General features: G+C 33.4%; 97 protein-coding genes, 1 pseudogene and 1 riboswitch (1 of these 99 cut by a window edge). Of the genes and pseudogenes, 36 read left to right on the forward strand and 62 right to left on the reverse strand.

The features are described 5' to 3' along the window. Positions 1-45: the 3' end of a threonine/serine exporter family protein gene (locus KA900_RS05375; RefSeq protein ID WP_096808313.1), read on the forward strand. 414 nt of this gene lie to the left of the window's left edge; 45 of the gene's 459 nt are visible here — the last part of the coding sequence; its start codon lies off the left edge, out of view; it ends in the stop codon at positions 43-45. A 105-nt stretch (positions 46-150) separates the two neighbouring features. Here the strand turns inward: KA900_RS05375 and KA900_RS05380 are convergent, their stop codons facing one another. The 6 genes from KA900_RS05380 to KA900_RS05405 all read right to left on the reverse strand — a co-directional run bounded on the left by KA900_RS05380 (position 151) and on the right by KA900_RS05405 (position 8,057). Further along, positions 151-1,047: an ROK family protein gene (locus KA900_RS05380; RefSeq protein WP_115341866.1), complete on the reverse strand. Its 897-nt coding sequence runs from the start codon at positions 1,045-1,047 to the stop codon at positions 151-153. Positions 1,048-1,153: 106 nt separating this feature from the next. Then, positions 1,154-2,089 carry a mannose-6-phosphate isomerase, class I gene (gene manA, locus KA900_RS05385; protein WP_096808311.1) on the reverse strand — a complete coding sequence of 312 codons (936 nt, stop codon included), beginning with the start codon at positions 2,087-2,089 and terminating at the stop codon, positions 1,154-1,156. A 16-nt stretch (positions 2,090-2,105) separates the two neighbouring features. Then, a complete protein-coding gene (locus tag KA900_RS05390) occupies positions 2,106-4,049 on the reverse strand; it encodes a PTS fructose transporter subunit IIABC (RefSeq protein ID WP_096808310.1) in 1,944 nt (647 codons plus the stop codon). A 78-nt stretch (positions 4,050-4,127) separates the two neighbouring features. Beyond that, positions 4,128-5,990, reverse strand: a complete 1,863-nt coding sequence (locus KA900_RS05395; protein WP_103372811.1) for a BglG family transcription antiterminator — start codon at positions 5,988-5,990, stop codon at positions 4,128-4,130. Between the two features lie 265 nt (positions 5,991-6,255). Next, complete coding sequence (locus KA900_RS05400) at positions 6,256-7,188, reverse strand: lactate/malate family dehydrogenase (RefSeq protein WP_096808308.1); 933 nt, start codon at positions 7,186-7,188, stop codon at positions 6,256-6,258. Positions 7,189-7,241: 53 nt separating this feature from the next. Further along, on the reverse strand, positions 7,242-8,057 hold the full coding sequence (locus KA900_RS05405) for a MetQ/NlpA family ABC transporter substrate-binding protein (protein WP_107644363.1): 816 nt from the start codon (positions 8,055-8,057) through the stop codon (positions 7,242-7,244). Positions 8,058-8,143: 86 nt separating this feature from the next. After that, positions 8,144-8,250: riboswitch (SAM riboswitch) on the reverse strand. Positions 8,251-8,630: 380 nt separating this feature from the next. Here KA900_RS05405 and panE point away from each other — a divergent pair. Beyond that, positions 8,631-9,548, forward strand: a complete 918-nt coding sequence (panE, locus tag KA900_RS05410) for a 2-dehydropantoate 2-reductase (protein ID WP_096808306.1) — start codon at positions 8,631-8,633, stop codon at positions 9,546-9,548. 26 nt (positions 9,549-9,574) lie between these two features. After that, a complete protein-coding gene (locus KA900_RS05415) occupies positions 9,575-10,393 on the forward strand; it encodes an acyl-CoA thioesterase (RefSeq protein WP_103373265.1) in 819 nt (272 codons plus the stop codon). A gap of 79 nt (positions 10,394-10,472) precedes the next feature. Here KA900_RS05415 and KA900_RS05420 read toward each other — a convergent pair whose 3' ends face one another. From KA900_RS05420 to KA900_RS05440, 5 genes are all read right to left on the reverse strand, one after another. After that, a complete protein-coding gene (locus KA900_RS05420) occupies positions 10,473-11,837 on the reverse strand; it encodes a PTS ascorbate transporter subunit IIC (protein WP_096808304.1) in 1,365 nt (454 codons plus the stop codon). 22 nt (positions 11,838-11,859) lie between these two features. Further along, positions 11,860-12,144 (reverse strand): PTS sugar transporter subunit IIB, encoded by a 285-nt coding sequence (locus KA900_RS05425; protein WP_096808303.1) that lies wholly within the window; start codon positions 12,142-12,144, stop codon positions 11,860-11,862. 5 nt (positions 12,145-12,149) lie between these two features. Further along, positions 12,150-12,590, reverse strand: a complete 441-nt coding sequence (locus KA900_RS05430; protein WP_096808302.1) for a PTS sugar transporter subunit IIA — start codon at positions 12,588-12,590, stop codon at positions 12,150-12,152. 10 nt (positions 12,591-12,600) lie between these two features. After that, a complete protein-coding gene (locus KA900_RS05435) occupies positions 12,601-14,541 on the reverse strand; it encodes a BglG family transcription antiterminator (RefSeq protein WP_210139347.1) in 1,941 nt (646 codons plus the stop codon). A gap of 374 nt (positions 14,542-14,915) precedes the next feature. Then, the gene (locus tag KA900_RS05440; protein WP_096808300.1) at positions 14,916-15,812 is read right to left on the reverse strand and encodes a DUF7916 family protein; all 897 of its coding nucleotides are present in this window, start codon (positions 15,810-15,812) and stop codon (positions 14,916-14,918) included. A 287-nt stretch (positions 15,813-16,099) separates the two neighbouring features. Here KA900_RS05440 and KA900_RS05445 point away from each other — a divergent pair, with 287 nt between their 5' ends. The 6 genes from KA900_RS05445 to KA900_RS05470 all read left to right on the forward strand — a co-directional run bounded on the left by KA900_RS05445 (position 16,100) and on the right by KA900_RS05470 (position 22,942). Further along, entirely contained in the window at positions 16,100-16,915 is an 816-nt protein-coding gene (locus KA900_RS05445) for a zinc ribbon domain-containing protein (RefSeq protein WP_096808299.1), read from the forward strand. 14 nt (positions 16,916-16,929) lie between these two features. Beyond that, on the forward strand, positions 16,930-18,228 hold the full coding sequence (locus tag KA900_RS05450; RefSeq protein WP_107644367.1) for a TcaA second domain-containing protein: 1,299 nt from the start codon (positions 16,930-16,932) through the stop codon (positions 18,226-18,228). 228 nt (positions 18,229-18,456) lie between these two features. Further along, on the forward strand, positions 18,457-19,278 hold the full coding sequence (locus KA900_RS05455) for a hypothetical protein (protein ID WP_103373175.1): 822 nt from the start codon (positions 18,457-18,459) through the stop codon (positions 19,276-19,278). Positions 19,279-19,713: 435 nt separating this feature from the next. Beyond that, entirely contained in the window at positions 19,714-20,823 is a 1,110-nt protein-coding gene (locus KA900_RS05460; protein ID WP_107644369.1) for a carbohydrate kinase, read from the forward strand. Continuing rightward, positions 20,807-21,718 carry a pseudouridine-5'-phosphate glycosidase gene (locus KA900_RS05465; RefSeq protein WP_210139348.1) on the forward strand — a complete coding sequence of 304 codons (912 nt, stop codon included), beginning with the start codon at positions 20,807-20,809 and terminating at the stop codon, positions 21,716-21,718. The genes KA900_RS05460 and KA900_RS05465 overlap by 17 nt, the downstream gene beginning before the upstream one ends. Positions 21,719-21,727: 9 nt before the next feature. Beyond that, positions 21,728-22,942, forward strand: a complete 1,215-nt coding sequence (locus tag KA900_RS05470) for a NupC/NupG family nucleoside CNT transporter (RefSeq protein WP_107644370.1) — start codon at positions 21,728-21,730, stop codon at positions 22,940-22,942. Positions 22,943-22,992: 50 nt separating this feature from the next. Here KA900_RS05470 and KA900_RS05475 read toward each other — a convergent pair whose 3' ends face one another. From KA900_RS05475 to KA900_RS05490, 4 genes are all read right to left on the reverse strand, one after another. Continuing rightward, positions 22,993-23,127, reverse strand: a complete 135-nt coding sequence (locus tag KA900_RS05475) for a beta-class phenol-soluble modulin (RefSeq protein ID WP_103373171.1) — start codon at positions 23,125-23,127, stop codon at positions 22,993-22,995. A gap of 370 nt (positions 23,128-23,497) precedes the next feature. Beyond that, entirely contained in the window at positions 23,498-25,036 is a 1,539-nt protein-coding gene (locus KA900_RS05480) for a PTS transporter subunit EIIC (protein WP_103373170.1), read from the reverse strand. Between the two features lie 224 nt (positions 25,037-25,260). Continuing rightward, positions 25,261-26,292 carry an ornithine carbamoyltransferase gene (gene argF / locus KA900_RS05485; RefSeq protein WP_170006894.1) on the reverse strand — a complete coding sequence of 344 codons (1,032 nt, stop codon included), beginning with the start codon at positions 26,290-26,292 and terminating at the stop codon, positions 25,261-25,263. A 595-nt stretch (positions 26,293-26,887) separates the two neighbouring features. Continuing rightward, positions 26,888-28,144 (reverse strand): MFS transporter, encoded by a 1,257-nt coding sequence (locus tag KA900_RS05490; protein WP_096808290.1) that lies wholly within the window; start codon positions 28,142-28,144, stop codon positions 26,888-26,890. 359 nt (positions 28,145-28,503) lie between these two features. On the opposite strand from KA900_RS05490, the gene KA900_RS05495 reads away from it, so the two are divergent. Beyond that, positions 28,504-30,093: an L-lactate permease gene (locus tag KA900_RS05495; RefSeq protein WP_210139349.1), complete on the forward strand. Its 1,590-nt coding sequence runs from the start codon at positions 28,504-28,506 to the stop codon at positions 30,091-30,093. 297 nt (positions 30,094-30,390) lie between these two features. On the opposite strand, the gene KA900_RS05500 is transcribed toward KA900_RS05495, so the two are convergent. After that, positions 30,391-31,410, reverse strand: coding sequence for a zinc-binding dehydrogenase (locus KA900_RS05500; RefSeq protein WP_210139350.1), 1,020 nt, complete (start codon positions 31,408-31,410; stop codon positions 30,391-30,393). 22 nt (positions 31,411-31,432) lie between these two features. Beyond that, positions 31,433-32,794 carry a gluconate:H+ symporter gene (locus KA900_RS05505; protein ID WP_096808287.1) on the reverse strand — a complete coding sequence of 454 codons (1,362 nt, stop codon included), beginning with the start codon at positions 32,792-32,794 and terminating at the stop codon, positions 31,433-31,435. Positions 32,795-32,971: 177 nt separating this feature from the next. On the opposite strand from KA900_RS05505, the gene KA900_RS05510 reads away from it, so the two are divergent. Beyond that, positions 32,972-33,727, forward strand: coding sequence for an IclR family transcriptional regulator (locus KA900_RS05510; protein ID WP_174221764.1), 756 nt, complete (start codon positions 32,972-32,974; stop codon positions 33,725-33,727). 118 nt (positions 33,728-33,845) lie between these two features. Continuing rightward, positions 33,846-34,505 carry a hypothetical protein gene (locus KA900_RS05515; RefSeq protein WP_096808285.1) on the forward strand — a complete coding sequence of 220 codons (660 nt, stop codon included), beginning with the start codon at positions 33,846-33,848 and terminating at the stop codon, positions 34,503-34,505. Between the two features lie 184 nt (positions 34,506-34,689). Here KA900_RS05515 and ssuE read toward each other — a convergent pair whose 3' ends face one another. After that, positions 34,690-35,229 carry an NADPH-dependent FMN reductase gene (gene ssuE, locus KA900_RS05520; protein WP_096808284.1) on the reverse strand — a complete coding sequence of 180 codons (540 nt, stop codon included), beginning with the start codon at positions 35,227-35,229 and terminating at the stop codon, positions 34,690-34,692. Positions 35,230-35,741: 512 nt separating this feature from the next. Between ssuE and KA900_RS05525 the strand changes: the two genes are divergently transcribed. Continuing rightward, positions 35,742-36,974 carry an ArgE/DapE family deacylase gene (locus KA900_RS05525; RefSeq protein ID WP_096808283.1) on the forward strand — a complete coding sequence of 411 codons (1,233 nt, stop codon included), beginning with the start codon at positions 35,742-35,744 and terminating at the stop codon, positions 36,972-36,974. A gap of 102 nt (positions 36,975-37,076) precedes the next feature. Here the strand turns inward: KA900_RS05525 and argB are convergent, their stop codons facing one another. The 9 genes from argB to KA900_RS05570 form a co-directional block, all read right to left on the reverse strand. Continuing rightward, positions 37,077-37,841, reverse strand: a complete 765-nt coding sequence (gene argB / locus KA900_RS05530; protein ID WP_096808282.1) for an acetylglutamate kinase — start codon at positions 37,839-37,841, stop codon at positions 37,077-37,079. A 12-nt stretch (positions 37,842-37,853) separates the two neighbouring features. Continuing rightward, entirely contained in the window at positions 37,854-39,092 is a 1,239-nt protein-coding gene (gene argJ / locus KA900_RS05535) for a bifunctional glutamate N-acetyltransferase/amino-acid acetyltransferase ArgJ (protein ID WP_096808281.1), read from the reverse strand. Positions 39,093-39,113: 21 nt separating this feature from the next. Then, entirely contained in the window at positions 39,114-40,145 is a 1,032-nt protein-coding gene (gene argC, locus KA900_RS05540; RefSeq protein ID WP_096808280.1) for an N-acetyl-gamma-glutamyl-phosphate reductase, read from the reverse strand. Positions 40,146-40,176: 31 nt separating this feature from the next. Further along, entirely contained in the window at positions 40,177-41,376 is a 1,200-nt protein-coding gene (gene rocD / locus KA900_RS05545) for an ornithine--oxo-acid transaminase (protein WP_210139351.1), read from the reverse strand. 248 nt (positions 41,377-41,624) lie between these two features. Beyond that, positions 41,625-42,407, reverse strand: a complete 783-nt coding sequence (gene phnX / locus KA900_RS05550; protein ID WP_096808279.1) for a phosphonoacetaldehyde hydrolase — start codon at positions 42,405-42,407, stop codon at positions 41,625-41,627. A 6-nt stretch (positions 42,408-42,413) separates the two neighbouring features. Continuing rightward, positions 42,414-43,502: a 2-aminoethylphosphonate--pyruvate transaminase gene (gene phnW / locus KA900_RS05555; RefSeq protein ID WP_103373083.1), complete on the reverse strand. Its 1,089-nt coding sequence runs from the start codon at positions 43,500-43,502 to the stop codon at positions 42,414-42,416. A 20-nt stretch (positions 43,503-43,522) separates the two neighbouring features. Further along, on the reverse strand, positions 43,523-44,524 hold the full coding sequence (locus KA900_RS05560; protein WP_103373084.1) for an extracellular solute-binding protein: 1,002 nt from the start codon (positions 44,522-44,524) through the stop codon (positions 43,523-43,525). A gap of 5 nt (positions 44,525-44,529) precedes the next feature. Next, complete coding sequence (locus KA900_RS05565; RefSeq protein ID WP_348634574.1) at positions 44,530-46,029, reverse strand: ABC transporter permease subunit; 1,500 nt, start codon at positions 46,027-46,029, stop codon at positions 44,530-44,532. A gap of 108 nt (positions 46,030-46,137) precedes the next feature. Next, the gene (locus KA900_RS05570) at positions 46,138-46,893 is read right to left on the reverse strand and encodes an ABC transporter ATP-binding protein (protein WP_210139352.1); all 756 of its coding nucleotides are present in this window, start codon (positions 46,891-46,893) and stop codon (positions 46,138-46,140) included. 141 nt (positions 46,894-47,034) lie between these two features. On the opposite strand from KA900_RS05570, the gene KA900_RS05575 reads away from it, so the two are divergent. Then, positions 47,035-47,787, forward strand: coding sequence for a DeoR/GlpR family DNA-binding transcription regulator (locus KA900_RS05575; RefSeq protein ID WP_242693550.1), 753 nt, complete (start codon positions 47,035-47,037; stop codon positions 47,785-47,787). Between the two features lie 406 nt (positions 47,788-48,193). Here the strand turns inward: KA900_RS05575 and KA900_RS05580 are convergent, their stop codons facing one another. The 6 genes from KA900_RS05580 to KA900_RS05605 all read right to left on the reverse strand — a co-directional run bounded on the left by KA900_RS05580 (position 48,194) and on the right by KA900_RS05605 (position 55,677). Continuing rightward, the gene (locus KA900_RS05580; RefSeq protein ID WP_115341855.1) at positions 48,194-49,531 is read right to left on the reverse strand and encodes a gluconate:H+ symporter; all 1,338 of its coding nucleotides are present in this window, start codon (positions 49,529-49,531) and stop codon (positions 48,194-48,196) included. Between the two features lie 214 nt (positions 49,532-49,745). Continuing rightward, the gene (locus KA900_RS05585; RefSeq protein WP_096808273.1) at positions 49,746-50,411 is read right to left on the reverse strand and encodes an ABC transporter ATP-binding protein; all 666 of its coding nucleotides are present in this window, start codon (positions 50,409-50,411) and stop codon (positions 49,746-49,748) included. 10 nt (positions 50,412-50,421) lie between these two features. Then, positions 50,422-51,345, reverse strand: a complete 924-nt coding sequence (locus KA900_RS05590; RefSeq protein ID WP_096808272.1) for an ABC transporter permease — start codon at positions 51,343-51,345, stop codon at positions 50,422-50,424. Further along, positions 51,342-52,508, reverse strand: a complete 1,167-nt coding sequence (locus tag KA900_RS05595) for an ABC transporter permease (protein WP_103373090.1) — start codon at positions 52,506-52,508, stop codon at positions 51,342-51,344. Before KA900_RS05595 ends, KA900_RS05590 begins: the two co-directional genes overlap by 4 nt. A gap of 19 nt (positions 52,509-52,527) precedes the next feature. Beyond that, the gene (locus tag KA900_RS05600; protein WP_096808270.1) at positions 52,528-54,024 is read right to left on the reverse strand and encodes a DUF6583 family protein; all 1,497 of its coding nucleotides are present in this window, start codon (positions 54,022-54,024) and stop codon (positions 52,528-52,530) included. 231 nt (positions 54,025-54,255) lie between these two features. Next, entirely contained in the window at positions 54,256-55,677 is a 1,422-nt protein-coding gene (locus KA900_RS05605; protein ID WP_096808269.1) for an MFS transporter, read from the reverse strand. Positions 55,678-55,878: 201 nt separating this feature from the next. On the opposite strand from KA900_RS05605, the gene KA900_RS05610 reads away from it, so the two are divergent. Beyond that, positions 55,879-56,817 carry a nucleoside hydrolase gene (locus tag KA900_RS05610; protein WP_210139353.1) on the forward strand — a complete coding sequence of 313 codons (939 nt, stop codon included), beginning with the start codon at positions 55,879-55,881 and terminating at the stop codon, positions 56,815-56,817. A gap of 120 nt (positions 56,818-56,937) precedes the next feature. On the opposite strand, the gene KA900_RS05615 is transcribed toward KA900_RS05610, so the two are convergent. Both KA900_RS05615 and KA900_RS05620 read right to left on the reverse strand, forming a co-directional pair. Then, the gene (locus tag KA900_RS05615; protein WP_210139354.1) at positions 56,938-58,080 is read right to left on the reverse strand and encodes a CapA family protein; all 1,143 of its coding nucleotides are present in this window, start codon (positions 58,078-58,080) and stop codon (positions 56,938-56,940) included. Positions 58,081-58,396: 316 nt separating this feature from the next. Continuing rightward, on the reverse strand, positions 58,397-59,023 hold the full coding sequence (locus KA900_RS05620) for a nitroreductase family protein (protein ID WP_096808267.1): 627 nt from the start codon (positions 59,021-59,023) through the stop codon (positions 58,397-58,399). Positions 59,024-59,416: 393 nt separating this feature from the next. On the opposite strand from KA900_RS05620, the gene KA900_RS05625 reads away from it, so the two are divergent. After that, a complete protein-coding gene (locus tag KA900_RS05625; protein ID WP_115341853.1) occupies positions 59,417-61,573 on the forward strand; it encodes a bifunctional glycosyltransferase/CDP-glycerol:glycerophosphate glycerophosphotransferase in 2,157 nt (718 codons plus the stop codon). 86 nt (positions 61,574-61,659) lie between these two features. Here the strand turns inward: KA900_RS05625 and KA900_RS05630 are convergent, their stop codons facing one another. Then, on the reverse strand, positions 61,660-62,853 hold the full coding sequence (locus KA900_RS05630; protein WP_115341851.1) for an FtsW/RodA/SpoVE family cell cycle protein: 1,194 nt from the start codon (positions 62,851-62,853) through the stop codon (positions 61,660-61,662). A gap of 199 nt (positions 62,854-63,052) precedes the next feature. On the opposite strand from KA900_RS05630, the gene KA900_RS05635 reads away from it, so the two are divergent. From KA900_RS05635 to KA900_RS05645, 3 genes are read left to right on the forward strand one after another with little or no spacing between them, the layout of a single operon-like run. Beyond that, entirely contained in the window at positions 63,053-63,808 is a 756-nt protein-coding gene (locus tag KA900_RS05635) for a metal ABC transporter ATP-binding protein (protein WP_115341850.1), read from the forward strand. Then, positions 63,786-64,643 carry a metal ABC transporter permease gene (locus tag KA900_RS05640; RefSeq protein ID WP_115341849.1) on the forward strand — a complete coding sequence of 286 codons (858 nt, stop codon included), beginning with the start codon at positions 63,786-63,788 and terminating at the stop codon, positions 64,641-64,643. Before KA900_RS05635 ends, KA900_RS05640 begins: the two co-directional genes overlap by 23 nt. Before the next feature lie 6 nt (positions 64,644-64,649). Beyond that, positions 64,650-65,612 carry a metal ABC transporter solute-binding protein, Zn/Mn family gene (locus KA900_RS05645; protein WP_096808262.1) on the forward strand — a complete coding sequence of 321 codons (963 nt, stop codon included), beginning with the start codon at positions 64,650-64,652 and terminating at the stop codon, positions 65,610-65,612. Positions 65,613-65,696: 84 nt separating this feature from the next. On the opposite strand, the gene betA is transcribed toward KA900_RS05645, so the two are convergent. Next, positions 65,697-67,379, reverse strand: a complete 1,683-nt coding sequence (gene betA / locus KA900_RS05650) for a choline dehydrogenase (protein ID WP_096808261.1) — start codon at positions 67,377-67,379, stop codon at positions 65,697-65,699. Positions 67,380-67,434: 55 nt separating this feature from the next. After that, on the reverse strand, positions 67,435-68,928 hold the full coding sequence (gene betB / locus KA900_RS05655; RefSeq protein WP_103372700.1) for a betaine-aldehyde dehydrogenase: 1,494 nt from the start codon (positions 68,926-68,928) through the stop codon (positions 67,435-67,437). A 205-nt stretch (positions 68,929-69,133) separates the two neighbouring features. On the opposite strand from betB, the gene cudC reads away from it, so the two are divergent. Next, entirely contained in the window at positions 69,134-69,685 is a 552-nt protein-coding gene (gene cudC / locus KA900_RS05660; RefSeq protein ID WP_096808259.1) for a choline uptake/conversion transcriptional regulator CudC, read from the forward strand. A 273-nt stretch (positions 69,686-69,958) separates the two neighbouring features. Here the strand turns inward: cudC and KA900_RS05665 are convergent, their stop codons facing one another. Then, positions 69,959-71,581 carry a BCCT family transporter gene (locus KA900_RS05665; protein ID WP_096808258.1) on the reverse strand — a complete coding sequence of 541 codons (1,623 nt, stop codon included), beginning with the start codon at positions 71,579-71,581 and terminating at the stop codon, positions 69,959-69,961. 975 nt (positions 71,582-72,556) lie between these two features. On the opposite strand from KA900_RS05665, the gene KA900_RS05670 reads away from it, so the two are divergent. Beyond that, the gene (locus tag KA900_RS05670) at positions 72,557-73,273 is read left to right on the forward strand and encodes a class I SAM-dependent methyltransferase (protein WP_096808257.1); all 717 of its coding nucleotides are present in this window, start codon (positions 72,557-72,559) and stop codon (positions 73,271-73,273) included. A gap of 136 nt (positions 73,274-73,409) precedes the next feature. Beyond that, a complete protein-coding gene (locus KA900_RS05675) occupies positions 73,410-74,300 on the forward strand; it encodes a fructose bisphosphate aldolase (protein ID WP_096808256.1) in 891 nt (296 codons plus the stop codon). A 265-nt stretch (positions 74,301-74,565) separates the two neighbouring features. On the opposite strand, the gene KA900_RS05680 is transcribed toward KA900_RS05675, so the two are convergent. Further along, complete coding sequence (locus KA900_RS05680; RefSeq protein WP_096808255.1) at positions 74,566-75,126, reverse strand: DUF488 domain-containing protein; 561 nt, start codon at positions 75,124-75,126, stop codon at positions 74,566-74,568. Positions 75,127-75,303: 177 nt separating this feature from the next. Here KA900_RS05680 and KA900_RS05685 point away from each other — a divergent pair, with 177 nt between their 5' ends. Beyond that, entirely contained in the window at positions 75,304-76,311 is a 1,008-nt protein-coding gene (locus KA900_RS05685; protein ID WP_096808254.1) for a PTS sugar transporter subunit IIC, read from the forward strand. A gap of 180 nt (positions 76,312-76,491) precedes the next feature. Here KA900_RS05685 and KA900_RS05690 read toward each other — a convergent pair whose 3' ends face one another. The 6 genes from KA900_RS05690 to KA900_RS05715 all read right to left on the reverse strand — a co-directional run bounded on the left by KA900_RS05690 (position 76,492) and on the right by KA900_RS05715 (position 85,418). Next, positions 76,492-77,877: an APC family permease gene (locus tag KA900_RS05690; RefSeq protein ID WP_210139355.1), complete on the reverse strand. Its 1,386-nt coding sequence runs from the start codon at positions 77,875-77,877 to the stop codon at positions 76,492-76,494. A 149-nt stretch (positions 77,878-78,026) separates the two neighbouring features. Continuing rightward, positions 78,027-79,406 (reverse strand): NAD-dependent succinate-semialdehyde dehydrogenase, encoded by a 1,380-nt coding sequence (locus KA900_RS05695; protein ID WP_096808252.1) that lies wholly within the window; start codon positions 79,404-79,406, stop codon positions 78,027-78,029. A 73-nt stretch (positions 79,407-79,479) separates the two neighbouring features. After that, the gene (gabT, locus tag KA900_RS05700; RefSeq protein WP_210139356.1) at positions 79,480-80,802 is read right to left on the reverse strand and encodes a 4-aminobutyrate--2-oxoglutarate transaminase; all 1,323 of its coding nucleotides are present in this window, start codon (positions 80,800-80,802) and stop codon (positions 79,480-79,482) included. Between the two features lie 108 nt (positions 80,803-80,910). Beyond that, positions 80,911-82,296, reverse strand: a complete 1,386-nt coding sequence (gabR, locus tag KA900_RS05705) for a MocR-like transcriptional regulator GabR (protein WP_096808250.1) — start codon at positions 82,294-82,296, stop codon at positions 80,911-80,913. 287 nt (positions 82,297-82,583) lie between these two features. Then, positions 82,584-84,068 carry a cardiolipin synthase gene (cls, locus tag KA900_RS05710; protein ID WP_096808249.1) on the reverse strand — a complete coding sequence of 495 codons (1,485 nt, stop codon included), beginning with the start codon at positions 84,066-84,068 and terminating at the stop codon, positions 82,584-82,586. A gap of 165 nt (positions 84,069-84,233) precedes the next feature. Further along, a complete protein-coding gene (locus KA900_RS05715; protein ID WP_096808248.1) occupies positions 84,234-85,418 on the reverse strand; it encodes a CynX/NimT family MFS transporter in 1,185 nt (394 codons plus the stop codon). A gap of 85 nt (positions 85,419-85,503) precedes the next feature. Here KA900_RS05715 and KA900_RS05720 point away from each other — a divergent pair, with 85 nt between their 5' ends. The 5 genes from KA900_RS05720 to KA900_RS05740 all read left to right on the forward strand — a co-directional run bounded on the left by KA900_RS05720 (position 85,504) and on the right by KA900_RS05740 (position 87,660). After that, a complete protein-coding gene (locus tag KA900_RS05720; protein ID WP_210139357.1) occupies positions 85,504-86,055 on the forward strand; it encodes a helix-turn-helix domain-containing protein in 552 nt (183 codons plus the stop codon). A gap of 382 nt (positions 86,056-86,437) precedes the next feature. Further along, the gene (locus tag KA900_RS05725) at positions 86,438-86,638 is read left to right on the forward strand and encodes a helix-turn-helix transcriptional regulator (protein ID WP_108909132.1); all 201 of its coding nucleotides are present in this window, start codon (positions 86,438-86,440) and stop codon (positions 86,636-86,638) included. Further along, positions 86,631-87,158 carry a hypothetical protein gene (locus KA900_RS05730; protein ID WP_107643967.1) on the forward strand — a complete coding sequence of 176 codons (528 nt, stop codon included), beginning with the start codon at positions 86,631-86,633 and terminating at the stop codon, positions 87,156-87,158. Before KA900_RS05725 ends, KA900_RS05730 begins: the two co-directional genes overlap by 8 nt. Next, complete coding sequence (locus KA900_RS05735; protein WP_096808244.1) at positions 87,151-87,351, forward strand: hypothetical protein; 201 nt, start codon at positions 87,151-87,153, stop codon at positions 87,349-87,351. The genes KA900_RS05730 and KA900_RS05735 overlap by 8 nt, the downstream gene beginning before the upstream one ends. 15 nt (positions 87,352-87,366) lie before the next feature. Beyond that, positions 87,367-87,660 carry a hypothetical protein gene (locus KA900_RS05740; protein WP_157772536.1) on the forward strand — a complete coding sequence of 98 codons (294 nt, stop codon included), beginning with the start codon at positions 87,367-87,369 and terminating at the stop codon, positions 87,658-87,660. Between the two features lie 90 nt (positions 87,661-87,750). Here the strand turns inward: KA900_RS05740 and KA900_RS05745 are convergent, their stop codons facing one another. The 3 genes and pseudogenes from KA900_RS05745 to KA900_RS05755 form a co-directional block, all read right to left on the reverse strand. After that, a complete protein-coding gene (locus KA900_RS05745) occupies positions 87,751-88,566 on the reverse strand; it encodes a pyruvate, water dikinase regulatory protein (protein ID WP_096808243.1) in 816 nt (271 codons plus the stop codon). Beyond that, positions 88,556-91,189: pseudogene (gene ppdK, locus KA900_RS05750) on the reverse strand (pyruvate, phosphate dikinase). The gene KA900_RS05745 and the pseudogene ppdK overlap by 11 nt, the downstream one beginning before the upstream one ends. Positions 91,190-92,197: 1,008 nt before the next feature. Further along, positions 92,198-93,277, reverse strand: a complete 1,080-nt coding sequence (locus tag KA900_RS05755) for a CdaR family transcriptional regulator (protein WP_096808241.1) — start codon at positions 93,275-93,277, stop codon at positions 92,198-92,200. Between the two features lie 138 nt (positions 93,278-93,415). On the opposite strand from KA900_RS05755, the gene KA900_RS05760 reads away from it, so the two are divergent. Genes KA900_RS05760 through larC form a run of 6 tightly spaced genes read left to right on the forward strand, consistent with a single transcriptional unit; the run spans position 93,416 to position 99,828 of the window. Further along, entirely contained in the window at positions 93,416-94,546 is a 1,131-nt protein-coding gene (locus KA900_RS05760; RefSeq protein ID WP_096808240.1) for a glycerate kinase, read from the forward strand. 21 nt (positions 94,547-94,567) lie between these two features. Then, complete coding sequence (locus tag KA900_RS05765) at positions 94,568-95,725, forward strand: 2-keto-3-deoxygluconate permease (protein ID WP_096808239.1); 1,158 nt, start codon at positions 94,568-94,570, stop codon at positions 95,723-95,725. A 2-nt stretch (positions 95,726-95,727) separates the two neighbouring features. Next, positions 95,728-96,990 carry a nickel-dependent lactate racemase gene (gene larA, locus KA900_RS05770; protein WP_096808238.1) on the forward strand — a complete coding sequence of 421 codons (1,263 nt, stop codon included), beginning with the start codon at positions 95,728-95,730 and terminating at the stop codon, positions 96,988-96,990. 43 nt (positions 96,991-97,033) lie between these two features. Next, positions 97,034-97,849 (forward strand): ATP-dependent sacrificial sulfur transferase LarE, encoded by an 816-nt coding sequence (gene larE, locus KA900_RS05775; RefSeq protein WP_186330064.1) that lies wholly within the window; start codon positions 97,034-97,036, stop codon positions 97,847-97,849. A 26-nt stretch (positions 97,850-97,875) separates the two neighbouring features. Then, positions 97,876-98,646 carry a nickel pincer cofactor biosynthesis protein LarB gene (gene larB, locus KA900_RS05780; RefSeq protein WP_096808236.1) on the forward strand — a complete coding sequence of 257 codons (771 nt, stop codon included), beginning with the start codon at positions 97,876-97,878 and terminating at the stop codon, positions 98,644-98,646. A 6-nt stretch (positions 98,647-98,652) separates the two neighbouring features. After that, on the forward strand, positions 98,653-99,828 hold the full coding sequence (larC, locus tag KA900_RS05785; protein ID WP_210139358.1) for a nickel pincer cofactor biosynthesis protein LarC: 1,176 nt from the start codon (positions 98,653-98,655) through the stop codon (positions 99,826-99,828). Between the two features lie 116 nt (positions 99,829-99,944). Here the strand turns inward: larC and KA900_RS05790 are convergent, their stop codons facing one another. From KA900_RS05790 to KA900_RS05825, 8 genes are all read right to left on the reverse strand, one after another. Continuing rightward, a complete protein-coding gene (locus KA900_RS05790) occupies positions 99,945-101,168 on the reverse strand; it encodes a putative glycoside hydrolase (RefSeq protein ID WP_210139359.1) in 1,224 nt (407 codons plus the stop codon). A 218-nt stretch (positions 101,169-101,386) separates the two neighbouring features. Beyond that, positions 101,387-102,376: a Gfo/Idh/MocA family protein gene (locus KA900_RS05795; RefSeq protein ID WP_210139360.1), complete on the reverse strand. Its 990-nt coding sequence runs from the start codon at positions 102,374-102,376 to the stop codon at positions 101,387-101,389. A 198-nt stretch (positions 102,377-102,574) separates the two neighbouring features. After that, positions 102,575-102,775 (reverse strand): hypothetical protein, encoded by a 201-nt coding sequence (locus tag KA900_RS05800; RefSeq protein ID WP_096823743.1) that lies wholly within the window; start codon positions 102,773-102,775, stop codon positions 102,575-102,577. Between the two features lie 159 nt (positions 102,776-102,934). Beyond that, entirely contained in the window at positions 102,935-103,957 is a 1,023-nt protein-coding gene (gene lplA, locus KA900_RS05805; RefSeq protein WP_210139361.1) for a lipoate--protein ligase, read from the reverse strand. 9 nt (positions 103,958-103,966) lie between these two features. Continuing rightward, positions 103,967-104,851, reverse strand: coding sequence for an SIR2 family NAD-dependent protein deacylase (locus KA900_RS05810; protein WP_115341835.1), 885 nt, complete (start codon positions 104,849-104,851; stop codon positions 103,967-103,969). After that, complete coding sequence (locus KA900_RS05815) at positions 104,844-105,629, reverse strand: protein-ADP-ribose hydrolase (protein ID WP_096808229.1); 786 nt, start codon at positions 105,627-105,629, stop codon at positions 104,844-104,846. Before KA900_RS05815 ends, KA900_RS05810 begins: the two co-directional genes overlap by 8 nt. Positions 105,630-105,632: 3 nt before the next feature. Next, on the reverse strand, positions 105,633-105,965 hold the full coding sequence (locus tag KA900_RS05820; RefSeq protein ID WP_210139362.1) for a glycine cleavage system H family protein: 333 nt from the start codon (positions 105,963-105,965) through the stop codon (positions 105,633-105,635). A 25-nt stretch (positions 105,966-105,990) separates the two neighbouring features. Continuing rightward, positions 105,991-106,995, reverse strand: a complete 1,005-nt coding sequence (locus tag KA900_RS05825) for an LLM class flavin-dependent oxidoreductase (protein ID WP_096808227.1) — start codon at positions 106,993-106,995, stop codon at positions 105,991-105,993. Positions 106,996-107,256: 261 nt separating this feature from the next. On the opposite strand from KA900_RS05825, the gene KA900_RS05830 reads away from it, so the two are divergent. Next, on the forward strand, positions 107,257-108,486 hold the full coding sequence (locus tag KA900_RS05830) for an NADH-dependent flavin oxidoreductase (protein ID WP_096808226.1): 1,230 nt from the start codon (positions 107,257-107,259) through the stop codon (positions 108,484-108,486). Positions 108,487-108,647: 161 nt separating this feature from the next. Here the strand turns inward: KA900_RS05830 and xylE are convergent, their stop codons facing one another. Then, positions 108,648-109,949 carry a D-xylose transporter XylE gene (xylE, locus tag KA900_RS05835; protein WP_210139363.1) on the reverse strand — a complete coding sequence of 434 codons (1,302 nt, stop codon included), beginning with the start codon at positions 109,947-109,949 and terminating at the stop codon, positions 108,648-108,650. Between the two features lie 2 nt (positions 109,950-109,951). On the opposite strand from xylE, the gene KA900_RS05840 reads away from it, so the two are divergent. Next, entirely contained in the window at positions 109,952-110,929 is a 978-nt protein-coding gene (locus KA900_RS05840) for a right-handed parallel beta-helix repeat-containing protein (protein ID WP_348634575.1), read from the forward strand. Positions 110,930-111,031: 102 nt separating this feature from the next. On the opposite strand, the gene KA900_RS05845 is transcribed toward KA900_RS05840, so the two are convergent. From KA900_RS05845 to arr, 4 genes are all read right to left on the reverse strand, one after another. Then, entirely contained in the window at positions 111,032-112,216 is a 1,185-nt protein-coding gene (locus KA900_RS05845) for a MalY/PatB family protein (protein ID WP_210139364.1), read from the reverse strand. Between the two features lie 26 nt (positions 112,217-112,242). Next, a complete protein-coding gene (locus KA900_RS05850) occupies positions 112,243-113,181 on the reverse strand; it encodes a TDT family transporter (protein WP_096808218.1) in 939 nt (312 codons plus the stop codon). Positions 113,182-113,710: 529 nt separating this feature from the next. After that, positions 113,711-114,706 (reverse strand): mechanosensitive ion channel, encoded by a 996-nt coding sequence (locus tag KA900_RS05855; RefSeq protein WP_281064057.1) that lies wholly within the window; start codon positions 114,704-114,706, stop codon positions 113,711-113,713. 156 nt (positions 114,707-114,862) lie between these two features. Next, on the reverse strand, positions 114,863-115,291 hold the full coding sequence (gene arr / locus KA900_RS05860) for an NAD(+)--rifampin ADP-ribosyltransferase (protein ID WP_103373620.1): 429 nt from the start codon (positions 115,289-115,291) through the stop codon (positions 114,863-114,865). Positions 115,292-115,343: the final 52 nt, after the last annotated feature.

Here is a 115,343-nt window from a genome sequence, read left to right on the forward strand (position 1 = left end):
TTAAATATTAGAAAATACATTTCAATTAAGCGAAATAGGTTATAGTTTTAGCGATTCAATACCACTACGATTCAAAAAAGCGAGACCCCAAAACCTTAATTAAAAATCAGTTGGGTTCTCGCTATCTATATTTAATAATAAGCTTATTTCTTATTGCGGATTAACAAAATAAAGCCCTGTTAATACATTTACTTTTAAATCACTTACTTTAATGTGAAATGGTTTCTTTTGGATTAAATGGTGCTTTTGTGTATAATCTTCAATCATTTCTTTATATGGTAATACACTTTGAGTCACCCCGCCACCAAGCACAATATGATAAACATTAAATATGTTATATAAGTTATTGCACAATTGTTGCGTTAATAATAATACTTCATCCATCATCCTCGTGATATTTTCATCTGCTTTATTCATGAAAATATCGATAGCTTCTCTCGTACTCACCTTTCTTTCTAATATATCACTCGCTTTTCGACTAATAGCTAATCCTGAAAGTTCATTTTCAACACAACCAAATTGATGACAAACAGGACATTGATAATTGCTGTCATTTTTTATAATCGTATGGCCAATCTCACCAAAATTGCCATCAACACCTGTGATAAGCTGGCCATTTCTGATATATGCCATCCCAATGCCAGTGCTTATCGTTAAATAGATGATATCTTTGGTCTCCGATTTGATGTATTGATATTCAGCTAATATAGCAGCATCTGTATCGTTTACAAAATGAGGTGTAAATTCACTGTGTTGTTTTATGTAATCTCCTGCGTTGAAGCCAATATAATCTTGCAAATTGGGTGGATTTAAAAATAATCCCTTCGTATAGTCACACGGCCCTGGCATAGCGATATTTAATGTATTTTGATCGATGTTTTTATAATTTTCTTTATATTTATTTGCGATACTCATAATTTCCGAAAACTCTGCTTCTGGATCATTTATATAAGTATCGAATTTTTGGCTTTCAATCACTGCTAAATGTTCATCTATAATTCCAACAATTGTTTTGGTACCACCTATATCTGTACAAATTTTTAACATTCAGAACAACTCCATCATTCATTTTATAATTTTAATTATGAATAAATAGAGGTGGAGTTAAAACTAATTTGCCTTAAACTAAATCAGTCTTTCCCACCTCTTCATTTTATACGTAACTTATAATCATTGTCATTTCACCGTTAAATATTATGGCTTGATCTGTTGCTGTTAAGATAAAATGGGTCCCCTTTTCTAAAGTATAAACGTCGTTATTGATACTTATCTCACCGTTTCCGTCCACAATTGATACAAGGCAATACGTGTTAGGCTTTTCATAAGTCAACTTACCGTTCATTACCCAACGCTCAACAGTAAAGAAACTGTTCGAAACAAATTGCGTGTAATTTTGACCTTGAATCACTTCGTGTTTAGGCGTTGTGTTAGGCGAATTAGTTGAAAGATTAATCACTGATTTACTTTGTTCTAAATGTAAATCACGTTTATTACCTGCTTTATCTGTACGATCATAATCATATATTCTATATGTTGTATCCGAAGATTGCTGCGTTTCTAATATTAAGATACCTTCTCCAATGGCATGAACTGTACCAGCAGGCACATAGAAAAAATCTCCTGGTTTGACTTTAACTCTATTAAACAACGCATCAAACTGTTGGTGGTCTATCATTTCATCTAATTCCTCTTGGTCTTTCGCATGAACACCGTAAATAATTTCAGCATCTTCTTTAGCATCTAATATATACCAGCATTCCGTCTTACCATATTCACCTTCATATTTTTGTGCGTAAGTATCATCTGGATGAACTTGTACTGATAATTTATCATTTGCATCTAATATTTTGGTTAACAATGGAAACTTTGCATCTCCTGATACACCAAATAACGATTTATCTTCATCCCATACTGCTTCTAACGTCTTCCCTTTATGTTTTCCATTTTCTATTATATTCGTACCATTTGGATGTGCCGAAATCGCCCAACACTCTCCTGTATTCTCATAGGGGATGTGATAATTGAATGCTTTTAGAGCTGTCCCACCCCATATGCGTTCTTGAAATACTGGTTTTAAAAATAATGGCATGTCAATGAACCTCCATCTAAATATCTTTTAATATATTATAAATCTGTTCCTTACGTGTCGCATTTATTAAACTCTGACGAATGTCATCGTCCATTAAGGCTCTTGATAGTCTTTGTAATAATTTTAAGTGTGTGTCACTACTATCACTTGGGACAGTGATTAAAAATATCATTTGTGGTGATGTACCATCTAAACTTTCCCACTCTACACCTTGCTTATTGTTCATCACTGCTACAATAGGTGCTTTAACCGCATCTGACTTGGCATGAGGAATCGCTACATTCATACCAATAGCTGTTGTTGATTCTGATTCTCGTTTTAAAACATCTGTTTTTAATTGTGCTTTATCAGTTATATAACCATGTTCATTTAAATTTTCTATCAGTTGATCAATCGCTTCGTCTCTAGACAATGATTGTTCAGAAATATGAATTACTTTTTCATTAAAGACGCTATTGGCTTCTGATGTTTGCTCCTCTTCTTCTAACTTGTCATCCTCTTTACCTTGAGTTGTTTTATCAGGACTAGCCATGCTTGTTTCTACATTATCAGCCTCAACTGCAAGTGTTGGTGTTTTTCTTCTTAAAATTAAAACTACACTCATTGTAACAATACTACCAATGATTACTGCGATAAAGAACCATAATATTTGATCGATGCCTCCTAAAACTGCAACGATCGGGCCACCGTGTGCCACTCTATCACCTACGCCGCCAATGGCAGCAACTACAGCAGCAACCATAGCACCAATCATATTGGCAGGTATCATTCTAAATGGGTCTTGTGCAGCAAAGGGAATTGCGCCTTCCGTAATACCAAATAATCCCATTGTAAATGAAGCTTTCCCCATTTCTATTTCACCTTGATTGAACTTATGTTTATTTACAAATGTAGCAAGTCCCAGACCAAGGGGCGGCGTACATACCGCTACTGCAACCATTCCCATAACTGCATAATTTCCTTCTGCAATTAAAGCTGAGCCAAATAAAAATGCTACTTTGTTGACTGGGCCGCCCATATCAAAGGCAATCATAGCACCAACAATTAAAGCTAAAATAACAATATTAGTTCCTTGCATACTTTTCAACCAAGTAGTCAGTCCTTCAAAAATACTTGCAATCGGCGCACCAATTAAGAAAATAAAAATCAGTCCGACAATTAATGACGAAATAATAGGTATGATAATGATAGGCATAATCGGCGCCATCGCTTTAGGTACTTTAATATTTTTAACCCACTTCGCAATATAACCTGCAATAAAACCAGCAACGATACCTCCCAAGAAGCCTGCACCTGCATCACTACCATAAAAACTACCATCTGCAGCAATCGCACCACCGATCATACCAGGCACTAAACCAGGCTTATCCGCAATACTAACCGCGATATAGCCTGCTAATATAGGAACCATAAAGCTAAATGCTAAGTTACCAATATTTTCAATAGATTTCCAAAATGAATCTTCTGGTATCACTAAACCTTTAGATGTTGCTTCTCCGCCTAACGTTAATGCAATAGCCATTAACAATCCACCTACTACGATGAAAGGCACCATAAAAGAGACACCATTCATTAAATGTTGATAAAACATTTGCATGCCGCTTTTTTGTTCTTCATCTTCTTGATTCGTGTTCCCACTACGATCATGATGAATATGTCCATCTCTATCAATTATACGTTGGATTAATTCTTTTGGCTTATGAATACCTTCTCTCACGCTTTCGTTGATAATTAATTTCCCGTCAAAACGTGATAAATCCACTTGGCGATCTGCCGCTATAATAATACCATCCGCTTCTTTTATTTCTTTTGCTGTTAAAACATTTTCGGCCCCAACGCCGCCTTGGGTCTCTACTTTTATATTGACGCCCATCTCTTCAGCAGCCTGTTCTAGTTTTTCTTGCGCCATATAAGTATGCGCTATGCCGTTTGGACACGATGTAATTGCTAAAATTTTCATAATGTCATCCTCCTTACACCTCATTGTAAACGCTTGCTTATATAGATAAAAAAGCATAATTGCCGTTGCTAGTGGCAATTATGCTTTAATTAATTTTATAATATGTTGTTTTAACTTTTGTGTTTCCATCGTCATTATTTGATCGACATCATGTTCACTTAATTTCGCAATGAGGTGTATTAATTTTTTCATAACAGGCGCATCGTTTTCTGTTATTACTAAAAAGAATACTAATTTAACTTTATGTTGTTTCCATATAAATCCTTGAGGGTTTTTGAATATCAGCACATGAGACTTCATAACTTCTTTTGGATTACCATGTGGGATGCTGATGCCATTACCAATATATGTAGAAGAAAATTGTTCGCGTTCTATTGCGCTCTGCATATAAGTTTCAGTAATCGCATATTGTTGCGTTAAAAATTCCTGAGCCTTTTCAAAAACATGTGAGGCAGCAACTTCACTTGTAATCGTCTGAACATCAAATTGAATATCAGATATTTCACTTTGCTTTAATACAGGATTTCGCTTGTGATTTATAAACGTTTTAATTTCGTTGACGTCACCATCAGAAAGTAACGGAGACACTTCAATTACTTTTAGTGTGTCTGGTAAATTCGTAGTATCTATTGGATGCGTTGTGATAAGTGCATCTATATTTGAAAAATCGTATGTTGCTAGTAACTCCAATCTTAAAGTATCAATAATTTTAATATGATCATCCAGGTTTGCAATCTTCGCTTCTAACAAACTAGATATACCTAATCCGTAATAACATGTAATTACAATATTAATTTCCTCTCTATTATTCCGATCAATAGAGGATTGAAAATGTAAAGCTAAAAAAGCAATTTCATCTTCGACCAAGCTTAATTTTGAATCTTTTTCAAGGTGATAGACTGTTTCATACAAAGCATTAAAAACAAATGGATAATATTTCTTTATTTCGTCCGTTAATGGGTTGTTGATATATACATTTTTAACAATACGCAAGTAAGTTCTGCTGAAATGTGCATAAACATTTTCTCTTAATATGTCATCGTTTGTAAAGTTAATACCGATATGCTGCTCCATTTGATAAATCATACGATCAATATAACTTTCAACAAAAATGGTTTCTAAACCTAAATCATATTTATTAAAATAATAGCTAATAAAAAATGAAAACAATTGGGCAGTTTCATTAGATAAACGATAGGCTAATTTATAATTGATATCTTTGATACATTGTTCAGCTATTTCTTGCGCCTCTTCATTTACAACCCACGATGTTTCACTTGCCCTTTCTCTTTTTATAATAATAATCAAATGAATGAGCAATTGCTCAATGCGTAAATCAGAAGTCTGAATATCATGTTGCTTTAAAGTTGCTTTAATAATATGGAATATTGTTTTAATATGTGCTTGTGGCATTTCATTAAATATAAGTGCTTCGACTGTTTTATTTTTCGTAGATAACTGATTCAAATGTAATATCGCATTTCTGACATCCATTTCGTTACCGATTATTGTAATACCTTTTTTCTTTTTAATATCTACTTCTATTCCAAATGAACGACACCATGCTTGTATTCTGTTCACATAATCATGAGCTTCTTTTTTGGTAATTGTAAATTCTGTTTCTATTTGTTCAATTGTAATAGGTTTTTGATACATCAATAGCTCATACCCAAGTTTCAATAATATCTCATTTTCCTGAGTCAAAAATGTCTGAATCAACGTTTCTAATGTTTCCTCGCTATAACGATTATAATTGATTTTATATCCTTTTCCTTTAACGCTTGTAATCAAACTATTGATAATTTCACTATTGATGTATTGTATATCGTTTCTCACAGTTCTATTAGAAACATTTAAATAACTTGCAATCTCATCCCCACTTAGATAATAATTTTTGTTACTCATAAACAACTGTATAAGTTTTGTATGTCTTTTTAACATATATACACCACACTTTTCTTTTACTACCTACGTCTTCTGTAGTGATTATCCCTTATAATATCAAGTCAATTGTAGTCATAACTTATCATTTAAGCAAGATATCTTGATATAATTTGGTTTTTAATGATGTATATAAAGACGGGAATATAACATTAAATTTAACGTTATATTCCCGCCCTATAAAAACATATCTTGTTATCGTACGAAACAAGACATTTTTTAAACTATGCTTTCTTTCTACGTACTATAATTACGTCTTCAAAAATTATTCACTTGCTTTAGCAATGGTTTGTTGAATGTATTGATGTGCTTCAGTTAGTTGTTCAAGTTCTACATCACTCAACTGAACTTCAAAACGTTGCTGAATACCATCACGAGTTACTAAAGTGGGTAAACTAAAGGCGCTTTCTGCCAATCCATATTCATTGCTAATTGAAGTTAATGGCATAATTGTTTTTTGGTTTAAATATATGGATTGAATAACATAATTGACTACTTTAGCAATCGCCGCATTCGTCCATCCTTTTTGATAAAAAACATCCATAGATACCTTATCAATAATTTCAATGATTTTCTCTTTATCAATGGGCGGTATACCAGCCAATTTTTCAAACTCATGTAGTTCCATGCCATGCACCCTTACTTTACTCCATACTGGTACTGCGTGTACACCATGTTCGCCAATTACAAAAGCTTCAATATTTTTAGGGTCTACTTGATAATATTTTGATATTAACGTTTTAAAACGTGACGTTTCTAAAGCTGTTCCTGTCCCGATTATCTTATGTGTTGGATAATCTACTTGATTGCTTAAATAAGTCATTGTATCTACTGGGTTAGAAACTAAAATAATAATCGCGTCTTGTGTTACTTGACTAATTTGTTCCATGACTGCTTTTATCATTTTACGGTTTCCTTGCGCCAAAGCAACACGGTCACCTACTTCAGGATCAGTCGGTACACTTGATGTGACTACAATAAATGCCGCGTCAGCTAATGTTTCATATCCTCCGGTATGTATGTCAATATGATTGGAATTAGGTAAACCTTGTATATGTTCGTGGTCCAACGCTTCTCCACTCGCTCTTTGTTCATTTGTATCAATTAATACAATTTCTGAAAAAATATTTAAACTCTGCACATCTGTTAAAACTTGACTTCCAACTCTACCAAGTCCAATGATGCCTAATTTTGTCATATATCCTTGCCCCCTATGTCTTTATATCATATATTAATTATCTCACTCTTTGGTTATTTTTCATACGGAACCACATCTTGGTTATACTCTTTTTCAATAAATTGCTTCATATCGTCAGACTGTAAAATTTTCAATAATGTTTGATATTCCTCATCATCTTTATGACCTTTTTGAACTGCAATAATATTTGCAAATGGAGATGATTTCCCTTCAATTGCGATGGCATCTTTATGCGGTGTTAAACCGTTATCAATAGCATAATTCGAGTTCATAATAACAGCTGCGCCTTCTTTGCTCTTATATGTTTTAGGTAAAAATTCTGCGCCTTGCTTATTATTAAATTTAAGGTTCTTTTTATTCTCTACAATATCATCGAATTTAGCGTCTTCAATGTTGACGCCTTTTTTAATTTTAATTAATCCTTTATCTACGAAAAAAGATAAGAAACGCCCTTCTTCTGCCGGATTATTCGAAACATAAATCGTAGACCCATTAGGAATATCTTTGATATCTTTATACTTTTTACTATAAACTCCCATTGGCGTCGTAAATACTTTTCCCACTTCTTCTATATTATAATTGTGATCATTTTTCTCCGCTTTTAAATAAGGGACATGTTGGAAAAAGTTCGCATCTACGTCGCCTTTATCTAAAAGTTTATTAGGTACTTTATAATCATTAACCACTTTAATTTCCAAATCATAACCTTCTTTTTTCATTTCATCTTTAGCATGTTTTAATACTTCTCCATGCGGTGCTGGTGATGTGGCGATTGTAACTTTTTTATTTTCTTTACCATTGGATGAACTACACGCTACGAGTATTATTGTAAAAAACACTAATATAGCTAAGCTGATTAACTTTTTCATAACATCTCTCCTTAATATGTTTTAAAACAAAATGAACTCATATGTAAAAAAATACTTCCTCTTAAATAAGAGAAAGTATCCACCTTCTCTCATCTCCGAAAGTAAACATTACTTCCTGTGAATTAGCACCATTTCATTAAACGATGGTTGCTGGGTTTCATCGGGCACGTCCCTCCACCACTCTTGATAAGAGTCAAAACTATGTATTTGAATTGTATTAATCCTAGCATTATACTCATATTTAGTCAATTAAATTTTAGAAAATTCTAATTATTAACCATTTTAAATAAATGGATAGAAATTGTTCCATGTGAAACGGATATATCTACATGATTAGTAATAAATAAATCCATTCAAATTATGTAAAATAATGCTAACTAGTAGGATTTTGGCGGTTTTTCATTAAATATAAACAAACCTGTGGCCACCATAATTTATATGATCATTTTAAATATGAGCTATTGATTGATGTTTAATAATAAATCACTTCGCAATCTTGTATGCGTAACTTTAAAGGAATAGTGGTATATAAATAGCAATATTTATTCATTAGAAAAACAAGGAGTGTTTAAGATGCGTATTTTAATCTTGGGAGCAGGCGGCATAGGAGGATACTTTGGTGGTCGTTTAGTAGAAAGCGGTAAAAATGTCACTTTCTTAGTAAGACCGAAACGAAAATCCTATTTAGAAAGAAATGGTTTGGTGATTCATAGTGACAATGGAGATTATAGCTTTAATCCACAGTTGATGACTAAAGAAGCAGAAACGGAACCTTTTGATGTTATCCTGTTGTCTTCAAAATCGTATCATCTTGACCAAGCGATTGAGGACTTAAAACCATTTGTACACGAACAAACTGTGATTATCCCATTACTTAATGGTGTCGCACATATTCCAAAGTTACAATCTATTTTTGGAAAAAATAAAATTATGGGCGGGTATTGCATCATTGAAACTGCCTTAAATACAACTGGTGAAGTCGTACAAACAAGCGATTTTGACAAACTTTTCTTTGGAGAATTGGATGGTACAGTTAGTGATAGAGCTAAACTAATAGAGCAATCTTTTTCCGGTTCCAAATCCGACTTTATGTTAAGTTCTGATATTAACCGTGGTATATGGCAAAAATATTTAATGATCACTGTTTTATCTAGCGTCACAACAATGATGCATGCACCAATCGGTCCTATACGCGACAGTAAAGGTGGCGTGGATTTCGTCCGATCTTTATATGAAGAAGTTGCATCTATTATACGAACTCATAAAGCACCACTGGATGACAATATCGTTGAAAAATATATGAAGGGGTTAACTCAGTTATCTTACCATTTCAAAACTTCTATGCAACGCGACATGGAAAAAGGATTGAATATCGAAGCTGACCATTTACAAGGTTATTTATTAAATCTAGCGAAACAGTATCAACTAAATGCGCCACTACTATATGCTTCATATCAAAACCACAAGGTATATAAAGAAATGATTCAATAATCAATACAAAATGGAGAGACTTGTAAATGACATTCAATATGCAATCACACCCTTTTGATAACGCAACATACTTAAACCAACAAGAAACAGGTGTTTATTTCGGACACACGTCTGCCAATTATGCGAATATGATCGGCCCATTTGGTGGCGTTATTGCTTCAACATTATTACGCTCTATCTTAGAACACCCCGATTGTATTGGAAGCCCTGTTTCACTCACGGTCAACTATGCTGCACCTGTCAAAGATAAAGATTTTAAAATAATAGCAAAACCAACAAGAACAAATCGCTCAACCCAACACTGGTACGTAGAACTCTTGCAAAATGAACAAACAGTTATATCAAGTACTGCCGTGACTGCACTCAAAAGGAACACTTGGTCTTCTACAGAATTAGCAATGCCAGAAGCGCCTCCATTCAAAGAAGTTCCCAAATTACCAATGATAGATGTACCGCCATGGGTACAAAATTATGATATTAGAATCATTAAAGGTGCGCCTCGTGCCTTTACAAACGACAGCGTTACAGATTCTGTTACATTGCAATGGATAGAAGACATGCCAAAGAGAAAATTAGATTACCTATCACTCACATCCATTTGCGATGCTTTTTTCCCTAGAATATACGTCCGTCGCGAACCTTTCGTTCCGATTGGGACAGTATCATTAACAATCTATTTTCACATAGATGCATCAACTTTAGGCAAAGAGAGAGCGCAACCTGTGCTAGGACACACCCGTGCAATTAATTTTAATGAGGGTTTCTACGATCAAACCGGTGAAATTTGGAGTTCTAATGGGGTATTATTAGCTACAACAACTCAGCTTGTTTATTATAAAGCATGAATGTAAATTGGCATTAAAAAGGACGCGTCTATGAAATCATTTTAGAAAAATATGATTTCTGACTCGTCCCTTGTTTTATTTATGATTGCTGTTCGTTTGCTTCTTTTTGATTTGTACGTTTTTGTAACATGATTGATACAGCTGCAACAATAATAATTAAGATAATGATGCCGATAATCCCTAAGTATTTAGCGATGTTTCCTAATACAACACCTACTACTAAGAAGTCTGTATCAGAGAATGTCGTAGCAGCGCCACCTAATTCACCTAAAAACGGTAGGAATAAAAGTGGCAAGAAAGTAATTAAAAGACCATTTAATGCTGAACCAGCAACTGCGCCTTTTATGCCTCCTCTTGCGTTACCAAATACACCGGCCGTAGCGCCTAAGAAAAAGTGTGCTACTACACCTGGTAAGATAACCACGCCACCGAATAAGAATAATATAAACATGCCAATAACGCCTACAATAAAGCTTACAAAAAAGCCTATTAACACAGCGTTTTGTGCATAAGGAAAGACAATCGGGCAGTCTAATGCTGGTTTGGTGTTAGGAACTAATTTTTCAGAGATGCCTTTAAATGCAGGTACAATTTCTGCAAGAATTAAGCGAACCCCAGTTAAGATAATAAACACACCTGCTGCAAAAGTAACACCTTGGATAAGTGAAAATACAATAAAGTTCTGTCCGTCGCTAATTTCTGCATGTACATAACTTGGTGTAGCAAATAACGCTGCTACAAAATAAAGTAATGTCATTGTTAACGAAATACTAATCGTACTTTCTCTTAAGAAACTCAATCCTTTCGGAAAATTGATATCTTCCGTAGATTTAGACTTTCCTTTAAATAACTTTCCTATTTCGCCCGCAGCCCAGTAACTCATCGTACCGAAATGCCCTAACGCGACTTGGTTATTGCCAGTAATTTTTTTCATTGTCGGTTGTGCTAACGCAGGTAATAATGCCATTATCAAACCTAAAATCACTGCACCAATAATCACAGTCAATGTACCTGTTATATGACCAACTGACAATAATATGGCTAAAAATGCAGCCATATAAAATGTATGATGGCCTGTTAAAAATATATATTTCAAATTTGTAATACGTGCAATAATAATATTTACAATCATACCAAAGACCATAATTAATGCTGCAGTCGTGCCATATTGTTCTAAAGCAATTGAAATGATAGCTTCATTATTCGGTACAACGCCTTGTACACCAAATGCATGTTGGAAAATTTTACCAAATGGTTCTAACGATTGCGTCACCACATTGGCACCTGCACTCAAGACTAAAAATCCTAAAATCGTTTTTATTGTACCTGAAGTAATATCAGTGGCTGATTTTTTTTGGACAATCAATCCAATAAAAGCGATTAAGGCTACTAATATCGCTGGTTGGCTTAACACATCAACGATAAAATCAAGTATTGGCTTCATCGTATTACCTCCTTACTGAATATTAAAGTACGTTTAGATCAGTTAATTTTTCATCTAATTTTTGTTGTAGTTCTTCTTTGTCTAATATGTTATCTAGTACAATCACGTCGCCTAGTTTTTGTGTATTTTCTTCTAAATCTCTACCGCATATAAATAAATCTGCCATATCTGGACTGGCGCTCATAACATCGCTATGTTCTACTTTAATATCTGATGGCGCATTTAAATTTTTCAATGCCTCTTGCGCATTCATCTCTACCATAAAACTACTTCCTAAACCGTGACCACACACTACTAAAATTTTCATTTTCATCATTCTCCTTTAAATATATTTATAATTTCAACCGGCGTTTGTGCTTTTAACAATACCGAAACGGTCTCTTGATCGCCTAAAGTCGTTGCTAAATGCCTTAGTATTTCTAAATGCCCTTCATTATCTACAGCGCTTAAAACAAAAATTAACGAAGCATAATGCCCTTCTTCTGAAAAGTTAATATGCTGATTTAATTTCAACAAACTTAAACCTATCTTTTTTACATTGTCATTAGGTCGTGCATGTGCGATAGCTATTTCAGGTGCAATGACAATATATGGCCCTAGCTTTTCTACGCTATGAACCATTTCGTCAATATAATCTTGTTTAAAATAATCTTGCTCTTGTAAAGGACGAGCTGCAACACGAATCGCTTCACGCCAGTTTTCCACTTTATCAAGCACTTGCACTTTATCAGTTGATAAAATTTCTAATGTCATTTTTTCCTCCTTAATGTTGACTCACCTCATTGATACAATGCATGATTTCATTCATATCTCCTAAAAACAGTTTGTTTCTATACTGTTCGTCCATCACTAATTCACTAAATTGTCTTAACGCGTTCAAATGGATTTGGGGTTGTGCTGTTGCTAATGTCACTATGATAAAAACAGGATCATATTGGTTATGTTCAAAATGAATACCACCTTTGTAATGTACAATGCTAAACCCTACTGAACCTTTAACATGCGTTGGTTTAGCGTGTAATAACGCGATATGCGGGCTAATAACCATATAGGGCCCGAACGCATCGAGTTGTTCAATAATTTCTTCTGCATAAATATCATCTACAATTTGATCATCAACTAACGCTCCAACGCTTTGCTTAATAGCTTCATTTCTAGAAAGTGAAGGCTGGCATGTTAAAATCCTATTTTCTGGTAAAACGTCTTGCAATGTTGGTCCTAATCCCTTGATATCATTAACGTATTTTTCTCTTGAAATATTAATAATATCGTTCATTTGCTTTCGATCGTTTTTATCTAAAAATGGCGAAACATGAAGTACAGGTATCGATTCATGTTCAAATGGCACGGTTGAAATAATGTAATCGACGCCTTCATGTTTCAATAGGGTTTCGTTAATTTCATATATTGAATAAGCGTCTACAATTTCTAGTTCAGGGTAGATATGCCGTATCCTGCTTTTCAATAATTGCGATGTCCCTACACCAGATCCACAGAGGAGCACTACTTTTATAGCATTTGTTGTAATCGCTGAAATACGTTCAATAGCTGATGCAAAATGCAGCGTAATATATGCCAATTCATCTCTGTTAAAACAAATTTGATAATTCTCTTCAATCCCCCAAATATGATGTTGCAATCTCTCAATCATGTGATGGTACTGTTTGTGTATTTCATCTGTTAGTGGGTTTTTATGTGTCATGTCAAATTTCAATCGATGAATAGCTGGTCTCAAATGAACAATCAATCCATTTAATAATTTGCTATCATTCAATAAATCTAGTCCTAAATCAGCACTGATCCGTTCAATCAATTGTTCCGTCAAAATTTCTAAATCATCTACGTCTTCACTTGCATAGTTCATTTCTGACGTTTTAGCACCTAATAAATGCAACGTGATAAAACCTGCTTCACTTTTCGGAAAATGTATTTCAAATTTTTCCTCTAAAGATGCTTTTATCAATATTGCCACACGAAATTGGTCTGTTTTTGCTAATTTTTCATATTCTACTTCGGGAATTTCAAAAACAAACTTTTCTTTAGCACGATGTATCGCAATTAATATGTGATAAATCAAACCATCTATTGCGCTTTGAACTAATTGATAATTTGCTTCAAATAACACTGACGTTACAGCCAATCGAATATCTTCTAGTTCTTTATTAGAAAAGAGTTTATGTCCTATTTGATGTGTATGATTTTGAAAATATTCGTGTACACATGACGCATATGCCTTGCGGTAATGTGTTTCTTCACCTTCTATAATAAATCCTTTGTTTTTGATATATGTTAACTTCAAATTATATGAGGCTAACCAGATTTGTACACTTTTTAAATCATCTACAATTGTTCTACGTGTGACTGAAACCATGTTAGCTAATGATTGGGAAGATGTCGGAATATTAGACTCAAACAATTTCAGTATGATATAACGTATGCGCTCTTCTTTAGAATAATGAATTGAAGTCGCTGTATATCGATTAGTCATATCATTGAGTGGCATTGTAGTTTCAATCTTGATACCTGTATTTTTATTTCTAAAAATAGTTAAATCTAATTTCTGTGCCATACTTTCTATATATTCTAAATCATATTGTATTGTCCTTTCTGAAACATTAAATTGTGTAGCTAACTGATGAATAGGTATAAACGATTCACGTTCAAGTAAGAATGTTAATATATGATGCTGTCTCTTGCTTAACACACGAGCAACCTCCTTACATATATATTGTAACCGCTTACTATTAATGATAGGTGTGTAATCTCTTTCGTCTCGTAATCCGAAAAGTTGCACATCTATCACAAGCAGTTACTTTTTAAAATTATAAATTAATCATTAAATAATTTGTATATAAATTATGTTAGTAATACAAAAAGTGAGAACATGAGCATCTGATATAGAATATTATATTTAAAATAAAGTATTCATATATTAACAATTGTGGTTATTTAACCCTATTTAAAAATTAAAAAAACAGTAATGAAACTCAACGTCATATCTTGGTTTCATTACTGTTCTTAATAAAAAATATTTTCACTGATTTATTTCTTGATGTCACTATAATATTTTTATATCTATTAACGGTTAATTGACCTTGCAATCATTGATAGCGTATGTCTTTCACCCCGTAACGCTTTACTCAATTCAAATATATTCTCCACCGGTGCTAGTCCACAGGAACTACCATCACCAATGTGTTGGATATCTACACCACATATTTTATTTCTAATCGCAAAATCTCTAATTGTACTGGGATCAGCGCTTTCTTGACTTGTACCAATAGCTGACATCACAAGCCCACCATTACGATGTACGACTTTCACAATATCTTTAAGTTGCGTCTCGTCAAAACCTGGGACTGTACCAACTGCAGGTACAAGTATCATATCTGCCCCTGCTTCAATGAATTTTTCTACATATGTTTTTGTAATAACAGGTTCATCTACGCCAGAGCTATGCATTTTTCCAGCAATAATTAAACCTGAAAAATGTGCGCTTGTACTTTCAATTGCTTCTATAATTTTATCATTGGTTACTCCAGTTGCTGGATTGCCTGTCATACAAATAAAATTGACACCTAATTGTTCGAGCGCTCGAACTGTCTCAGAGCTTGCTTGACGCCCTAGTGCAATATCTAAGTGTGCCTCGGTCATATTTGCACGTTTATCAACTGGTTCTAAGTTCACCCCTACAGGTCTACCAACTAAATATCTCAATGTCTCTATCACGTGCGCCCCTTCACCAATGTTTTTTACTTTTGGATTAAATGCATCAAAACCATTTAATAAAATCAAATCTGCACCAAACGCACGGGCTAATTCAGCATTAGAAATATCTGGCACCATAGGCGTTTCAGTAACGATGTTTTCAGATAAAACGACACGTCCAGCGCTAGCTTTAATACTCTGCTTCAATTCTTTGCCTGTCATTTCAATGAGTTCTGATGCGTTGGCGCTCAATAATCTTTTTACCATATGATATCTACTCCTTGTATAAGCTGTTTTAGTTCCAACATGCTTTATAATTGAAATTCCAATTAATAAATATATTTCTTTTTACCTTTAAACTAAACGTGCTATATAGTTAATTATTTTACCATATACGCTATCGTCCGCTTATTTTAATTCTTTTTTAATAAAAAGCATTCTATATTCATTATCTGTTTTTAAAATTTTAAATTATTTAATTTTCAAAAACTGTAGCGTTTCATAAATATTAGTGTGATAATATATTTCAATATACATTACAAGGGGGAAGTTATATGCATTGTCCAAATTGCGGAAGTCCTATCGAAACATCAGATTTGTTTTGTGGGGAATGTGGGACAAAACTAACACAACAATCTAATAATACAAAGGTCAATTCGACTGCCACATCCCAACAAACACAGCATCATTCCATTTCAAAACAAGAAACGACACAACCTTCAGCTCAGTCAAATCATAAAAACGAAACATTTTCAACACACACAAATGTTATTTTAAATGAGTCAAAAAATTTCTTTTCAACTGCTTTCAGTCATCCAGATAAAGAACTTGCCAGCCCACACTATTTTTCTTATAAAACATTATTCAGTGTAATTATAGCTGGTTTTATATTGTCAATGATACTACTAGCCATTATTATCCCAGCTGAAATAGCATATATTATGAGCAGCAAAGCAAGTGTAGTTTTTAACATTACATTCTTCTTGCTCATAGCAATTACAGTGCTCTTTGGTATCACATTTGCTCTAATTAAAATTTTAAATATTAAAATAAGCCTACATAAAGCACTTTCAGATTTTGTATTAATAAACACCCTATCAGTGGTGATACTTTTACTAGGTTTACTATTTTCAGCAATCCATGTACCTAGTTTTGCAGTACTACTTATTATTATTTCTATATTATTTACTTTCATAGCACCAATATACTTAATTACCAAATATAGCCATAATCAGAGCATACGTATGCCAGTCATTTATTCTATGCTTATCTATATCGTTATCTTAGGCGTCATTTTACGCATCCTAGTCGAGGGTACTATTTCAAATACATTAAATGACTTAAGTTCATTTTTTAACACAGGTTACTAAGGAGGGAGTCAACCATGAAATATTGTAATAATTGTGGCGCAGAACTCAAACCAGGCCAACGCGTTTGTACACAATGTGGCACACCTGTCCAACAAAGATCAACACACCCAACACCACCAAAAAAATCAAAATTACCTATATATATCATCATTGTAGCCGTCATTGTTATTATAATTGCTTTATTTACTGCCTATAAAATCATCGATGCACAATTATCTCCAACTAAACAAGCAGAAGCAATTTCTAAAGATTTAAAAGACCAAGATACAGATAGCTTGGCCAATCATTTAACATCAAATGGAGATCCCATTTCTAAAGACGAAGCTAAAGCAATTTATAAATATATTGATGAAACAGATAGCGTTGATCGCGTTGCAGATGAATTACAAAATAGTGCTAAAAATGTAAAAAATCACAAACTAAATGATCATACAGTCACTGTAGGTGATACCTCCCTTATTAATATTACTCAAGATGATAAAAAATGGGGAATATTTAAAAATTACATTTTTAACGTAAGTACTGAACCGGTCTCTATTACATCAAATGAAAACAGTACACTTTCTTATAAACTTAACGGTGAAACAAAACAAGTTAAGTTAAAACAAGATAAAACAAAAACACTTGATGACTTCCCTATCGGTATATACGATTTAAAAGCAACACAAAACGTTGAGGATAAAAAATTCAAAGGCGTGGTTCATATCGATATGTCAGAAAGTAATAGTGCTGATCTACAATTCAAACAAAAACGTTTTACTGTAACTATTGATTCAACATACGCTAATTCAGATACACTCAAACTTTACATTAATGATAAAGAACAACCAAATTTTGATGAATTTGATTCAGAAACATATGGGCCATATGCACCAGATGAAAAAGTCGAAGTTTACGCTACAACAAAAGTTGAAGGTAAGCAATTCAAATCTAGTGTAGAAAACATTTCAAGTCCAAAAGAGGACGAAGATGAAATAGATGTTTCATTATCTTTTGATGACGACGCTATCAGTGATTACGAAGATAAAATTTTGGAAAAAGAGACTAACTCTGAGTCTGAAGATGACGATAGTGATTCTAGTTCTGAAGAGAAAGTAACACGTGAAAATGTTATAGATAAAGTAGAGTCTTATGAAGGGAGCGCATTAGATACAGATAATTATACTTATAAAGAACCTGAAAAAACGGAAGATGGCTGGGGATTCTCATTCACTGATAAAGACGGTGAATTAGCTGGTTCTTATACCATTGATGAAGATGGCTATGTTACCGAATATGATGAAGATGGAGAAGAAGTTGATTCAGGGTATTAAATCCTTTTATACAAGCTAGGGATAGAAATGAGCTACATCCAGTTAAGTAGACAACTCAATAGTTAAAATTGTATCTAGGCTGATTTCATATCATTTATGAGGTCAGCCATTTTTAACGTCATGCTTCCATTATTAAAGAAATATTAAAAAAATTAATGTTTAGACTACATTAGTGGGGTATACACAAAGTACGCAATATTATATTTAAAGAAAATTGAAGGTGAGACAATGAATGACAACCATTCTTTCAGTGATTATCCAAAAATCTTAAAAATTGAAGATGACGGAAAGATAATTGCCCTAGACAAAAATGGAAAAGTGAACACGGATTTAAATATTCACACTGTAAGTGATGAACAACAACAAGCTATTTTTGGAGATATATTATACCAGCCTTACCGTCGTATAACTAAAAGTAATCAGTTATATGATACGAATTCACAAAAAAGCCATAATCAAGAACCACATTATAATCAACAAGACCGTGAACGTGAATTATATTTATTAGATGAAAATAAAAAAGCTAAACGTAAAAACGTTTGGTTAGGTTTGGGGGTCATTGTCTTACTGATCGTTGTCATCATTTTTGCAGTTACCACGTATATAAACAGTGATAATAATGAACAACAGTCTACTAAACAGACAAGCGAGCAGCAGTCTGCTAATCAAAACCAATCAAATGATACTCAAGGTAGTAACGTCAATTTCCAACGCCAAAATAATGAAGTTAAGGAGGATATTCAATCATTAAAAGAGAACATTTCTAATTCTAACAATAACACCGATTCTAAGTTGCAAGCATTACAAGATAAAGTAGATAGTTTAAAACAAGAAGCAGATTCTAATAAAACAAATAATTTAGCAGAGAAATACCAAACTACCGTAGACGATTTAAAACAAGCCAAAAATGAAAAAGACAATGGTAACACTAATCAAATGCAAGCAGAGCTAGACAAAGCAAATCATAAATTAGACGATATAAAATCAAAGTTCTCTTCTTTATTCAATGACAAAGAAGATACAGATCGCACGAACAATAACGAAAGCTAAACGAACAATCTAACTTAAATTGAACACATATACAATTCAAGCTAATCTTTTTATATGCAACACCCATTATGTTTATTGCATACAAACGCGTCTCCATTTTGATTGGAGATGCGTTTTATTTTGATTATGTATATTTATTTACATGACATGTTCAAATCTATAACCTCCTCTTTATACTTCATTAACTACATGAAAAAAATTTTCAATGAGTGCTAATTAATCACCCCAAGCATTTATTTTTAGTATACAGCACACTGATTTTTAAAGGATTTTCCTCCCCTAAATGTTTATATTTAAATATTACAAAATTAGCAACTATCTTTTGTAAGCGTATACAAAACTGAATTTTCATGCTATTATCTTATAAAATTAAACAAAAGTTTATATTTTAAACTTAAGTTTAACTTTTACTTTATAGCAAAGGAGGTTCGTCATATGAATAAAAATGAACAAGCAGTTTTAGATCGCATTCAAGAAAACCCATTCATCTCACAACAAGAATTAGCACAATCTATTGGATTATCAAGGCCAGCCGTTGCAAATATTATTTCTGGCCTTATACGTAAAGAATATGTATTAGGAAAGGCCTACGTTCTAAACGAAGACTATCCTATTGTTTGTATCGGGGCTGCAAACTTAGATAGAAAATTCTACGTCCATACTGATTTGCAGTTAGAAACTTCTAATCCTGTAACCTCAACAAGATCCATAGGTGGTGTTGCAAGAAACATTGCAGAGAATTTAGGACGTATGGGAGAAACTGTTGCATTTTTGTCAGTAAGCGGAAACGATAGTGAGTGGGATATGATTCATAAATTGTCGAGTCCATTTATGAATTTAGATCATGTGCAACAAATCGAAAGCGCTAATACTGGTTCATATACTGCATTAATCAATAATGAAGGTAATATGGAATATGGTTTAGCAGATATGGAAGTCTATGATTATATTTCACCAGAATTTTTAATTAAGCGAACCCATTTATTAATTAAAGCAAAATGTATTATTGCAGATCTTAATATTTCAAAAAACGCAATGGATTTTCTATGTGCTTATTCAGAAAAGCATAATATTAAACTGATTATTATACCTGTGTCGTCTCCAAAAATGAAAAATATGCCTGATTCATTACATGCTATCGATTGGCTCATTATAAATAGAGATGAAACAGAAACTTATTTAAATATGGAAATCACTAATACAGATGATTTAAAAAATGCTGCTAAAAAATGGAATGACTTGGGCGTGACAAATGTCATTATTACTAATGGCATCAAAGAACTTATTTTTAGAAATCATACAGAAGAAGTCATTAAGTCTGTTATACCTTCTAACCATGTTGTTGATGTAACGGGAGCTGGAGACTCTTTCTCTAGTGCTGTGATATTCAGTTGGCTAAATGAACTAGATACTGAAAGCATACTAACAGCAGGAATGATTAATTCACGAAAAACAATTGAAACTGAATATACAGTGAGACAAAACTTAGATAAAAAACAATTATTTAGAGACCTGGAGGAATATAAAAATGAAACAATACATTGATTTTTCTAAAGAAGTGAAACAAGCTAAAGCAGAGAACAAACCCATTGTAGCATTAGAATCAACCATCATTTCACACGGTATGCCTTATCCACAGAATGTTGAAATGGCAACAAAGGTCGAAAATATTATACGCAAGAACGGTGCGATTCCAGCAACGATTGCATTAATCGACGGAAAAATTAAAATTGGTCTTGAAAAAGAGGAATTAGAGTTACTTGCAAACAGTGACAATGTTGCGAAAGTATCACGCCGCGATTTTACAGAAGTGCTTGCCACTAAACGCGTCGGCGCAACTACAGTTGCCTCAACGATGATGTGTGCTGATTTAGCAGCAATTCAATTCTTTGTTACTGGCGGTATCGGAGGTGTACATAGAGGTGTTGAAAGCACTATGGATATTTCAGCTGATTTAGAAGAATTAAGTAAAACGAATGTCACAGTGATTTGTGCGGGCGCTAAATCTATTTTAGATTTGCCAAAAACAATGGAATATCTTGAAACTCAAGGCGTACCAGTAATTGGCTATAAAACTGATGAGTTGCCAGCATTCTTTACGAGAGAGAGCGGTATTAAATTGAACAGCTCATCTGAAAATCCAGAAGATATTGCACGTATTTGTAAAGTTAAAAATGATTTAGATATTGAAGGTGGCGTAGTTATCGCTAACCCAGTACCTAAAGAAGATGAATTATCTAAATCATATATCGATAGTATCATTGAAGAAGCAGTTAAAGAAGCTGAAGCACTAGGTATTAGCGGCAAAGACTCTACGCCATTCTTACTCGGTAAAATCGTTGAAAAATCTGATGGTAAGAGTTTACACACAAATATTAAACTAGTTGAGAACAATGCGATACTAGGAGCTAAAATTGCAGTTGCTTTCAATCAAATGTAGGTGATCCTTATGTCAATCTTATTTGCCTTTACAGGTATAATTTTTGCATTATTTATCGCTTTTCTATTTAGTTACAATAGAAAAGCAATTGATTTTAAAAAACCACTCGTGATGTTAATCGTTCAAATCGTTATCGTGTTATTTATGATGAACACGAATATTGGTTTAACCATATTAACGGGGTTAGGTTCATTTTTTGAAGAATTAATTAATATTAGTAAAGCGGGCATCGACTTTGTATTCGGTGGTTTACAAAATAAAGGCGCTTCAACATTCTTTATTACAGTGTTATTACCTTTAGTATTTATTTCCGTGTTAATCGGAGTATTAAATTATTTTAAAATTCTTCCATTTATTATTAAATATGTAGGTATTATCATTAATAAAATCACACGCATGGGTCGTCTCGAAAGTTACTTTGCTATTTCAACTTCTATGCTAGGACAACCAGAAGTTTACCTAACAATCAAAGAAATGATTCCTAAATTATCTAAAGCTAAATTATATACGATTACAACTTCCGGTATGAGTGCTGTGAGCATGGCTATGTTAGGTTCGTATATGCAAATGATCGAACCTAAATATGTTGTGACTGCTGTTATGTTAAATATTTTCAGTGCCTTAATTATCGCAAGCGTAATCAATCCTTATAAATCAGACGACAGCGATGTAGAAATCTCTAACTTAACCGCTGATGAAAATATTTCCAATAATGCTAAAGCAAAGCCTAAAAAAATACCCTTCTTCCAGATGATTGGTGATAGTGCAACGGATGGTTTTAAAATTGCCGTAAGTGTTGCTATTATGCTGCTTGCATTCATCTCTCTGATGGAAGCAATCACAGTATTATTTAACTTTGTAGGCTTAGATTTTAAACAATTAATCGGTTTTATCTTTGCCCCTATTGCATTTATTATTGGTATACCATGGAGCGAAGCAGTTCAAGCCGGTTCATTGATGGCGACAAAGTTAATCACGAACGAGTTTGTTGCTATGTTAGATTTCCAAAAATTAGCTGGTGATTTAACACAACGTACACGAGGTATCATTTCTGTATACCTTGTTAGTTTCGCTAACTTTGGTACAGTAGGTATTATTGTTGGTGCAATTAAAGGCTTTAGTAATGAACAAGGCAATAAAGTAGCATCGTTTGCCTTACGTCTACTTCTAGGCTCTACACTAGCTTCAATTATCTCTGCATCAATGATTGGTTTAGTTTTATAAAATAAAAGACGATGGGTAGATTGGTTTATCACCAACCGCCCTCGTCTTTTTTACGAGTTAAAAAAACCTAAGATGAAGTCAGCGCCTTTAGCTAATGCATCAGCAATGCTAGTTCCCATTGTTATCCAATCAGCGTTTAAACCTGCTTTTACCGCTTCACTGATTGCGTTTACGAAATTAGACATTTAATACACCTCTTTCTCTATCACCTTTTATTCAAAGGTTGTTTACTTTCAACTAAATTGTAATACAAAAAAATAATATTGTTGTAGACGTTTCTTAACTTACGCTTTTTTATTCCTAATCGTCAATGCAACTCTTTTTAAATGAATAATATTTCCTATTTGTAACATTGAATCTTTAAAAATAATTATTTCTTTTATCCAAATGCATTATGTAATTTTTTATAGCGAATAAGCATTTAAAAACAATCTTTAATAAATTAACACAAAATAAGAGCGAGACAGAAACCCTAAAAAATTTCACGCCCCGCCCTACTCAAATATTCTTAAAAAAGTTATTATGTCTTAATATAAATATTTATCATTTTATTCTTTATGATTGATTGCTCTCTAACAACGCTTCCACTTCATTTTTAATTGTTGTGACATGGGGACCATAAACGATTTGTACGCCGTTTCCTTTTTGTATGACACCTTTAGCCTCTGTAGAATTAAGTATTTGTTTATCTACTGGGTCATCCGTTTTTAATGTCACTCTTAATCTTGTAGCACAACAATCAACAATATCTATATTTTCTTTTCCTCCTAAGCCTTTAATGATTGTTTTAGCACGATCTGTAGCTTGAACTGTTTCTATGGCTGCTTCGTCTTCACGACCAGGGGTTTTAAAATTAAATTTACTAATTAAGAATCTAAAAATAGCATAATAAATCATAAACCAAACGATACCTATAGGGATAACCCATAAGAAGTTTGTCTTAGCATTGCCTTGTAATACACCAAATAATAAAAAGTCTATAAAGCCACCACTAAACGTTTGACCAATCGTAATGTTAAATATGTCAGCCATCATAAATGCTAAGCCATCTAAAAAAGCATGAATGACATATAATACAGGTGCAACAAATAAAAAGCTAAATTCTAAAGGTTCTGTAATGCCTGTTAAAAATGACGTTAATGCAGCTGATAACATTAAACCTCCTACGACTTTTTTATGTTTCGGTTTAGCAGTATGATAAATTGCTAATGCTGCGCCACAGAGACCGAACATCATCGTAATAAAACGCCCTGACATATAACGCGAAACGCCTGAATAATATTTAGTCACGTCTGGGTCGCCTAACTGAGCAAAGAATATATTTTGTGTTCCTTGTACGAGATGGCCTTTGACCTCTAATGAGCCACCTAATGCAGTTTGCCAAAATGGTAAATAGAATATATGGTGTAAGCCAAATGGGCCCAACAACCTCAATATAAAACCAAAGAAGAAAGTGCCAATTACACCTGTTTTATCTACAATACCACCAACACCAAAAATCCATCCTTGTATCGTTGGCCAAATAAAAAACATAATGACTCCAAGTATAATAGAAGCGATAGCTGTAATAATTGGAACAAAGCGAGATCCTCCAAAGAATCCTAAATACGAAGGTAATGCTATTTTATGATATTTGTTATGTAAAAGCGCTGTCATAACACCCGTTATAATACCGCCAAATACACCCGTTTCTACCGTTTGAATACCCAGCACCATACTTTGGCCTTCTTCAGCTAAATTTCCTTTAGCTAAAGTCTCTGTAATGGTTAACAAGCCATTCATAGAAGCATTCATAATTAAGAAACCTAACATCGCAGCTAATCCTGCAGTGCCTTTATCACTTTTAGCCAAGCCTATTGCAACACCAATGGCAAAAATAACAGGTAGGTTTTGAAATACAATATTACCTGCAGAAGACATCAGTACGAATATATTTTGTAATAAAGCAATATCCAACATAGGGTAAGCTTTAATGGTATTAGGATTACTTAATGCACCACCAATGCCTAATAATAATCCAGCTGCTGGTAAGATAGCGATAGGTAACATAAATGATTTACCAAACTGTTGTGCCCTCTCGAACAATTTACTCATATGATTAACCTCCTAATTACCATCAATATACAGTTAAAGAAAATATTAATCAATGGGTTTTTATATTATGAAAAACTTTTTCAAAAAATATTGAAAACGCTTCTTTGAAACATAAAAAATAAGAGAGATAGAAATTATATTNNATATAATTTCTATCTCTCTGTTTCTACAGTAATGCATCTGCTTATACGTCGCTTTTAAAACTTACTTTGCGCTCATATTATTTAAAATATATCGCCCAAAGTTCCTGCCATTATAGCTTTAATCGAATGTAATCTATTTTCTGCTTGTTCGAATACAACAGAATGTTTACCTTTAAAAACTGCATCTGTTATTTCCATTTCTGTTAATCCATGCGTTTTATAAATTTGTTGTCCTACTTCTGTGTGTACATCATGAAATGCTGGCAAACAATGCATCACAATAACATTTGGATTCATAGTATTGACGAGCATGGCTTCATTAATCTGGTATGGAAGTAAATCATTAATACGTTGCGTTTGAACAGATTCATCTTCTCCCATTGAAAACCATACATCAGTATATATCGCATCCGTTTTATAAACAGCTTGTTGGATATTATCTGTAATTAAGATTTGACTACCTGATTGTAATGCGTAAGTTTCAGCAAGTTTTTGTATATCTTGATGTGGAAATAATGATTCAGGTGCTGCAATATGAATATTTACACCTAATATTGCTCCAGTAACTAACAAATCATGCGCGACGTTGTTTCTTGCATCACCTACATAAGTCAAAGTCTTGCCTTGTAATGTACCTAAACTTTCTTTTAAAGTATAAAAATCTGCAACCATTTGCGTTGGATGCCACTCATTCGTTAAACCATTCCACACTGGCACATTTGCATGTTGTGCTATGTTTTCTACATCACTTTGATGATGTCCTCTAAATTCAATACCATCATACATACTTCCTAATACTTTTGCAGTATCTTCGGTAGATTCTTTAACGCCTAAATGAATATCACCTTGGCCAAAATGTTCTGGGAAAGCACCTAAATCATTTGCTGCCACACTAAACGCTGCGCGTGTTCTTGTAGATGGCTTTTCAAATAATAAAGCAATATTTTTCCCTTTAAGATATGGATGTGGGATACCTCGTTTTTTCTTCTCTTTAAGTTCTCCAGTAAAATCGATTAAAGTTACGAGCTCATCTAAAGAAAAGTCACATGTTTTCAAAAAACTTTTTCCTTTAAATGATTGTAGTTTTTTTAAATTTGTTGTGTACGCCCCAATGTCATCACTCCAATGTTTTTATAAGGTTAATATACATATTAAACCTAAATAAACTATAAATCAAGAATAAATATACTTTTTATTGCATATTATTAAAAAATGAAGTTAGCTTTTTCTTTTAAAAATATAAATAACCTCCCAAATGGTACATACCATTCTACACTGAAGTCCTATTTTATAACGTTTGAGGGATAAAAATTTTTAAGCATAAACACTGAGGCAGTTATTTTTTAGGTTATGATTTAATGCGCTTATTTTTAAAATTTTATAGTATATTGCATACATAATAGTTAATCCATGGAGGTGAACATCTATGTTAGATTTACTATTGTCTACTTTTAAACAAATTGCTGCTCAATTCGTTTCAGGCGGTTTTCAAGAAAAATAACTACATTTTTAACCACTCTGTCTCAAAAATTTGCATAATCATATCTTAAAGTAAATACAAAAAACAGGAACACGATATCCAATTTCATCAAATTGATATTGTGTTCCCGCTTTATATACCTTATTTAAAAATAAATAATCCAGTACCGTCTCACTTCAATTACATATTTTTTGAATGCTAAAGCCTATCGCTTTAATTGGTTTATTTTTAATTATGCAAAACATCGGCCTTAGTGCGTGCACGTTCTTCTGGTGTTTTTAAGAAACGTGTCATAATGGCGCTGGCAACATATAATCCAAATATCAAGTACATCATGCCTTGAACACCAATACTACTATAAAATAATGCTACTAAACCTGGACCAGCAAAAACGCAAAGACCTGCGCCTAAATTTAAAATTGCCATAGCTGGCCCTTTATCACCATCATGTACAAGTGACGGAACAAGTGCAGAAATAGGAACAAACCCTGCTAAACACACACCCCATAAAAAGCCTACTGTACCAACAATAAAGACGTTGCCTGTAAATAATTCAGGTACAAAGTAAAGACCTAATGTAAATACTGCACACCCAATACCACCGATATAAGAAATTGTATTTTTCCAACCTATTTTATCGCTTAAAGCGCCAAATATGAGGTTAAATATGATATTAGCTATAAAAATTGTTCCCCAAATATTTAACCAAGTTGTTGTTGCAATGCCTTTAGACGCTAAATAAATTGGTAAGAATAATGGGAAGGCATATTGTGCTGCTTGGTTAATTACTCTGACAACGCATGCCACTGCAACACGTGGTTCTCTTTTTAATATTGTGATACCTGCCAAAATCTCACTGATATGTTCTTTAAACCCGTGCCCTTTTTCTTCAACTATGAACTGATCTCTATTGACAAACACAGCTAAAAACGTACCTAATAGCACCCAAACAATCGCAGTCCACAATGTAAAGAAATGACCGAATAATTGAATCGCTAACGAAGAATAGAATGATCCTAAGACGCTTAATCCCCCTGTAAATACAAACCAGAACCAACCTACAGCTGCACCTAATCTTTTTTGTGGAGAGCGGTAAGCCACCCACACTAAAAAGGAATAAGCAAATAGTGGGTAGCCAAAACCTCTTATAGCGTAAGATGGGATCATGATGTTGTAATCCATTGTCGGAATGGCAAATCCAACAAATATCACATGTCCAATAATATATAATCCCGTACCTAACAACATTACTTTTCTCGGGCCGATAATTTCAACCAACACACCTGATAACCAAGAACCAATCGCTATCGTCACACCATAACATGTAGTCAAAATCGCTGTCTGTTGTACAGATAATCCATTTTCATGTAAATATGGACTAATCCAAGCTAATTCTAACCCATCGCCCATCATAAAAATCAATACACCAATATACCCCCATAACAAAGTTGGTGGCATACCTATTTTAGTCAGTTTATCACTCATTTCACACACCCCTTATATAAAACATCCAATCATTTATATATATTGGATTATCTAAAATTAAAATACTTGGAAACGCTTTCAAATATTATCATTATATTATTACATTTTTTCTATTAATGCAAATTTATTTTCGTTTGTTTTCGTTTATGAATAAATGATTTTCGAATTACGAAAATATCGTTTTATGTCATAGATTAAATACAAAGATACCAATATCTATGCTATCTAAATTGAAATATAAATAATATATTTTTTATAAACAATTGAAAATTCTATTGAAAACGGTTACAATTTATATTATTTAGTCATCATATGACTAGATGATTATTGATTATATGAATAAGGGAGTTTTATATAAAATGATGTTATTAGTCGCTTTCAGTGCAGTAATTATACCTTTTATATTTCTAGTACTTTTACGCATGTCTGCTTTAAAAGGAATGATTATTAGTGCTGTCGTAGTTACTGTTTTAGGGATATTTGTATGGGGTATGCAAGGTAATGTTGTAATAGCTTCTATACTTCAAGGTACACACAAAACCTTAACTATTCTTTATATTTTATTTGGCGCGCTTGTTTTGCTCAATACATTGCGTCAAACAGGTGCAGTCAATCGCATAAATGCAGGTTTTAAAAAAATCTCTCCAGATATGCGTGTACAAGTTATCATCGTTGCCTTCTTATTTGGTTCACTTATTGAAGGTGCATCAGGATTTGGAACACCTGCTATGGTAACAGCACCATTACTAGTCGCTTTAGGTTTTAGACCTATAGTTGCTGTCGCTACTGCTTTAATCGCTGATAGTATTGCTGTTTCTTTCGGAGCTGTAGGGACGCCAGTTATTGTGGGATTAAGTACTTTAAAAGAAGCAAATCAAGCTTTTTTCCATTCTACTGCTGAACAAATCACGATACTAGACTTACTAAGTGGTATCTTTATACCTATTATCGTTATTGCTACAATGGTTATTTTCTTTGGTAAAAATAAAAAATTAAAATCTATCATTGAAATGCTACCATGGTTAGCATTAATTGGTATTGTATACGCTGTTTCTGCATTTATATATGCACATATCTTTGGTGCAGAGTTTGTAGCTATATTAGGCTCGTTAACAGGACTTGTTGTAGCGGTATTAACAGCAAGTAAAGGTTGGCTATTGCCTAAAACAATTTGGAGAGACGCTGCGGATGAAACTTACGAAGCTGATGTGAATGAACACTCTATGAGTTTGTTAACAGCTTGGGCGCCATATGTAATGGTTGTTATTTTACTTCTATTAACAAGAACCATACCAAGTATTGAATATATCACAACGCATTTTCTTGATTTTTCTTGGAATAATATTTTAAATTTCTCAGAAATATCATCTGAATGGCAGTTCCTTTATTCACCAGGTACGATTCTAATTTTATCTGCACTTTTTGCAATTTTAGTTCAAAGAAAATCCTTTAAAAATATGGCCAATGCAAGTAAAGAATCATTAGCTACCATTAAAATCACAGGTATCACGCTCGTCGCTACGCTTGCGATGGTACATGTTTTTATCAATTCTGGTATTAATATCAATGATTTGAATAGTATGCCAGAATATATTGCCCAAAATATGGCTGCCACTTTAGGGCCAATTTGGTTATTTGTAGCTCCATTCTTAGGTGCACTAGGTTCATTCATTACTGGTAGTGCAACTGTTTCAACGTTGACTTTTTCACCTATCCAGATGAATATAGCAAATTCCATTGGCGCTGACCCATTTATTGTCTTAGCAGCACAGATTATTGGCGCTGCTGCTGGAAATATGATTTGTGTGCATAACGTAGTCGCTGTTTGTGCCGTTGTAAATATGCCAGGCAAGGAAGGCAGCGTTATTAGAAAAACATTAGGTCCTGCGTTAATTTACTGTATATTAGCCGGTATAAGCGCTTATTTGATTGCTCTACTCTTCACGTAATATAAAGACAGCGCAACGTCTAGAATATAAATTCCAAAATTCAGCCCCCAAAAGATTTCTTTTTGGGGGCTGTTTCATATAAATGCTTCGTGTTGTTTTGCTTCATTGATACGAACATATTTTGAGTTTGTAGTCTCAAGACGTTAGCTATTCATGCAAGCTTGTCGCAAGCAATATTATGTTTACATATAATTGCCATAGATTTCTACTATAAATCCAACATTTTTATAGGCAATTTCACAAATATAGATTTAAATTTAGTCTATTTTTGTTTTTAATGTGGTGTTGCTTTTTACATTAAAAAGCAATCATCACTTTAGAAGATAATCGTGAATTGGCTGCTACTTCAAACGCTTCTTTATATGCTTCAATATGATAGGTTTGAGTCACCACATTTCCAATTTTTTCATTTTTTTCTAATACTTTTAATGCGTCTTCTATTTCACTATTAAATCTATAACAGCCACGATATGTAGCTTGTTTAATATTAATAGGGCTTAAGTTAATCGGTGCTGCTTTATCTTGTAAATTACCAACTTGTATAATAACGCCACCAATATTTATGGCTTTAAATGCTGTTGATATAGCTGGCGTTGCACCCGAACATTCTAATATGACATCATATTGGTCTTCAGGTACATCATTTTCCTTAATATTTAGTGTTTTGATATCTCCCATATCTTTTGCACGTGATAATGGTTCTTCTAACATATCTGTAATCGTAACACTTTTAGCACCTAATGTATAAGCAGCACCTGCAGCAAGTAAACCAATCGGCCCTGCGCCAGAAACCAGTACAGATTTATCTTTTACTCCGCCTGCTAAATTAATAGCGTGCATACCTACACTAAGTGGTTCAGCCAATGCTCCTAGCTTTAACGATACCTTATCAGGCAAAGCTAATATTTGAGATTTATCGACCAACATTTTTTCAACCATTGCACCTTGTTGGTGAGGTAAATATCTGGCAGATCCTAAATAAGCACCATTTGGCCAAACTTCAGGGTTATTTGGTAATCTTTCAATTTTTTCACCATAAGTAGCTGGGTGCACTGTAACCTTAGTGCCTTTTGGTAAAGTTTCACCTTGATATTCCATATCTCCAAGTAATATGCCACTGAGCTCATGACCAGGTGTTAATGGTTCACGTATCACTGCTGGCCCACTAGCACCTTCTGCTAAATAATGTAAATCAGATCCACAAATACCCACGTACTTCACTTCAATCAATACTTTAGTATCATCTTCATGACTATTTAAAGTCTCAACATCTCTCAATTCGATATCTTCTTTTCCATTAATAAATACCGCTTTCATACTCACCTTACTCCTTTCAACTTTATAACATTATATTTAAAAGTAATACAAATACTAATCCACAAACTGAAATGGCCGTTTCTAATACAGACCAAGTTAAAAATGTCTCTTTCACAGTTAAACCGAAATATTCTTTGAAAATCCAAAATCCTGTGTCATTAACATGTGAAAAAATGATACTACCTGCCCCGATTGCAAGTGTGACCAATGCTAAATTCGCATCTGTTGCTTGTAGTAATGGTAATACAATACCCGTCGTAGATATTGCTGCAACTGTAGCTGATCCTTGTGCAATACGTAACAATGAAGAAACAATCCACGCTAATAATATGGGAGACATACTAGAACCGACAAACATATGTTCAATTGTCTTACCTACACCGCCATCTATTAAAACTTCTTTAAATGAGCCGCCTGCGCCTAAAATCAGTATCATCATACCTATCGGGATAATTGCAGAAGACGCACTATCCATCACTTGATTCATCGTTCTTCTTCTACGTACTCCCATTGAATAAATAGCAAATAATAATGAAATTAACATTGCTACAGGAGCGTTACCTATAAAATAAACAACACTTTCAAATTGATTTGTAGCACCATCTTGATGTCCTGTTATCATTTGAACAATAGTTGCAAACAACATCAAAATGACCGGTAATAATGCTGTAAACACACTAATACCAAAGCCTGGTTTATCTTTTTCATTTATTGGAATTTCAGAAATAATATTGGACATATCTACTTCTTTTTTAAAAGCACTTGGCGATAATTTAGGTAACATATGTATCAATAAACCTCCTACAATGACAACTGTAGGGATAGCAATGATAATACCATATAATAATACTTCACCTAAATTAGCATTCAATTCTTTAGCAATAACAACTGGACCTGGATGTGGCGGTAAAAAACCGTGCGTGACAGATAAAGCAATCGCCATTGGAATACCAATTTTCATATGAGAAACACCCAATCGCTTAGCTATCGTAAACGCCAATGGAATTAATAATACAAGTCCTACTTCAAAGAACAGCGCAATACCTATAATAAATGAAGCTAAAATCATAGCCCATTTGATGTATTTTTCACCAAACTTATCAATAAGCGTGTCAGCAATACGATTCGCGCCCCCGCCATCTGCAATAAGTTTTCCCAAAATAGCACCTAGACCAAATATAATAGCAACACTACCTAAAGTGTTTCCCATCCCTTTTTCAACGGTTTCTATAATTTTGTCTAATGGCATACCTAAAATAACACCGGTGAAAATAGATGTAACAATTAATGCAATAAATGCATTTATCTTAAATTTAATAATTAAAATCAAAAGTACAATAACACCTAAAACAACGCCTATAAGTGGCCAAAATTCCCCAAACACCGAAACACTCCCCTCGTTTATTTATGATTAATATATTATGATGGCATAAATTATTTGATGTTTATTCCACATTATGAAATGGTATATCATATAAAGGAATCAACTAACATTATAAAGGGATTATGAAAACGTTGTCAATTCAATATTGAAAACGTTGTTATTTTAAGGAGGTAAATTATGTCAAATGTGCAATCACTTGATCGTGCTTTAAATCTATTAGAATTGATTTCAAAATATAGCCCAGTATCATTAAACCAACTCGTATCATTAAGCGGCCTATCTAAAACAACGATACACCGTTTAGTGCAAGCTTTAATTGAGAACAATTATGTAAAAAAAGATAACTTAACACATCAATATGAACTGACCTTTAAATTATTCCAATTAGGATATGCTAGCATACAAAATATTGATCACTTAAATATTGCTAAAAGTTTAATAAGTAAGCTTGCTATAGACGTTAAAGAAACGTGCCATTTAGTATTAGAAGATAAAAATGAAGTTTTATATATTGAGAAATTTATACCTGATGGGGCACAACAAACAATGTCTTCTAAGATAGGGTTGCGTTCGCCTATGTATTGTACAGCTGTTGGAAAAGCCATTTTATCTACTTATAGTGACGAAGCGATTCACAAGGTGTGGGATGCAACACAAATTAAAGCACATACCGAAAATACGATTACTAATGTAGAGGATTTAATGAGCGAAATAAAAATGATTCGCCAACAAGGTTACGCGGAAGATAAAGAAGAAAATGAAACAGGGATTTTTTGTATTGGTACATATTTTGTAAACTTTAGAAATGAAGTTCAAGGTGCTATCAGTTTATCTTTTCCTACTGCTCAAATTTATAAAAAAGATTTTCTTATATCACAATTAAAAGCCACTGCTCAATCCATTTCAAAGCATTTAGGATTTATTGTAACTTAAAGGGCATTATTTCAAATAAACTTCTTATTATTATCATATTGATTATTATTTTGATAAAGTACAAGTAAATTATTTCTTATATTGATATGTAAACATGAGGATTGGGTGGGATTCGTTTATGAAAATTGAAAGCATTAAATTATTCACTTCAGAATTAGCAGAGACATTCCAATTTTATGAAGAAACTTTAGAATGTCCCGTTCGTATGATTAATGAGGAGACTTTTGTGGTTGAAATTGGGGAGACACATTTGTATTTCCAACAATCTGACGAAGACGTCCAACCCTTCTACCACTTTGCAATTGATATTCCTTACAACCATTTTTATGATATGAAACAACATTACCAAAATATTTTATTCTTGTTGATGGAAGATGGTGCACATGCCACTTATTTTGAGTCTTTCATTGCACATTCGTTTTATTTTCACGATCCATCGGGCAATGTTGTTGAACTGATAGCAAGAATCTCTAATATTACAGATGAGCCTGAATTCTCAAGGATTAGTGAGATTGGATTCGTTTGTAATGAAGCAAATGAAGTGTTCGAAGCATTATCAAAGTATTATTTAAATACATATGAAAATCAGCCATTTATAGCAGAAGATTTGAATTTCATTGGAGACACCCGTGATGATAGCTTTATTTTACTTACTCCAGAAAATAATAAATGGTTATTTTCCGAAAAAATGTCTGAATCCTATCCAATTACGATACAAACGTCAGAGTTTGAATTATCAATGGATCAACAAGATCAATGGCATTTAATTACTTTATAAAACAGCCAAAACAAGTGGGAGAAAGATATCAAAAATCTTAAATTGATATTTTTCTCCCACTTTTTAATGATTATATGTTTAAAAAAGCTGATATAACAGTACACATTAACTGGGTCTGTCTACGTAAGACAAGCCCAATGTCAATCATATAGCTACTGTTTCATTTCTCAACTTCTTAAGCAATCTATTCTTTAACTTGCGACTTGTCACTGACAAATTTCTTTAAAGTTTTATTTAAACCATCTCTTGCTTCTTGGTCATAATTATAACTACCATCATCATTTTGCGTGATATGCTTATCTAATATAAATCTGCCTTTATGAATCGTATCCGCACCTAGTTCTTTAATAACCGGATCAAGACTGTATTGAATTGCTAATACATGCGCAAACGTACCGCCTAAAGCTAATGGCAACACTGTTTTACCAGTAAACGCGCCACGTGGTAATAAATCTAAATATGTTTTGACTATGCCAGAATAAGCTGCTTTAAATACTGGTGATACAATAATGATGCCATCAGCATCTTCAATTATTTTATGTGTCTGATTAATTGATTCATCGGAAAAATCTGCAGTAATTAACGCTTCTGCGTCTAACTGATGGACATGAATAATATCTGTATCAATACCTTCATCATCCAAATACTTTTCTGCGTAATCTATGACACCTGTAAGTCGTGATTTTACTTTATTGCCTCCAGCAATAATTGCTACTTTTGCCAATATGATATTCCCCTTTCTAAATACATTTTTCATATAAATAGCTGACAGCTCAATTTATAATCATTATAAAATAACATTTAAATTCAAAAGCTTTATCCATATCACTATTCCAAGCATGTTTCATGCTTCAGTCAATATATGAAAAACCAAATCGTCGAAACATAATTCCGCTTCTTATAGCGTATCATCAAAAATGGTTTTAATCATAGTAAATGACTCTAATTTTCAATTTATAATCTATTTTGCCTATTGTAGTTAAACTATTCACATTATAAATCACCATGATAACTATTACGATGTTATTCCCATGGAAATAATCGCACCGCTATTCTAATCTACACAATCCATTCATTACTATTGCAAAAACGCTGTATACAAGCAATGCGACTATATTTTATTCTCTTTTCAATACAAATAAATTTATTATATTCTTTTTTAAAAAACCGTTTTACTTTAAAAAACATTTTTTATAGATGTATACTTTATTTAGTAATGCAAAGGAGTGATATGTAATGTGTACATTTTCAGAAAAAGAAAAAGTACAAATTTTATCAGATATTGTAGCAATGAATACGGTAAATGATAATGAAATCGAGGTTTGTAACTATCTTCAAAAATTATTTTCAGAGTATGGTATTGAATCGACTATAGATAAAGTAGATGAGCGACGTGCTAACCTTATTGCTGAAATAGGCGAAGGTAACCCAGTAATTGGTATATCCGGTCACATGGACGTGGTTTCTGAAGGTAACCGTTCTCAATGGACATACGATCCATTCACACTTACTGAAGATAATGGCTTTTTATATGGCAGAGGCGCAGCTGATATGAAATCTGGACTCGCTGCGTTAGCCATTGCACTAATTGATATGAAACAATCTGGGTCACTTAAGCAGGGTCGCATTAAGTTTTTAGCGACAACTGGTGAAGAAATGGAACAACTTGGCTCTCAAAGTTTATATGAAAAAGGTTATATGGATGATGTTGAGGCGTTAATCATTGCTGAACCTTGCCAAGATATGATGGTATACGCCCACAAAGGTTCTATGGATTATCGCATCACTTCATATGGTAAATCAGCCCACAGCTCTATGCCTATTTTAGGGACAAACGCGATTAAACCATTAATTGAATTTATTCAAGATATTGATGATGCTTACGCTAGAATCTCAAAGGAAGTCCAAGGTAAAGCGTTAAATTTCACACAATTCATAGAAAGAATAAAACCTTCATTACCTGCCACAATGGCGCTTGAAGAAGTTGAATCGGCGCTCCAAGGTTTAGTCATTAGTAACACATTAATCAATGGCGGTGTTCAAGTCAACTCTGTACCAGAAGAAGCAGATGCAGATTTTAATATTCGTACAATCCCTGAATATGATAATGAACAAGTCAAAGCATTGTTTTCAAATACAATAGAGAAATATAATAATAAGGGTGCACATTTAGCAAGCAACTTATACTTAGATTTAGACCCAGTCCTCACCACAGGCGACAATAGTTTAATTAATACGGCACAAACTATAGCTAAAACTGCCTTTGATAAAGATTTCATTGCTTCCCCTATTGGTGGCGTGACTGATGCATCAAACTTGCTCAAAGGTAAAGGTGAATCTTTCCCATTCTTAGTATTTGGTCCTGGTGTTAAACCACACCAAATTGATGAATGTGTAGAAAAAGAAAAATATTTAAAATTTATTGATTTTTATATTGAGCTTTTAACAAATTATGCTCATAATCATTAATCTTTAATAAAATATACACATTATAAAAAGGAAGCGAGATAGAAATCTATTTTTAATAGGTTTTGTTGTCCCGCTTCCTTTTTATATTGTCTTACATATAAATTATTTATTTTGTATTGTTGTGCCAACATTATGGCCATTTTGTAACTTTTGAATGATATGTGACTCACTCCCAGCAGCGATGACAACTTTTTGACATCCCATTTCAATTGCTTGAATCGCATCTTGTACTTTGGGAATCATGCCTCCGTATATTAATTTTTGTTCAATATATGCTTCAATGCTTTCCGCGTTTAGAGAAGCTTGGACTTTTTCATTAATTAAAACGCCTGGAATATCGCTCAATAAATAAATAGGTGCATTTAACGCTTGCGCAAGTTTATATGCAAGTGTATCAGCATTAATATTATATATTTGGCCTGTTTGTTTAAGCACGCCTATAGAAGCAATGACTGGAACAAAAGAATCAGTTAATGACTCTATAACAGAAACATCTATATTAGCAGGTTCACCAACAAAACCATATTGGGGATCTAGTGGCACAATATCGAATAATTGAGCATCCATACCATTTATGCCAATGCTTTTAATATCAAATCGATTAATTTTATTAACTAAACTCGGGTTGACTTGGCCTATTAAAGTTTGACTTGTTACTGAAAGTACGTCATCAGTAGTCACTCTTAAACCATCTTTAAATTCCGATGTTACGCCTTGTAATTTTAATGACTGGTTGATGAAAGGCCCACCACCATGAACAATTAATGGCTTATAACCTTGTTTTTTTAATTGAACAATATCCTCAATTGTAGATTCATGTAAATTTGTTAGAGTGCTGCCACCTATTTTTATAATAATATAACTCATTTGATACACCCCTTACGTTCTGTACGATGCATTGATACGTACATATTCATATGATAAATCGCAACCATAAGCTGCTGCTTCACCATCGCCATCTCCAACAGAAACTTCTATGACAATATTATCTTCTGTTAAACGCGCTTTTAACAACTGCTCATCGAATGGTAAATGCATACCATGCTCTAACACTGGTAATTGACATAAAGAAACATTTGTCTCGCTTGGTTCTACATGTTTGGAAGCATATCCTATAGCCGTGACAATTCTACCAAAGTTTGCATCTTCTCCATGAATTGCTGTTTTCACTAAATTAGAAGATACAATACTTTTAGCAATCTTTTTCGCCTCTTTATCATGATATGCGCCTATGACTTTAGCTGTTACCAATTTCGTAGCCCCTTCGCCGTCTTTGGCAATCGATTTGGCAAGATATTGACTTACAAAATTGAAGGCATATATAAATTTATGCCATTCAGGATGATTTTCATCTAATGACTGATGATCAACTTGGCCGTTCGCCATGCAAAGTACCATATCATTAGTGCTTGTATCTCCATCAACTGTAATCATATTAAACGATTGATCTGTTGCTTGTTTTAAACAGTTATCTAAAGTACGTGCGTCGACGTTCGCATCTGTGGTGATAAAACCAAGCATTGTTGCCATATTAGGATGCACCATACCTGAACCTTTTGCAGTTCCGCCTATCGTGACCGTCTTACCATCAATTTCAACTTGTACTGATAAGTGTTTGGTTGTTGTATCAGTCGTTAAAATAGATTGGTTGAAAAATTGGCTCTGATTATATTTTTCGTTTAAAATATGCTGAGTTCCGTATTGAATTTTTTCCATAGGTAAAAACGAGCCAATAACGCCTGTAGAGGCAACACCAATTTTATATGGTTCTATATTTAATTGTTCAGCTGCCCATGCTTGAGTATCTTTCGCATCTTGCAAACCTCTTGCTCCAGTACATGAATTTGCATTAGCTGAGTTAACCACAATCGCTTGTAATGATTGATTCATATATATGGTTTCTTCAGTCACTATAAGTGGTGCCGCTTTAAAACGGTTAAGTGTATAAACACCTGCAGCCGAAGCTTCTGTCGTAGAATAAATCCATCCAAAATCTCTTTTCTTTCTTCTTAACCCTACGTGAAGCCCACCAGCAATAAATCCTAATGGCGAGCCTACATCCCCTTGTAAATCTATATTAAGTTGATTAAGCATATCTATCGTTTCAATCTCTTTCATCTCATCTCTCCTTTCATTTTATTAAGGATAAACTGGGAGTTGGTTCAAACCAGTTGTTTCATCCAATCCATAAAGTAGATTTAAATTCTGAATTGCTTGACCGCTTGCGCCTTTAACTAAATTATCAATAACGGAAACAATAATAGCCATTTGATTTATTTCATCTACATATATGCCAATATCGCAGAAATTACTACCATAAACTTCTTTTGTCTTAGGATATATGCCTATATCCCTAACCCTCACAAATGGTTTGTCATCATAATATTGTTTATAAATAGCTTGTAGTTCCTCTGTCGTTGTGTACTCATTTAACTTTACATAAATCGTTGAGAGAATACCACGCGTCATCGGCACAAGATGTGGTGTGAATGTAACATTGATATCTTTCCCTGATAACGTTGAGATATATTGTTCAATTTCAGGTTTATGTTTATGTTTTCCTATAGCATATGCGCTGAAATTTTCATTCATCTCAGCATAATGTACATGTTGTGCTAATGAACGCCCTGCACCTGAAACGCCTGTTTTCGAATCAATAATAATCGACTCAGTATCAATAACTTCTTGAACAACGAGCGGATGCAAAGCTAATAAAATTGAAGTAGGGAAACAACCCGGATTAGCTATTAGCTTTGTATGTTGCCAATCCACTTCGCTCCATTCTGCAATACTATAACTGGCTGCATCTAGTTGCTGTTGCGGAGCGGCTTCCTCTCCGTAAAATGTTTTATACATATGTCGATTTGATAGCCTAAAATCTCCCGATAAATCAATCACTTTAACACCTTTATCCACTAAATCTGGTGCTAAATGTTTACTTACATTGGATGGTGTAGCAAAAAACACAACATCACAAGACACACCCTTTTCATCTAATGCAGTATAATTTAATATTAAATGACTTAAATGAGGGAACGTCTCACTTATCGGTTCATCGTTTTTAGAATGTGAAAATACATATTTAATCGTTACATTTGGATGATGCTGTAATAATCGAATCAGTTCAACCGCACCATAACCGCTTCCTCCAACTATCCCAATTTCTATCATTTCACTCTTCCTTTCTGAAAATTCGGAATTTTTAAGATGTTATTTTATTCTTTTCAAGTACTTCACTAATTACTTCAATCACTTTATTGATTTCCGCTTCATTAATTACTAAAGGCGGTGCAATTCTAATAATATTGCCTTGTGTTTCTTTGCATAGCACACCTTTTTCAATCATTTCTAAACAATAGGGTTGTGCTTGTTCTGTCAATTCAATACCAATAAACAATCCTCTCCCCCTGACATCATAAATAATTGGGCTATCGATAAGCTGTAATTGATTAAGCAATAATTGCCCTAATTTAGCTGAACGTTCAATTAAATTTTCATCAATCAACACATCTAATGCAGCCATTGAAACAGCGCATGCAAGTGGGTTTCCCCCAAATGTAGAACCGTGTGTGCCTGGCGTTAATACGTTCATAACAGCTTCATTTGCTAGTATTGCTGAAATAGGATAAAGTCCGCCACCCAATGATTTACCTAATAAATAAATATCTGGTTCTACGTCTTCCCATTCCATAGCAAACATTTTGCCAGTTCTGCCCAGGCCAACCTGAATTTCATCTGCAACTAATAAAATATTATGTTGATCACATAAATTACGGACTTCCTGTATAAAATAGTCTGGTGGTATATTGACACCACCCTCACCTTGTATGGGTTCTAAAATAATAGCGGAGGTATGATCATTAATCAATGTTTTTAAATATTCAATATCTCCAAAATCTATATAATTCACATTACCTAATAATGGGCCAAATCCATCTTTATAACTATCTTGTGCAGACAGAGATAAAGCACCTAATGTACGACCATGAAAGTTACCATTCATAGCAATGATTTCACTTTCATTTTCTTTAATACCTTTAACATCCGAACCCCATTTACGCGCGATCTTAATTGCTGTTTCAACTGCTTCAGTACCAGTGTTCATAGGTAACACTTTGTCTTTATTAGCTAACTTACAAATTTTTTCTTCCCATTGACCTAAGTTGTCACTATATAATGCACGAGACACCATTGTAATCTGTTCACTTTGCGCTTGGAAAGCTTCAATAATTTTAGGATGACAATGTCCTTGATTAACCACTGAAAATCCAGCTATGCAATCAATATAACGCTTGCCTTCCACATCCCAAACTTGAGCGCCTTTACCTTTAGCTAATGCTAATTTCAAAGGGCTATAGTTATTCGAACTGTAATGGTCTGTTAAATCAAATAGATTATTCACTAAATCCACCAACCTCTTATTATTATTCTTATTTTTGAATTAATATTCATAAATAATACACTTTTATATGTAATAAGTCAAAGGTTTATTTCAAAAAAATCTTATGTAATATGCTTTAAAAACTGTTAATACAATAAAAAATGTATCTATTGAAATTTTCTGATTTTTCAATAGATACAAGTAACTAATTGTATACAATTTGCATATATAGAAGGTATGAAATTGTGTTTTTATTTTAATTAACATGATCAAGCATTAAGTTGTTTTAATAATTGTGGTAATTGTGTGATATCTTTTATTATATAGTCTGCATTATTTTGCTTAAATATATGCGTTGCTTCTTCAATATAGGTGTTTCGTTCATGTTCTGTTAAATCATTCCATTGTTGTTCATTCAATCCAACAACGGAACTCCCTTTAATAACACCTACAGCTGTCACCCCTGCGTTGATAGCTTCTTTAATATCAGAAGCCGTATCACCTAATTTAATCACTTCTTTAACAGAGGATAATTTAAGTTGTTGAATATTTTTGAAAATCATGTATGGATATGGTCTACCATAACCATCTACTTGTTCTGCTGTAACTATATTATGAGGTGCATATCCTTTACGTTTAGCTTCAGGAGCAACGACTTCCATCATTTCTTTAGTATACCCTGTAGTAGAACCAATAAGGTAACCTTCTGCTTGCAGTGCACTTATAGTATCATTCACGTCTGGTATAAGATGCGTAAATGATTTAAGTTGCTTCATCAACGCATTTTCAAAATGAGCATATAATTGGTCGATATCTTTTTCTGTCGGCACATTATCAAATTCATCTCTCCAAGCTTGATGAATACGTGGCATTTCAGTCATCGCTTTGATATGGTCACGCTTTAACATTCCCATGGGCTCTCTAGCTTCTTCAATCGTAACCTCAATTCCCGCTTTTTTAAAAATATCAACAAATACATTTACTGGCGCAAAACACCCAAAATCTATCGTCGTCCCCGCCCAATCCATAATAATACCTTTTATTTTAGTCATAAATATTTACTCCTTTAATTTATAATTTTCTATATGCTGAATCATATTTTCAAAATCTTGACGATGTAAATCTCCAATGTTTCCAATCCTAAAGGAAGGCGTTTCCATTAATTTCCCAGGATATAATACAAAATGATGTTTTTTCATATATTCATAAAAGCAATCAAAATCAAAATTTTGATTTGGGTATAAAAAAGTAGTAATGATTGGTGATTGATATTGATTGTCTATATACGGTTCAAACCCCAAACGTTTCATAGATTGAATAACGAATTGATTATTAGAAGCATATCTTTCATTACGAACATGAACGCCGCCTTCATTTTCTAATTCTATAATTGCTTGATAAAATGCTGCCACTACATGTGTTGGAGATGTATAACGCCATTTACCACTGTCTTTCATTACAGACCACTGTTCATATAAATCAAGAGATACACTTCTTGCATTTCCTTTCGTTTGTTCTAAACTTTGTCTTTTAGCAATAACAAATCCAAAGCCAGGCACACCTTGTATGCATTTATTTGCACTACTAACTAAAAAATCTATGTCTAACTCTTCAACCTCAATTGGGATACCGCCAAAACTACTCATAGCATCTATAATTATTTTCTTATCAAACTTTCGTGCCAGCTCACAAATTGCTTCTATAGGGTTCAAAATACCTGTCGTAGTTTCGCAATGCACCACAGCAATATGCGTTAGTGTTGCATCTTTTTCTAAAAGCTGTTTGACTTTTCCAACGGAAGGCGCCTCATTGTATGGTAGGTTTAACTCAGTTACGTTCTTTCCTGTAGCATATGCCATTTCTATCATTCTCTTCCCATACGCACCATTACTTATAATCAGTATATGATCTGTTGGGGACAACGCCGTTTGAATAATACTTTCTACGACAAAACTTCCACTCCCTTGTTGTAAAATAGATGTATAATTTTGAGCGTCTACTTTTGCAATATCTAATAAGCGTTGTTGAATACTTTGTGTTAAATTTTTATAGTCATCATCCCATGTGCAACGGTCTATTAGCATTTCACGTTTCACTGTATCACTCGTTGTCAAAGGTCCTGGCGTTAATAATTTTAATTGTTCCATTTAATCACTCCTATACATTGTTAGTTTTGCGCTTCCTTTTTAGCTTCTTGGAATATTTCTTGATGTTCCCCTAATAAATCTATCGTTAATCTACCATTCCACTTTTTGGGGTAAGTAGGTTGTTGCTGTTTTTCGACTTTCTCCCCTTTATAAAGAGGCACTGGGTATTGTTCTAATAAATCTTTACGCCCGTATTTTTGTATAACACGAATCATTTTCTCAGCTTTCTGTTGCTTTTCACCTCCTTTATTAACAACTGCTGCACCTTCTACTAACGAAAAGTTACCTTCTGTCGGATCAATATAACGAATGGGTTTGCCTTTTTTCTCGGCATCAATAGCTTGTGAACGTAACCCTACACCGATAGCTGCCTCTCCAGATTCAACTTTTTTAAGCGGCCCAGACCCTGAACTTTCTAAATGAGGACCGACATTGTTCAAGAGTTGTGTTAGTATCTTCTGCCCCTCTTTATTGCCATATTCATTTAAGATACTTTGTATCACCAACCATCCTGTGGAAGAGTCAATGACGTTCGGCATTGCTACTTGATTTTTATATTGCGTATTTGTTAATGAATGGATAGATTCCGGTGTTTCTAATCCTTTTTCCTTGATAACCTCTGTATTAACAAATAAAGAACCCATATTACCTAACAGTGGTGTAATATAATCTGGGTAAGTATCTGTTGTCTTTTTATTTGTACCTTCAACATCAGTAAACATGTTATTTTCTCTCTGTGCACTTTCCAAATAATAGGTTGCTTGCGTAATAATATCTGCTTCTATATTTTTTCCTTCCGCCATCATTTTCCCACCTAATTCAGCAGTCGATTGCGGTTGGACGATATATTCTCCTTTAAAACCATTACGGTCTAAAGCTTTTTCCATGACAGTAATAGCCTCTTCGTCTGCATTCGTTGAAATGACTACTTTATCTGTAGATGAACCAAGTCCAAAAAAGGAAAAATATAGGATAATGACAGTGATTAGACCAAGCACAATGATTTTCCACTTACTTTTCATTAGGCTCATCCTTTCTTTTCTAGATAATGTAGCCAACCGCTACTTATACTTCGTATACATACATTGGTAAGGAAAATTAAAATCGACAAAATAAATATATCCGTAAAGCGATTAAAATGTTGTAACTGATTTATTTCAGTCGATACGAGTTGGGTTGAAGTGGAAACTAAAAATATAACACCACTAATCGTAACCATTGCATTGATAAAGTAATAATTCATTATTTCAACGATTGTTATTTTCATATTCGGTAAAATGATTTTAAATATCGTCTCATGCCATTGATCTTGTAAAAGTGTACTCGTTATGTCCCACGAATGATTTAACTTTTCTAACGCACTTTTCGCCATCACATAGGGGGTTGTATAGTAATGAACAATAATACTAAAAACTACAATCAATAACGTGCCTTTAATTGAGCTATTTTGAAAAAACAATAAATAAGAAAGTCCTAATATCATACCTGGCACAGTGTTAGTGATTAGAGAAATCATATTTAACATCTGCCTACCTTTTACTTTTGTTCTCACAGTGATTAATGCACCCGTGAAACTAATGATGCTGCCCAAAAATGCAGTTGCTACCGCTACAAATAGAGATTGTATATAAACATCTAATAAAATTTCATCCTTGATCACATTTATAATATGTTTCAACGTAAACGCTAATTGATATGGATAGTCTTCAGTAAAAGGAACGACAAACATAACTAAGAAAATCAATAAAATAATGGTTGCAATTAAAACGGCAAATAAATTAATCCCCCTATCATGCCATTTTCTTTGAGGTAAACTGGTATGATTTATAGCTTGTTGTTGGACATTCCATCTTTCAATTGCTGTTAGAAATATAAATCCTAGCATTGCAGGTATAAGCATAAGCATTGCAATCACAGCACCTTCAGCAAATTTGGGAATAGATCCTAATATCATTTGATAAAGTGTCGTTGATATCACACTATAATTTGCTCCAATTGAAGCGGGTATGCCAAAATCAGTGAAACTTAAAATAAATGATAAAACAAAAGCATTACCAATTGGTACTAGTAATGGTCTTAATAGCGTATGGTAAAACCTTCTTATCTTGCCATCTTTCATCAGTGATGAAATGTAATAAAAGCGATGATCAACATAATTAAAAGCATTAGAAATGATAAGATAGGCAGCAGGCAACGTATAAATGATATAGCCAATGAACAAACCATTTTTGCCATAAATTGTAAACGGAAGTTCACCCAATATATTTGCTAAAATGCCTTCATTTCCAAATAAATACATTAAAATAAAACCATATGTAATTGTAGGGACAAGCATTGGCATTAACGTCATACGCTTAATATATGACTGTATCCATTTTGGTGAATGTGTCATATGGATGGCGTAAGACATAAAGAATGCAATCATCGTAGTAACGATAGCTGCACTTGAAGATATCTTCAGACTATTAAAAAGTGCATCGACTATTTCGAGATTAGTGAAAATGTTTTTGTAATGATACAGTGTCAATTGGCCTTCTAAAAAAATGAACGTCCTAATAAATAAATGATGGGTAAAAATAAAAATACAATGAAAAAAAGTAAAATTAAACTAAAGGTAATGCGTTGTGACCATAACTTATGCGCCATGGCGATCACCAAATAAACGATATATATGATCTCTTTTAATTTTCAATTGTTTTAATATAAATCTTTCAACAAATTCGCTCTTAGGATGATTAAGAATATCATTTGGTGTACCAAATTGTGCAACTTCCCCGTTCTCAATCACGACTACTTTATCTGCCATTGTTAATGCCTCTTCTGGGTCATGTGTAACAATAATAGTAGTAAGAGAGAGTGTCTTAGAAATCCTTTGGATCATATCTTTAATGGATTCTTTTATCACGCTATCTAGTGCACTTAAAGGCTCATCCATCAATAAGATTTCAGGCTCCATTACAATCGTACGTGCAATGGATACACGTTGCTTTTGACCACCAGACAATTCATGAACTTTCTTATTTAAATGAGGCCTTAGCGCTAATAGTTCAATTAAATCGGTTACCCTTTTATCATGAATACACTTTTTTATATTTTTTAAACCATAGACTATATTTTCATAGGCACTCAAATGAGGAAATAAACAAAAATCTTGAAAGACAATATTGAAGTTTCGTTTTTGCATTGGTTTACGTTGTATCTCTCTATTATTGTATAGAATTTGGCCTTGTGTCACCTCTGTTAACCCTAGAATCACATTTAACAACGTCGTCTTTCCACACCCACTGGGTCCCAATAAACTAACTATTTCTCCTTTTTCAATAGATAGGTTAATATCTTTAAGTACGTTATTATCGTTATAGCTTTTGCTAATATTTCGCAATTGCAGCACAGCTAACACCTCCTATTTGTTATACTAAAAGTATAGAATATGTTTATTGATTCAGTATTAATTAATTGTAAAAAATGAATAACTTTTGAACATATTATTACAAACTATTTACTAATTTTCAATTATATAAGGAGGGGAATCTTGTTGTTACCTACAGAAAGAAGAAAAAAAATCCTTGAAAAGCTTGAAAAAGATGAATTTTTAAAATTAAAATCACTTAAAGATGCATTACAAATTTCTATGGAAACATTAAGAAGAGATATTCAACAATTAGTCAAAGATGACTTAATCACGAAAGAGTATGGCGGCATTCGTCTTAAACAGTCGTCCAATGGTGAATCTATTATTGAACAACGTTTAGACTTAAATATAAATAAAAAAAATACAATTGCTTTAAAAGCAATTGCAGAAATATCGGAGGGAGATTGTATATTCTTAGATAGCGGGTCTACCACTTTACAAATCGCTAAACACCTTTATAAACTGAAAAACTTAACAATTATTACAAACTCAATACCTGTTATGTTACAAGCATTAAATCAAGGTCATACAATTATAAGTATCGGAGGGAAAGTGCGACAGTCTGAACATTCTATCACCAGTTTTGATTTTTTATTTAATTTTGACCAATTAAATATCGATAAATCGTTCATTTGTTGCAGCGGGGTATCCCTAGACAAAGGGGTTACCGATTATAATTTAGAAGAAGTTGAAACGCGTAGAAAAATTTTAGATATTTCCAAACATACTTATTTAACTGCAGATAGTTCAAAAATAGATAAAATCGTTACAGTAAAAATTTGTGACATAGCTACTTTAGATTATTTTATTAGCGATGGTCTTATTGAAACAGCTAAATTAAATCATTTTAAAGATAAAGTTACGGTACTTTAAACTTACTCCAATGTGGTGCACTTAGTTCCAAATAGTTAATTCTATCTTCATAAGACACAGTATGGCCTATCTTTATAAAATAAAAGAAAGGAGCGGAACAAAAATCATATTTTTATAAAATGATTTCTGCCCGCCCCGGCAATGATGACTAGAAAAAAGCATGGAAAAGATAAAACGTTTGCGTGAGCGCCATCAACCTAATCAATTAAAAAATGCCACTTTAAAAGCTTGATATAAGCGTATTATCATTTCAGTCATCTACTGCCAATATTTAAGGATGAAACATTATCTATGTCTCATCCTCTTACACATGTATGCCTACGAAAAGCATGCAAACCTATTTGCATTAGCATCGTTTATCATAGGAGGAACTAGTACATTGTCCCTCTACTTTTCAACATCATTTTTATATAAATAAATCCATAATCAACACAACGATTAAACCTACAACAGACGTTGTTAACAATAAAAGCCCCCATGTTTTAAAGGTATCTTTGATCGATATATTAAAGTATTCTTTAAACAACCAGAATGAAGCATCATTTACATGCGTGATAGTATTACTACCGGCAGCAGTTGCTAAAACCATTAGTACTGGGTTTACATTAAAGGTAGGAATCAGAGGGCCAACAATGCCTGCTGCAGTTATTGCTGAAACAACACCTTGCCCTGTCGCAATACGTATTAACGCTGTAATTAACCAAGCCATAATAAGTGGTGATATAGCCGTATTTTGCATAATACCTGCAATATAGTCACCGACATTTGCTTTTAAAATGATTTCTTTGAAAGCACCACCCGCACCTACAATAAATATGATTGTTGCTACACCTTTTAATCCATTTTCAAATGACTTCATCATTTCATCCATCTTTTTGCCTTTTCTTAACCCAAAGACAATGACAGATGCAATAATGGCTATAATAAGGCTAATTTCTGCGCTCCCAATAAATGATACAATTTCGTGTAACAAAGTATCTTCAGTTACAAACATGTTCAATATTGTTGAAATTGAAATTAAAATAGCAGGAATTAATGGTATTAACAAACTCAAACCGAAGTTAGGCATTTCTTCTTCACTAAATTCCTTACTTTTTTTCAACAAAGGCGGTACGGGGTAGTCCAATTTTTTCATGATTTTTGGTAAGAGTATACCTGCAATCATTACACCTGGTATAAAAACAATCATCCCTAAAATATAGACCATACCCATATCAGCTTGGTACGCATCTACAAGTGCAGTCGGCCCTGCTTGTGGTGGAAACAGGCTATGAGATAAAGTAGTAGCGGCTACCATAGTAATCGCTAATTTCATAAATGGCATTTTGGCTTCTACGGCAATACTTATAACTAAAGGTGCCAAAATCATAAATGCTACTTCATAAAACACAGAAATACCAAAAACAGCACCTATAATAATAAGTGCCCAATGTACATGCTTAGAACCAAATTTATCTATCAATGTAGAAGCTATGCGTTGGGCCGCGCCTGAATCGACCATTAGTTTGCCTAAAATCGCGCCAAAACCAATAATAAGCGCAAGGCTGCCGAGTGTTGACCCTAGCCCTTCTTTTATTGTGTCTAATATAGCCATGGGTTTCATACCATTGATTAAACCCACAGCAATTGCTGCAAAAATCAAAGAGAAAATACTATTGATTTTTAATTTTATATTTAAAAATAATAATAAAGCTACACCTAACACAAGCGATATTAACGGTAAATTTTCACTCAAAAATGACAACTTAAATCCTCCAAACATACTTTTTCAAAAATGAAAACGAATTCATAGGTGTATATTATATCTTTTTTTCTTCAAAATAACAACGTTGTTATTTTATGGTAAGTAAAAAGTATATCGTTATTGACGTATTGACCTCTTTCAAAGTTAAAATCTCACTTTTAGAAAGGATATCCATCTGCGATAACCAATATACTTTTCACTTAAATATGGATATTTATTGTTCATAGCTTTCATATCGCCATTGTTTATCTTGTAATACGTCTTTGTAGAAAGGATCAGAACCTATAACTTTAATACAATCTGCCAATGCTTCTACCTCGTCTAAATGATGCGTGGTCAATATAATCAAGCATTCATGCTTCATTTGGTTTAACAAGCGATGAATATCATACCTAGATTTTAAATCTATACCTACAGTAGGTTCATCTAAGATGAGTATTTGAGGTTGGCTTAACAAACCAATCAGTACATTTACTTTACGTTGAGTGCCCCCAGATAAATTTGAAACTGTAACATGTAAATCTTTTAAATTTAATTGTTTTATATATTTCATAATTAAATCGTCAGATATCGATCGTTTACATAATGCTTTGAAACAGTTAATATTTTCATTGACTGTCATATGTTCAAATAATGCAATAGCTTGAGGTACATATCCTATATTCTCTTGCAATTGTTTTTTAGATAACTTTTGACCAAAGTAGGTAATTTCACCTTGGTCGGATTGTTCTAGCCCTGAAATAATGTTCAATAGCGTTGATTTACCAGCGCCATTTTCACCTAATAAGACAGTTAACTGTTTATCTTCAAATGTCATATTAAGAGACTGGAAAATGGTTTTATTCCGATATTTCTTCTGCACACCTTTTAATGTTATCATCCCATCCCTCCTAAATCTGTATGACGATATAAATGAAACTTATGACAAGTCCATATATCAACGTCAAAAATAATCTATGACTCAATGTGTTTACTTTGAATAATAAGTAAGTAACCCCCGCTTCAAATAGCAAAATAATTAAAAATGATTTCGAATAAAATCCCCATGATAACGATTGGTTAAACAATATAGCGCTTATGACTAGTACCGCTAATAATAAAACTGTATGTGTAATAATATATGTAGCATACAATTTCAATTGACTGTATTGGTATATAAACAATCGGATGAGCGGACCATTTTGTTTTAACCTCTGATGTAACACAATTTGTATACTACTAACACACAACACGATCGCAAAAATAATACTTAATGAAATAGAAGTTTCTGAATGGTCTTTTACAAAGTAATGTGCGATTTGAGATTGAGGTGTCTTTTTATTCAATGTATTATTTACTTTATTTAAAGTAACGTCATCACCTTTATACTCTAGATGACTTTTGATGATATTCGGAATTTGTTGTTCGTATAGTGACCTACTTATGATTTCTAATGTAATGTTACCAATAAAATCATCTCTTCCATATAATACAATAGTTTCTTTTAGATTATTTTCTTGTAGCCGCTGGCTAAAATTTTCAGGAATTTTCAAACTGACGGTTGCTTCTTTTCTATCTATATATTCATCTAAGTATGTTTCATCAGTTGGCACTTTAATTGTTGTAATAAATTCATTGCGTGTAATATTTTGGACTAATGCTTTAGAAACCGATGATTGATCCATATCTTGTATTGCCACTGGAATTTGAAGCGATTTATTCAATACTTTGTATACACTCCAAATCGATAATAAAGTGAACAATAAGACGCATAAAAACATTAAATGCTGTTTCCATTGTTTTTTTACAACTATGAAAAAATAGGGTTGAATCATAAACGATACCTCCCAACAACTATCCATATTAAGATGAGGATAGATAAAAGTATACTGCCATAAAAGGTGATTGACATATCCAAAATATAATTATTCAACACAATTTCTAGCATTTGGTTCGTCACAAAACTCAATGGCGAGGAATCAAATATTCCCAATATTGAATGTTTAAAATAAATCGTTGGTATCGTAAGACCAGATAGTACAAGGATTAATATGCTCAATATACTTTTTAATACATAGTTCATCCATTTAAAAGCAATCAAATCAATAATAGTTAACCAAATGATAATCATTAATACATAATAGATCAGCTGAATTATAATGGTTAACCAATTATAACTCTCAAATTGATTAGGTAATACTTTAAGCACCCATAAAACGCCGACAACTGCCCATAAGCTTGTATAAAATAGCGTAAATAAGCTTCGTATTAACGTTAATTTTTCAAAAGAAAAATGATACATGCACAATCTTGATCTCAATGCAGTCGTTTGATTCATTTTTAAAATTGTGAACAGCGACAAAGCTAAAATATAAATGGAAGCTAAGTAAGTAGTTACTACGTAATAACTTGCACTATCATATACATGGATTGGCTCATAATCAAAGGCACCAGTACGATTTAATCCTGTAAATAACAAGTCTGTCAACATCATTAATGTAGCTTCTTTATCTTTATGTGTTGCCAATGTTGTATATGTTAACCCTCCGCCCATCGATAACATTAACCTGTGATATACTGAGTCCGTTAACTGATTGATAACCAGGCTTTGGGTTGACTGTTTATCATATGTATATACTGAAATAGGTAAACTTCCATTTTTATAAAAAGCATGCGTCATGCCCTTTTCAAAAATATAATAACCTTCTAAATTTTTAGCTTCTAATTTTTTTTGGGCTTCCTTTTTATTATATTTTTTAATACTAATATCTTTTCCAAAGTTAGCGCCATCACCCAGTGACTGAAGGATAAGTTGTGTTTCAGGAGATTGATCTCTATCGACAACGCCAATTCTAAATTTTTCGTCACCTTGATTAAATTGCTGAACCACTAACAAAGTGGCAAGCAACCCTATAAGAATAAGCAATATATATAGTAGTAAATGCCATTTTTTCAATAAAAAAGAGTGGTAAATGCGAAACAATTGTAATGTTTTCATTTAACCACTCCCTTCTCAATTATTTTTCAAAGTCTTTAGCTAAATCTTTAACGATATCCTCTGCGTTTTTCGAAATTTCTTTCTGTAACTTTTCAAAATCATTATCAGACATACTATTTAAATCTTCAGCATCTGATTGGTCAAATTTAATATCATCTTTAAGCTTTGTTTCACCTTTAATATTAAATGTTACTGGTTCATATTCGATATCTGTAGTAAGTTTAAAATCTTGTTTTTGTGTATTATTCTTCACATCAGTTTCTAACTGATTGTTATATTCAAATTCAGTCGTTTGGTAATTCGCATCAACAACAACCTTGCCTTTATCTGTGCGTTTATCTCCATCTTGAGTTTCGTTATTTGTTAATTTAATTTCTGATTTCTTATAACTTTCGTCAGTGCCCACAGTATAACTATCTTTATATTTATCCTCGTCTTTTGTAGATTTACCTTTTAATGACAATTCAGTATCATCTGCAATAACCTTATAATCTACAACTAACTTATCATCATCAATTTGACTCTCACCTTCTAATTTCACTTCTTGGTTATTATTATCTTTAGCTGTGAGTTCACGTTTAAGAATTTGATTGTCTTCTTCCCAAATTACTGATTTAATACTCGGGAAATCATCTTTATCCGTATCTTTTACTTCTTGTAACGCATCATCCACACTATCTTCATAATCTTCAACTTTGAATTGATCTTCTGCAATTTTTTTAATGTCTTTATCTTTCTTAGCTTTTTCTAAAACTGATTTCAGAATGGATTTTGTCTCACTACGATTGATGTTTAATGTCACTTTATTAACATCTGTATCGTCACCATTTACATCAATTGTCTTTTTTTCTTTTTCAAAATGATCATCATCTAATTTATCTATAATAATATCTGTATATTTACTACTCAGTTCATCAATATCTTCTTGCGAAATTTGTGTGCCTGATAATAATGAATTCAAATTTAATGTATCATTTGTGATGACGCTATCACGATTTGTAGCACTTGATGTATCACCTGTTATTTTTTCATAAACATCAATGAGCTCATCATTTTTTGCTTTATACACATTATCAAATAACGGCGATGCATAATATTGGTTATCTTTATCTGCAGCCCATTGAAACTTCCCAATTTCATTGTCTGCAATCGTTGGATTTAACGCTAAAACTGATTTTTCTTTTTTAGGATCATGTCCCACTGTTAATCCTAATTCAGAAGCATCTGCAACGGATCGAGGAATACCTGATGACTCCAATAAACGTTTTGGCACATCTGCATTTGCTTTTAAATCAATTAAATATGACTCATCTTTCATTTTATCTTGAAATTCGAACTCATTTTCAAAACGATCCTTTGCGTATGTTTGAAATTGATTCGCTGTTTCTTTTTCACTTAATAAATATGTGTTCTTAGGTGTGTTTTTGGCAAAATAGTAAAAAGCAGCGCCCCCTATACCTGCAATTAATAATACCCCAATAACGACTACAATAATTATCTTTACTGACTTAGACATACCCTTCAGCCTCCCCTTAAGTTTTATTGTTTTTATAATACCACAAATGACTTAATAATAAATTATTTATTTGATTTTTCTTTTATTTTTTAAACTAACTTAAATTTTAATTTATAGTCATATTCACTTACTTCAATATACTATTACATTAAATAAATTGTGCGCCTTACATAAAAATATGAGGCTGGACATAACAATGTCTCAGCCTCATTCATTTATATGATATATTTTCTAATCGTTGTATGTTGGTCCTTGATATTCATGCTTAACTTCTTGCTCCCACCATAATGCGTCCTTTGGATTTTGAATGACGTCTTCAAAATCTTCTTGTGTTTCAACGTTTGGATATGATCCTCTTAGAGATTTATTTGATGTGGATTTAAACATAGTTAAGAAAATAATAAGTCCAACTACATTAATGAACATTAAATAATACGATGGTGCAATTTGTTGTCCGGTCGTTTCTACCAATGTAGAAAGTATAAATGGCGTTAAACCGCCAAAAATAGCAGCGCCGATATTATAAACAAGAGACAACGTACGTAATCTCACTTTAGTATGGAACATACTCGGTAATACTGAAGGCATAACGCCTTCAAATGTTGACATAAATAGTGCAATGATAAATAACCCAATCACCACGAACGGCAACATCGGTATACTCATTAACCAAAACGCGAGTACGGAGAATAAACTAAATCCAACTAAACCAAATATAATGGTACGCTTATTACCAATTTTATCACTGTACCAACCGAAGAAAAAAACAGCTGGTATCATAAGTAACATCGTAATCGTACTGAGTATAGAGCCCATCGTTCCACCTAAATTAATCGTTGCATTTAAGAAAGATGGCATATAAGATAACACCATATAATTAGCTACATTTAAGAAAGCCACACCTGTAAAGCAAACCACTACATCTTTCCAATAATATTTAAATATATCTAAATATGAATATTCTAATTCTTCTTGTTCTTCTAACGTAGACTCATATGCAGGACTTTCATCAAGTGATGAACGAAGGATAATACCCACAATACCTAATGGCGCTGCAATGATAAATGGAATTCTCCAACCCCATTCAGCCATTTGTTGATCGTTCAACAAGCTATACATCGTACCTGCTAATATGGCGGCTAAAATATTTCCAGCAAGTGTACCTACCTCAAGTCCACTGCCTAATTTGCCACGTGTTTTATCTGGCGAAGTCTCAGCAATATACGTCATTGCGCCTGCGTATTCCCCACCTGTTGAAAATGATTGAATCATTCGTACAACTAACAATAATATAGGCGCCCAAATACCAATTTGTTCTTGGGTCGGTAATAAACCAAGCATCAATGTTGAAGCTGCCATTAATAAAATAGTTGTCGATAAAACAATTTTCCGACCATATTTATCTCCTAAGTGACTAAAAAATATGCCACCGATAGGTCTTACAATAAATGCAAACGCAAATACAGCAAATGTTGAAACAATCTGCATTTCTTGTGGTAGATTACCAAAGAAATTTGCACTTATAATCACTGCTAATTGCGCGTATAGACCAAAATCAAACCATTCGATTGCATTACCAATCCCCGTAGCTACAACCCCTTTTTTAGCTTGACCTGAATCTATATGATTCACTTTTTCTTTTTTAAACTTCACAAAAATAACACCCCTTATTTACTTTCATAAATATAAAATAACCTATACATTAATTTATAAACACTTGAATGATGTATATTTAAAATTTCATTTTATATATTTAATCAATTTAATAATCTATGCGTTGATAAACAAAGATATGTATTTGATACTTATTTGGTATAATCATTTTAAATAATCAAAATTGGAGGACTAAATATTATGAAGAAGGTTTATTTCAATCATGATGGTGGCGTAGATGATTTAATTTCGCTTTTCTTATTAATACATATGGAGGATATCGATTTAATTGGTGTCAGCGCAATTGGTGCCGATAGTTATATCGAACCAGCTACAAGCGCTTCTCAAAAAATAGTGAATCGTTTTTCAAAAACGCCTATTCACATAGCAGCTTCGAAAGAACGTGGTAAGAACCCATTCCCTAAAGACTGGCGTATGCATGCCCTTTTTATGGATGCCCTACCTATTTTAAATGAACAAGTACCTCAACAATCTCAACTATTAGCGGATTCAGCTTACGAAGATATTATAGAAAAAGTGAACATGAGCAAAGAAAAAGTAACATTATTATTTACTGGCCCACTTACTGATTTAGCTAAAGCCATTACTGTGGATCCAAAAATTGTCCATAACATTGAACGTCTTGTTTGGATGGGTGGCACATTCTTAGAAAAAGGAAATGTTGAAGAACCAGAACATGATGGTACAGCTGAATGGAACGCGTTCTGGGATCCTGAAGCAGTTAAAACTGTTTTTGATACAGAAATGAAAATTGATATGGTCGCTTTAGAAAGCACGAATCAGGTCCCAATGACGTGGGATATCAGACAAATGTGGGCAAACGAACGTCATTATACAGGCGTAGATTTTTTAGGTGTAAGTTATGCAGCTGTTCCACCTCTCACACATTTCCAAACAAATTCTACTTATTTTTTATGGGATGTTTTGACTACCGCTTATGTAGGTAAACCAAACCTTGTAAAGCAATATGATGTTAAAGCCTCTGTTTATACGGAAGGTCCTAGTCAAGGTCGTACCTATATCGATGAACAAAACGGGCGGTTACTTTCTGTCGTGAACCATGTTGAACATAACGATTTCTTTAATTACATCACAAAGTTAGCTAAAAAAGTAAAATAAACAAGAAGAAACACAGTCAAAGATTGTAAACTGACTGTGTTTCTTCTTGTTTATTTTAAAATTATTTCTAATGTAACCATTTATACATTTGGCTTTAACATGACTTACTTTAGTAATTGTTTAGTAGCTCTGCTCAGTTAGAAATGCATCGTTAATGTTGTCTTGTGTAATTGTTTTTAAACGCTTTGTTGTTACCTCTCCCTTATCATTTTGATTTAAACCGTGTTTGCGTGCTAATGCATCATTATATTGATTTAATGAGTACATTTTAAAATTATGCCTGTCATCTTTATAGAATGACTGCTGCATTTCATAATGAGTCACAAGCGACTTCCATTTTACATTATTGATTTCTATGCCTTTAGGTGTTTTTTTAATATTAAACGCTATATTACCACCGAGTATATTATTTTCATCACCTGTTGATTGTCCATTCAAAAAATTTCCCAGAGAATAAGCAACTAAGGTTTTATGATTATTTTTACCCTTTATCCATTTTACAGGTTGAATTACATGCGGATGTGTTCCAATCACTACATCCACACCAGCATCAGCAAATATTTTGGCATATTTTTGTTGCATTTGGTTAGGTTGGTGTTTACCTTCGTTACCCCAATGTGCCGAAACAATCACTACATCACTTTGTTTTTTAGCTTTAACCACATCTTGCTTAATTTGTTTTTCATCAAAATAATTAATATAATACGGTTGTTTAGGTTGGATATCATTCGTGCCATATGTATAACTTAATAAAGCAACATCTACATTATTTTTATGTATCGTTTGAATTGTATTACGATTATTTTGTGAATCATACGTACCAAAATACGCTATGTCCTCAAATTTTTCCCAAAGGTTAATCTCATTTATAAGACCACTTGAACCTTGGTCTAATGTATGGTTATTAGACCCATTTACTAAATCAAAACCAGTGTTTGATATATCTCTTGCTATCGCCTCCGGTGTATTGAAACGCTTAAAACCAGATAATCCTTTACTGTCTCCGCCAATCGGAGATTCTTGATTAATAAAAGCAATATCCGCAGATTCAACATCGCTTTTAATGGGGCAGTACATCGGTTTAAAATCAAAGCTTCCATCAGCTTTTAATGCATCATTGTAAACTTCTGGATGAATTAAATTATCCCCTACTGCATAAAAAGAAATATTGTGATTTAAATGCTTTATATTAAGCACACAAAATATACTACCAACTATAAAAAGTAAAAATAATAAAGTAAGTAAAAACTTGTATTTCAGCACTTATAAAACAATCCTTTCTATTTAACATAATCTTAATTTTATATTTTTCACTATCAATTTAACCTATAAATACATATATAAACTTTTTATAACTTAATCAACTATAAAAACACCTCCGTATAAACTCATTTTAATATGAATACACGAAGGTGTTTTTGTATTTTTAGCCAAAAGGGAGCCCAATTTCGAAAATAGGAGATTTTTTATTTTACTCATAAATGTTTATATATCGCATGAAATCTAACTACCATTAACAAACAATGACCACTATTTATCTTAATTTACATTCATATTTATCAATTTAAATACATCCATTTTAAACGTATTTTGTAACCGTATCTGCCGATAATCTATAAGAATCATGCCCAGGATTTTTTGCTTTCCCAATCGCAACAATCATTACTGGTTCAAAACGCGTAGCGTCTAAACCAAAAGTCTCAGCAATTTGATCTTTTTCAAATCCGCCTATTGGATTCGTATCATAACCATGTGATCTTGCAACAAGCATCAATTGCATAGCTGCCAAACTACTATCTATTTTAATAATATCGTTCATTTCTGTACGGTTTAAACTTTGATATAACGGTAATATTTTCCCTAGCATTTCAATTTTTACATTTTCTGGCATATAGCCATTTAAAACTGCATTACTGTATATTTCTTCACCATACTCATAGTTTTTCATATCTCCTAATATAATAACCATAGCAGATGATGTGTCATTTTGACGTGTGTTAAATCGAACAAGTGGTCTTAATTTATCTTTGCCTTCTTCACTTTCGACAACTAAAAATCTCCAAGGTTGCATATTTACAGATGAAGGGGCTTTGGTTGCCTTTTGTATCATCTCTTCCATTTCTGTTTGAGGAATTTTTACATTTTCGTCAAATACTTTTACTGACTTTCTATTTAATACAATATCTTCAAAATCATTACTTTTCATTTTTATATCTCTCCTTAACTTTTTTCACAAAATCAAATTATACTCAATTTAATTAAATATACAAATCATTTGTTTAAGGTTTTATTTTTTATTTACTCAAAAATTTTTCTGATTAACGAACTCTATAAAGTCATCATTTTACATAAATGTTATAATTGAATTTGTTATAAAAACTAATTATCTATATATAATATATACATCACAAAATACGATCATAAAAAATCAATGGTTGATATTTTGAATATATCTTTATATTGTAGTAAAATAGGTAAATCCGCTTTGATTCTCAAATAGAATAATAATTAAATTATAAAATATCCTATTATTTAAGAATATGAACATTATATTTTACTTTAAATAATAAATAGAGATAATTGAAAAAGAGGTAAAGTAATGAAATCTATATCGGTCATTGTAACTTATTATAACTCAGAAGATTATATTGAAAATTGCTTGAATAGTCTAAAAAATCAAAGATTCCAAGATTTTGAATTAATATTAGTTAATGATGGCTCAACTGATAATTCAAAAAAAATTGCAAACGATACTATTAAAAATTGGGATCTTCCCATTAAAGTAATTGATTTAAAACAAAACTATGGTCACGCACATGCGAGAAATATTGCGCTACAAGAAGTAACGTCACCGTATTTTATATTTGTAGATTCGGATGATTATCTTGCGTCTTATGCGCTTGCATTTTATATGAAAAAATTAAACCAATATGATGCTTTAATCGCGCCTATCCATTCTTTCACTTTAGATGTTCCACAATACGTAGATCAAAACTTAGTGAAAGTAGAATATTTAAATACAAAATCAAAATCAAATCAATTTTTACGTAAGCATTCAGCATGTAATATTGTTTTCAAGACAGCAATCATGCGCGGCCACGACATTAAATTCAACGAAGATTTAAATATATTTATTGACTGGTCATTCATCTTAGAATTTATTAAATATGCTAATGGATTTGTAAGAGTCAGTAGGTTTCCTTTCTATATCAAAGGCGAAATTTACGACCCATTTGAAAAACCAACGTTATCTACACAAAGCTTTAACATTATTTTCAACGACTATGTATATAGTTTTTCTGATTCGGTGAAACGTGCACCATTAAAAGAAAATAAAAAATTCATCAAAAATAAAATGAAAAATTTATATAAGGATTCATTTGAACCTTCACTAAAGAAAACACCAGAAAGATATGAAGCTAATAGTGAGTTATTACCAAAAGTAACTAAACAATTAATGACTACTATTTTCAAAAGTGAAAAACCATTATTTATTTTAGAATCCTTAATGTTGATGTTTAACAAGAAAAAACCAGCATTTAAAATTAATAAGTTAAGAAAGAATGCACGCTTAGCTAAAAATGTTATTTTACGTCGTAAAAATAAAAATCGTTCATTGTATCTACTTACTGACAATGAAAATAAAGTCAAACCCAATACAATCGTGTTCGAAGCTTTCGGTGGTAAGAACTATAGTGATAGTCCAAAATATATCTATGAATATATGATGAAATACCACCCAAACTATGAATTTATTTGGGTGTTTAGCAAACCTAACCAAGTTTATTTACCTGGTCCTGCTACAAAAGTCAAAAAAGGCTCCAAAGCATATTACGAAGCTTATGCTAACGCTAAATACTGGGTGACGAACGCAAGATTACCATTATACTTAAATAAAAAAGCTAATCAAGTTTACATCCAAACTTGGCACGGAACACCGCTAAAACGTTTAGCTAACGATATGAAAGTTATCCGTATGCCTGGAACCACTACAGAGAATTACAAACGAAACTTCAAAGAAGAAACAAGTCGCTGGGATTACCTTATTTCGCCAAACGCGTACTCATCTAAAATATTTGAAACAGCTTTCTGGATGCCTCCAGAAAAAATACTTGAAATTGGATACCCTAGAAATGATGTATTAGTCAATCGCGCTAATGATCAAGATTATATTCAAGAAATCAAAGAAAATTTAAATCTACCTAAAGATAAAAAAGTCATTATGTATGCACCTACCTGGCGTGATGATGAATTTGTTAAAAAAGGTAAATATCTATTTGATTTAAAAATTGATTTAAGTAATTTGCAACAAAAAATTGGTGATGACTATGTCATTTTATTAAGAATGCACTATTTAATTGCTAATGCTTTAGACTTAAGAGGATTTGAAGATTTTGCAATTGATGTATCAGATTATAGCGATATCTCAGAATTATATTTAATCTCTGATTGTCTAATAACAGATTATTCTTCTGTTATGTTTGATTATGGCGTTCTCAAAAGACCTCAAATTTTCTTTGCTTATGACTTAGATAAATATGCTAAAGATTTAAGAGGATTCTACCTAGACTATCATAAAGATTTACCTGGCCCTATTTACCAAGACGCCTATCAATTAGCAGAAGATTTACAACGCTTAGATCAAATTGAAACAGATTATAAAGCAAAAATAAATCAATTCCATGATAATTTCTGTTCAATTGAAAACGGTAAAGCATCGAAAGCCATAGCTGATTTAATAACACATGACAAGTAAATCACAAAACATATAATAACGCCGGTCGCATTAATTCTTTGCGATCGGCGTTATTATATATTACAACATTCATAAATTTTGATTATTTAATAACCTTTATCAGAATTCATTTTATTTTCTTCATTTATCTTTTTCGTCACAGCAAGCAATGTACCAAATGCAATACTGACACTCAGCATCGAGGATCCACCATAACTTAACAATGGGAGCGTTACCCCTGTTAACGGAATTAAGCCTGATATACCTGCTAAATTAACAAACACTTGGATAAATAAGTAGCTCACAATCCCTACACATATTAATTTATAAAAATGATTACGTGTTTTATTCGCATATATAAGACCTTTAAATAAAATAAAACCGTAAATAATTAAAATAAATAATACGCCTATTAAACCAAGTTCTTCAGCAATTACTGTGAAAATAAAGTCTGTATGCGGTTCAGGCAAATACCCTAACTTAGCCACACCATTACCTAGCCCATTACCACTAAATCCCCCATTACCAATAGACATAAGGGCACTTGTCAACTGGTAACCATCGTCACTCTCATACTTAAAAGGGTTTATCATAACGTTAATCCGTTTTAATCTGTATGTATTTTCTGAATCTATCATTAAAGTATAAATCAAATAAAAAACCATAGGGATTAAAGTAAACCCCATAACTTGCAACTTAACTTTATTTGTTATACCTGAATAGATAAGTATACAAGCAATAATACCTACCGTTAATACAGTACCTCCCAAGTCGCCTTGAAGTAAAACTAATACTAAGCCAATACCCAGTAAAAATAAAGGCGCAAAGAGGTAACTTAATTTATGATGCTGTCGACTCGTTAAACGTTGATTAATGATATAAGAAAGATAAAAAATAGAAGTTAACTTTAAAAATTCTGAAGATTGAACACTAAAAAAGCCTAAGTTTATCCAATTTTTTGATCCATTAACTTCTTTACCAATTAACACAGTTAAACATAACAGCACCAACGTGCCAAATACAATCAACATTTGTACTTTAGTGTGCTTTAATATATTGATATTAATAAATAATGAAATAACAATGATTAAAATACCTAAAACTAAAAAAGTAAATTGTTTTTTCATAAAGTAATCGCTTGAAATCGCTTGGCCACCAGTTAACGCCCCTTTAGCTGCTGGCACCATGCTGGCACTGTATACCATAATAACACCTATAACCCCCAAAATAATAAAGCATATGATCAAACTTATATCTACGCCTTTTTTACTTTCATTTAGTTGTTTAAGCAAGTGCTTCAATTCAATCTCCCCTTAAAAATCTTTATAGTCCAGTTAATCAAATAATAACTCTTTTGACAATGGTTTATATATAATTATTTTATAATTCAAAAAAACAACAAAGCATGCTTTAAACATTTAAAAAAGGTAATGTAAATAATATTTTTAGGTTTACCTAATAATATTATTTTGTTACATTAGAATAGTTGGAGGGAACAAAATGTTAGAAACAAAAAATATTACAGTAACTTATAATAATACAATTGAAGCTTTAAAAGAGATTAGTTTAGAAGTCCCACCAGGTAATATTTATGGCATTATAGGACCCAATGGTGCAGGTAAATCAACGTTAATCAAAGCTATGTTAGATTTATTACCTCATTCTGGTTATACATTATATAATGATAAACCAATCAAAACACAACGTAAAAATTTATCTTACGTTGAGCAAAAAAGTAATATTGATACGACTTTCCCTATGAAAGTCATTGATTGTGTTATTTTAGGTATTTTCCCCACACTTAACCCTTTACAAAGACCGGGTAAACACGCAAAACAAAAAGCTGAAGAAGCTTTAAAAAAGGTTAATATGTATGATTACCGCAATAGACAAATCAGTGATTTATCAGGTGGACAATTTCAACGTATTTTAATTGCAAGAACAATTATCCAAGACGCTGACTTGGTCTTTTTGGATGAACCTTTCGTAGGTATCGATATTACAAGCGAAAATATTATCATTAAATTGTTAAAAGAAATGGCCAGACAAGGCAGAACAATATTAATCGTTCATCATGATTTATCTAAAGTGAATAAATATTTTGATGGGTTAATTCTGCTTAATAAATCGTTAATTGCTTATGGTGCTACTTCCGATGTATTTACTGGAGAGCATATTAAACGTGCATTTGGTTCGGAAATATTAGTGTCATCAGAACAAGGAGGTGCAGACAATGATTCAGCAATTCGTGAGTGATGTTATGGAATTTAGTTTCCTACAACGTGCACTCATTACTTCTATTATTATCGGTATCGTCTGTGGCGTCATCGGTTGCTTTATCGTACTCAGAGGGTTAGCACTTATGGGAGATGCTATTTCTCACGCAGTATTACCAGGTGTAGCCATTTCTTATATGTTAGGCGTCAATTTCTTTTATGGCGCTGCATTATTCGGTATTTTAGCTGCACTTGGTATCGGATTTGTAAATCAAAATAGTAATATTAAAAATGACTCTGCAATCGGCATTGTATTTTCATTCTTTTTAGCGTTAGGTGTATTACTCGTTACCAAGGCGCAATCTTCTATTGACTTAACGGAAATTCTTTTTGGTAACGTCTTAACCGTTAAAGGCGAAGATAGAACTTTAACAATGATTGTTGCAGCTATTGTACTCATTATTGTCATTGTCTTCTATAAAGAGCTTTTATTATCTACTTTTGACTCTACTATGGCTGCCGCTTCAGGTTTGCCTGTAAAATTTATACATTATACAATTATGATTTTATTAACATTAGTAACAGTAGCTTCATTACAAACAGTCGGTGTTATCTTGGTAGTTTCTCTACTAATCACGCCTGCAGCAACAGCTTATCTATTATCCAATAGATTATCCACGATGATATTTGTTTCTGCATTTATTGGGGCAATTTCTGCAGTTATCGGCTTATTCTTAAGCTTTTCTTACAATTTACCTTCTGGCGTGGTCATTGTATTAGTTATTACAACGATTTTTATAGTGACATTCTTTTTAGCACCTAAATCAGGTCTCTTATGGAAATCCATTAAAAGTAAACGATCGATTGCGAGGTGAAAACGAATGAAAAAATTAGTTCTACTCATACTCACTTTAATATTATCTGTTATTTTCGTAGGTTGTAGTAGAGAAGATGATATTACATTAAAGTCTAATCATCCCCCTACACAAACCGACAAAGATCAAATTGAAGTCATTACTAGTTTTTCTATGATTGAGGATATGACTAAGTCAATTGGTGGCAAACATGTAAAAGTCACAAATCTTGTGCCTATAGGTACTGATCCGCACGATTATGAGCCAAAACCAGACGACATGAAAGATATTGCACGCTCAGATTTAATTTTGTATAACGGGCTAAATTTAGAAGGCGGGGACAAAGGTTGGTTAGCTAAGGTTTTAGATACAACAGACTATCAAAAACGTAACGCTGTGGCCGTATCCAAAGATGTAAAACCTATGTATATTGGAGATGAGGATAATAAAGAAGTTAACCCACACGCTTTCATCGATCCTTATGTTGGAGAAAAAATGGTAAAGGCTATTACTTCCTCTTTAATACAAAAAAATCCTGAGCATGAAGCATATTTCAAAAAAAATGAGGCACGTTATTTAAAATCGCTACATGAGATTGAACGTGATTACGATAAAAAATTAAACAGCATCCCCAAGGATAATAAGGTATTCGTGACGAGTGAGCAGGCGTTCCAATATTTAACCTCACGCTATAATTTAAAAGAAGGTTATATTTGGGCCATAGATACAGAAGAAAATGGTTCTCCAGAACAAATTAAGAATTTAGTTCAATTTATTCACAGAAACAAACCTCCTGTACTATTTATCGAATCTAATGTAGATAAACGGCCTATGGAAACTGTTTCTACAGAGAGTAATGTTAAAATCTATCCTAAGCCAATCTACTCTGATGAAATTGGCAAAAAAGGCGAAGATGCAGATACTTATTTAAGTTATTTACGCTATAATTTAGAAGTGATATCCGATGGCCTAAATTCAAAAAATAAATAATTAGTATATATCTTAAGCCCTCATTAATTTATAATAAATTAATGAGGGCTTACGTTGTTTTACACCTTTATCTTAACGTGTTAATTATTTTATTGTGCCTGCATCTTTATCGTGTACACCATGACGATAGAAATCAAGATATTCTGGTTCTAATGGTTGTTTACCTCTAATGATATCTGCTGCTTTTTCAGCCATCATTAAGACAGGTGAATGAATATTACCATTAGTTGTTCGTGGCATCACTGAAGCATCTACAACACGTAAGTTTTCCATGCCATGAACTTTAAATGTTTCTGGGTCTACGACTGACATTTCATCAGATTTAGGCCCCATTCTACAACTACATGATGGATGTAATGCAGTTTCTCCATCACGTTTAACCCATTCTATAATTTCCTCATCTGTTTGTACTTCTGGTCCTGGTGAAATTTCTCCACCATTGAAAGGATCTAATGCTTTTTGCGATAAGATGTTTCTAGCTACTCTTATTGCTTCTACCCATTCACGCTTATCTTCTTCAGTTGATAAGTAGTTAAACACAAAGTCTGGTTTTTCAAATGGATCTTTAGATTTAATCTTGAGATGCCCACGAGAGTTAGAGTACATAGGTCCGACATGCACTTGATAACCATGAGCAGTTGGTGCTTTCGTACCATCGTATCTTACTGCAATTGGTAAGAAGTGGAACATTAAGTTTGGATAATCTACTTCGTCGTTTGAACGAACGAAACCGCCACCTTCAAAGTGGTTTGATGCAGCTGCACCTTTACGTCCCAGAATCCATTGCAATCCAATCAACGGCATTTTTAATTTATTTAAACTTGGTTGCATAGAAACTGGTTCTTTACATGCATGTTGCACATAAACTTCTAAATGGTCTTCAAAATTTTCACCTACACCTGGTAAATGCAAACGTGGTTCTACGCCAACTGAACGCAAGTGTTCTGAGTCACCAATACCAGACAATTGTAATAATTGAGGTGAGTTAATTGCACCACCTGATAAGATCACTTCTTTAGCGTTTACTGTATGCTCTTTTCCATTTTTCTTAAATGTAACGCCTGTTACTTTGTTCCCATCAAAATTTAATTTCGTAACGAATGCACGTGTTTGTACTTCTAAATTTTTACGTTTCATTGCAGGATGTAAATATGCTCTAGATGCAGACACGCGGCGTCCGTTATGTACTTGGCTGTCAAACGGTCCGAAACCTTCTTGACGGAAACCATTTACGTCTGGCGTTTTATTATACCCAGCTTCTACGCCAGCGTTAAAGAATGCTTGGAATAATGGGTTGGAAGCAGGTCCACGTCTCAATTTAATTGGACCATGGTGACCGCGGTACGGATCATCTTTAGTCGCACCAAATGTAGTTTCTAAACGTTTGAAGTATGGTAAACAATGTGCATAATCCCAACTTTCCATGCCTTCTGGTTTAGCCCATTTTTCATAGTCCATTGGATTACCTCTTTGATAAATCATACCGTTAATAGAACTTGATCCACCCAGTACTTTACCACGTGCGTGTCCTACTTTTCTACCATCCATATGTGGTTCTTCATTCGTTTCGTAAATCCAATCATAAAGTTTATTGCCTGCTGGGTACATCAACGCGGCTGGCATTTGTATTAACAAATCCCAAGGATAGTCACTACGACCCGCTTCAAGTACTAACACACTATTAGATGCATCTTCACTTAATCTGCCTCCTAATACGGAACCGGCACTGCCGCCACCAATAATGATATAATCGTATGACTTTTTCATCTTTAATATAGCCTCCTAATGCTTAAATATTATTTTAATTTATAATCGTCTTTTATTATGCTTTACCAAACCAATTGACTGGTTCTGGATTTGTATTACGAAGAATATGTTTCTCGACTTGATATTCAGCTAGTCCTTCTTTACCTAATTCTCTACCGATACCGGATTGCTTATAACCGCCCCATGGCGCTTGTGCAAAGTATGGATGGAAATCATTGATCCACACAGTTCCCATCTTCAATTGATTCACAACACGTTCAGCTTTACTAATATCTTGAGTGAATACGCCACCAGCTAAGCCATAAATAGAATCATTCGCGAGTTCAATCGCTTCTGCTTCTGTGTCAAAGCCTTCGATTGTTACAACAGGACCAAACACCTCTTCTTGGACGATACGCATTGATGTATCACAATCAGTAATTACAGTTGGTTCAAAGAAAAAACCAGCTTTTAAATCTTCGCGCTCTGGTCGTTTACCACCGATAGCAATTGTAGCGTTTTCTGATTTAGCAACTTCCATATATTTTTCTATTTTTTCTCTGTGTTCAGCAGAGATAACGGGCCCCATTTCTGTTTCAGGGTTAAAACCGTCTCCTAATTTAATATTTTTAATTCTTTCAATTAACGCCGATTCAAATTGATTTTTGATATCGTTATGAACTATAATTCTCGCACCTGCCGAACACACTTGTCCTGCATGGAAAAATCCACCATTTAAAGCTTGATCAACTGCAAGTTCAAAATCAGCATCTTCAAAAATAACATTTGGATTTTTTCCACCTAATTCTAGTGCCACATTGGTCACATGATCTGCAGCTTGTTTCATTATATGTTTACCTGTTTTAATACCACCTGTGAATGATACTAAGTCTACATCTTTATGTGAAGATAATGGCTCTCCAACTTCAGAGCCTTTACCTAAAACTAAGTTAATTACGCCTTTAGGAAAACCGACTTCTTCCATTAATTCAAATACACGAATTGTCGTTAACGGCGTAATTTCACTTGGCTTCATTACTAGGGAACAACCAGTTGCAAGTGCTGGAGCAATTTTCCAAGATGCTTGTAGTAAAGGATAGTTCCAAGGTGTAATTTGAGTTACAACGCCTACTGGTTCTTTGATAACTTTACTCTCAGTATTTGGAATCGGAGAATCAATGATTTCTCCGCCATCTTTGTCTGCTAATCCTGCAAAATAGTTAAATACATTTGCGATGTCGTCCATATCTGCATAAGATTCTTCTAGTGTTTTACCTGTGTCTAATGTCTCAAGTCTTGCTAGCTCTTCACGATGTGTTTCAATTAATCCAGCAATAGCATTTACTTTTTTACCTCTATTTTCGCTTGTTTCTTGAGACCATGTACCCTCTTCAAAAGCGCGTCTTGCAGCTAAAATAGCACGTTCACTATCTTCTGCAGTGCCTTCTGCTACTTCAAAAATAACTTCTTGGTTATATGGGTTTATGATTTTTCTCGTTTCTTTACTTGAGCTGTCTACCCATTCTCCATCTATATATTGACGACGGGACAAATGATTTACAAGTTCCATTAAAATTACCTCCGTTAAGTTTGTTAAATTTTTATTTAACGAATTTTATGAACTTTATGTTATCATAGTAATTGAAAAAGTGTCAAACGAGTTTAAAAATGATAGGGGTTTATATATGCATCTTCTTTAAATGCTATGTACACTATAATCAATCCCTATTTATTTAATTATTGAACTCAACAAGTATTTGGACGGAGGTGGACAATTGGTACATTCGAATAATCCTGATTACCAACTAGAAGAAGCGAAAGATATTGTTATTAACGCTATTGGCGAAACAATGGACCTTTATGGCATAAACAGAAGTGTAGGGAACTTATTTGGGACAATGCTCTTTGAAGATAGCATGACACTTGATGAAATGAGAGAACAGTTACAAATGAGTAAACCAAGTATGAGTGCTGGTGTTAAACGACTTCAAGAATACGATATCGTCAAACAACAGTTTACACGTGGTAGCAGAAAACAACACTTTATCGCTGAAAAAGATTTCTTTAATTTTTTCAGAAATTTCTTTTCACGCAAGTGGCGTAGAGAAATTGTTATCAATTCAGAAGGCGTGCACGATGCAGTAGCAATTCTTGATAAAATTATTGATAATGATAAAGCAGATGAAGCTACAATAGCTGAAGCAAAAGAAGTTAAACAACAATTACTTGATACTTTGCCTTATTATGAATGGCTAGAGCAATTAAGTGATGCGTTAGAATCCGGAGAAATTTTCAAATATTTTCCAATGCCAGAAAGAAAAGAATAATTAAGTTTCCGGAGCGGTATAGCATTTACATTTTTCACAAGTGGTTGCGTTGTCTTTTTCTATCAAAAATATACATGCTTATATGCTTATATAAGCACTCCCAGGACTATGCAGCGGATTACAACTACTGTTTATCTGCTAATAAAGGCCGAGGCATTTTATGTCCCGGACTGTTTTATATTTATAAAGCATAAAAAATACTCCCTTCAATATTTTCACTTTTAAGTGTCCATTTTGAAAGGAGCATGCATCTTCAATATTTTTATTTTACGTTTATAAATTATCGTCTTCTTTTTTCTCTCTAACTTGAGTAATCCTCAACGAACGTCTTTCAACTTCTTTATATTTTTCAGCTCTGTTTTCTAACTTCAACCGATCTTCGGATAACGTCCTTAAGAAGGCAATCATCATCATAATAAAGACCACAAGCACAGGTACACTCGCCAATAAGGAGGCTGTCTTCAGCACTTCTAAGGCACGTTCCCCACCTACTAACATTAAAGCGAACGGTAATAAACATAAAGCAAATGCCCAATATAAACGATTTGCTTTTAATGGTTCTCCAATTACTTTTTTCTGTGAAGCTGATGCCAATATATATGACCCCGAATCAAATGTAGTTGCCAGGAACAAAATTGCAGAAATTAAAAATAACGTAATAATTACATTTGGAAACGGCAATTGATGTAACACTTCAATAATTGTTGCTTCTGTACTATGTGAATTTAAATATTGAATAACGTCAAATGCACCGCTGATTTGTAAATAAACAGCATAGTTCCCAAAAATACCAAAGAACAACGCACAGCCTAACGTGCCATATATCAATGTACCTAACACCAGTTCTTTAAGCGTACGGCCTTTAGAAATACGGGCAATAAATAACCCAATAAACGGCGCGTACACGATCCACCATGACCAATAGAATATTGTCCATTGTTGTGGGAACTTCGTTTCTTCACGTCCGCCGACTCCGCCAAATGGTTCAATCCATGTCGCCATTTGGAAAAAGTTTTTCACCATATTGCCTAAGCCTGTAATCGAGGTTTCCATTATAAAGACAGTAGGACCGACTATAAATACAAAACCAAGTAAAACAAATGACAATATCACATTCCAATCACTTAGAACTTTAATTCCTTTTTTCAATCCTGAATAAGAACTATAAGCAAATATCGCTGTGATCATTAACAGAATGGCACCACGCATTATCATGTTATCCCCATCTATACCTGTCAATCGCTCAATACCTGCTGCGATCATTGGGACACCCAGCGCTAAAGAAGTCGCAGCGCCGCCTAACAAACCAAAGATGAATATGATATCAACGACTTGACCAATAAAACCATCTGTCTGACTTTTTAAAATTGGTCGTAGCGTCTGACTTATTTTATAGATTGGTTTTTTCTTCACAAATATAAGATAACCAATACATAATGCTGGTAACACAAATGTTGCCCAAGCTATGGGGCCCCAATGAAACATGCCATACATTGTAGCATAGTTTAAAGCTGTATCAGTCATCCCTTCAGCACCATGAGGCGGATCCTGGTAATAGAAAGCCCATTCTATAATACCCCAATACAAAATATCAGAAGCAATACCAGCGCAAAATAACATCGCCGCCCAACTAAAATTATTAAATTCAGGCTTATCCGTTGCTTTACCTAACGTAACATTACCGTATTTACCAAATGCTATGTATAATACAAATATTAAAGTAGCTAAACCTATGATGAGATACACCGAGCCTATCGTACTTGAAACCGCATCATTCATTGTTGTGATAATGTCTTGACTGGCTTTAGGAAAAACCATCATTGGAATTACTGCAATAAGTAAAATTACGGATGACCCTATAAAGGTCGTCCAATCCATAACTCTATTATTTTTCAAAATTTGACACCCCTTATAGTAAATATTATGAAAAAAATCGCTAACTTATTTTTTTATCGTTAGCGAAACGATATATTAATTCACAAACATGAGCCTAACGAACTTTAAATAATAATGCAAATTACATTCAAAAACACGAGAGCCAAAAGATGAATATTTATATAATAATTATTATTAGCGTAGCTTTGGTATTTGCTACAATCACGGTGTTAAGTTTAAATTTAACGAATTTAACGAAAAAAACAAATTTATTTTATGTATTTTTATACTTTATTTTTGTATTAATATTAATTTTATATTTTTTGAAAAACTCTTATTTTTCAAGTTTCCGGGAATGTTTTTCCAGTTACATAATTCTCTTATTTTATTACAATCATATTGTGTGAATTAATCATTGCGCGTTGAGGAGTGGATAACGTGTAGCATTACTATAAATGATATTGGAAAAATGCGTTTGATTTTAACGGACGTGCTAGAAGAAAATAATTTTGGTTTCCCTTTTTAGTCAATATACTCATCACTCTCATATTAACTTTAGGCGTAAACTATATGCTTAAGGTATCTACGAAAATCAGTGACGTAATTGAAACTTTCTTCACCGTTATCATTATTTATCCCAGATTTTGCGTTAACTACGAGAGGTATGCATGATATTGGAACAACAATGGCTTTTCCAACTGTATTTGCAATCTTGTACATAATATCGAAAGTACAATTGTATATTACGTTTAGTAATGGGGTTTTTTCAATATTATACAACTTATTTTTGGTATTTGAGGTATCGTACTCTTTATTTTAAGTATCATTGCGCTGTTTTATATGTCTATGACTAGTGACAAAACTTCTAATCAGTACGGGTGGTCTCGTGTATAATGACTTAAGTGATAATAAAATTTGCTACATCCCCCCTTACATTTTAGTTAAATTATTTTATAATCGATATGTACTATATTTCTAACAAATGAGGTATTAATCATGGATAAAAATAAAATAATAAATTATTGGGATAAACGTGCTACTTCTTTTAGTGACGATAAACAAGCAGAATTAAAAAGTGAACATGCTCAAAGATGGCTAGATGAAATCAATCAAATTATTAAAATCAAGTCTGGCATGAAAATTTTAGATATTGGAACAGGTGCAGGCTTTTTAGCTATTTTATGCCGTCAACAAGGCGCACAAGTAACTGGCATTGATCTCTCCCCTGATATGATTCAATCAGCAAAACAAAACGCCTCACTTTTTGATCAGCAAATTCATTTTCAAGTCATGGATGCTGAAAACTTAAAATTTGATGATGCACATTTTGATTTAGTTATAGCTAGAAATGTCACTTGGTTACTACCTGACACGAAAGCCGCCTACCAAGAATGGCTACGTGTTTTAAAACCGAAAGGCAAACTAATCAATATTGACGGAAACTATGGCAAAGACTCATTTGTAGATTATAGTGATCTGCCAAGCGATCATGCACACAATACACTAGGTGATGAGATGTTACAAGAAAGCGAAGATATAAAGCAGAGTATTTCGATCAATCACTATGAAAGACCACAATATGATTTAGACATACTTCAACAAATCCATACGCAATCTATTCATCTAGATACAGATATCTACAAACGTATTTATAAATCAGAAGATGATTTTTATAATCCGACCCCCATATTTTTAATAGCAATTACGAAATAATTGAATATCTTAAGTGCCAAAATATTGCTAATGATATAGATTTTTTAATATTTTAAGTCACTCAAAGCCTAGAACTTGCGTTGTACCTTAATTTTTATCATACTATATATGTATAATAGCTAAAGGAGTGGTAAGAATGAATAAAGAACAATTAGAAAAGATGAAAAACGGTAAAGGATTCATCGCTGCATTAGACCAAAGTGGTGGCAGTACGCCTAAAGCGTTAAGTGACTATGGCGTTACTGAAGACCAATATAACAGCGAAGATGAAATGTTTAAACTCGTTCATGACATGCGTACTCGCATCGTTTCTTCACCTGCATTCAGCTCGGATAAAATTGTAGGTGCAATTCTTTTCGAACAAACGATGGATCGCGAAGTAGAAGGTAAACATACTGGTGATTATTTAGCTGATAAAGGCATTGTTCCTTTATTAAAAGTAGATAAAGGCTTAGCTGAAGAAAAAGACGGTGTACAATTAATGAAACCAATGCCAGATTTAGACGATTTACTAAGTCGTGCAAACGACCATAAAATCTTTGGCACAAAAATGCGTTCGAATATTTTAGAATTTAATAAAGCTGGTATTGATCAAGTTGTTCAACAACAATTTGAAGTTGCAAAACAAATTATTTCAGCTGGATTAGTTCCAATCATTGAACCAGAAGTAAATATTAACGCCGAAAATAAAGCTGAAATCGAATCATATTTAACAAGTGCTATTTTAGCTGAATTAAATAAATTAAATGATGATCAATTAGTTATGTTGAAATTAACAATCCCAACTAAAGCAAACCAATACCAAGAATTGATTGAGCACCCTAATGTGGTTCGTGTAGTTGCATTATCAGGGGGCTATAGTAGAGAACATGCTAATGAAGTATTGAAACAAAACAAAGGCTTAATTGCCAGTTTCTCTCGTGCGTTAATCAATGACTTAAATGTTAATCAATCAGATGAAGAATTCGATAGAATCTTAGGCGAAACAATCGAATCAATCTACGATGCATCAGTAAACAAAGTTTAATATAAATATATTAACACGCTAATATGTTTATATTTCCCGGGAAATCATCTGGGGTGAAATAGACGTATTTAATATAAAAGCATAGTCATTAATTATGAAATCCCCCTCGAACATCAAAGTTCATGTTGAAGGGGGATTTTTCTATTTAAAATGTTGCTGCTTTAGACGTGTATATGTCAAAACAATTGTTATACTTTTAGCACGTGCACTTTTATGACGCAAATGTCGCCCATATATTATAAACGTGATTCATTTTTACGTGCTATCATTTTTCGTTTAACATTGGGTAAACTACTTGGCCATCTGTTTCAATAATCGGCATTGCGCCCCATTTTCCTAACTCATGCTGTTCGTCATATACATTTTGTTGATGATGCAACATAATATGATATACTTTCCAATTATGCGCGCCAAGCCAATTACTAATAATTAACCTATGACAGCGTGCTGGATGTGACTCAGCACACATAATCGCTACCCGTCGATGACTTGCTAATTGCTGTAATGCTTTTATGCCTTCTTGAAATGTCTCTGTCAAACTATAGTCTGCATAATTATGAAAAGATTCATTTTTCCATGCTTCATTAATTTTTCTCCCTATAGTATCTGAAGATGTTCTTCTGCCCCCAAGGTTAGGCATTACACAATATTCTACTTTTGCCTCACCTAACCATTGTTTTAACATCTTCTCATTATATTGTGTATGTCGTTTACTCGTCCTAAATGCTCTTATATCTATAACTTCTTCTATGTTATATGCATTAAGCATTGTGATAAATTGATTTTGACTATAATTAGAATGACCTATAGTGTAAATGTCATACATCGTTCCCACTCCTTTTATTTAAATCTACCCTTCAATATATCCATTTATTTGAAATTTTCATAAATTTACTTATATAAATTCACTATAAATATTGAAACCGTCTAGCCACAAGAACAAACAAACTATATAATAATATTAATTTACAACATATCAACACATTTTTAAGGGGTTTAATATATGAAAACTTATTTACACAGATGGATTATTGAAGCTTTAAGCTATATGGCTTTAGGTTTATTTGGTTCTTTAATTATTGGATTAATCCTAGAAACACTAGGGGGACAAACACTGTTACTACAATTAGATTTGTCATTTTTATCTGAAATAGGTAAAGTAGCAATGTCTGTCACTGGGGCTGCTATAGGTGTGGCGATTGCTTACGGTTTAGGCGCAAAACCGCTGATTGTATTTTCTTGTGTCATTGTAGGGACATTGGGTTATACAACATTTGAAGGAGGCCCTGTAGGCGCTTATATTGCCACAGTCGTCGTGGTAGAGCTGAGCAAATTATACGCTGGAAAAACAAAAATCGATATTATTTTATCTCCTCTTTTAACTTTATTAATTGGTGGTTTTATTGCAAAAGCATTCGGTCCTGCGTTGAACCAATTTATGACTGGATTAGGAAATATTATTATCGTTTCAACAGAGCAACAACCTTTAATTATGGGCATCTTGGTTTCAGTGATTTTTGGTTTAGCTTTAACCGCACCAATTTCTAGTGCTGCGTTAGCGCTAATGCTAGATTTAAGCGGTTTAGCTGCAGGTGCTGCGACCATAGGATGTGCTGCACAAATGGTCGGTTTTGCAGTCACCGGATTTAAAGATAACGGATGGGGCGGCACGCTTTCAGTGGGTATTGGTACGAGTATGTTACAAGTTCCTAACATCATTAAACACCCAATGATTCTACTACCACCTACTGTCACAAGTGCCCTTGTTGCACCTATTATGACGACGTTATTCCCAATGACAAATAATGCTGCAGGCGCTGGTATGGGTACAAGTGGATTAATCGGTCAAATTATGACTATCAACACAATGGGTGGTTCATTACGTACTTGGGTATTAATATTCGTCTTTCATATCATATTGCCCGCAATCATCAGTTTTCTCCTCTATAAATTCTGTTTGAAAAAGCAATGGATTAAAGCAGGAGATCAACTTATTCACATTGCAAACTAACAATAAAAATCAAAGCCTGGGGCATATAACATGTCTCAGGCTTTGATTTGCTATTAGCAGTTGATTATTAAATGATAAATATCTTGATATCACGCTTGTATTTTTTCTTAATGTGCTTTTACGAATCGAGTCATAGAGAAATATTAAAAATAGATGGTTATACCATCGCTTTATTTTACGTTATTCTTTATTAATATGCGCATTAATAGGCACATCCATATCAGATTTTTTTGTCTGTGTTATATATAAAATTGCTGCTATTACATACCAAGCTAATACAATGAGCCATTCTGAAGGCCAAGCTAATGAGGATGGCATGCCCGGTAAATATATAGCTATAAACAAAACACTTAGAATAATAGCTATGCTGCCAACAATCTTCCCATTTTTAATACGGTATGGTCTGGGTAACTCAGGTTGAACCTTGCGTAATTTCATAAATGAAATAGCCACTAGTAAATAACCTAATACTACACCTATACCGCCAGCATTGACAATCCACACAAGCGCTGCTCTACCTAATAGTGGCGCAACAAATGCTAGTATACCAAGAAACAAAATACCATGTGTCGGTGTCTTATACTTTGGATGTATAAATGCAAACCACTTTGGAATCATTTGATTTTTAGCCATGGCATATAATATTCTACTACCGCCAATAATAAACGCATTCCAACTTGTGATAATACCAGCTACGCCGCCTAGCACAAGTAAGACACCAAACCCACTATGACCAAACAAATTGACCATTGCATCCGCTGTTGCTAAATTGCTGGCATTTAAAGCTTGAGGCGATAAACCTGTCGCTACACCAAAAACAATTAGTAAATAAAAAATAACAGAGGCAATAATCGACAATATTAGGATGCCGCCTATTTTCTTCGCTGGCGCTTTAACTTCTTCTGCAATTTGTGGAATCACATCAAACCCTACAAATAGGAAAGGGATCATCATCAACACTGACATCGTACCGCCTACACCATTTTCAAAAGGTTGTAAATGATTAAATTTGCCGTTAAAACCTGCCCCGAAGACGAGTAACAAGCCTACACCTACTATAAAAATTGTAAAAACAGTCTGTATGATCGCTGCAGGTTTAACACCGAAATAATTGAGTGAAGTTAATACCACACTACCAAGTGAACCAATAATAACCCAAGTGAGATACACATCCCAACCGGCTACGTTCCACATTAATCCTTGATGTTGAAATGGAATAACGTAGTCAATAACGGTGGGTAAAGCGACCGCTTCAAATGTAATTACAGAAACATAGCCGAATAATACAGACCAACCAGATATAAACGCAATACCTGGGGAAAATGCTTTTTTAACAAAAACAAATCCTCCACCCGTTTCTGGAATTGCTGCAGCTAATTCTGCATATGTAAGTCCGATTACAATTACTAAGAAACCACCAAGTAAAAATGCTACAATACTACCTACAAAACCAGCTGTTGATACCCATTCTCCTGATAATACGACCCATCCCCATCCAAGCATGGCACCGATTGCAAGAAATAAGACATCAACAATATTCATCGTCTTATTAAATTGAGACTTCATTTAACATACCCCATAACATTCATCAATTTAAAAGTGAACCTATGAGATTGTGGTCAATAGTTTGACCACTTAATCTCATTATCACTCATTTATTATTTTAAACTTCTATGTCTTCCTTTGTTTATTAACAGCACTACTTTGTCGTCATCTTAAATGCCAATTGATAAATATTTTGTTTCTAAATACGGTTCTATGCCTTCTGTCCCACCTTCTCTACCATAACCACTTTCTTTCAAACCACCAAATGGCGCATGCGCTGCTGAAGGTCCGCCGTCATTCCATCCAATAACGCCATATTCTAATTCGTTATATAATTTTAAGCCAGTTCGATAATCATTTGTAAAGAAATAAGACGCCAATCCGAATTCAGTGTCATTAGCCATTTTTATCGCTTCATCTAGATCATCATAAACCATAACAGGTGCAACTGGCCCGAATGTTTCTTCATGCATTACTTTCATACCTAAATTTGCGTTAGAAATGACCACTGGCTTTAAGAAATTACCTTTTAATGATTGTATCTCATCAAGCGTACGTGATAGCTTACCACCTTTCTCTTGGGCATCCGTAATATGTGTCAGTACCTTTTTGACTGCATTATTATCAATTAAAGGACCAACTTTAACATCATCTTGTAAACCGTCACCTACTATTAGTGCATGCACTTTATCAATCAATTGTGCTGTATATTGTTCTGCAATATCTCGATGCACAAAGATACGATTAGCACAAATACAAGTTTGTCCAGCATTTCTAAATTTAGAATCAATTGTCCCTTGTACTGCCGCTTCAATATCAGCATCTTTATGAACAATTAAAGGTGCTAAGCCTCCTAATTCCATCGTTACATTCTTCACACTTTTGGCTGATTGTTCTATCAGTGATTTACCAACCGCTGTTGAACCAGTAAAGGTTAATTTATGGATACTTTCATGTGATGTGAAAATATCCCCAGCATCTTTACCTGAAGCAATAATATACGATATAGCATCTTTAGGTATGCCAGCTTTATGTGCAAGTTCAACCAGTTTAATCGTTGTTAATGGGGTTTTCACTGCAGGTTTACATATTATCGTACAGCCTGCTGCCAATGCAGGTGCCATCTTACGCGTTATCATTGCTGCTGGAAAATTCCAAGGCGTAATTGCACCGACTACGCCAACTGGAAATTTATCTATCACTATTTTTTTGGATGGCGTATTGGCAGGTATTGTTCGACCATATACTCTCTTTGCTTCTTCTGCATACCATTTAACGTAAGCATTAGCATAAGTTACTTCACCTTTTGCTTCATCTAAAGGTTTGCCTCCTTCTAACGTAATTAATTTCGCAAGATCATCTTGATGTTCATCAATCAGGTTAGCCCATTGATACAACTTTGCTGAACGTTCGTGTGCGTCAACTAATTTCCAATCTTGGAATGCGTCATTCGCGTGTTTAATTTGTGAATTGATTTCATCATGGTTCGTGTAATCCAAACGTTCTATAACTTCATTTGTAGACGGATTAAATACTTCTAATTGTGTCATTACGATTTCTCCTTTTCGATGATTTATATTATGAGGTATGACTTATCTATACCCTATATTTAAAAATAAATTTTTAACCGTTCATATGCGTTTGGGTAGTACCCACTACATTTAATGTATTGGTTAAAATGGATAAACCTTGTTGCAATTCATCTTCTGAAATGACTAAAGGTGCTAAGAAACGAATAACATTCCCTTTAATGCCAGCAGATAATAATAGCAAACCTTGTTCATTTGCCGTTTGAATAATTTTTCCGGTTAATGCTTTATCAGGTTCACCCTTCTGTTCATCAATAATTTCACAAGCAACCATAGCCCCAAGTCTTCGAATACGAGCTATATATGGATGCTGCTTTGCTATTTGATATAAGTAATCTTCAAGTTGCTCGCCTAGTTTTTCGGCTTTACTATTTAAATCTTCTTCTTCTATAATTTCAATGACTTTTAAAGCTGCTTCACACGCTAAAGGATTTCCAGCATAGGTGCCGCCTAGTTCTCCAGGTGCTGCACTATCTATCATTTCTGCTCTCCCAACCACACCGCTCAATGGAAAGCCTGCTGCTAAAGATTTAGATACTGTTATTAAATCTGGCTCAATACCAAAATGTTCAATCGCAAACGTTTTACCAGTTCTTGCAAAACCTGTTTGAATTTCATCTGCAACAAAAATAATTCCGTTAGCTTCACATATATTTTTAACAGCTGTCACGAATTTTTTATCAGGTATAATAAAGCCACCTTCGCCTTGTACTGGTTCCATTACAATACAGGCAACTTCACTTGGATCTACTGTTTCAATAAAAAAGTCATGTAATTTTTGTATTATTTGATCGACATAAGCTGCTTTCGATAATTCTTCAGATTTTTCAGAAATATTAGGGTATGGTGCTTGGTAAACAGCTGAGGCGAAAGGTCCAAATCCTAATTTGTAAGGCTTTACTTTACTCGTCATAGACATCGTCAAATTAGTACGGCCATGAAACCCTCTCACAAATGATACGACCGCTTGTCTTCCAGTATACTTTCTAGCAATTTTGACCGCATTTTCTACAGCTTCTGCACCTGAATTAAGCAAGATTGTTTTTTTAGCAAAATCACCTGGTGTAATTTCAGTTAACTTTTGCGCTAAATTTAAGTAACTTTCATACATAATGACATTGAAGCCAGGATGTATAAACTTATCTAATTGTTCTTTTAAATGTTTCGTTATTTTAGGATGTGTATGACCTACATTTAATGTACCAATTGCACCTGCAAAATCAATAAACTGATTACCTTCTACATCCGTGATGGTAGCACTCTGTGCATGCTCTGCAACATGTAAGTTGCCATTGACTACACCACGCGCTACATATTGTTCCCTTTGTTTTTTATAATGTTCAAATTGATTTATCATCAATCATCCCTCCTTGTTAACTTAATTCAAGATTTACAGTTTCCTAAAAATTTAAGGGATTATTGGTATAGTGTAAAGAACCAGTTATATCACTTTAATGGTACCAGTTTATTCCCAGAGCACTTCCTTTAAGCGTCGTACAGCTTGGGGTATCTGTGCCTGTTTGATTTTTGAAAAACCTATAATAAGCGTTTTATTCGTCTTATTATTTTCAAGCGGTTCTACAGAAAATCGGTTTAACGTATAAAGTTCCAATCTTTTTTCTTTGGCACGAGATTCAATTTCAGCATAAGAATATGTGGTGTTGATTTCCACGATGAAATGCAAACCCGCGCGTGTATCTTTAACTTTAATATTATTTTTAAACACATTTGTTAGTTGTGCTATAAGGTATTCCCTTTTCTTTTCATATAAATGATGCATCTTTTTTACATATTTTTCATAATGTCCTTCTTTGATCATTAAATTTAATGTCAGTGCATTAATCATTGAGAAATCAGGTATCATATTTAAGTTCAACATCTCAAATTGTTTCACTAATTTAATTGGTAAAATCATATAACTCATCCGTAATCCAGGCATTAAAGTTTTAGAAAAAGTACCTAAATAAATCACACGTTCATTTTTGTCAAAACTAAACAATGAAGGTATATTATCTGTTTCATATTTAAATTCACTATCATAATCGTCTTCAATGATATAACTATGTGTTTCACTAGCCCAATTCAAAAGATTAATACGACGTGAAACAGGCATAATTGTCCCCATAGGAAATTGATGTGATGGTGTCACTATAACAGCGCCGGGTTGAACTTGTTTGATTTTATTAATCGATATACCTTTATTATCTAAAGAAATTGGTTCTAAATGTGCGTGTGTTTGTTTAATCAAAGACCTAAATCTTGAATAACCCGGGTTTTCTACTGCAATTTTTATACCCTTAGGTAATAGCTGCATGAGTTTTGTTAATAAAGTATTCGTACCAGAACCAATAACGATTTGTTCTGGATGACATTGTATGCCCCTTTGATAAGATACTAATTTAGCAATCGACTGCCTTAGCTCAACTGGGCCTTTAATATGAGGTATCGAAGATAAATAATTATCATAATTTTGAAATACACGTTTAATCAATTTAGTCCATAAATCGACTGGAAATGCTGCAATATCCGTACTCATATGTGAAAAAGAGTACTCAAAACTATCTTCAGTGGGAAGCTCTTGAACTTCCAAAGCGATTTGTGCATTTGGATCCACAATCAACTTGTCTAAAGGTTCAATAAAATATCCTTTTCGCTCTTCAGTATAAATGTAACCTTCTGCTAGCAATTGTTCATACGCAGCTTTCACACTATTCACGCTGATGTTTAAATATTTAGCCATATCCCTTTTTGAAGGTAATTTCTCACGGCTCTCATATTTGAATGCAAGTATATCTTCTTTTAATTGACTATATAATTGTCGATAAATATATTGACCTGCCTCACGTTGCATCCAATCCCCCCTTGTTTTCATTCTAATTTATAAATTTTTCCTCTTACATCGCTTACATTATTATAATAAAAACGAGAACGGGATAGAAATCAAAAATGCTAATTTGATTTCTAATACCCATTCTCGTTAGAATGATAAATGATTGAAATGCTGAGTTTTATCGCTCACCACACCAATAAAATATCGGTTGCGCACCTTCAAAACAATACGATTAACTATGTTTCAGTCGTAAGGCAATTTAATTTTTATGTCGTGGGAGTGCAATATATCTGATTGCTTTCAATTTTTTATAAAATTGGAGATGCTAGTTTTGCAATAGATTGCTTAAATTTAATCCAAGTTGAACGTTGTTCGTAACGTGCTTCTGTGAGTTCTTCTGATACTTTCAAATCTTCCATAAATGCAGCTTTCAGTTCTTTCACAATCTTTTCATCATACATAAAGGCATTAATTTCAAAATTTAATTCAAAACTACGCACATCCATGTTTGATGATCCTACACTAGCTACTTCGTCATCGATAATCATCATCTTAGAATGAATAAAACCATTCTCATAGGTATAGACTTTGACGCCGTCTCTAATCAATTGAGCAACACTTGTAATCGTTGCCCAATATACGAAGATATGGTCCGGTTTATTAGGTATGATTAACCGAACGTCGACACCAGCTTTTGCAGCTATACGTAAGGCGTTAACATAACCTTTATCCGGTATAAAATAAGGACTGTGCATATAAATAGATTTTTTTGCATTCATAATCATTTTCATATAACCAAACTCTATTTGATGCCAATTATCGCTAGGCGCACTGAGTGCGATTTGCAGTGGAACATCTCCGCCTTGATTTGCGTTATCCGGGAAATACTTGTCAGTATATTCGAGTTGTTCACGGTGGGATTGAGAATTCCAATCATGTATGAAACTTAATTGTAAAGCGTCTACGCCATCGCCCTTAACTCTTAAGTGCGTATCACGCCAGTAACCAAAGTTCTCGTCTAATCCCAAATATTCGTCACCAATATTAAATCCACCTACATAACCGGTCATACCATCGATGACTAAAATTTTACGGTGATTTCTATTATTAACTCTAAAATTCACTAAAGGAATCTTAGCTTGGAAGAAAGCTTCAACTTGCCCACCAGCTTCTTGAAATTTTTTGAATTTAGATTTATGTACTGATTTAGAGCCGACTGCATCATACAATATTTTAACTTCTAAACCTTCTTCAGCTTTTTGCTGCAAAATATCAACGATTTCAGAACCTAAACCATCTAATTTCAAAACATAATATTCTAAATGAATATAATGTTTTGCGTTACGTAAATCTTCTTTCATTTGATCGAACAACTGATGGCCATCAGTATAAATGTCAACATTATTATTATAACTTAAAAATGTAGGTTCTTTTGTTAATAATGTATTTACAATATCTGCGTGCTTTTTTATTAATGGAGAATCGGAATTGTTTATCTTATTGGTAGAATCTAACAATTGTGTTTTCATACGTTTTTTTATATCATCTATCTGGTTATTGTGAAAACCTTGTTCACGTTTTTTTCGTACACCTCGCCCAAAAAAGATATAGATGATAAAACCTAAAATGGGCACGACAAAGAGTAAAAAAAGCCAAGCCCATGTTGCAGTAGCGTCTCTTCTATCTCGGTCTAAAAAAACAATAACAAAAGCTAACGCTATATTAACGACAAAGAAAAATGCAAGTATTCCTCTATAAATTGGGCTTACACTTGGATCAAATATTAATTGCATACAGACACCTCATCATGTTTATTAATTATTAATGAATACTAAGTACTTTTTGTGATTTTGTATATTAAAATGCAGCACAATTTATTAAGCTCAACTATTTTAAATGTATTAAATACCAAGCTAAAGTACGTTACAAAATATCGTACAATATTTAAAATAGATTGTCTATTCTTCCATCGTTTTCTCTATCGTACGATTACGACCAGCTTGTGATCCAAATAATGTGATTAACAATGAAGTGATTAATAAAATACTTAATGATGCCATCCATTTGCCTGTTGCATCATGTAATACACCAAACAATAATGGGCCAACAGCAGCAAATATATAACCTACTGATTGCGCCATACCTGACAACTTAGCTGATGTTTGGCTATGTTCAGTTCTCAAACTAAAGAATGTGTTTACTAGGCCAAATGCTATACCACTAGCAACACCGATTAATACTGTTGAAATGAGAGCAAATTCTGGTTTAAACAACATAATCGAGACGCCAATCACAAAACAAACCCCAGTCAAAAATGTTAATAGGAATTGCGACTTCATTTTAGTAGCAAAAATTGGAGTAATAAACGTTAAAGGTATAATTGCTATTTGCATTATAGATAAATACATGCCTGCTTCATTAATCGACATACCATTTTGAGATAAGTACGCAGGTAACCAATTGATTAACGAATAAAAAATCAGTGATTGCCCGCCCATAAGCATGGTGATTTGCCATGATAACGGAGACTTCCAAACATTAACACTCTCTTGTGGTACGGAGGCTGTTGTATCTTGCTTAGTATTTAATTGAAACATCCATATAATGATTGTTATCAGCGTAATCACACCTATCACGCTAATAGCAATGTTGTAATTAAATGCTTTGACAAGTGGCGCTGTTCCATAGGAAGATAGCCCTCCAAATACATTCATAACCACTGTATAGTAACCCGTCATAATACCTATATGTAAGGGGAACTTCGCTTTAATAACAGCGGGCGCAAGTACATTGCCAAAACCAATACCAATACCGATAAGAACCGTACCTATATACAGCCATGAAATACCTATGACTGAACGTACAATAACACCAATCAGTATCAACCATAAAGCTACAAAAATCGTTTTCTCTAATCCAAAGCGATTACTTGTTTTCGCAGCAAATAATGAAACAATTGCAAATGCAATCAATGGTACTACTGTAATCACGCTAACCGCACTATTAGACATGGCTAAGTCGTGTTTAATATCAGGTAACGCAACACCAATCGAAGTAATAGGCGCCCTAAGATTCGCGCCTACAAGCAATATGCCTATAAATAATAACCAATTAATCGGTTTTACTTTTCTATTATTTTCCATTTTGTCCACCTTACTTAACTATTTTCATAAATAACATTATATATGGTACAATATGTACGTTATAATGTAAATAGGAGCGATTCACTTGTATAATATTCAAAATATCATTGCCAACAATATTGCTGATTATCGTAGTAAACATCAACTTAGTTTAGATAAAATGTCTAATTTAACTGGTGTTAGCAAAAATATGCTGAGCCAAATTGAAAAAGGCGTGTCCAATCCAACCATTACTACGTTATGGAAAATTGCCAACGGGTTACACCTCTCTCTTTCTGAACTTACATCAACAAAAAAAGAGTGTGTAGATTTTGTAGACGAGTCAGACATCGTACCTATTATGGATGACAACATTAAAATCTATCCTTATTTTCCATATAATGATAAGAATCACTTTGAAATGTTTAAAATGGAAATTCAACCTGGTGGCAAAATGGACTCCGATGCACACCATGTGCAATCAGAAGAATTTATCATTGTTAACACAGGCAGTTTAAAAATTGAAGTCGATGGAACCACTTATACAATTAGCAATAACCAAGCTTTTCGTTTTAACAGTGATGTAGCTCATAGCTACTGTAATCCAACCAAAGACGTTGTTACATTTACTGCCACAATTCATTATCAAACGCCATAGTTATTGAAATTGATATATACAAACTGTATTCGAAACCATCCATAAATATAAACGAGAATAACAAACATTGATCTCTCTAAACATACCTTTTCACCTCCTGTCGCCACTTCTAGTGTGTATAGATAATTATTTAATACTAATATAGGCCAATTCAATGAACTATTGCCAACAGATAGGGAGCGGGACAGAATTCATTTCACAAAATATGAATTCTGTTTTGTTCTCTATTTTTGTATAGATCAATTCATATTCAATAATAAAGTTAATAAAATAACTATAAATATATTTTTCATTTTATATTGCCTTTACCGCAAAAATTATGTCATATATATTTGACATAATCACATCATTCTAACTATAAAAAAGGCAGTGAGTCCGTAAATTGAACAAAGTAAAACATTATCGAATCCAACAAAAAATATCTCAACTTTCTTTAGCACGTTCATCAGGTGTCTCACGACAGACGATTAATATGGTTGAAAATAACAAGTACAATCCTTCATTAAACTTATGTATACATATTGCGAAAGTGTTAAATGTCACGTTAAACGATTTATTTTGGGAGGAAGAAACGAATGAATAAAAAAGACAAATGGATTTATCAAAATTTTGCTGGTTTAATTGGTATACCAGATGAGTACCAGCGGCATGAAATAGATAAGTTAATGGCAAAAATTGCTATCATTGCTTTATATACACTATTAGCTTTAGTATATTTATCTATTTTTCTAGATATTGAACGCGCATTTTTATCTCCGTTCACCATTGGCGGTGTACTATTAATTATTATTTTATTTTGTAGAGTGAGCATGAACCAATTCAGCGCTGACCCCGTAGAAATCGAAGTACATGATCAATATACATATCATCAATTGCTCAAAGAAACACGGAATAAAAGAATTATTTTCTTAGTTATTGCTTTAATTTATATGCCAGTTACCGCAACTATCGTTGCACCTATCCTGGCAGGTAATCCCTTGAATTTTAGTTATTTATTCAATATAAGTACTTATTTACCATTTTTAATGTGGGCTATTTTTACCGTTGCAAAAGACTCACGTGTAAAATTAATAAAAAAAGAGGAGGACGCTGATATTGACTAACGAAAAAATACTCCGCTTAATTCCAAATTATAGATATACAGATGAATATGAACGGAAAGTGTTATTAAATATATATGCCAAACTATATGTATGGATATTTTGGGGCACTTTGATTATTTCCACATTGGACATCTTTGTTTCTATGTATCTAAAACAAATTCCAGTCGTTAGTATACTTGCAATGATTGCATAAACCGCAGCTTCGATTGTGTTTACTTCTTCACTTCGCAATAAAAAAATAGATCGTTTTGAAGTCGATTCTAAAAAGGGATACCAACGATATATTAAAAAAGCACGTAAAGGAAGTTTCATATTTGCATTTGCTATGTTTATTGTCTTCAATATAAATAATTACTTAATCCCGTTTGTCATACATCAATCTCTCCCTGAAAATTCAGAGTTAACTTATCAATTGTTAATTTTTGCTACGATTGCTGCTATTGCTGGATGGATAATATATATGATATCCAAAGCCAAGATTACACGTACGTATAAAGATTAAAAGCTAACATAAAATGACCCGCATGACTTTTTATATTATAGTCATGCGGGCAGTCTTAAATACGACTTTCTATTCGTTCATCTCTGCACGCTATAAAAATCTTTCTATATAGAATGCTGATTCCTCTATAGATTTATGTTCAGTGTTAACTACAATTGCATTCAACTTGGCAAACATTTCTTCGGCGTACATCAATTCTTCCTTGATGCGGTCAATACTATTATAATCAGTTGGCCCGTGTAATCCCAATATCTTCACGCGCTCATTCCGAATATTTAAAATATAATTAGGTTTGGCTGTTAAACCAAATATTTTGAGTTCTTTATGTCTAAAAACCTCATCTGGTATATCCACTTCTGGTACCAAAGGGATATTTGCTATCTTATATCCTTTATTTGCTAAATACATACTAAGTGGTGTCTTTGAAGTACGAGAAACACCTATGATTAAAGCGTCCGCTTCTTCTATGTCAGTAAAATGTTTTCCGTCATCATACTTAACAGCATATTCTATGGCTTCAATTCTTTTAAAATAATTTTCGTCTAATTTGCGTAATGCACCACTTTCTAAAATTGGTGAACAATTCGTTCGTCGCTGAATAATACCGATTAAATCCGACATGTAATCAACATATGGAATTTGTTGTTCAAGTGCATATTGCCGGCCTCTTTTATTAAATTCTGGATTCACTAAAGTCGTTACAACCACTGCGCCGCGTTTTTTGGCTAATGAAAGCACATTAAGTAATTCATCGTGATTTTTGATAAAAGGAAACTTTTTTATCTCAACATGAACTATATCCGGAAACTGCGTTAATGTTGCGTTAATCATACGTTGTGCAGTTTCTCCGATTGAGTCGGATACAACAAATAGGCTTAGTTGTAATTGCTCAAAATCATTGGACACGTAATCTACCACCTTTGACTTCACTTTGTGCCGTAGATAGTAAGGCACCGGGCACTCTAAACGGTGAGCAAGAAACATAATCTAATTCTAATTGGTTAAAATATTGTATGGATCTATGGTCTCCGCCTAACTCTCCACACACCTATTTTAATCGTCGGATTTACAGATTTCGCCTGTTCTGTCGTCCGTTGAATTAATTGCCCTACACCCTCTAAATCTAATGTTTGGAATGGGTCTATATCTAATATACCTTGTTCTGAATATGCATTTATAAATTTACCAGCATCATCACGTGAGAAACCGAATGTTAATTGCGTTAAATCATTTGTCCCAAAACTAAAGAAGTCACATTCTTTTGCTAAATCTTCAGCAATTAGACACGCCCTCGGTGTTTCAATCATAGTGCCAAGCAAGTAATGCGCGCTTTCATCCATTTCAATTTCTAATCTTTCTATTTTATCTATGATTTGTGCTTTTAATGTTGTAAACTCTGACACAGAAGAAACAAGCGGAATCATAATTTCAGGTTGGCAATCAATGCCTTGTTGTTTCAGTTTCAAAGCACTCTCGACAATAGCTTCTGCTTGCATGATATAAAGTTCTGGATAAGTTATAGCTAAACGACAACCACGATGACCTAACATAGGATTCACTTCATTTAAACTTGCTATATAGTGTTCCAATTCTGAAACAGATACATTAAGCTGACGCGCAACACTGTGTTTTTCCTCTGTTGATTTAGGTAAAAATTCATGTAGTGGCGGGTCCAGCAAACGAATGATAGTTGGACGTTCGCCCGACAGTTTTAATATTGTTTCAAAGTCTTCTTTTTGATATTGCTTAATCTTATTTAAAGCATTAATCCTATTTTCTTGTGTATAAGATAAGATAAACCGTCTCATTTCAATTAAACGTTCTGCCCCAAAGAACATATGCTCAGTACGGACTAAACCGATACCTTTCGCTCCAAATTGGTAACCCGCTTGAATATCTTGGGGCGTTTCTGCGTTCATACGTACGTCTAACCTTGCCACTTCTTCTGACCATTGCATAAACGTTTCAAAGTCTTTGCTTCTTTCAGCCTTCGTTGTTTTAACTTCATCCAAATAAATGTCACCTTTAGCACCATCGACTGAAATAATATCACCTTCATTTAATGTACCATTTGGATATGTTACTTTTTTATCTATGATATTAATCTCAATATCCGAACATCCTGTCACGCAACATTTCCCCATCCCTCTTGCGACAACTGCTGCATGAGACGTCATGCCACCATGTGTCGTAACAATTGCTTTACTTGCAATCATACCTTCAATATCTTCAGGAGAAGTTTCAGGCCTCATCAATATAACATGCGCTCCTTGTTCAGCTTTTAATTTTGCAGTTTCAGCCGAAAATACGATTTGACCGCTTGCTGCGCCAGGGCTCGCTGGTAGTCCCATCTTAGAAATAATAGTAGCCGCTTCTAATGCATTATCATCAAAATTAGGATGCAGTAATTGGTCTATTGATTTTACTTCAACATTCATAACAGATTCTTTTTTTGAAATAATCCCTTCTTCTACTAAATCTACCGCAATATGAATCGCTGCATTAGCAGTACGTTTACCATTTCGGGTTTGCAAAATATAGAGTTGCTCATTTTCAATTGTAAATTCAATATCCTGCATATCTTTATAGTGCATTTCTAATTGTTGAGCAACCTTTAAAAATTGTTGGTGAACGTGAGGCATCTGCACTTTTAAAGTCTCAATATTTTTGGTGTGCGTATACCTGCCACAACGTCTTCGCCTTGTGCATTTAATAAATATTCACCAAACAATTTCGCTTCCCCAGTAACTGGATTGCGTGTAAAAGCCACACCAGTACCACTTTGATTGCCACTGTTTCCAAAAACCATCTCTTGAATATTGACAGCTGTACCAATACCATATGGTATCTCATTTAACTGACGATATACACGCGCTCGGTCGTTATCCCAAGATTTAAACACTGCTTCAATAGCCTCAGTCAATTGCACAATAGGTTCTTGTGGAAATGGTTTATAAGCCTCTTCTAAATATACGTTTTTATAATACTCACAAATTTCTCGCAATCCTTCAGCTGGAATATCTGCATCGTTCTGATAATGATATCGCGATTTATATTGATTAAAATATGTATCAAATAATGCCATCGGGATATCGTATACAACTTCACCAAACATTTGTAACAACCTACGATAACAATCATATGCGAAACGTTCATCGTTCGTCTTTTCTGCTAATATTTTAACATTATTATCATTAAGCCCTAAATTTAATATTGTGTCCATCATACCAGGCATAGAAATTTTCGCGCCACTTCTTACAGATACTAACAATAACGCTTCTTCGGAAGAAAATGATTTTTTAGTGCGTTTGGAAAATGCTTCTAATTGTTCATGTAATGATTCCATAACCTCTTCTGAAAGTTTAGAACCATGGTTCAAATATTCAATACATGCTTGCGTCGTCAGTGTAAAACCATCGGGAACAGGTAAACCTAAGCGTTTCATTTCTGCTAAATTCGCACCTTTACCACCTAATAAATCTTTCATTGCTTTTTTGCCTTCATCAAATGCATAAATATATTTTGACATACAAAAGCACCTCAATCTTTTAATGTGTCATACTAATTATTATTGAGTATGTCATATTAAAATCTAAAAAACAACTAAAAAATTACTATTATATACTTATTTTGCTTTAAAACCCCAAAGTGATTGAATTCAGATTAAATAAAAAAAGCCTAAGCAATACCATGACGCTGTATTGCTTAGAACTTTAAATTTTCCAGTTTATTGCCATATTTAAATTTAAGATATCAATTATGTCACTATGCAACTATGATTTATAAAATAAGTGATATATCATAGGTAGTCTTCATATCAACTACCATACTACAATTAGCACTTTAGTTAATAAAATTGAAACACACTTAATTCTATTCAATTATTACTGTTGATATAAACTGGTTTAATTAGTGGAAAATAATAAATAAGTAGGATAAATAGAGCGTTTTGCGTTAAGAACTATAATACTTTTGTAGTTAGTAGTTTAAAATATAATTTAAACTGGCATAAATAGCATAACAAACTATTTTTAAGTAGGTAACTGGTTAATATATAATCATTGGGCGGTTTTTTAAAAGCTACATTTCAATATGTTATCAAAATAATACTCAAACGGAATGACATACTACATCATAGCGTATACATTTTCGGCGTTATGCTTTAGCATTTTAAAATTATAGATGCTCTTCTTGTTTTACATAAGGTTCACTTCCAATATCTTAAAATTCACTAAGAATCCATTAGTGTATGTGTTATCACTTAATTATTCAAAATGGCGCCATTTTTTCATAGATTTTATGATTAATCACAAATTTTTTCACATTCAAAAACATTCGTTTTTAAAATTTATAGTATTTAAAAGTGATAACTTAATTTAATTATATTGTTGAGGCAGTTTTTTGTAAAGCGCTTTTTATCGTTTTAACAAAATACAGCCGCGTCACTTCTTCAATTTTATCAATGGTTGTTAATATTTTTATTTTATTACTCATATTTCGCTAAATCCCCTTCTCTTAATCCATTTACATGATTTACTCAACACCACATAGCAATTTGTAACTTAACCGCATCAGAGTACTTTTTAGGGTTTAAACCTGTTTCTTTTTTACACTTTTCTAGTCTGTATAACAGCGTATTTCTATGAATGTATAAATATTTTGCTGTCTTTGTAATATTTAAATCATTATAAAAGAAGCTTTTTAACGTATCTATACTCAGTTGATCCATCTCCCCTAAAACTCTCTTTTTATAGCGCTGCCTTATATTTTCGTCTATTTGGTATAACAATGTTTTTTCTTCAATATCTTCAAATGAAGTCATCGCTTCTCCGTTTTCATTTAACATAAATACCAATTCGCACTCTTCATAAGCATTTTTAAAATCTTTTAAATTTTTAAATATCAGACTCGAAGCCATGTAAACTTTCAATTCAAGATCCTGAAACACTTGATATATATTACTGATTTTTTTATCTAATTCTGAAGTAGATTGATCCATAGCTAGAATGACAATTCGATTGTAATTTGTGAATGCAATTGTAAATGAGCGACCATCTATACTACGAGTGAGTGAACGAACGATACTATTTCTAGAAAACATCTGTTTTTCTATATCGATAATAACGCACTTTTTAAAAGTCAATAAATTCATGTTTAGGTGTTTTATCAAATATTGTATAAATGATTTTGAAGCTTCACTTTTTAACAATTCTTCAATCAGTAATTCTTGAGTCCGTATTTGCCCTTCCAATTCATATGTAAAATAATTCTGATACAACAATAATTCTGTAGACATTTTAACTAAATCTGCTACATGCATTAATTGATCTGGATTGCCTGTTATACCTATGACACCCACAATATTATCTTGAAAAATAATCGGCAAATTAACACCTGCTTGCGTCCCTTTTAAGCAGACACTGTCTTCTTGGGTAATTACTACTGTTTCTTTTTGTTTCAACACTTGCCTAGCGCCTTCATGTATAATACCAACACGCTTTTGATCAAAGGAAGCAATAATCACGCCATTGTAATCCATAATATTAATATTACTGCTAGTTCTTTTAGCTGTTTCTTTAACTATGAAAGAAGCCATTTCTTCAGTTAATACATTCATTTTCTCACTCCCTTATAATTTTTATACAAAATTAGAATATTAATTTTGTATAGTTTAACCCTATTTTCTAGAAAATGAAATCGATACACTAAAAGAACACGTAATAGAAAACGCTTTCTAAAAAGGAGCAACATAATCATGGAAATTATTTTAGCACCAGATTCATTTAAAGGTAGTATGAAAGCCAGTGAAGTAACAAACTATATGAAAGAAAGTATTTTAGACATATTTCCTAAAGCCATCATTCATGATTTACCGGTTGGAGATGGCGGCGAAGGTACATTAGAAGCCTTAATTAATGCAACTAATGGTGTACTTACTTCGATTGATGTTACTGGACCTTTAGGGGAAAAAGTGCTTGCGCAATACGGCGTTATAAATAACGATACTTGTGTAATAGAGATGGCAGAAGCTTCCGGGTTAAAACATTTATGTGAAGATGCACTAAATCCACTGGTAACGACAACATATGGAACTGGCGAATTAATTCTACATGCATTAAATAAAGGGTATAAAAAATTTATCCTAGCTATAGGTGGATCTGCAACCAATGATGCGGGCGCAGGTATGCTACAAGCGTTAGGCGCTGAATTAACAGATAATAAAAACCATTCATTAACGTTAGGCGGTGGCGCATTAAAAAATTTAAATCATATTGATTTAACACATTTTGATTCTAGAATTGCTAATTGTAAATTTATCATTGCTTCGGATGTTCAAAACCCTTTGGTAGGTCAAAACGGTGCATCTTTCATTTTTGGAAAACAAAAAGGTGCATCACCAGAAGATATAAAGCAATTAGACCTTAATCTTAATCACTGGGCAAATCATGTTGAAAATACAACTGGGATAAAACTTCATGACTTGAAAGGAGCTGGTGCAGCAGGTGGTCTTGGGGGCGCATTCAAAGCATTTTTTCCTAGTTATTTTAAAGATGGTATTCAAGTTGTTATAGAACACATTCAATTTGAAAAATATGTAAAGCGCGCTGACCTAGTTATTACAGGGGAAGGAAAAATTGATTATCAAACGTTTTATGGAAAAGCACCTATTGGTATCGCAAAATGTGCTCAAAAATATAACGTGCCTGTTATTTTTATAGGGGGAGCTGTAGAAATAGATATAACAGACTTAAAAAATACTGGCGTAATCAGTGCTTTTAGTTTAAGTAATGGGCCTATGTCATTAGCAGAAATCTTTTCAAATTCGGAAAAATTAATAAAACAAACAACAAAGAATATTGTAAGTACATTTTTCCATAACCATTAACATATTAAGGGGATGTTTGTTATGAGAATTAAGGATACAATAGAAAAAATACCTGGCGGGCTGATGGTCGTGCCATTATTACTGGGGGCTTTTATCAATACGATTGATCAATTGCATCTCAAGCCAATAATGAATTTGTTAAAATCCTTAGGCGCCCCCAAAACTGAAGAAGGCTACTATGAAATGCTGCAAATTGGTGGATTTTCACAAGAATTATTTAAAGATAGCGCACTTGTCTTAATAGCTCTATTTATTTTTTGTGTAGGAAGTCAAATGAACTTAAAAATTGGCGGCAAAGCATTAAAAAAAGGTATGCTATTAACAACAACTAAATATTTTTCGGGTCTAGCAGTGGGTCTTTTATTAGGTTTGCTATTTGACCCTTGGAATGGTTTATTTGGATTATCTACAATAGCCATTATTGCAGCAATGACAAATAGTAATAGTGGCATGTATGCTGCTTTAACTAGTACATATGGCAATCGTTCTGATGTAGGCGGTTTGTCTATACTTGCTATTAATGACGGTCCATTATTAACGCTGATTTCACTAGGGTTTATTGGTACAACATTTCCTATTATCTCATTTATTTCTGTTTTGTTACCATTAAGTATAGGAATGATTTTAGGAAATCTTGATCCTAAAATTTCAGAATTTTTACGCCCAGGCGAAACCATACTTATTCCCTTTTTTGCTTTTTCTTTAGGCGCGGGTATGAATTTAGCTGAATTCTTTAATTTTTCAGTGTTATCAGGCGAATTAACACTAGCATTATTAACTTTTATTTGTACTGCATTTACAGGCGTCATTGCCTTTAAATTATTCAAAGAAAAAAGCGTCATTGCCCCTATTTCTGAATCTTCTACAGCGGGTAATGCTGTGTCTACACCTGCAGCAGTCGTTGCAGCCGCTTCAACTGCTTTAGCAAATGGCAATTTAAGTCAAAATGAATTTGCCATGATAGAAAAAATAGCACCACTCGCTACGGCACAAATTTCAATTTCGGCCATAACAACAGCGATATTGTGTCCAATAGCTGTTATTATGGTAGATAAATATCAAAAAAACAAAGGTGTTTATGGCACAAATGAATATTTTACTCACAAATCATCTATTAATGCGAATGAACAGCGCAGTTCACGCGTTTATGTAAGCGCTTCATATAAGGAGGATGAATAAATTTGAAAACCGAAATATTATATGGCAAATCAAATCTTAACGTTGAATTACCAGACAATAGCGTATTAATTGAACCCACCCCTATTCCTGCACTTGAAAACGACATAGATGCGATACGCAGTGCATTGCAGCATCCTATTGATTCAGAACCACTGAGTGATTTAGTCCAACCAAACCAAACGGTTTCAATCGTAATTAGCGATATCACTCGCCCCACTCCAAATCATGTACTCGTACCATTAATTATTGAAGCATTAGATCATGTGCCTTTAGAAAATATTGTTATTATTAATGGCACTGGTACGCATCGTGACCAAACTAGAGATGAATTAATACAAATGCTCGGCGAGGATATTGTTAATCATGTTAGGATTGTTCATAACCATTGTAATGACAAAGAAACTTTAAAAAAAGTAGGCCAAAGTAAATACGGGTGTGATGTTTATTTAAATAAAGACTATGTTGATTCTGATTTCAAAATTGTAACTGGCTTTATTGAACCACATTTTTTCGCCGGCTTTTCAGGTGGTCCAAAAGGTATCATGCCTGGTATTGCTGGCATAGACACAATTATGACGTTTCACAATGCTAAAATGATTGGCGATATCCGCTCAACATGGGGCAATATGACAGATAATCCAGTACAAGATATGACGAGAGAAATTAACGCAATGTGCAAACCTGATTTTATGTTAAATGTCACGTTGAATAAAGAAAAGGAAATTACAGAAGTATTTGCTGGTGAATTATATAAAGCACATGATAAAGGATGTGCCTATGCTAAAAAGCACGCTATGTTTAGATGTGATCATCGTTTTGATGTGGTCATCGCTTCTAATTCAGGTTACCCGCTAGATCAAAACCTATATCAAACAGTCAAAGGCATGAGTGCCGCTCATAAAGTGGTTAAAAAGGGTGGCAGTATCATCATGTTATCTGAATGTAGCGATGGTTTTCCAAATCATGGTAATTATGCAGAAATACTTAAAATGGCAGACACACCTAAAGCACTTGTTGAAATGATCAACGACCCTAACTTTGCTATGTTAGACCAATGGCAAGTACAAAAACAAGCCGTAATTCAAACTTTTGCACATGTTTATTTATACTCCAAATTAACCGACCAACAAGCAAAAGATGCTATGTTACATCCAGTTTCAAATGTAGAAAAAACATTAAAATCTTTAGAAGAAAAATATGGAAAAGATATGACGATTGGTGTTATGCCACTCGGCCCACTAACCATACCTTACGTAGAATCGTAATATTTAAGTTTTAAAAGTAATTATTAAGGAGGCAATTTAAATGATGACTCAAATACAAAATAAAGAAGAAAGACTTGAAAATATCTTAAAAGAAATGAAGCAAGTGATAGTCGCTTTTTCGGGCGGTGTAGATAGTAGCCTTGTCTTAAAAAAAGCAATTGATGTATTAGGCAGCAGTAATGTCAAAGCAGTTATTGTTAAATCTGAATTGTTTAGAAATGAAGAATTTAATCAAGCTATACAATTAGGACACATACTAAATGCACATATTATAGAAACTGAAATTGCAGAATTAAAAGAACCACACATTGTTGAAAATACACCTGACAGTTGGTATTACAGTAAATATTTATTGTATGCAAAACTTGAAGAATTAAGAAAAAATAATGCGTTTCATTATGTTCTAGATGGCATGATTATGGATGACATTTCAGATTTCAGACCTGGACTTAAAGCAAGAACTGAATTTGGGGTGAGAAGTGTTTTACAAGAAGCCGATCTTTATAAAGATGAAGTACGAGAATTGAGCAAATTACACGATCTTCCTGTTTGGAACAAACCAGCACTTTGCAGCTTAGCTTCTCGTATTCCTTATGGAGAACCTTTAAGTTTTAATAAAGTAAGCAAAGTGAATGAAGCTGAAAAATACATTCTTAGCTTGGATATAAATCACGTTAGAGTACGTTATCATCATAATATAGCACGTATTGAAGTTGATGAAACTGATATTCCTACCATTATCCAACACAGAAATCAAATTACTCTATATCTTAAAGAACTTGGATTTGATTATGTAACAATCGATTTAGAAGGTTATCGTACAGGTAGTATGAACGAAGTTATGCATACCCATGACTGATTTAATAACATAAAGGTGGCTTAATTATGACAGATCATTATGATTCCATTGAATCATTACTGCAAGCTGTAAAGACAAATCAATTATCCGTTTCTGATGCTAAAGCTGAATTAAATCAATATGATGAATTAGGTTTTGCAAAGATTGATTTGCATCGAAGCAAACGGCAAGGTTTTCCCGAAGTCATATTTGGGGAAGGCAAAACTGAAAAACATTTGATTAAGATTATTCACTCACTATTATTACACGAGGAAACGGTATTAATTACTAGAATAAATAGTGAAAAAGCGAATACTATTATTACAAAATATCCTCAGTTAGAATACCATGCAACAGCAAATATTGTGTGTACACGCTTAAATTATATACACAAAACCGAACGGCAAACAGCCATTATTTGCGCTGGTACTTCTGATCTCCCTGTTGCTGAAGAAGCCGCCGTGACAGCAGAAGTGATGGGGATATCAGTAAAACGATTTTACGATGTTGGCGTTTCAGGTATACATCGACTTTTCGCCCATATTGAGGATATACGCGCCTGCAATGTTTCTGTAGTAGTTGCCGGCATGGAGGGTGCGTTGTCGAGTGTCGTTGCTGGTTTAGTTGATCATCCTGTGTACGCAGTACCAACCAGTATTGGATATGGTGCTAATTTAGACGGGGTCACGACGCTACTTTCTATGGTTAATTCTTGTGCGCCTGGTACAAGCGTCCTTAACATTGACAATGGCTTTGGTGGAGGGTATAACGCTGCCATGATTATCAATATGCTAGAACACCATTCAAAGATGGAGTGATTTTATATGACAAATGCAATTTATTTAGACTGCCACGCTGGTATTGCTGGTGATATGCTTTTATCTTCACTTGTAGATTTAGGCGCAGACGTCGCTTATATTGAAACTCATTTACAACGTTTACCGTTAAATGAGTTTCAAATGCAATTTTCAAATCAGAATAAAAAAGGCATTCAAGCCAAATACTTAAATATAGAATTTAATGAAGCGCATCATCATAGAACTGCTTCTGATATTTTTAAAATAATACAAAATAGCCATTTACCAAATAGAGTCAAAATGCGTAGCCAAAAAATATTTAATACCATTGCTCAAGCAGAAGCTAAAATTCATGGCATGTCAGTAGAAGATGTCCATTTTCATGAAGTTGGCGCTATGGATTCTATTATTGATATTATTGGTGGATGTCTTGCTTTAGAAAATTTAAATATTGATGAAATATACGCTTCTCCTATACCAACGGGAGGCGGTAAAGTAAACATCGCTCATGGACTATATACGGTTCCGGCGCCGGCGACTGCTGAAATTTTGAAAGGTATCCCACTTGCTTCGTTCGATATTGATAGTGAATTAACCACACCAACAGGCGCAGCTTTTATTAAAGCATTAGCGTCTAAAATTGGCCCTTTACCTTCTATCACAATAGATCATATTGGTTATGGTTGTGGAACAAAAAATTTCGACTTTCCAAATATCTTAAGGGCAATTCAATTTAAAACAAAAGATAACACACCAACACAAGTACAAGTCATTGAATGTCAAATAGACGATATGTCTGCAGAAATGTTAAGTTATTTTCTTGAACAAGTATTTGAAGATGGCGCGTTAGATGCCTACTTTACTCCGATTACTATGAAAAAAAGTAGACCCGCAACAAAGCTTACTATCATTAGCAAAATTGAAAACGCGTCATTTTTTGAAGACTATGTCCTTAAAAACACAACTTCTCTAGGCGTCAGAAGTTATACAGTTAATCGTAAAGTGCTTCATAGACAATTCGAAACGGTTCATACTAGCTATGGTGCTATTTTAGTAAAAACTGCTATGTTAAACGATAAAATCATTAAAGCAAAACCCGAATTTGAAGATGTACGAAACGCTGCTATTCAATCAAACACACCTTTTGTACAAGTATATGACCATATCAACCAAGAAATTCAAAAACACATACAAATTGGTTGAAATTTCATTAGAAAAAGACCCCACTGAACCAATTACTATACTGAGACTCTAAAAGTTACATTTTCAGTTTAACTTTTAGAGCACAGATTATACATTGAGTGGGGTTTTTAATATCATTATTTATCTTTTTTATGATCAGGCTGTTTAGCATTTGGATTCGAATATTTTTCCGGGCTATAATCCGCACCTTTTGTATAATTACCTGATGCATCCCATAATAAAAATTCATCAATACCATGATCTTTTAGCGCTTGGATTTGTGCTGTTACCTCATCTTTATCATATACTTTATAACGCCCCTCCCCTAAGTAAGAAGCTGTAAAATCTTGAAGCCATGGACGAGATTTAACTTTTTGGCTATCTATCCCTTTAAGTGCTTCTTTTTCTTTATCTAAATAGCGATCTATAGTTTTATATGGTTCTGTATCTGGATTTTCTAATCCAAAATCACCAGGGTTCCAATGTGATGGATAAATCATCGATGAAATAACATCGACGTTTTTAGCAATCTTGGGAAAGCTTTGTCCAATACCTGGTGTTTCTTTAACTGTAGCTGCGTACCCAAATACATCTGCAGACGTTTGAACATCATATGATTTCAAATCTTTACGTGCTGATTTTAAAAATTCTGTAATCGTATCTACCCGTTGTTCAACCTTATTCAATCCACTCTCTTCGTATTTACCACTCGAATATTGTAATGATTGATCTTTATTTTCGAATCCTTCTGGAAAACGGACGTAATCAAATTGTATTTCTTTAAATCCTGCCTTGGCGGCTTCTTTTGCTACATTTAGATTATAGTCCCATACATTAACATTAAATGGATTTGTGAAACTGTCTCCCCCTTCATTTTCCCATACGTTACCTTCAGATGTTTTAAATGACCAGTCAGGTCTTTGATTTGATAGTTTTGAATCTTTGAATGTAACAATACGCGCAATTGGATAGATATCATTTTTTTCCATTTCTTTGATGATTTTTTTGGCATCTATTCGGTCTAAGGTATTACTACGAATTAATTTATTATCGCTTTTCAAATCCATCGTAATATTACCTTCGTCATCTTTGACATCGATAACCATCGCATTCAATTCCGTATCGTTTATGAATTTAACCAGTTCATCAAATTGTTCATTACTTGTTGCGCCTGGCGCAACATATATGCCTTTTACACCATCTTTCGGATAATCGATTTTACTATATGTATCTTTGCTTGATTGGCTTGTTTTCTTATCTTTACTGCTATTTTTCTCATTGTTCGAATCATTATCATTGTTACAAGCAGACATTACTAGTGCCATTGCCAATATAATTGTTAGGAATTTCCATACGCGCATCGACTTACAACCTCATCCCCAAATATTTTACTAAAAAAAGATTTTTTAATATTATTATATTTCACACTACCTACGATATATTATTTTAATATTTTAAGCAAGGCGAATTACTATTGTGTGTCACGAGGGGGAACCATAAAAAAGAGCAAGACAAAAATTCAATTTTTTAAAAGAATTCATTGCCTTGCTCAGCTATTTATATACTGATTTTTTAAATTTCACTTAATAGATGGACCTATATTAATGTTAGCGCTTGATAACGCCTTCTCTAAAACATCTACCACGCAAATACTATGTTCTAATTGTTTTAAAGCAAATTCAGTATTTTGATTACGGATAACTTGCTCAATTTTCACAAATTCCTCATACATCCGGTGGTTATGTAGATTGACTTGATAATACTGTGTGCCGCCCGTATGGTATTTTAGCTCAAATGCCTTTAATTCATTCGTTGGTCCTTTAATATGGATAGTTGCTTGATCTCCTTGGATATAAGATTGATTATCTGAATTAGAATCTTTAGCTCCGATACAGACAACTTTCATGCCATCATAATCTAGTTGTAAAATTCCGGATGTATCAATATTATTTTCTACATTTGCATAATATGCTACTTTACTGGGCTCACCAAATAAAGCCAATGCTAAGTGAATATTATAAACATTGATATCCATTAATGCGCCCCCACCTTGTTTTGGGTCAAATGCAGGCTGAATCATACCTTTTTTAAAATCATCATATCTTGAAGAGTACTGTGAATAGTTAAATTGAGCAATCTTACAATTCCCAATTTCTGAGATAGATTGTTTTAACACGTCATAATTACTTAAATATAAATTCGTAATTGCCTCAATGATAATCACGCCACGCTCTGCCGCTAAATCTTTTAAAGCGATTAACTCTGATTTAGTTAATGTAAATGGTTTTTCACAAATCACATGTTTACCTTCTACTATCGCTTTACGCGCATAATCAAAATGAAGGTGATTCGGTACAGCTAAATAAATCGTATCTATACTTTCATCTTTTAAAAATGCTTGATAGTCTTCAAAAACAGACTTTATTTCAAATCGTTCTTTTAATTGAGCGACATTGCCCGGGTTACGACCAGTTGTAACTATACTTTTTATTTTTATTTCGGGTATTTCTGACATAACTGGCAGTGCTTCTTTGACAATTTTACCTGCTCCAACTATACCAATGTTCATAACCATCCTCTTTTCATTGTCATTTTAATTGTTATATCATATGTGTCTAAATAATGACTGATATTTCTCTATTTTATATTAATAGTTTATATAATTAAAGTTTGTGCATCACTTATAACATTTCTCAATTTTTTATAAAAATTAAATAAAAAAGCATCCCATTCTAGGGACACTTCTTAATCTCTCTGCTCAGAAGATTTATAACTGGTTAAAATTATTTTCTTGAACGTCAGTTATTTTAGCAACCTCTATAGTTTGTTCTTTAGGCTCTAATACGTGTATATATTGTTTATCGTCGTTATCTTCAACCTTGCTCACCTTTATACGGTCATGCTCTATTGTTTCAATAATAATTCGACCATGTTTATTTAAAGCCTCTATAACTTGTTGTTTATCCAATATTAAACCTCCTTAAGCAATAAATAATAGCTTAATATTTGTTTACCCATAAAACAATTTCTAAATCAGTCACTGCTCAAATTTTTAGTTTAATAAAAAGCAGGATGTAATCTATTTATTCAAAAAAATGTCATGCCCACTTCAACATCGCTTAATATTTTAACTTAATATCAAATCTACAAGTTCTTCAGCAGAAGTTTTACCAAAATAGTAAGCAACATCGATTGCACTTAAAGCCTCGAGTAAATCTGCTTTAATGACTCGTACACCAATGAGTTGTTGCTCTACTTCTTTAATATTACCTTGACCAAAGAAATCACCATAAATACGGCATGCAGCAATGCGGCCTTTTTCAACTGAAAGTGTAATATCAACTGTGCCGGCTGCTAATTTTGCATCTCTATTATATTCATAACGTGGGGAACGCCCGTAATTCCATTCCCAGTTTTTATATTTTGAAGCGACCGTTTCATCAATAGCTTGCCAATCTTTTTCTGTTAATTCATAACGTTTAGCATTATTGATATCGTCTAATTCTAATAATTGTTCAACCATCAAATCTTTAAATTCGTGTATGGTAACATCTTGATATGCTGCCGCCAAGTAATCTCGTATATTTCCAACTCTTGATCTTACGGATTTAATACCTTTTGATTCAATTTTTTTACGGTTGGGCTTTAATACTTTGACCATAGGTTCATAATCGACATCTAATAAGAGAGAATAGCCTCCATAGATACGGCCTTGTATTAAGGTCATCGCAGCTCCCGAAACTTTCTTGCCATTAATTTCTAAATCATTACGCCCACTTTGGACGACTTCAGTAGCTCCAAGATGATGTAGTGCATTAATTGCTGGCTCATAGAATTTTTGGAAATCGCCGTAAATCGAATTATCATTTTGTAATAGACAACACATATTTACCGCACCGCGATCTACATAAACCGCACCGCCACCTGTCTCTCGACGCATAACTTGTATGTCATGCGCATCTACATAATCTTGATTAATTTCTACTGCTGTATTCTGAAAACGACCTATCTCTACTTTGGGGTCGCAATAATAAGGCAATAAAATATCATCGTCTAAAAATATATTTTGACTAACATAGACCTGCATTGCTGTACTAACAGCGCCATCCGTAATATATTCGCCATTTCGAATTGGTTCAATTAAATACATAACTTTCTCCTACTTAGTTAATTTATTATTTGCTTCTGTAATTAATGTCGAAATATCATCAGTTAAATGTACTGTTCTTTCACGTATGTTTTGCGGTATACGATACGCTTTTTTATTCAACGTCATAAATAGTGCATCGGGATTATGGCGTGTCATTCGCTGAAATGGATGTTTCACAAATTGCGGTGTTGTGTACCCAATACCGATTTCTAAATATAACACTTTGCCTTCTTTATGGTTTTCGAGGAATTGATTATAACGCTTGAGTTGTGCTTCAAAATCTGCATCTTCAACCATCCCTACTTGTGCTTTTCGCTTATTTATTTCCATTGGTGCATCACACTTTGGACAATGCGGCATAAGTTCGCGTGGTACTTCCATATTAGATTGTGCTTTAACCATTTGACGGATAGCTGCATCATCTCTATACGTTTCTGCGTGACAATGTTGGCTACATTGCCAAAGAATATATTCTCCTTGAATATGAAACACCTTATTTAAATCATAATTAGCTACTGCAAATGCATTATCTGCATTTGTTGTAATAATATGATGTGCTTTGTCTTTTAGTATTTCTTTTAATGCGATATACGAAGCACCTACTGGTTGGTCTAAGTAATTCAATACAACGAACCGACTTTGAAAGGCCCAATATTCTTGCCAACTTTCAAATGTATGGAGGCTTGCTTGTAACATATCAAAAAAACCGTACTTTTCTATAAAGTCTGGAAAATTTTGAGTAAATCTTTTGCCAATATAAGTAAAACCATCTGATGCCGACATACCTGCGCCGATACCAACAACCACTGCATCTGCTTCATTGATAGCTTCTGCTAAAACATCAGATTGACTATTATGATTGGTTGATATGGCACGCCATGTTGATTCAGTCATAACGTTTTAGTTCCTCCTTGTATAATTGAGCATCTGTATCAGTATACACATTAAAAATAATATTCATATCGATGTTATGCTCTTTTTTATATGCCAATACAGTATCAATAGCAATCTTTGCCGCTTCTACTTGCGGAAAGCCAAACACCCCTGTAGAGATGCAACAAAACGCAATACTATCTAAATGATGTTGTTCTGCAATTTCTAAACAACTACGGTAAGAACGTGCCAACAAATCCTTATTCATGTTTGAGACTGGTAATTTATGGATTTGTGGTCCTACTGTATGAATAACATGTTGAGCAGGGAGATTATATCCTGAAGTTATTTTAGCTTTGCCTATACCTTCTTTTTTACCTTGTTGTTCCATAAGTTCATGACACGCTAAACGTAACTGTACACCTGCTTTTGTATGGATAATGTTATCAATACAATTGTGATTAGGCTCAAAACAGCCTAATAACCGACTATTAGCTGCATTCACGATAGCATCTACTTTTAATTGGGTAATATCACCTTGCCATAAAAACACATCATCGCCTATAGATGGCGATAATGTGTCCATAGTAGTCATAAAATGATTATTATACGTTTGTAAAAACGCATCTTGAACATTTAAATACATCTCAGAGATAGGTTGAGGCGGTCTTATATTTGCAAGTCCCCTATACATTTCCCATTGGGCTGTGTCACTCTCTGGCAGGTCTAATGTAGCTTCACCATAAGCTTCACGCCATAAGTATTCAATTAAATACGATAAACGTTCTTGTTGTTGCATATATTATGCCTCTGGAAGTGTATTAAATGCTGCTTCGTCAACATTTTCTAATTTAATTAACCAATTTTCTTCTGGCTTTTCTGAATTTAAAATTGTCGGTTCGTCTTCAGCTTTGGTGTTACGTTCTACAATTTTGCCTGCTAAAGGAGATTGAACGTCTAGCACTGTTTTAGAAGCCTCGATACTAACAATTTCATCGTCTACTTCAATATCATCATTACCCATAAATTCAACATAACCAACTGTACCAATGTCATCTTGTAATTCTGGTGTCATACTATAAACATATTGCTCTCCTACTCTTTCTACCCATAAATAATTCGCTAATTTTTTCATAATCATAACTTCCTTTCATAAATCATTATAAATATATTTCTGCAAGTAATTCAATTGCTCGACAACGCGCTTCGATACCTGGTATTAAAGGCACCACCATCACTTCATCAGCGTCAAATTTTTGTATCATACTATCTAATCGTAGTTTTACAGTATCTTTGGTACCAACAATCATACGCGCACGGCCTTGAGTTATTTGGCGCTTATCCCGCTCTGTTAGGTGATACGCGTTTGCTGTATCAATTGTAGGCATGTGTTCAAACTCAGCAAATTGTTGTTTACCTAATAGCCAAATGTCTAGGCTTTTACCTAAAGCTTTAGCTTCTTCTTCTGTATCAGCTAAAGCAATAAAAACAGTGACCATCACAGTTGCATCCATATTCAATGAAGAGGGTTGAAATGCATCACGATAGATATCGACGCTATCTTTCGCTCTATCTATAGCGTTAGCGCTAGGTAGCAAAAATGTACCTAACGTGTACCCCATGCCTTGTGCACCTGCTTTTTTAGCAGATGCCACACTCGTGCTTAGTAACCACATCTGAGGAATGGTACTTGTGCTTGGTTGCGCTACAACATGGTCATGTCGTTGTTTAGTTTGCTGTTCTGTTAAATACTGACGGACGTCTTCAATAGACTGCCCGTAGTCTAAAAAGCGTGCTTTGGTTTCGTTCATAGCTTCTTTCACATATGATGTACCTGCATTATTGCCTATCCCTAAATCAACTCGGCCGGGATGTAATGCTTCTAACATACGAAAATTCTCAGCTACTTTATATGGACTATAATGAGGTAACATGACCCCACCAGAACCCAAACGAATTTTTTTTGTTTTATTCAATATTTGCATCATTAACAATTCTGGACTACTACATGCAAATGCTGGAACGTTATGATGTTCTGTCATCCAAAAACGCTTATAACCGAGTTTGTCAGCTAACTGTGCTAAGCGAATAGTATCTTGTAAGGCATCTTCAGCAGTTTTGCCTTCATCAATGATAGCGTAATCTAACACATTAAATTGGACCACTTGAAATACCACCTCCACTAATCATACATCATACGATACGCTTTGTTAACGTTCATTCTTTAAGTAAGTATATTTGAGTATCTAACCACTTTCAGTTAAGATAAATCCAATACATTATCCTCATCTAATAGGATAACCCATATAGAGAATTTTTGTTAGATTTTGCTTGAAAAATTCTCTACTTTTTTAATTATTTTGACCCTAATCTCATTAAGTGTTACTTTAAAATTAATTATTACAACGAAGATAGAGGTTTTAGTTATGAACACTAATTATGATGCATTATTTGAACCATTGACATTACCGAACGGGGTTATTTTAAATAACCGTTTTGTTTTATCTCCAATGACGACCAATTCTTCCACACAAGATGGCCATATTACAGAACAAGACATTAAGTATGCGCGCCGTCGCGCACATTCTGCGCCACTTCAAGTTACTGGAGCTGCCTACATTGAACCCTACGGACAATTATTTGAATATGGATTTAGTATTACTGATGATCGTTGTATTCCAGGGTTAACCACATTAGCTAATGCGATGAAACAAAGTGGCAATAAAGCTATACTACAACTTACGCATGCTGGTCGTTTTTCAAACCAAGCCATTTTAAACTTTGGACAAGTCTATGGTCCAAGCGCTATGACGTTAAACACACCAATCAAACATGAAGTATTATCTATGTCTAAAGACAAAATTAAATCAGTAATACAACAATATGCCGATGCGACTTCTCGAGCGATTAAAGCAGGATTTGATGGCGTTGAAATTTCAGCTGCACAACGTTTATTAATACAAACCTTTTTCTCTACTTTTTCTAATTTAAGAACTGATACCTATGGCAGTCAAACTTTAGAGAATAGATCCCGTTTTGAATTGGAAATATTAAAAGCGGTTCAAGCTGTTATTGATCGAGAAGCACCACCTCAGTTTATCTTAGGTTACCGTGCGACACCAGAAGAAACGCGTGGTAGTAAGGTAGGTTATACTGTTAGTGAATTTAATCGTCATTTAGACTGGGTGTTAAAAACTGCCGATATTCAATACTTAGCAATTGCCAGTTGGGGTCGCCAAATTTACCAAAACAAAGTGCGCTCAGAGGGTAAGCATAAAGGTAAGTATGTTAATGCAGTCGTTTATAAATATATTAATGGACGTGTCCCTCTTATTGCTAGCGGTGGGATTAATTCTCCTGAAAGTGCATTAGACGCCCTACAAAATGCAGATATGGTTGGTATGTCCTCACCTTTTGTCACAGAACCGGACTTTGTTACAAAATTAAAAGATCATAGACCAGAAGACATTGATTTGCATGTCACTTTAGATGACATAGATGAATTAGCCATCCCTTATGCAGCGTTTAAAGATATTGTAAAAATGATGGATTATGGTGAAGGTTTAAAAAAAGAAACACGCGATGAGTTGCGCAAACTGGAAACAAATTACGATGCAGTGAATTATCAAGAAGTGGAAACAGAAGATGAGAAATAGACCTCTTTTTGATATTATGATATCAACGCCAATATAGATAAACAGCGTTTAAAACCTTATTTAACAACCTATATTCATTTAGTAAATGGTTGTAAAAATTATAGAAGACCCTGAGATTACAAATGACTGTCTCAGGGTCTTCTAGTTCGCTATCCTTACATTTATTTTTGCCAAATCGATTCTATTTCTTCTAATGTTTTACCCTTCGTTTCGGGGATAAATTTCCAAATAAAGAGACCGGATAAAATACTCATTAATGCGTAAAAACTATATGTCATTGTCCCACTGATATCCATCATGAATGGATATGTAGAAGTGATTGTAAAGTTGGCTAACCATTGTACTGCAACTGCAATGGCCATAGCAGCACTTCTAATTCTATTAGGAAATATTTCTGATAACAATACCCAAATGATAGGTCCCCAACTCATCATAAATGATGCAGTATAAATCACCATAAATACTAATGTAATCACACCAAATGTACCGTTGGCTGTCAGCACACTCATTCCAATCATACCTATAGCCATACCTGTTGAGCCAATAATCAATAACGGTTTACGTCCAAATTTATCTACATATAAAATCGCAATTACGGTAAATATAACATTAACCAATCCCATGACTACTGTTTGTATCATAGAAGCGTTGCCGCCTGCCCCTAAATTTTCAAAAATTCTTGGTGCGTAATATAGTGCCACATTGATACCAATAAATTGTTGAAAAATTGATAACACGATTCCACAAATGATGACCGTTTTGCCAAAGCTAAATAATGGCGCTTTTACATCATTACCTTTGCGCTTAGTAGATAAAATATCATTCAATACATTTTGCGCATGCTGTTTAGAATTGTATATCTTATTTAGCACTTCAAACGCCGCTTCATTTTTATTAATTAAAGTTAAATATCTTGGTGTCTCTGGCACCATAAACAATAATATAAAAAATAACGCTGCTGGAATAGCTTCTGTTATAAACATATAGCGCCAACCAATAGCGTCTATCCAATGGGATGTTTCTCCAAATGTAATACCATAGTTCACAAAATAAACGACCAACATACCGAAAATAATCGCAAATTGGTTCCAAGAAACAAGTGTTCCTCTTATTGATGATGGAGAAATTTCACTTATATACATAGGAGAAATTGCGGAAGCTAACCCAACACCTATACCGCCTATAATCCGGTAAAAATTAAACATTAATAATAAACCTAAACTAGCATTGCCTTGCTCAAAGAATAGAAATTCTGGATACCCAGATAATATGGCTGAAATAATAAATAATATTGCAGCTATTTGTAATGATTTCTTTCTACCTAGCCTACTTGAAAAGTTGGATGATAATAACCCGCCAATCACACAACCTATCAAGGCACTTGAAACAGTCAAACCATGAATAAAACTACCATAATCAGCTGTTAAATAACGTTGTAATCCATGATTGTGGTCAAAACGCAATCGTGGGCCATTTAGGTAGTGCTTTTAGTTTTATTTATAACAACCATATTTATAATATTGGAAACAGACGAGAATTCTTTGGTCATGAAATTGCAGGCATAAAATTGCACGCAGCGCTTGATACGCAAGTATATAATAATTATGTTCATCATTGTTCTTTAGGTATGTGGTTTGATTGGCAAACGCAAGGTACTAGAATTAGTCAGAATATATTTGCACATAATACTAGGGACTTATTTGTAGAAGTGAGTAGCGGCCCTTATTTGGTTGACAATAACATTTTAACAGCTGATTACGCATTAGATAATCATGCTCAAGGTGGTGCATATATTAATAATATCATTAGTGGTGAAATTGTTCATAAATTAATGTTAGATAGAGCTACACCTTATCATGTGCCACACAGCACTTTGATTTCAGGATTTGCACCAGTTTACGGTGGTGATGATCGTTTTTATAATAATATATTTATCGGAAAAAACGGTATTAAAAATATTGGAACTAGTATCTTCAACGACTATACTGTATCATTAAAAGAATATATAGACTTAGTTTCACAAGAAGAAGGAGACCACGAAGCTTTTCATAAAATCAAACAACCAGTATTTATTAACCATAATGCCTATTTTAATCAAGCTGAACATTTTGACAGAGAACAGTCATTTATTCAAGACAACGCGTTTAATCCAAATCTTAATATTCAAGAGGACAACTCGGGCGTTTATTTGGATATGACGATTCCTGAATCATTGCTGAATTTCAAGGGGGATATTCATTCCACATACTCTCTTCCTAAAGTAAGACTAGTAGATGCTGATTTTGAAGATATTGATGGTAGCCCTTTAACATTAAGTTCCGACTTATTAAATCATTCTAGAATTGATATGGCTACACTAGGACCAATCCAACAATTGCGGGTAGGAAAAAATCATATTTTACTATGGGAAAAAGATAATAATACAAAAAATAGTATAGATTAGTTAATAAATGAGGCCCTTTTAAATATTTCATTTTAATAGCATAAGCAAAAACTGAGCGGTATCATGTAATCGTAACACCTCTCAGTTTTTGTTTATATCCTTTTATTGCAATGCTGAAATAAAACGTTCAACGCCATCTTTAACAGTACTTGGGGCACAAGCTACATTCATTCTTAAAAATCCTCTTCCTTCTTCGCCATATTTTGTACCAGGCTCAAGTGCAAGTTTTCCTTTTTCTAATAGCTTATCCATGATTTCTGATTCAGTTAAACCTGTTTGTCTATAGTCAATCCATAATAAATAAGTCGCTTGCGGTTTTTTAATTTTTATCTGCGGTATCGCTTTTGTAATTTCGGCAATAGCGTAATCCATGTTTGATGAAATGATATGCAATAATTCGTCTAGCCAATTTTCACCATAAGTATAAGCTGCTTCTAATGCAGCTGCTCCAAATGGACTAATGCGATTAACACCTAATCCATGTGCTGTAAAATTAGTTTCTAACGCATGACGAATAGCTTGATTTGGTGAAATAATCAAAGCTGCATGAATACCCGCTAGGTTAAATGTTTTCGTTGGTGCTGTGCAAGTAATAATTTTTTGAGATGCCTGGTCGGATGCTAACTTGCCTAACGGTATATGTTGATATTCAGGAAATACTAAATCAGAATGTATTTCATCTGATAATATCAATACATCATATTTAACACATAATTCAATTATTTTTTCCAACGTAGCTGTTGACCAGACTACGCCTCCAGGATTATGTGGATTACACAATATAAACATGGTTATGCCTTGTTTTAATTTTTCCTCAAAATCTTCAAAGTCAATAGAGTAGTTACCATGTTCTTCTATTAAAGAACACACTACTAATTCTCTATCCATGCCTGAAGGCAAATTTGAAAACGGTGGGTAGACTGGAGGCGTTATTAAAACACGGTCATCTGGCTTTGTAAATGTTTCAATAATAGACGCAATGGAAGGAACAACCCCTGAATGGGCGATAACCCATTCTTTTTCAATATACCAATGATGCCGTTTCTCAAGCCAAGATTGTATTGCGTTTTTACACGATTCATCTAAATAAGAATAGCCAAACACACCATGTTCAACACATCTTTCCAGCGCTTCAATGACAGGTTGTGGCGCTTTAAAATCCATATCTGCAATCCACATTGGTAATACATTTGAGGCGTCTTTAATGTTATATACTGATTCCATAGTGTCCCATTTAACTGATTTTGTCTGTCTTCGATTAACAACGTTATTAAAATGATAAGTCATAACGACCACTCCCTTATATAAAATCCCTATTTAATCATTCTTTTTCTTAAAAACATAAAATACCCAAAAACAACGTAAACGACTGTTAATAACGTAAATAAAATTTCAAACATCATTAAAATGTATAACAAAGCTTTTAACTGCTTAGGCATGCTTACTTGATGCATAAAATTAAAATAAGCAGTTGCTGTTGTTACCCATGGAAAGGTTAAAGCAGAAAACGAAAATCTAAAATTTATTGTTATAAGCTTAGGAATAAACGTTAAAGAAACTACAAACAATAGCTGAGATATCACAAAACCAAATATGGCAATTATTGTTTCTATATGCGTTTCACTTAGTAAATAACCATTGAAACACAGTGCAGCAGGTGCAGCTATAATGATTGACATTGGAAATTGATTTTCATTATATAAACGCCATGTTTTTTTTATTAAAACGATTGCTACTAATATTATAAAGCATATTGTAGCAATATATACGATCATTTTACCAAACATTGGATAAAAATCTCCTGACGTTTCAGATATAACTCCGATACCTACAAACGTTACAAACCAACTCGTATTCGGTATAACCTTATCTTTCCTATGTAAAATAATATGGTAATAAACAAATCCCATTATAATGATGAATTGTACTACAATCGTTATCCACCATAACCATATCATTCCTACAAATTCAAATTTAAAATGATGATATATAATATAAATAATTGTCATTAAAGCCATCGTAAAAGCTGGAAAAGTGGCGCAGATATTACGATCAGTCAATTCATCCAAAACTAAACGTGGGTATAAAAGACATTTTTTTATAAAGAGCAACAAAACAATACAACTCAATATAAAAAATACTGTAGCTAAAATATTCCAAGACATATTAAATAACAAATTACTTAGAGAAACTAAACCTAAAACTAAACCACAAATAGCTGTCGGTAATGCTTTAGTTAATTTATAAAACATACTTTTTAATCCTTTTACATTATATAGTTATATTATCACTATACTATTTTAATACTATTATTGCGTTAAATAAGATTATAATTAATTAATTTTAATAAGTTAATATCCATTGTTTGCTTTCACTTAAAAATATAAAAGGACCTGAAACATAAGGTTAATGTCTCAGATCCTTCAATAAAATTGATAATAATTACCTAGATTGAAATTAGTTTATAACAAACTTTTAAAGCGCTGAGCCATAAATAATGTGTCAGTCTTAGATTTCATTTTGACAGTAGATGAATGTAATGAAAATGCAAAGTCTATTGCTTTAAAAAACTACTTTTGAAGTTTCACTGCTCAATTTTATTGAGTTATTGATACTTATACATGAGTCTTAACTCATGTAATCTAATGCACTTGGATCTAGTAGTGCTTATACAAGCGCTTTAGCTCTATTACGCTTTGCCATAAAGGAAAAGAAATCTATATAGAAAAACGAGATTTCTGCCCTCTCCCTTCTCACGTATTTTAAAAATCATCTACTTTACTATTTATCTTTTTCAGAGTCAATTTTGTCTGAGAATTTATTTAATTGTTTTTCAGCAAATGATTTTCCACCTATGCCAAAAGCGATTGCGAAAGCAACTGCAACGGCACCTAAAATTAATAAGAACGCTACGTTTACAATGCTTTGCGCAAAGTTTAATTGGTCTAAAGTCATAAATACGGAAACGATAATAACTAAATATTTTACAATTTCAGCTAACATACCATTTCCTGTAGATTTGTTAATTAATTTAGCAATTAAGTTACCACCTATTAAACCTAATCCTAAAATAATCGCTGCTGATATTACTAATGGTAAATAACCGATAATAGCCGCGCCAATTTGATTTAATACCGTTAAGTTCACTGTATTTAATGCTTGAACAGTGAAAAATAAACCAATTAACGCAGTGATAACCCAACCTGTTGCCACTGGGATATCTATACTTTCTTTGTTTTCACCAAAATTCACATAACGGTTAAATTTGCTCACATTTAGGCTTGATAAAATATTTTTTACTAAAGTACCTAAGACTTTTGCAATAAAAATACCGATTACTAGTATAATAACTGCAACAATAATTTTAGGTGCAAAGTTAAGTATACTACTCATCATGCCTTTAATAGGTTTAGACACCGACTGCATATTTAATGAATCAAATACAGATGGTAAAAATAGCAAGAACACTAAGAAGTAACCTAATTTACCAAATGTTTGTATTAATCCAGAAGATTGTGATTCTCCTCCTTCATTATCTACTAAACCCTTCTTTTGTAGCCAAGATTCAAAACCTAATGCACTTAGCCCTTTCACAATAACTTTCTTGACAATTACTGCAATAATCCACGCAATAATTAAGAATATGATTGCGCCTATAACATTTGGTATGAAGCTAATAATACTATCTAGTGCGCTCATTAAAGAATCTAATATTTTACTCATATCGATTGCCCCCTTTTTTTTTGACAGATACCCTAGTAAAATAAAATTAATCATATTCATATATTTTTTAAAAAAATATTTTTGTGAATTAAGATAATACTACCTATCATTTATTTATCAAACAGCAAATAAATATATTGCGAAGTAATTAATTATGAATTAAACCAACTTTCCATTAAATTAACCCTCTAATTAATTTTTTTATAACTATTAATCTTCTATAATATCTAAACCTTCACTTCTCAATTGTTCAATTTTTGCTAGCATCTGGTTGATTGCTTCTTCAGAATGACTTTCCCATGAACCTAATTCTGCAACAATTTTCAATGGCTCACTAGAACGATATGAACACGTTGGGTTGCCAGGAAACTTCTTGTCTGTAACATTGGGATCATCTTCAAATTCTCCTAGTGGCTCTATGATATAAATGTGTGCATCTGCTTCTTCTTTAGCTAATGCTACAGCCAATTCAGCGCCCCATTTTGCTGCTTCTAATGTTCCTGTAAAATAAATATAATTCATGATGCGGTCTTGGTAATTAGATTTTTGCAAAGGATTTAATAAATCACCTATCTGCAACTGAGCTTTTGTGCCATGTAAATATAAATCTTGTTCAAATGCTTGTTTTTGATTTTCCATAAAATAGCCCCCCCACATTTCGCTAAAGCGTCTTACTATTATATGTGCCAAT

The sequence above is a fragment of the Staphylococcus sp. GDY8P120P genome (assembly GCF_017892065.1).
GTDB classification, from domain to species: domain Bacteria; phylum Bacillota; class Bacilli; order Staphylococcales; family Staphylococcaceae; genus Staphylococcus; species Staphylococcus nepalensis.

Excerpts from the sequence above, each read along its gene's own strand:
- KA900_RS05420 (WP_096808304.1), bottom strand. The coding sequence starts at position 11,837 with ATGAAGCCAATACTTGATTTTATCGTTGATGTGTTAAGCCAACCAGCG.
- KA900_RS05820 (WP_210139362.1), bottom strand. The coding sequence starts at position 105,965 with ATGAAAAAATTAGCGAATTATTTATGGGTAGAAAGAGTAGGAGAGCAA.
- KA900_RS05645 (WP_096808262.1), top strand. The coding sequence starts at position 64,650 with ATGAAAAAATTAGTTCTACTCATACTCACTTTAATATTATCTGTTATT.
- KA900_RS05590 (WP_096808272.1), bottom strand. The coding sequence starts at position 51,345 with ATGATTCAACCCTATTTTTTCATAGTTGTAAAAAAACAATGGAAACAG.
- KA900_RS05500 (WP_210139350.1), bottom strand. The coding sequence starts at position 31,410 with ATGAAAGCGGTATTTATTAATGGAAAAGAAGATATCGAATTGAGAGAT.
- KA900_RS05795 (WP_210139360.1), bottom strand. The coding sequence starts at position 102,376 with ATGAACATTGGTATAGTTGGAGCAGGTAAAATTGTCAAAGAAGCACTG.
- KA900_RS05415 (WP_103373265.1), top strand. The coding sequence starts at position 9,575 with ATGACATTCAATATGCAATCACACCCTTTTGATAACGCAACATACTTA.
- KA900_RS05430 (WP_096808302.1), bottom strand. The coding sequence starts at position 12,590 with ATGACATTAGAAATTTTATCAACTGATAAAGTGCAAGTGCTTGATAAA.
- phnW (WP_103373083.1), bottom strand. The coding sequence starts at position 43,502 with ATGGAACAATTAAAATTATTAACGCCAGGACCTTTGACAACGAGTGAT.
- KA900_RS05490 (WP_096808290.1), bottom strand. The coding sequence starts at position 28,144 with ATGAGTGATAAACTGACTAAAATAGGTATGCCACCAACTTTGTTATGG.
- betA (WP_096808261.1), bottom strand. The coding sequence starts at position 67,379 with ATGAAAAAGTCATACGATTATATCATTATTGGTGGCGGCAGTGCCGGT.
- KA900_RS05670 (WP_096808257.1), top strand. The coding sequence starts at position 72,557 with ATGGATAAAAATAAAATAATAAATTATTGGGATAAACGTGCTACTTCT.
- KA900_RS05560 (WP_103373084.1), bottom strand. The coding sequence starts at position 44,524 with ATGAAAAGTAAGTGGAAAATCATTGTGCTTGGTCTAATCACTGTCATT.
- KA900_RS05620 (WP_096808267.1), bottom strand. The coding sequence starts at position 59,023 with ATGAAAAGTAATGATTTTGAAGATATTGTATTAAATAGAAAGTCAGTA.
- argB (WP_096808282.1), bottom strand. The coding sequence starts at position 37,841 with ATGAGTTATATTATTATAAAAATAGGTGGCAGCACTCTAACAAATTTA.
- KA900_RS05510 (WP_174221764.1), top strand. The coding sequence starts at position 32,972 with ATGTCAAATGTGCAATCACTTGATCGTGCTTTAAATCTATTAGAATTG.
- arr (WP_103373620.1), bottom strand. The coding sequence starts at position 115,291 with ATGGAAAATCAAAAACAAGCATTTGAACAAGATTTATATTTACATGGC.
- KA900_RS05390 (WP_096808310.1), bottom strand. The coding sequence starts at position 4,049 with ATGAAAATTTTAGCAATTACATCGTGTCCAAACGGCATAGCGCATACT.
- KA900_RS05760 (WP_096808240.1), top strand. The coding sequence starts at position 93,416 with ATGGAAATTATTTTAGCACCAGATTCATTTAAAGGTAGTATGAAAGCC.
- phnX (WP_096808279.1), bottom strand. The coding sequence starts at position 42,407 with ATGACTAAAATAAAAGGTATTATTATGGATTGGGCGGGGACGACGATA.
- KA900_RS05685 (WP_096808254.1), top strand. The coding sequence starts at position 75,304 with ATGAAAACTTATTTACACAGATGGATTATTGAAGCTTTAAGCTATATG.
- larE (WP_186330064.1), top strand. The coding sequence starts at position 97,034 with ATGACTCAAATACAAAATAAAGAAGAAAGACTTGAAAATATCTTAAAA.
- KA900_RS05600 (WP_096808270.1), bottom strand. The coding sequence starts at position 54,024 with ATGTCTAAGTCAGTAAAGATAATTATTGTAGTCGTTATTGGGGTATTA.
- KA900_RS05765 (WP_096808239.1), top strand. The coding sequence starts at position 94,568 with ATGAGAATTAAGGATACAATAGAAAAAATACCTGGCGGGCTGATGGTC.
- KA900_RS05440 (WP_096808300.1), bottom strand. The coding sequence starts at position 15,812 with ATGGTAAAAAGATTATTGAGCGCCAACGCATCAGAACTCATTGAAATG.
- gabT (WP_210139356.1), bottom strand. The coding sequence starts at position 80,802 with ATGATAAATCAATTTGAACATTATAAAAAACAAAGGGAACAATATGTA.
- larB (WP_096808236.1), top strand. The coding sequence starts at position 97,876 with ATGACAGATCATTATGATTCCATTGAATCATTACTGCAAGCTGTAAAG.
- manA (WP_096808311.1), bottom strand. The coding sequence starts at position 2,089 with ATGCCATTATTTTTAAAACCAGTATTTCAAGAACGCATATGGGGTGGG.
- KA900_RS05675 (WP_096808256.1), top strand. The coding sequence starts at position 73,410 with ATGAATAAAGAACAATTAGAAAAGATGAAAAACGGTAAAGGATTCATC.
- KA900_RS05450 (WP_107644367.1), top strand. The coding sequence starts at position 16,930 with ATGAAATATTGTAATAATTGTGGCGCAGAACTCAAACCAGGCCAACGC.
- KA900_RS05405 (WP_107644363.1), bottom strand. The coding sequence starts at position 8,057 with ATGAAAAAGTTAATCAGCTTAGCTATATTAGTGTTTTTTACAATAATA.
- KA900_RS05625 (WP_115341853.1), top strand. The coding sequence starts at position 59,417 with ATGAAATCTATATCGGTCATTGTAACTTATTATAACTCAGAAGATTAT.
- KA900_RS05595 (WP_103373090.1), bottom strand. The coding sequence starts at position 52,508 with ATGAAAACATTACAATTGTTTCGCATTTACCACTCTTTTTTATTGAAA.
- KA900_RS05850 (WP_096808218.1), bottom strand. The coding sequence starts at position 113,181 with ATGTTTTATAAATTAACTAAAGCATTACCGACAGCTATTTGTGGTTTA.
- KA900_RS05635 (WP_115341850.1), top strand. The coding sequence starts at position 63,053 with ATGTTAGAAACAAAAAATATTACAGTAACTTATAATAATACAATTGAA.
- KA900_RS05640 (WP_115341849.1), top strand. The coding sequence starts at position 63,786 with ATGATTCAGCAATTCGTGAGTGATGTTATGGAATTTAGTTTCCTACAA.
- KA900_RS05475 (WP_103373171.1), bottom strand. The coding sequence starts at position 23,127 with ATGTCTAATTTCGTAAACGCAATCAGTGAAGCGGTAAAAGCAGGTTTA.
- KA900_RS05790 (WP_210139359.1), bottom strand. The coding sequence starts at position 101,168 with ATGCGCGTATGGAAATTCCTAACAATTATATTGGCAATGGCACTAGTA.
- KA900_RS05465 (WP_210139348.1), top strand. The coding sequence starts at position 20,807 with ATGAAACAATACATTGATTTTTCTAAAGAAGTGAAACAAGCTAAAGCA.
- betB (WP_103372700.1), bottom strand. The coding sequence starts at position 68,928 with ATGGAACTTGTAAATCATTTGTCCCGTCGTCAATATATAGATGGAGAA.
- KA900_RS05455 (WP_103373175.1), top strand. The coding sequence starts at position 18,457 with ATGAATGACAACCATTCTTTCAGTGATTATCCAAAAATCTTAAAAATT.
- KA900_RS05400 (WP_096808308.1), bottom strand. The coding sequence starts at position 7,188 with ATGACAAAATTAGGCATCATTGGACTTGGTAGAGTTGGAAGTCAAGTT.
- KA900_RS05470 (WP_107644370.1), top strand. The coding sequence starts at position 21,728 with ATGTCAATCTTATTTGCCTTTACAGGTATAATTTTTGCATTATTTATC.
- KA900_RS05610 (WP_210139353.1), top strand. The coding sequence starts at position 55,879 with ATGAAGAAGGTTTATTTCAATCATGATGGTGGCGTAGATGATTTAATT.
- KA900_RS05690 (WP_210139355.1), bottom strand. The coding sequence starts at position 77,877 with ATGAAGTCTCAATTTAATAAGACGATGAATATTGTTGATGTCTTATTT.
- KA900_RS05845 (WP_210139364.1), bottom strand. The coding sequence starts at position 112,216 with ATGACTTATCATTTTAATAACGTTGTTAATCGAAGACAGACAAAATCA.
- argJ (WP_096808281.1), bottom strand. The coding sequence starts at position 39,092 with ATGAAAGAGATTGAAACGATAGATATGCTTAATCAACTTAATATAGAT.
- KA900_RS05810 (WP_115341835.1), bottom strand. The coding sequence starts at position 104,851 with ATGACTGAATCAACATGGCGTGCCATATCAACCAATCATAATAGTCAA.
- KA900_RS05730 (WP_107643967.1), top strand. The coding sequence starts at position 86,631 with ATGAATAAAAAAGACAAATGGATTTATCAAAATTTTGCTGGTTTAATT.
- lplA (WP_210139361.1), bottom strand. The coding sequence starts at position 103,957 with ATGTATTTAATTGAACCAATTCGAAATGGCGAATATATTACGGATGGC.
- KA900_RS05425 (WP_096808303.1), bottom strand. The coding sequence starts at position 12,144 with ATGAAAATTTTAGTAGTGTGTGGTCACGGTTTAGGAAGTAGTTTTATG.
- KA900_RS05445 (WP_096808299.1), top strand. The coding sequence starts at position 16,100 with ATGCATTGTCCAAATTGCGGAAGTCCTATCGAAACATCAGATTTGTTT.
- larC (WP_210139358.1), top strand. The coding sequence starts at position 98,653 with ATGACAAATGCAATTTATTTAGACTGCCACGCTGGTATTGCTGGTGAT.
- KA900_RS05855 (WP_281064057.1), bottom strand. The coding sequence starts at position 114,706 with ATGATTAATTTTATTTTACTAGGGTATCTGTCAAAAAAAAAGGGGGCA.
- KA900_RS05815 (WP_096808229.1), bottom strand. The coding sequence starts at position 105,629 with ATGCAACAACAAGAACGTTTATCGTATTTAATTGAATACTTATGGCGT.
- KA900_RS05680 (WP_096808255.1), bottom strand. The coding sequence starts at position 75,126 with ATGTATGACATTTACACTATAGGTCATTCTAATTATAGTCAAAATCAA.
- gabR (WP_096808250.1), bottom strand. The coding sequence starts at position 82,296 with ATGCAACGTGAGGCAGGTCAATATATTTATCGACAATTATATAGTCAA.
- KA900_RS05495 (WP_210139349.1), top strand. The coding sequence starts at position 28,504 with ATGATGTTATTAGTCGCTTTCAGTGCAGTAATTATACCTTTTATATTT.
- KA900_RS05755 (WP_096808241.1), bottom strand. The coding sequence starts at position 93,277 with ATGAATGTATTAACTGAAGAAATGGCTTCTTTCATAGTTAAAGAAACA.
- KA900_RS05830 (WP_096808226.1), top strand. The coding sequence starts at position 107,257 with ATGAACACTAATTATGATGCATTATTTGAACCATTGACATTACCGAAC.
- KA900_RS05515 (WP_096808285.1), top strand. The coding sequence starts at position 33,846 with ATGAAAATTGAAAGCATTAAATTATTCACTTCAGAATTAGCAGAGACA.
- KA900_RS05380 (WP_115341866.1), bottom strand. The coding sequence starts at position 1,047 with ATGTTAAAAATTTGTACAGATATAGGTGGTACCAAAACAATTGTTGGA.
- KA900_RS05715 (WP_096808248.1), bottom strand. The coding sequence starts at position 85,418 with ATGGAAAATAATAGAAAAGTAAAACCGATTAATTGGTTATTATTTATA.
- panE (WP_096808306.1), top strand. The coding sequence starts at position 8,631 with ATGCGTATTTTAATCTTGGGAGCAGGCGGCATAGGAGGATACTTTGGT.
- KA900_RS05395 (WP_103372811.1), bottom strand. The coding sequence starts at position 5,990 with ATGTTAAAAAGACATACAAAACTTATACAGTTGTTTATGAGTAACAAA.
- cls (WP_096808249.1), bottom strand. The coding sequence starts at position 84,068 with ATGCAATTAATATTTGATCCAAGTGTAAGCCCAATTTATAGAGGAATA.
- KA900_RS05460 (WP_107644369.1), top strand. The coding sequence starts at position 19,714 with ATGAATAAAAATGAACAAGCAGTTTTAGATCGCATTCAAGAAAACCCA.
- KA900_RS05585 (WP_096808273.1), bottom strand. The coding sequence starts at position 50,411 with ATGATAACATTAAAAGGTGTGCAGAAGAAATATCGGAATAAAACCATT.
- KA900_RS05695 (WP_096808252.1), bottom strand. The coding sequence starts at position 79,406 with ATGACACAATTAGAAGTATTTAATCCGTCTACAAATGAAGTTATAGAA.
- argC (WP_096808280.1), bottom strand. The coding sequence starts at position 40,145 with ATGATAGAAATTGGGATAGTTGGAGGAAGCGGTTATGGTGCGGTTGAA.
- KA900_RS05525 (WP_096808283.1), top strand. The coding sequence starts at position 35,742 with ATGTGTACATTTTCAGAAAAAGAAAAAGTACAAATTTTATCAGATATT.
- KA900_RS05480 (WP_103373170.1), bottom strand. The coding sequence starts at position 25,036 with ATGAGTAAATTGTTCGAGAGGGCACAACAGTTTGGTAAATCATTTATG.